The 95,109-nt window shown below is 72.1% G+C and carries 23 protein-coding genes and 1 pseudogene; 15 read left to right on the forward strand and 9 right to left on the reverse strand.

The features are described from left to right. Positions 1-15 precede the first annotated feature (15 nt). Both K8638_RS38680 and K8638_RS38685 read left to right on the forward strand, forming a co-directional pair. On the forward strand, positions 16-7,353 hold the full coding sequence (locus K8638_RS38680) for a non-ribosomal peptide synthetase (protein WP_223759762.1): 7,338 nt from the start codon (positions 16-18) through the stop codon (positions 7,351-7,353). Then, positions 7,350-8,978 carry a cyclic peptide export ABC transporter gene (locus tag K8638_RS38685; protein ID WP_223759763.1) on the forward strand — a complete coding sequence of 543 codons (1,629 nt, stop codon included), beginning with the start codon at positions 7,350-7,352 and terminating at the stop codon, positions 8,976-8,978. The genes K8638_RS38680 and K8638_RS38685 overlap by 4 nt, the downstream gene beginning before the upstream one ends. Positions 8,979-9,016: 38 nt before the next feature. Here the strand turns inward: K8638_RS38685 and K8638_RS38690 are convergent, their stop codons facing one another. The 4 genes from K8638_RS38690 to K8638_RS38705 are packed head-to-tail and all read right to left on the reverse strand — an operon-like array spanning position 9,017 to position 38,999. Next, complete coding sequence (locus K8638_RS38690; protein WP_223759764.1) at positions 9,017-10,498, reverse strand: glycosyltransferase; 1,482 nt, start codon at positions 10,496-10,498, stop codon at positions 9,017-9,019. Next, entirely contained in the window at positions 10,470-18,245 is a 7,776-nt protein-coding gene (locus tag K8638_RS38695; protein WP_223759765.1) for an amino acid adenylation domain-containing protein, read from the reverse strand. Before K8638_RS38695 ends, K8638_RS38690 begins: the two co-directional genes overlap by 29 nt. Next, on the reverse strand, positions 18,242-22,795 hold the full coding sequence (locus tag K8638_RS38700) for a type I polyketide synthase (protein ID WP_223759766.1): 4,554 nt from the start codon (positions 22,793-22,795) through the stop codon (positions 18,242-18,244). The genes K8638_RS38695 and K8638_RS38700 overlap by 4 nt, the downstream gene beginning before the upstream one ends. Beyond that, entirely contained in the window at positions 22,788-38,999 is a 16,212-nt protein-coding gene (locus K8638_RS38705; RefSeq protein WP_223759767.1) for a non-ribosomal peptide synthase/polyketide synthase, read from the reverse strand. Before K8638_RS38705 ends, K8638_RS38700 begins: the two co-directional genes overlap by 8 nt. A gap of 111 nt (positions 39,000-39,110) precedes the next feature. Between K8638_RS38705 and K8638_RS38710 the strand changes: the two genes are divergently transcribed. The 3 genes from K8638_RS38710 to K8638_RS38720 all read left to right on the forward strand — a co-directional run bounded on the left by K8638_RS38710 (position 39,111) and on the right by K8638_RS38720 (position 43,325). After that, positions 39,111-40,397 carry a glycosyltransferase gene (locus tag K8638_RS38710; RefSeq protein ID WP_223759768.1) on the forward strand — a complete coding sequence of 429 codons (1,287 nt, stop codon included), beginning with the start codon at positions 39,111-39,113 and terminating at the stop codon, positions 40,395-40,397. Between the two features lie 91 nt (positions 40,398-40,488). Further along, positions 40,489-41,688 (forward strand): hypothetical protein, encoded by a 1,200-nt coding sequence (locus K8638_RS38715; protein ID WP_223759769.1) that lies wholly within the window; start codon positions 40,489-40,491, stop codon positions 41,686-41,688. Further along, the gene (locus tag K8638_RS38720) at positions 41,685-43,325 is read left to right on the forward strand and encodes a cyclic peptide export ABC transporter (RefSeq protein ID WP_223759770.1); all 1,641 of its coding nucleotides are present in this window, start codon (positions 41,685-41,687) and stop codon (positions 43,323-43,325) included. Before K8638_RS38715 ends, K8638_RS38720 begins: the two co-directional genes overlap by 4 nt. Positions 43,326-43,378: 53 nt before the next feature. Here the strand turns inward: K8638_RS38720 and K8638_RS45445 are convergent, their stop codons facing one another. Next, positions 43,379-44,254, reverse strand: a complete 876-nt coding sequence (locus K8638_RS45445) for a class I SAM-dependent methyltransferase (RefSeq protein WP_223759771.1) — start codon at positions 44,252-44,254, stop codon at positions 43,379-43,381. Positions 44,255-44,409: 155 nt separating this feature from the next. Between K8638_RS45445 and K8638_RS38730 the strand changes: the two genes are divergently transcribed. Further along, on the forward strand, positions 44,410-45,567 hold the full coding sequence (locus K8638_RS38730) for a hypothetical protein (protein WP_223759772.1): 1,158 nt from the start codon (positions 44,410-44,412) through the stop codon (positions 45,565-45,567). A 15-nt stretch (positions 45,568-45,582) separates the two neighbouring features. Here the strand turns inward: K8638_RS38730 and sbnB are convergent, their stop codons facing one another. Both sbnB and sbnA read right to left on the reverse strand, forming a co-directional pair. Continuing rightward, complete coding sequence (gene sbnB, locus K8638_RS38735; RefSeq protein ID WP_223759773.1) at positions 45,583-46,596, reverse strand: 2,3-diaminopropionate biosynthesis protein SbnB; 1,014 nt, start codon at positions 46,594-46,596, stop codon at positions 45,583-45,585. 14 nt (positions 46,597-46,610) lie between these two features. Continuing rightward, on the reverse strand, positions 46,611-47,564 hold the full coding sequence (sbnA, locus tag K8638_RS38740) for a 2,3-diaminopropionate biosynthesis protein SbnA (RefSeq protein ID WP_223759774.1): 954 nt from the start codon (positions 47,562-47,564) through the stop codon (positions 46,611-46,613). Between the two features lie 122 nt (positions 47,565-47,686). On the opposite strand from sbnA, the gene K8638_RS38745 reads away from it, so the two are divergent. From K8638_RS38745 to K8638_RS38790, 8 genes are all read left to right on the forward strand, one after another. Continuing rightward, positions 47,687-48,925, forward strand: a complete 1,239-nt coding sequence (locus K8638_RS38745) for a threonine synthase (protein WP_223759775.1) — start codon at positions 47,687-47,689, stop codon at positions 48,923-48,925. Between the two features lie 121 nt (positions 48,926-49,046). Further along, positions 49,047-52,541, forward strand: a complete 3,495-nt coding sequence (locus K8638_RS45050; protein ID WP_305071224.1) for a condensation domain-containing protein — start codon at positions 49,047-49,049, stop codon at positions 52,539-52,541. Further along, complete coding sequence (locus K8638_RS38765; protein ID WP_223759776.1) at positions 52,538-53,599, forward strand: TauD/TfdA family dioxygenase; 1,062 nt, start codon at positions 52,538-52,540, stop codon at positions 53,597-53,599. The genes K8638_RS45050 and K8638_RS38765 overlap by 4 nt, the downstream gene beginning before the upstream one ends. A gap of 47 nt (positions 53,600-53,646) precedes the next feature. Beyond that, on the forward strand, positions 53,647-54,699 hold the full coding sequence (locus K8638_RS38770) for a TauD/TfdA family dioxygenase (protein WP_223759777.1): 1,053 nt from the start codon (positions 53,647-53,649) through the stop codon (positions 54,697-54,699). Positions 54,700-54,746: 47 nt separating this feature from the next. Further along, positions 54,747-58,775: a non-ribosomal peptide synthetase gene (locus K8638_RS38775; RefSeq protein WP_223759778.1), complete on the forward strand. Its 4,029-nt coding sequence runs from the start codon at positions 54,747-54,749 to the stop codon at positions 58,773-58,775. Beyond that, positions 58,772-64,468, forward strand: a complete 5,697-nt coding sequence (locus K8638_RS38780; protein ID WP_223759779.1) for a type I polyketide synthase — start codon at positions 58,772-58,774, stop codon at positions 64,466-64,468. The genes K8638_RS38775 and K8638_RS38780 overlap by 4 nt, the downstream gene beginning before the upstream one ends. Positions 64,469-64,572: 104 nt before the next feature. Then, positions 64,573-65,652, forward strand: a complete 1,080-nt coding sequence (locus K8638_RS38785) for a hypothetical protein (protein ID WP_223759780.1) — start codon at positions 64,573-64,575, stop codon at positions 65,650-65,652. 62 nt (positions 65,653-65,714) lie between these two features. Then, a complete protein-coding gene (locus K8638_RS38790) occupies positions 65,715-91,823 on the forward strand; it encodes a non-ribosomal peptide synthase/polyketide synthase (RefSeq protein WP_223759781.1) in 26,109 nt (8,702 codons plus the stop codon). Positions 91,824-92,512: 689 nt separating this feature from the next. Here the strand turns inward: K8638_RS38790 and K8638_RS38795 are convergent. Together K8638_RS38795 and K8638_RS38800 are read right to left on the reverse strand one after the other, a co-directional pair. Next, positions 92,513-93,457 (reverse strand): DUF2381 family protein, encoded by a 945-nt coding sequence (locus K8638_RS38795; RefSeq protein WP_223759782.1) that lies wholly within the window; start codon positions 93,455-93,457, stop codon positions 92,513-92,515. A gap of 106 nt (positions 93,458-93,563) precedes the next feature. Further along, positions 93,564-94,148, reverse strand: coding sequence for a hypothetical protein (locus tag K8638_RS38800; protein ID WP_223759783.1), 585 nt, complete (start codon positions 94,146-94,148; stop codon positions 93,564-93,566). A gap of 627 nt (positions 94,149-94,775) precedes the next feature. Between K8638_RS38800 and K8638_RS38805 the strand changes: the two are divergent. Further along, positions 94,776-95,109, forward strand: a pseudogene (locus K8638_RS38805) (hypothetical protein); the annotation flags it as partial.

Raw genomic sequence — 95,109 nt, forward strand, 5'->3', positions numbered from 1 at the left:
CTGGCGACCCGCCTCGTGTCTCGCGTGCGCAACGTGCTGCACGTCGAGCTGCCCCTTCGTACCCTCTTCGAGGCCCCGACCATCGCGGCGCTCGCCACGCGCGTGGAGACCGCCATGCGCGCCGGCGAGGGCGTCCGCCAGCCGCCGCTCGTGCCCGTGTCCCGCACGGGAACGCTGCCGCTGTCCTTCGCGCAGCAGCGCCTCTGGTTCATCGACCAGCTCGAGCCCGGCAGCGCGACGTACAACATCCCCTCCGCGTTGCGGCTGGTGGGCATCCTGGACCGCACGGCCCTGGAGCGCGCCTTCGCGGAGCTGGTCCGCCGGCATGAGGCGCTGCGCACCACCTTCGTCGCGGTGCAGGGCCAGCCCGTCCAGGTCATCGCCTCCGCGTCCGGGGCCTTCCCGCTCGCCACGGTGGACCTGACGGAGCAGCCCGCCGGGACGCGTGAGGCCGAGGCCCGGCGCCTCGCCGAGGCGGAAGCCCAGCGGCCCTTCGACCTCGCCCAGGGGCCGCTGCTTCGCGCCACCCTGGTGCGCCTCGCCGGCGAGGACCATGTCCTGCTGCTGACGATGCACCACATCGTCTCCGACGGCTGGTCCATGGGCGTCATCGTGCGCGAGCTGACCGCGCTCTACGGCGCCTTCGTCAGCGGCCAGCCCGCGTCGCTGCCCGCGCTGCCCGTGCAGTACGCGGACTTCGCGGCGTGGCAGCGCGGCTGGCTGCAAGACCAGGCCCTGGAGGCGCAGCTCTCCTGGTGGCGTGAGCAGCTCGGTGGCGCTCCCGCCGCCCTGGAGCTGCCCACGGACAGGCCCTACCCGGCCGTGCCGTCCCGCCGCGGTGCCTCCGTGCCCGTGTCGCTCCCGGCGGCCCTCTCCGAGTCCCTGGAGGTCCTCGCCCGCCGCGAGGGCGCCACGCCCTTCATGCTGCTGCTGGCGGGCTTCCAGACGCTGCTGGCCCGCTACTCCGGCCAGGACGACATCTCCGTCGGTTCGCCCATCGCCGGCCGCAACCGCTCGGAGACGGAGGGCCTCATCGGCTTCTTCGTCAACACGCTGGTCCTGCGCACCCGCGTCGCTGGAGCGCTCCCCTTCCGCGAGCTGCTGGCCCGCGTCCGGGAGACGACGCTCGGTGCCTACGCGCACCAGGACGTGCCCTTCGAGAAGCTCGTCGAGGAGCTGCAGCCCGCGCGCGACACGCGCCGCACGCCGTTCTTCCAGGTGATGTTCACCTTGCAGAACGTGCCCATGGACACGGCCGCCGGCTCCGGCCAGGGCCAGGGGGCGCTCGCCATCCGTCCGCTCGAGGTCGAAGGCGGCACGGAGAAGTTCGAGCTGACGCTGGCGCTCACGCGTACGCCGTCGGGCTTCGAGGGCGTGTTCAGCTACGCCACGGACCTGTTCGACGCAGCCACCATCCAGCGGATGAGCGAGCAGCTTCGCCTGCTGCTGGAGGGCATCGCCGCCAACCCCGGGCAGCGCGTGTCGGAGCTGCCGCTGCTGTCCGAGCTCGACCGGGCCCGGGTGCTGGTGTCCTTCAACGACACGGCCGTGTCCTACCCGCGCGAGGCCACCGTCCACGCGCTCTTCTCGGCGCAGGCAGCGCGCACGCCGGACGCGGTGGCGCTCGACTTCGAGGGCCAGCGGATGACGTACCGCCAGCTTGAGGCGCGCTCCAACCAGCTCGCGCGCAGGCTGCGTGAAGCGGGAGTCCGGCCGGGAGTCCTCGCCGGTCTCTCCTCAGAGCGCTCGCTGGAGATGGTGGTGGCGATGCTGGCCACCCTCAAGGCGGGCGGCGGCTACCTGCCGCTGGACACGTCCTACCCGCGCGAGCGCCTCGCCTTCATGGTCGAGGACGCGCGGCCCGCGGTGGTGCTGGCACAGCGCAAGCTCACCGACCGCCTGCCGGCCGGGGCCCGAGTGCTCGTGCTGGAAGACATGCTGGCGTCGCTGGACGGCGTGTCCACGGACGCCGTGGACTCGGCGGTGGGCCCGGAGACTCCGGCCTACGTCATGTACACCTCCGGCTCCACGGGCCGGCCCAAGGGCGTGCTGATTCCCCACCGCGGCATCGTCCGCCTGGTGATGGGCGCCACCTACGTCCACTTCGGTCCGGAGGAGACCTTCCTCCAGCTCGCGCCCATCTCCTTCGACGCGTCCACCTTCGAGCTGTGGGGCGCGCTGCTGCACGGCTCGCGGCTGGTCATCTACCCGCCGCAGACGCCGTCGCTGCACGAGCTGGCGCGCTTCATCTCCTCGAACGCCATCTCCACCCTCTTCCTCACCACCGCCCTCTACGACCAGATGATGGCGCAGCATCCGGAGTCCCTGGATGGCGTGCGCCAGCTCCTGGCCGGTGGTGAGGTGATGCCGGTGGCGCGCGTCCACCAGCGCCTGGAGCGCGGCCGCTCGCTCCTGCACGTGTACGGCCCCACGGAGAGCACCACCTTCGCCACCTGCGACGAAATCACCTCCGCTTCGCAGGTCGGGGCCACCGCCTCCATCGGCCGGCCCATCGCCAACACCACCGTGTACCTGCTCGACGGCCACCTGCGGCCGGTGCCCATGGGCGTGCGCGGCGAGCTGTACCTTGGCGATGACGGCCTCGCGCTGGGCTACCTGCACCGGCCGGAGCTGACGGCCGAGCGCTTCGTGCCCGACCCGTTCTCGTCCGTCCCCGGCGCGCGCATGTACCGCACGGGCGACGTGGCGCGCTGGCTGCCCGACGGCCGCCTCGAGTTCTCCGGCCGTGCCGACACGCAGGTGAAGCTGCGTGGCTTCCGCATCGAGCCGGGCGAAATCGAGTCCGCCCTGCTCCAGCACCCGGGCGTGCGCGAGGCGGTCGTCGCCGTGCGTGAGGACGTGCCCGGCGACAAGCGCCTGGTGGCCTACGCCGTGCCCCAGCCGGGCCAGCCGCTCGAGGCGAAGGCCCTGCGCGAGCACCTCGCCGCGCGGGTGCCCGAGTACATGGTGCCCTCCGCCTTCGTCACCCTGGAGGCCCTGCCCCTGTCGCCCACCGGCAAGGTGGACCGCAAGGCCCTCCCAGTCCCGGAGACCTCCGCCTCCAGCGAGGACTCCTACGTCGCGCCCTCCACGCCCACCGAGGAGCTGCTCGCTTCGCTCTGGGCCGAGGTGCTCCACGTCGCCAGGGTGGGTGCACGGGACGACTTCTTCGAGCTGGGTGGCCACTCGCTGCTGGCCACGCAGGTCATCTCGCGCATCCGCGACACCTTCCATGTGGAGCTGCCGCTGCGCGACCTGTTCGAGGCGCCCACCCTCGCGGCCCTCGCCGCGCGTGTCGACGCCGCCGTGCGCAGGGGCCACGGGCTCCAGGCCCCGCCGCTGGTGCCCGTGCCTCGCACGGGAGCGCTGCCGCTGTCCTTCGCGCAGCAGCGCCTGTGGTTCCTCGACCAGCTCGAGCCGGGGAGCTCCGCCTACAACATCCCCTCCGCCCTGCGGCTGATGGGCGTCCTGGACCTGAAGGCGCTGGAGCGTGCCTTCACGGAGCTGGTCCGCCGTCACGAGTCGCTGCGCACCACCTTCGTCGCCACCGACGGACAGCCCACACAGGTCATCTTCCCGCCCGTGGACTTCCCGCTCGGCACGGTGGACCTGACGGAGCTTCCCGCCGGGGAGCGCGAGGCCGAGGCCCACCAGCTCGCGGAGCAGGAGCTCCGGCGTCCGTTCAACCTCGCCCACGGGCCGCTGCTGCGCGCCATGCTCATGAGGCTCGCCGACACGGAGCACGTCCTGGTGCTGACGATGCACCACATCGTCTCCGACGGCTGGTCCATGGGCGTCCTCGTCCGGGAGCTGACCGCGCTCTACGCGGCGTACTCGGAGGGCCGTCCCTCGCCGCTGCCCGAGCTGCCCGTGCAGTACGCGGACTTCGCGGCGTGGCAGCGCGGCTGGCTGCACGGCGACGCGCTGGAGTCCCAGCTCGGCTGGTGGCGTGAGCAGCTCGGTGGCGCCCCCGCGGGCCTGGAGCTGCCCACGGACAGGCCGCACCCGGCCGTGCCTTCGCGCCGTGGTGCCTCCGTGCCCGTGTCGCTGGCCGGCCCCGTCGCCGAGGCCCTGGAAGCCCTCGCCCGCCGCGAGGGTGTCACCCCGTTCATGCTGCTGCTGGCGGGCTTCCAGACGCTGCTGGCCCGCTACTCCGGCCAGGACGACATCTCCGTCGGTTCGCCCATCGCCGGCCGCAACCGCTCGGAGACGGAAGGCATCATCGGCTTCTTCGTCAACACGCTCGTCCTGCGCACCCGCATGGGGGCGGAGCAGACGTTCCGCCAGCTCCTCGCGAAGGTACGGGAGACGACGCTGGGCGCCTACGCGCACCAGGACGTGCCCTTCGAGAAGCTCGTCGAGGAGCTGCAGCCGTCCCGCGACCTGCGCCGCACGCCGCTCTTCCAGGTGATGTTCACCTTGCAGAACGTGCCCCAGGCGTCCTCGGGTCAGGCCTCCCAGTCCAGCGGCGCCAACGGCCTCTCCATGAAGGGCTTCGACGCCCAGGCGCAGAGCTCGAAATTCGAGCTGACGCTGGGCCTGGCGCGCACTCCCAATGGCTACGAGGGCGGCCTCGACTACGCGGTGGACCTCTTCGAGGCCGCCACCGTGGAGCGCATGGCCGGCCACCTCCGCACGCTGCTGGCCGCCGCCGTGGCCGAGCCCGACACGCGGCTCGCGGACCTGCCGCTCCTCTCCGGCGCGGAGCGCGAGCATCTCCTGGTGAAGTGGAACGACACCCGGATGCCCGTGGAGCGCGAGGCCTGCCTGCACACCCTCTTCGAGGCGCAGGCGGACAGGACGCCCGACGCGCTCGCGGTGGAGTCCGGCAACGACCGGCTCTCCTTCCGGGAGCTGGACCGCAGGGCCACGCAGCTCGCCTGGCACCTGCGCTCGCTGGGCGTCGGTCCCGACGTGCCCGTCGCGATGTGCCTGGAGCGCTCCACCCTCCAGCTCGTGGCGGTGCTCGGCATCCTCAAGGCCGGTGGTGCCTACGTGCCGTTGGATCCGAAGTACCCGCGCTCGCGCCTGGACTTCCTCGTCCGCGACGTGCGCGCCCCGGTGCTCGTCACCGACTCGCGCCTGCGCGCCTCGCTGGGCCTGGAGGCTCCGGCCGTCGTCTGCCTGGACACGGACGGCAAGCACCTGGACGCGCAGCCCACGCGGCGCCCCGACGTGGCGGTGGGCCTGGGCAACCTCGCCTACGTCCTCTACACGTCCGGCTCCACGGGCACGCCGAAGGGCGTGATGATTGCGCACCGCTCGGTGGCCAACCTGCGCGCCGCGCTGGCCTCCACGGTGTACGCCGGGGTGAATGGCCCGCTGCGGGTGAGCGTCAACGCGCCGCTGTCCTTCGACGCGTCCGTCAAGCAGCTCATCCAGCTCGTGGACGGCCACGCGCTGGTCATCATCCCCGAGGAGGTGCGCACCGACGCCGAGGCTCTGCTGGCCCTGTGCGACAGGCTGGACGTGCTCGACATCTCGCCCTCGCTGCTCAAGCTGCTGCTGCGCGCGGGGCTGGCGGAGAAGAAGGCGGGTGGCCCCAGCCGGGTGCTGGTGGGCGGCGAGGCGCTGGACGCGGAGACGTGGGCGGTGCTGGCCACGCATCCGTCCACGCGCTTCTTCAACGTCTACGGCCCCACCGAGTGCACGGTGGACGCCACCGTGGCCCTGGCCTCCGGCGCCCCCGAGCGTCCGACGCTGGGCGGGCCGCTCTCCAACGTGCGCCTGTACGTCCTGGACGAGACGCTGCGCCCGGTGCCGGTGGGAGTCGCCGGTGAGCTGTTCATCGGCGGCGCGGGCGTGGGCCGTGGCTACTGGCGCCGGCCCGACCTGACGGCGGAGAAGTTCATCCCCGACGCCTTGTCCAGCGAGCCGGGCGCGCGCCTGTACCGCACGGGAGACCGCGTGCGCTGGCGCGCGGACGGCCGCGTGGAGTACCTGGGCCGCACCGACTTCCAGGTGAAGGTGCGCGGCTTCCGCATCGAGACGGGCGAAATCGAGTCCGTGCTGCGCCAGCACCCGGCGGTGGCCGACGCGGTGGTGATGGCCCGCGAGGACGTGCCCGGCGACGTGCGCCTGGTGGCGTACGCCGTGGCCAGGGCGAATCAGTCCGTGGAGCCCGAGGTCCTCTCCCGCTTCGCGCGGGAGCGCCTGCCGGACTTCATGGTGCCCTCGCACGTCATGGTGCTGGACGCCTTCAAGCTCTCCGCCAACGGCAAGGTGGACCGCAAGGCGCTGCCGGTGCCGGGACGCGAGCGGACCACCACACGCGCCCTCGTCGCCCCGCGCGACGCGCTGGAGCTGCAGCTCGTGCGGCTCTGGGAGGAGGTGCTGGGCGTCTCGCCGCTTGGAATCGACGACGACTTCTTCACCCTCGGTGGCCACTCGCTGCTGGCGGTGAGGCTGATGTCGCGAGTCCAGCAGCAGCTTGGCCGCGGCCTGCCGCTGGCCTCGCTGTTCGGGGGCGCCACGGTGGAGCGCATCGCGCGGCTGCTGCGCGAGGAGGCGCCTGCCCGGCCCTGGTCGCCGCTGGTGCCCCTCAACACTGCGGGCACCCGTCCGCCGCTGTTCCTCGTGCACCCGATTGGTGGCGGCGTCCTCGGCTACTCGGAGCTGGCCCAGCGGCTGGGAGCGGACCAGCCGCTCTACGCCCTCCAGGCTCCGGGCGTGGACGGGGGCGGCGCGCCGCTCGAGTCCATCGAGCAGCTGGCCACCCTCTACATCGAAGCCCTCCGCACCGTTCAGCCCTCCGGGCCCTACCACCTGGGCGGCTGGTCCTTCGGCGGAACGGTGGCGCACGAGATGGCACGCCAGCTCCAGGCCCGCGGCGAGGAGGTGGCGCTGGTCGCGCTCATCGACTCCTCGGCCCTGCCCCGGACGGTGGACCTGTCGCCGTCGGCGGTGACGGCGGCCTTCGCGCGGGACATCGCCCTCATGGCCGGGCTGGAGCTCCCGCAGCCGGAGGAGGTGCTCGCGCGCATGGCGCCGGGTGCCCTCATGGACCTGCTGCTGGAGGAGGCCCGCGAGGCCCACATCCTCCAGGGCGTGCCTCGCGAGCGGCTGGAGGCGCTCCGTGGCGTCTTCGAGAGCCACCGGAAGGCCCTGGCGCGCTACGTGCCGGCGCCGCACACGGTGCCGCTGACCCTGCTGAACGCCGTCGACTCACTCCCGGGACAGGGGGACCGCGGCTGGGCCTCCCTGACCTCTGGCGGGCTCGCCCTGCATGAGGTACCCGGTAACCACTACACCCTGTTGCGGTCTCCCCACGTGGAAACACTGGCCCGCACGCTGCGCGAGTGCCTGGACGCGGTCTCCGCTTCCAACCCGCCTTCCACCCAGGAGAGCGCATGAGGCTCCTTCGTTTCCTGCTCGGTCAGTCCCGCTTCCTGGTGATTCTGTCCGTCGTCTGCGGCCTCCTCGCGGGCGCGGCCACCACCGGCCTGCTGTCGATGATTCACGAGATGCTCACCGTGTCCGGAGGTGACGCGGTCCAGCTCGCCTGGCGCTTCGGCGGCTTCTGCGTGGTGGCGTTGGCGGCCCGCGTCGCGTCGCAGCTCTCGCTCACCCGCTTGCAGCTCGAGGCGGTGTACGCGCTCCGACTGAGCTTCAGCCGGCGCATGATGGCCACGCCGCTGCGCAAGCTGGAGGAGTCCGGGGCCCACAAGCTGCTGGCCATGCTGACCGACGACGTGCAGAACCTGGGCGAGAGCCTCTGGATGCTGCCCACCATGGTCATCAACCTGGCGCTCGTCATCGGCAGCATGGGGTACATGGCCTGGCTGTCCTGGAAGCTGTTCCTCGTCTTCCTGGGGCTGATGGCGGTGGGCCTGTTGACCTACTGGCTGCCGGCGGTGCCGGCCTTCGGGCTCTTCGAGAAGGCCCGCCTCGTCAACGACCAGGTCTTCAAGCACCTGCGCTCGCTCACCATCGGCATGAAGGAGCTGAAGCTGCACCGCGAGCGCCGTGAGTCCTTCATGCGGCAGAACCTGGAGGGCGCCTCCGGCGAGCTGAAGGAGCTCCAGTGGCGGGTGAACCAGCGGCTCGTCCTCACCAACAGCTGGGGGCTGCTGTTCTTCTTCATCGTCATCGGCCTGCTGCTGATGGTCGTCCCCCGCTTCCTGCCGGTGAGCCCCAGCGAGCTGGTGGCCTACACCCTGGTGGTGCTGTACCTGCAGCAGCCGCTCGAGTCGCTCACCAACATCGTGCCCATGGTGGGACGCGGCAACGTGTCCCTGGCCCGGCTGGAGTCCCTCGCCTTCCAGGGCGGCGACGACGGCGGTCCGGTGCGGCCCGCCCTGCCGCCGCCGCGCTCCAGCTTCCAGCGCATCGAGCTGCGCGGCGTCACGCACAGCTACCACCGCGAGCAGGAGGACGAGCGCTTCACGCTGGGCCCCATCGACCTGTCGCTCGAGCGCGGCGAGGTGGTGTTCCTGGTGGGAGGCAACGGCAGCGGCAAGACGACGCTCGCCAAGCTGGTAACGGGCCTGTACTTCCCGGAGAGCGGCGAGATCCGCCTCAACGGCGAGCGCGTGGAGGCGTCCGCGCAGGAGCCGTACCGCGAGCACTTCGCCACCGTCTTCTCCGACTTCCACCTGTTCGACACGCTGCTCGGGCTGCCGCCGTCGCTTCGGGACGGGAAGGCCGAGGAGTACCTGCGGCGCCTGCACCTGGACAAGAAGGTCACCGTCCGGGACGGCAGGCTGTCCACGCTGGACCTGTCCACCGGCCAGCGCAAGCGGCTGGCGCTGCTGGTGGCGTGGCTGGAGGACCGGCCCGTGTACGTCTTCGACGAGTGGGCCGCGGACCAGGACCCCACCTTCAAGGAGGTCTTCTACGAGCAGCTCCTCCCCGAGCTGAAGCGTGAGGGCCGCGCGGTGCTCGTCATCAGCCACGACAACCGGTACTTCCACGTGGCCGACCGCATCCTCCGGCTCGAGTCCGGCAAGCTGCTGTCCCCGGAGAGCCAGGCGGCGTGAGCCGGGCCCTGGGAGGCCCGGCACCACCCCGGAGGGCCTTAGAGGCCCACGTCGTAGCCCCTGGGCCGGAGCGTCAGCACGGCCCGGGAGAACAGCCCCTGGAGCAGGTCCGTGTCGGCCTCTCCGAGGCCGCGCAGCACCTCTCCGATGGGCTGCCCCTCGGCCTCGCGCAGCATCCCCAGCTCGCGCGGCTCGAGGGTGAGCCGCTCGAAGTCGCTGACGACGCGGCCCGTCTCCGCGTCGATCTGCCGGACGATGGGACTGCGCAGGACCCGCAGTGACTCGAAGGGCTCCGGCTCCGGCAACGGCTGCTCCAGGCGCGCCAGGCAGGCCCGCCAGGTCCGGGAGAAGGCCTCGCGGCCGAAGTGGCGCAGGACGTACTCGCGCCCGCGCGCACAATCGCGGGTGACGCCCTCTCGCGAGCGGACGTCCCCGATGATGGCCCTGGCGACCTCCTGGAAGGCGGAGGGGTCACCAAAGGCCATGTCCACGCTCTCGATGACGCGAACGCCGTGTTCCGGCGGGACGTTGTGCCGGTTGTTGCCAATGCCGTTCGTGTAGACGGGGCACCCGTGGAAGACGGACTCCAGCGGGTAGAACCCGAAGGGCTCGGGGTAGACGTTGTACGAGAGGCCGAACTTCGCGAGCTTGAAGAACTGGAAGAGCGCCGGCTGGCTGAGGAACCGCACGGGGATGAGCAGGTCGCCCACCGTCATGCCCAGCGCCTCCAGCAGGGAGCGCGGTCCGGTCATGTCCAGCGGGAAGCCATGGCCGAAGGAGTAGTCGATGAGCGCGAAGTCCTCCGCGTCGACCACCAGGCGGTAGCGGGGCCCGCCCTCCTCGCGTGACATCAGGTTGAGGTGGACGAGGATGTTGAGGACGGCATACCAGTCCGGCTTGCGCGGCTGGAGCGCGTGGCCGACGACGTCTCCGGCCTCGATGGACCGGACGATCTGCTCCGGCAGCTCCGCGCCCAGCATGCGCTCGTCACCCTTGCTGTCGGCGACACAGGGAAGCCCCGCGGCGAAGTCGCTCACCTTGTAGAAGCCCTGCGGGTCCAGGCACTTGCGCCGGCGCATGTCGGGCATCGTGAGCAGGGAGACCAGCACCTCCCGCATGTAGCGCGAGTAGGCGCAGTATTGATTCACGGCGGGGTTGTCCAACCAGAGGTTCTGTCCGCCGATGAGCCCGTGGAACACCACCAGCGACTGCTTCGCGACCGCCGGACCCGGAGGGCGGATCCACAGTCCCTGATCGCAGAAGATGGCGAGGTCCGCCGGAGGGCGCCCCTGAAGCTGGCGCGCGCGGTCCGCGGTGGCGACCGGCATGAGCATGTCGGCGCGGCCCAGCCGGTGCTTGTAGAAGGGAGTGACCTCCGCGCCGAGCTGCTTCAGCTCCTCCTGGATGAGCCCGTTGATGACGCCAGACGCCGTCCGGAATGGCTCCGACTCCACGAACATGTTGACCCGCTGCAACGTCATCGAGTGCTCCTCAAGCGTCAGGTGGGAAGGCGAGGTCATCGGCGGCACCTCGGGGTGGGACGGGATTCGCGGCGTGCTCCAGGGGCTGCTCGACGTCCGCGGTGATGCTCTCGAGCAGCCGCACCCAGTCGCCGAGCAGCGCGGCGACGGATTCGGGGCGGAACAGCTCGGTCTTGTACTCCAGCGTCGCGACCAGTCCCGCGGGGCCATCGGCGATGCCCAGCTTCAGGTCGTAGAGCGTCCACCCACGCGTCTGCATGAGGGGCCGCACCTCCAGGCCGGGAACCCCCGTGGGGCGTCCCTCCTGGTCGGAGAAGGTGAAGCCGATGCGGCAGAGCGCCGGCAGCAGCCGGACCAGCTCCGCGTGGGGCAGGCCCTGATGGGCAAAGGCCTCCAGGTACCGGGTGCGCACCCGGCCGAGCACGTCGCGGAAGGTGCCGCAATCCTGGAGGTCGGTGCGGATGACGAGGTAGCCGGCGAACATGCCGATGAGCCGCTCCAGCTCCGGGCGCAGACGCTGCGCGTGCGCGAAGCCGACGCGCACGTCCTTCTGTCCGGAGCGGCGCGCCAGCAGCACCTGGAAGGCCGCCAGCAGGAGCATGAACAGCGTGACGCCCTCACGCCGGCACAGCGAGCGAAGCCGGGTGGCCAGCTCGGGCGGAAGGGCGAGATCCAGACTCTCGCCCCGGAAGCTCTCCCGTTCGGGGCGCGGGAAGTCCGTGGGCAGGCGCACGTCCTCGGCGGAACCGGCCAGCGCGCGCGCCCAGTACTCGCGAAGCCGCTCCAGCGCCCCATCCTTCAGCCACGCGTGCTGCCAGCGCGTGAAGTCCTGGTACTGGAGGGACAGCTCCGGCAGCGGTGACGGCCGGCCCTCGCGGAAGGCGGCGTAGAGCACCGCCAGCTCGGACGCGAAGATGGAGAACGAGACGAAGTCCGTGATGGCGTGGTGCATGTTCACCAGCAGCACGTGCGCCACGGGTGACAGACGGTAGAGCCGGCATCGCACCAGCGGCCCGCGTGCCAGCTCGAACGGGCGACCGATTTCCTCCCGTGCGCGCCGCAGCGCCTCCGCCTCGTTCTCCGTCACGGAGGCCCCGCCGAGCTCCACCACGTCCATTTCCAGCGGCGCGGGGGGAAGGATGCGCTGCACCGGCACGCCATCCACGAGCGGGAAACAGGTGCGCAGGCTCTCGTGGCGGCGGACAATCTCCTCGATGCCACGCCGCAGGGACTCCACATCGAGCTCACCGTCCAGGCGCAACACCACGGGCGAGGAGTTCAACGGATTGTCCGCGCCGCCCTGCTCGGGAGACCAGTAGACCTCCTGGCAGAAGGACAGGGGCAGTTGCTCGGCCGGCGGCGTGCGGACGACAGTTGGGAGGACCTGACCGTTCGCCAGTTCGGACGCGGAGAGCTTCTCCGCCAGCGCGGCGACCGTGGGGTTCTCGAAGAGGGTCGCCAGCGCGAGCTCCCGCCCGAGGAGCGCGCCAATCCGGGACATGAACTGCGTGGCGATGAGGGAGTGGCCACCCAGGTCGAAGAAGTTGTCGTGAGCGCCCACCCGCTCCACCTGAAGCAGCCCCGCCCACAGGTCCGCCACTATCTGCTCCATGGGCGTGCGCGGGGGCACGTAGGCCTCCGCCGCCCCGGCGCGCTCCGTCTCCGGCTCCGGCAGCGCCTTCCGGTCGAGCTTGCCGCTGGAGGACAGCGGCAGCGCCTCCAGCACCACGTATGCCGCGGGCACCATGTACTCCGGCAGCCGGCCTCGCAGCCACTCGCGCACCGGCCCCACTTCCACCTCTCCGGCCACGTACGCCACCAGCCGCTTGTCTCCCTCCACCTCCTTCACCACCACCGCCGCCTCCCTCACCCCGGGGCACTCGCCCAGCACCGCCTCCACCTCCCCCACCTCCAACCGCATTCCCCGCACCTTCCACTGCCCGTCCCGCCGGCCCACGTACTCCAGCTCTCCCCCCGCCCCCCACCTCACCACGTCTCCCGTCCGGTACAGCCTCGCCCCCGCCTCTCCCGAGAGCGCGTCCGGCACGAAGCGCTCCGCCGTCAACCCAGGCCGCCCCAGGTAGCCCCGCGCCACCCCCTCTCCTCCCACGTACAGCTCCCCGGCCACTCCCACCGGCACCGGCCTCATTCCCTCGTCCAGCACGTACACGCGCACTCGCGGCAGCGGCACTCCAATCCCCACCCGCTCCGCCCTCACCTCCCCCTCCGTCAACGTCGCGCACACCGTCACTTCCGTCGGCCCGTACGCGTTGATGAGCCGCCTGCCCTCTCCCCACCGCCTCACCACCTCCGGCGGGCACGCCTCTCCCGCAGAGATGAGCGTGCGCACTCCCTCCAAGCCTCCGGCCTTCACCTGCTTCAGCACCGACGGCGTCAGCGTCACCACCGTCACTCCCTGCCGCCTCACCGTCTCCTCCAGCGGCCCTCCCGGCAGCAACTCCTCCTTCGGCGCCATGCACAGGCACGCCCCCGCCGAAAGCGTCGAGAAGACTTCGCACACCGACGCGTCGAAGCTCTGCGAGGCGAATTGCAGCACCCGGCTGTCCGGCTTCACCCCGTGCCCCTCCACCACCTCTCCCGCCGTATTCGCCAGGCCCCCGTGCCTCACCATCACCCCCTTGGGCCGGCCCGTGCTTCCCGAGGTGAAGATGACGTACGCCAGGCTCTCCGCGTCCACCCTCACCTCGGGCCGCGTCGCCGGCTGCCTCGTCACCTGCTCCCACTCGGTGTCCAGGCACACCAGCACCTCACCCCGCCACGCCAGCTCATCGGCCAGCTTCTGCTGGGTGAGCACCACGCCGATTCCCGCCTCCTCCACCATCCACCTCACCCGCTGCGCAGGCAGGCTCGGGTCGATGGGCACATACGCGCCGCCCGCCTTCAGCACTCCCAGCATTCCCACCACCAGCTCCGCCGAGCGCTCCACGCACAGCCCCACCCTCACCTCGGGGCCCACGCCCAGGCTTCTCAGGTGGTGCGCCAGCTGGTTGGCCCTCGCCTCCAGCTCGCCGTAAGTCATGCGCCGGCCGCTCGACTCCTCCACCGCCACCGCCTCCGGCCGCTCCTCCGCTCGCGCCTCGAAGAGTCCGTGCCCGCGCACCCCCACAGGCGCCCCCGCCCTCCGCGCACGGCTCCACTCCTCCAGCACCCGCCTCCGCGCCTCTCCCTCCAGCAGCTCCACTTCCCCAATCCGCGCTTCCGGCCTCGCCACCAGCTCCTCCACCAGCCGCCGGTAGCCGCCCGCCATCCGCTCCACGCTCGCTGCCTCGAACAGGTCCGCGCTGTACTCCCACAGGCACGACAGCCCCTCGGGGCCCTCCGTGAGGGCGACGATGAGGTCCAGCTTCGCCGTCCCTGTCTCGAAGGAGAGGCCACTCAACGTCAGTCCCGGCAGCCTCAGCTCGGGCGCCGGCGCGTTCTGCAGGAGCAGCTTCACCTGGAAGATGGGCGAGTGGCCCAGGCTGCGCTCCGGGTTGACCGCCTCCACGAGCTTCTCGAAGGGCACGTCCTGGTGCGCATATGCCTCGAGCGTCGTTTCCCTCACGCGCCTCAGCAGCTCGCGGAAGCTCAGCCCCGCCTCGACCCGCGTGCGCAACACGAGCTGATTGATGAAGAAGCCAATCAGCCCCTCCACCTCGCGCCGGCTGCGGCCCGCGACATCCGTCCCGACGACGATGTCCTCCTGGCCCGCGTAGCGGAACAGCAGCGCGTCGAAGGCCGCCAGCAACACCATGAAGGGTGTGACGCCCTCGCGCCGGCCGAGCTCCCGGACCGCCTCCTGCAACGCCAGCGGCAGGCGCTGAACCAGGTGCGCGCCCCGGTGGCTCTGCACGGCCGGGCGCGGCCTGTCGAAGGGAAGCTCCATCACCCCCGGGGCCCCCGCGAGCCGCGCCTTCCACCAACCCAGCTCCGCCTCCAGCGTCTCGCCGCGCAGCCAGCCCCGCTGCCACGTCGCGTAGTCCGCGTACTGCACGGACAGCTCCGGCAGCGGTGAGGGGCTGCCCGCGGAGAACGCCGGGTAGAGCGCCCCCAGCTCCCGGAGCAGGATGCCCGTGGACCAGGCATCCGACACGATGTGGTGCAGCACCAGCACCAGGACGTGCTCACGCTCGCCCAGCCTGAGCAGCAACGCGCGCAGGAGTGGACCTCGCGCCAGGTCGAAGGGGCCGCGAGCCTCCTCCGCCGCCAGCCGCAGCACCTCGGCACCGCGCTCGGACTCGGGGAGCACCTGGAGGTCGCGCACCTGTATGGGCAGACGCCCACCGGGGTGGATCTCCTGGGCGGGCTCCTGCTCGCGAAGGGAGAACGTGGTTCTCAGTACCTCGTGCCGGCGGATGATTTCCTCGAAGCAGCGCTCCAGCACCCGCACGTCGAGGTTTCCTTCGAGCCTCACCGCCGCCGGGATGTTGTAGAGCGGGCTCCCGGGTTCGAGCCGATCCAGGAACCACAGGCGCTGCTGCGCGAAGGACAGCGGCGGCCCTCCGTCGCGGCTCGCGGGGACCAGCGGCGGCACTGCGCGCCTGCCATCGGCCTCCTGCCGCGCCTCTTCCACGCGCCGGGCGAGCTTTTCGACCGTCGGCGCATCGAAGATCTGCTGGAGCGGAAGCTCCACTCCCAGCAGCGCGTGAAGGCGCGAGGCCACCTGCGTGGCGATGAGGGAGTGGCCACCCAGGTCGAAGAAGTTGTCGTGAGCGCCCACCCGCTCCACCTGAAGCAGCCCCGCCCACAGGTCCGCCACTATCTGCTCCATGGGCGTGCGCGGGGGCACGTAGGCCTCCGCCGCCCCGGCGCGCTCCGTCTCCGGCTCCGGCAGCGCCTTCCGGTCGAGCTTGCCGCTGGAGGACAGCGGCAGCGCCTCCAGCACCACGTATGCCGCGGGCACCATGTACTCCGGCAGCCGGCCTCGCAGCCACTCGCGCACCGGCCCCACTTCCACCTCTCCGGCCACGTACGCCACCAGCCGCTTGTCTCCCTCCACCTCCTTCACCACCACCGCCGCCTCCCTCACCCCGGGGCACTCGCCCAGCACCGCCTCCACCTCCCCCACCTCCAACCGCATTCCCCGCACCTTCCACTGCCCGTCCCGCCGGCCCACGTACTCCAGCTCTCCCCCCGCCCCCCACCTCACCACGTCTCCCGTCCGGTACAGCCTCGCCCCCGCCTCTCCCGAGAGCGCGTCCGGCACGAAGCGCTCCGCCGTCAACCCAGGCCGCCCCAGGTAGCCCCGCGCCACCCCCTCTCCTCCCACGTACAGCTCCCCGGCCACTCCCACCGGCACCGGCCTCATTCCCTCGTCCAGCACGTACACGCGCACTCGCGGCAGCGGCACTCCAATCCCCACCCGCTCCGCCCTCACCTCCCCCTCCGTCAACGTCGCGCACACCGTCACTTCCGTCGGCCCGTACGCGTTGATGAGCCGCCTGCCCTCTCCCCACCGCCTCACCACCTCCGGCGGGCACGCCTCTCCCGCAGAGATGAGCGTGCGCACTCCCTCCAAGCCTCCGGCCTTCACCTGCTTCAGCACCGACGGCGTCAGCGTCACCACCGTCACTCCCTGCCGCCTCACCGTCTCCTCCAGCGGCCCTCCCGGCAGCAACTCCTCCTTCGGCGCCATGCACAGGCACGCCCCCGCCGAAAGCGTCGAGAAGACTTCGCACACCGACGCGTCGAAGCTCTGCGAGGCGAATTGCAGCACCCGGCTGTCCGGCTTCACCCCGTGCCCCTCCACCACCTCTCCCGCCGTATTCGCCAGGCCCCCGTGCCTCACCATCACCCCCTTGGGCCGGCCCGTGCTTCCCGAGGTGAAGATGACGTACGCCAGGCTCTCCGCGTCCACCCTCACCTCGGGCCGCGTCGCCGGCTGCCTCGTCACCTGCTCCCACTCGGTGTCCAGGCACACCAGCACCTCACCCCGCCACGCCAGCTCATCGGCCAGCTTCTGCTGGGTGAGCACCACGCCGATTCCCGCCTCCTCCACCATCCACCTCACCCGCTGCGCAGGCAGGCTCGGGTCGATGGGCACATACGCGCCGCCCGCCTTCAGCACTCCCAGCATTCCCACCACCAGCTCCGCCGAGCGCTCCACGCACAGCCCCACCCTCACCTCGGGGCCCACGCCCAGGCTTCTCAGGTGGTGCGCCAGCTGGTTGGCCCTCGCCTCCAGCTCGCCGTAAGTCATGCGCCGGCCGCTCGACTCCTCCACCGCCACCGCCTCCGGCCGCTCCTCCGCTCGCGCCTCGAAGAGTCCGTGCCCGCGCACCCCCACAGGCGCCCCCGCCCTCCGCGCACGGCTCCACTCCTCCAGCACCCGCCTCCGCGCCTCTCCCTCCAGCAGCTCCACTTCCCCAATCCGCGCTTCCGGCCTCGCCACCAGCTCCTCCACCAGCCGCCGGTAGCCGCCCGCCATCCGCTCCACGCTCGCTGCCTCGAACAGGTCCGCGCTGTACTCCCACAGGCACGACAGCCCCTCGGGGCCCTCCGTGAAGTGCAGGCTCAGGTCGAGCTTCGCCAGACCGCTGTCCAGATGGAGGTGGCGCAGCGTGAGGCCGGGCACGCTCACCTGCGACATGGGCGCGTTCTGGAAGTTGAAGGACACCCGGTAGAACGGCGTCTGACCGGGGTCTCGCCCCGGCTGCAGCGCCGCGACGATGTGCTCCAGCGGCACGTCCTGGTGCTCGTAGGCGCCGACGCACGTCTCCCTGACGCGCCGGAGCGCCTCACGGAAGCTCGGGTTGCCCGACAGGTCCGTCCGCATCACCAGCGTGTTGATGAAGAAGCCAATCAGCCCCTCCACCTCGCGCCGGCCGCGCCCCGCCACGGGCGTCCCCACCGCCACGTCCGGCTGGCCCGAGTAGCGGAGGAGCAGAACGTCCAGGACGGCCAGCAGCACCATGAAGGGCGTGGCGCCCTCGCGTTGCGCCAGCGCCTTCACCGCGCCCCACCGCTCCCGCGGCAGCCGGAAGGTGTGCGAGCCGCTCCGGGCGACCACTCCCGGACGCCGCTGCCAGTCGGTGGGCAGGTCGAGCAGCTCCAGCCCCGCGAGCCGCTCCTTCCACCAGGAGCGTTGCGTCTCCAGCGCCTCTCGCTGGGCCTCGCCGCGCTGCCATGCGGCCCAGTCCGCGTACTGCGTCCGCAGCGGCGGGAGCGCCGGCTGGCCCCCTCGCGAGAAGGCGCCGTAGAGCTCCAGCACCTCGCGGACCAGCACCCCCATCGACCAGATGTCGAAGACGATGTGGTGCAGCACCAGCACCAGCAGGTGCTCCTGCTCGGCCAGCCGCAGCAGCGTGGCGCGCAGCAACGGCCCCTGGAGCAGATCGAAGGGACGCCGCACCTCCTCGTGAGCCAGGCGCCAGGCCTCCGCCTCGCGCTCCTCCACGGGCGGCGTCCGCAGGTCCACGCTCCGCAGCGGGAGCGTCAGCGAGGGCGCGATGCGCTGAACCGGCCCCGCCGGCTCCTCCGCGAAGGTAGTGCGCAAGACCTCGTGGCGCGCGATGAGGGCCTGGAAGCTCTTGTCGAGCGCCACGACGTCCAGCACTCCCTCCACCCTCAACACGATGGGCAGGTTGTAGAGCGCCAGCCCGGGCTGCAGCCTGTCGATGAACCACAGCCGCTGCTGGGCGAACGACAGGGGCACGGCCTGCTGGCGATCACGTGCCGGAATGACGTTCCGGGGCTCCCGGGCCTTCGCGTCCTCCCGCAGCTTGCGCAGCAGCAGCTCGCGCTTCTCGGGAGAGAGGCTCTCCAGGCGCCGCATCAGGTCATTCATGACGCCTCCTCCAGCTCCGCCAGCAGCTCCTCGAGCCGGCCGGCATCCGCCTGCGCCGCCTGGCCCTGGAGGACCGCCATCGCCACTCCCGACACGGTGGGCGTCTCGAAGAGGCCGCGAATCGACACCTCCACGCCAAACGCCTCCCTCACCCGCGAAACCATCTGGGTCCCCAGCAGCGAATGCCCACCCAGCTCGAAGAAGCTGTCATGGATGCCGACACGCTCGAGTCCGAAGAGCTCCTGCCATAGCTCGCAGATGCGCTGCTCGATGGCGTCGCGCGGCGCAACGTACGGCGTGCCCAGCGCTGGCCGGGCGTGCGCCTTCGACCCCGGCGCCCCTTCGCCCACCGACGAGGGAGCCGCCATCGCTGGCGCCGCGACGCGGGCGCGGCGTGCCGCCAGGTCTCCCGTGGAGACGACGAACCGGCCGCCCTCCTCCGCCGCGAGGATGCGCCGGAAGGCGCGCAGTCCCTCGTCCATCGTCAACGCCAGCAGGCCCGGGCTCTCGCTCCAGCCGTCCCAGTCCACGGTGATCCACCGCGTGCCGCTCCGCCGGCCCTGCCGCGCGCAGAAGGCATCCATGAAGAGGTTGGCCGCGGCATAGGCCGAGAAGCCGATGCCCCCCAGCACCGCCGCCAGCGACGACTGGAGCACCACCCACTCCGGGGGCTCCGCTTCCAGGGCCCGCGTCAGCACGCGCAGACCGCGCACCTTGGCCTCGAACTGCGCCTCGCACCGAGCAGCGTCCGTCTCCGAGAGCAGGACGTGCGCGTCCGGCCCCACCACCCCCGCGGAGTGCACGACGCCGTGGATGCGGCCAAAGCGGGCCCGCGCCCGCGCCAGCGCGGCCTCCACGTCACCCTCGCGAGACACATCCGCGCGCAGGACCAGCACCTCCGCGCCCTGCCGCTCCAGCTCCAGCAGCCGCCGGAGGATGCGCGCCGTGGCGTCCTCCGCGTCATGCGACGCGAGCCACGCGTCCCACGCCTCGCGCTCCGGGAGCGCGGTGCGGCTCAGGAGCACCAGCTTCGCCTTCGCCTCGGACGCCAACAGCCCGGCGATGCCGAGGCCGATGCGCCCCAGTCCACCGGTGATGAGGTAGACCCCTCCCTGCCGGAGCGGCACCGGGCTGGAGGGAGGAGGCAGCGACGTGGGAGCGTAGTCCTCCACCCAGCGGCGGCCCGCGCGCAGGGCGACCACCGCGTCGCGCGGCTCCGACTCCAGCTCCGTCACCAGCGCTTCCGCCCACTGCGTCTCCCGAGCCGGCTCTCCGGGCACGACGACATCCACCGCTCGGCAGCGCCAGGCCGGGCCGAGCTCCCGCGGCAGCACGCGGCACGGCCCGAGCGCCAACGCCTGCTCGGGGTGCAGGGGCTCCTCGCCCGTGACGTCCTGGGCGCCCGCGGTGACGCAGGTCAGCTCCACCTCCACGCCGGGCACGCGCGCCGCGAGCGCACGCGCCAGGTACAGCGGCGCGTAGAAGCCCCACGCCAGCGCCGGCTCCAGGGCCGTCGCGTCGTCCCCCCGCGTCTCCGAGGGCGGCGGCCCCACCAGGAAGACAATCCGCTCCGGAGGTCCACCCTGGTCGAGCAGGGCCTCCACGAGCCGCGTGTGGTGCTCCGGCCTGGAGCCCTCCAGCCCGTAGCGCCGGGGGCCGTGTTGCACGAAGTCATCGGAGGGGACCACCTCCACCACGTCGGCCCCACGCGCTCGCAGCCGCTCCACGAGGGGGCCACCCGGCTCGCGCGCGAACACCAGCCACCGCCCTCCCTGTCTCGGCAGCCCGTCCCGCCGCGCCTGGCGCCACGAGGGGGTGTAGAACCAACCCTCGGACTCGGCGCGCCTGGGGACGCGCCCGGGCGGCTCGGACGTGGCCTCCGCGCTCGCGGGCCGGGCGTCCACCCAGTAGCGCTCGCGCTGGAAGGGATACGTGGGCAGCGGGATGCGCCGGCGCCGCTCCGGAGCGTAGAGCTTCGGTCCCTCCAGGCGGGCGCCCGAGAGCCAGAGCCGCCCCGCCGAGCCCAGCAGCACCTCCAGGTCCGGCCGCGCCTCGTAGGGGTGGCGCATCGAGGCGAGCACGGTTGGCTGTTCCGAGGCCCCCTGCCGGACGAGGGTTCCCAACGTCCCGCCGGGACCCACCTCCAGGAAGACGCGAGAGGGCTCGGCGAGCAGCTCCCGCACTCCATCGCCGAAGCGCACGGTGCGCCGGAGGTGCTCGACCCAGTAGTCGGGGTTCGTGGCCTGCGCGGGGGGAATCCAGGTGCCCGTGACGTTGGAGACCCAGGGCAGCATCGGCGGGGACCAGGACACCACGCGCAGGCGCTCCGCGAAGGCTCCCAGGATGGGGGCCATCATCGACGAGTGGAAGGCATGCGACGTGTGGAGCCGGCGGGTGGCCACCCCACGGCCGGAGAGCCGCGTCTCCAATGCGGCCACCTGCTCCGTCGGGCCCGCCACCACGCACAGGGAGGGCGCGTTGACGGCCGCGAGCGACAGCTCCGTCCCCAGCAGCGGCAACACCTCCTGCTCGGGCAGGGACACGGAGAGCATCGCGCCCGCCGGCATCTGCTCCATCAACCGGCCCCGGGCGGCCACCAGCGCCAGCGCATCCTCCAGCTTCAGGACGCCCGCCAGGCACGCGGCGACATACTCGCCCACGCTGTGGCCCACCATCGCCTGCGGCTTCACGCCCCAGGACATCCACAGCTTCGCCAGCGCGTAGGACACGGTGAAGAGCGCGGGCTGAGCCAGCGACGTGCGCCGGAGCTGGTGGTCCGCTTCCTCGGCATCAGCGTCTCGCGCCAGGAGGAGCTTCCGCAGGTCCATCCTCAGGTGCGGAAGCAGGTGCTCGCAGCACGCGTCCACGAGCTTGCGGAAGCCCGGCACCTCCTCATACAGCCCGCGCCCCATGCCCGCGTACTGGGAGCCCTGGCCGGGGAACATGAAGACCACCTGCCGCTGCGTGGCCTCCTGGACATGCGTGAGCAGCCGGGCCGCGTCGCGAGAGGCCAGCGCCACGCGCGCGTCCTCCAGGTCGCGGCAGACGAGCACCCGGCGGTGGTCGAAGCGCCGACGCCCCGAGAGCAGCGTGTGGGCTACGTCCGCCAGCTCCAGTTCCGGCCGCCGCGACAGGTGGGCGGCCAGGTTGTCGGTGGCCTCCTCCAGGGCGCGCTCGTTCCGGGCGGACAGCACCAGCAGGTGCGCGGAGCGCGTGCTCCGCGTGCCCTGGACACGAGGCGCCTCTTCCAGGACTGCGTGCGCGTTGGTGCCGCCAATTCCGAAGGAGCTGACACCCGCGCGCCGAGGTCCCCCGTCCGTCTCCCAGGGGCGGAGGCGGGTGTTGACGAAGAAGGGGCCGCCCGCGAAGTCGATGCGAGGGTTCGGCCGCTCGAAGTGCAGGCTGGGCGGGAGCTGCTTGTGCTCGAGCGCGAGCGCCACCTTGATGAGCCCGGCGATGCCGGCCGCCGTGTCCAGGTGGCCGATGTTGGTCTTCAGCGAGCCGAGCGCGATGGTGCCCGGCGCCCCCGCCCTCGAGCGGAACGCCTGATTCAGGGCGGAGACCTCGATGGGGTCTCCCAGCGGAGTCCCCGTTCCATGGGCCTCGACGTACTGGAGGCTCCCGGCCTTCACGCGGGCGACGCCCAGCGCCTCGGCGATGACGGCCGCCTGCCCTTCCACGGCGGGCGCGGTGTAGCCCACCCGCTCGGAGCCGTCGTTGTTCACCGCGGAGCCGAGGATGACCGCGTGAATGGTGTCCCCCTGCTCCACCGCGTCCGACAGGCGCTTGAGCACCACGACGCCGACCCCGGAGCCACGCACGGTGCCCTGGGAGTGCTCATCGAAGGCGCGACAGTGCCCATCCGGAGACAGGATGTCGCCTTCGCGCGCGAGGTAGCCGGCGCGCTGGGGCAGCGAGATGGATACGCCTCCGGCGAGCGCCAGGTCCGACTCGCCCGACAGCAGCGCCTGGCAGGCCATGTGGACGGCCACCAGGGACGTGGAGCAGGCCGTCTGCACCGCGACGCAGGGACCTCGCAGCCCCAGCTTGTGAGCCACCCGCGTGGGCAGGAAGTCCTTCTCGTTGCTGATGCCGACCTGGTACGTGCCCACCGAGCGGAGCACGTCCATCCGCTGCATCAGGTGCGTGTAGAGATAGGAGGAAGCCCCCGCGCCCGCGTAGAGCGCGATGGGCCGCGGCCAGGACTCCGCGTCGTAGCCGGCATCCTCCAGCGCCGACCAGGCGCACTCCAGGAAGAGACGGTGCTGGGGGTCCAGCACCTCGGCCTCGCGCGGAGTCAGCCCGAAGAAGCCCGCGTCGAAGCGGTCCACGCCCTCCAACGCGAAGGCGGCCTTGACGTAGCCGGGCCGCGCGGCCACGGCTGGGTCCACGCCGGCCGCCGCGAGGTCGTCGTCCTTCAGGAGGGTGAGCGACTCCACGCCCGTGCTCACGTTGTGCCAGAGCGCATCCACGCTCTCCGCCCCGGGGAACCGGCCGCTCATGCCGATGATGGCAACTGCTTCCTCGGGCCCGCCCCACTGCTCACTCATCCTCATCCTCCTGCTGCCGCGATTCATCCCCGCGGCGGCGGGCCTGCCGCCGCTGCCCGGTCCGGGCCTGACGCAGCGCGAACCGTTCCTCCGCCGCTGCCTCGTCCTCGGCTCCGGCGGGGGCGGCGCGCTCCCTCAGCCGCGCCGCGAGCGCTCCGATGCTCGCGTGCTGGAACAGCTCCGTGAGCGGCACGTCGATGCCGAGCTGGCTGCGCATCCGGCTGTGCACCTGGACCAGGCTCAACGAGTTGCCCCCCAGGTCGAAGAACCGCTCCCTCAACCCCACGCGCTCCACCTGGAGCACCTCCTGCCAGAGCTTCGCGAGGCCTCGCTCCAGATCGGTCGTGGGGGGCACGAAGGGCTCGTCACTGCCCGAGCGGTCCATGCCCGGGGCAGGCAGCGCGCGGCGATCCACCTTGCCGCTGGGCGTGAGCGGCAACGCGCCCAGCACGACGTACGCGGCCGGCACCATGTACTCCGGCAGCTGCTCGCGCAGCCACTCGCGCACCCGCGCCACCTCCACCTTCCCGGCGACGTACGCGACCAGCCGCCCTCCCGCCTCGCACACGACGGCCGCGTCCTTCACGTCCGGGTGCCGCGCCAGCGCCGCCTCCACCTCCCCCAGCTCCAGGCGCATGCCGCGGACCTTCACCTGCCCGTCCCGCCGGCCGACGTACTCCAGCTCCCCGTTCTCCACCCACCGCACCACGTCGCCCGTCCGGTACAGCCTCGCGCCCGGCTCCCCGCTGAAGGCGTCCGGCACGAAGCGCTCCGCCGTCAGGTCGGGGCGGCCCAGGTAGCCTCGCGCCACGCCCGCGCCGCCCACGTACAGCTCCCCGGCCACGCCCACGGGGACGGGCCGCAGCCCGTCGTCCAGCACGTACACCCGCGCGTTCGCCAGGGGGCCGCCCAGCGTCACGCGCTCCGCGGACACCGAGCCCCGGCTCACCGTGGCGCAGACCGTTACCTCCGTCGGCCCGTAACCGTTCAGCATCCGCCGGCCCGGTCCCCATCGCCTCACCACGTCCGCCGGGCACGCTTCTCCCGCGGAGATGAGCGTGCGCACCCCCTCAAGGCTCTCCGGGGGCTGGAGTCTCAACACGGAGGGCGTGAGCGTCACCACCGTCACTCCCAGCCGCCGCACCGTGTCCGCCAGCGCATCCCCGGGGAGCAGGGCCTCCCGGTTCGCCACGCGGAGGCCCGCTCCGGCCGCCAGCGTCGAGAACACCTCGCACACCGACGCGTCGAAGCTCGGCGAGGCGTACTGAAGCACCCGGTCGTCCTCCCGGACGCCGTGCGCCTCCGCCACGGCACGCGCCGTGTTCACCAGGCCCCCGTGCGTCACCATCACGCCCTTCGGCAGGCCCGTGCTCCCCGACGTGAAGATGACGTACGCCAGGTTGTCCGGGCCCGCTCCACCCTCCACCCGCCGCGCGGGCCGCGCCTCCACCGGCTCCGCGTCCAGGTCCATACACAGGACCTCCAGGTTCCGGTCGGAGAGCGCCGGCGCGAGGCGCGCCTGGGTGAGCACCACCCTCCCCCCCGCCTCCTCCAGCATCCAGGCCGCCCGCTGCGCGGGCAGCCCCGGATCCACGGGCACGAACGCGCCGCCAGCCTTCAGCACCGCGAGCATTCCCACCACCAGCTCCGCCGAGCGCTCCAGGTACAGCGCCACCCTCACCTCGGGCCCCACGCCCCGTTCCCGCAGCAGGCCGGCCAGCCGGTTCGCCCGCGCTTCCAGCTCCCCGTAGGTCAGCGTCGCGCCGCTCGCGCTCCACACCGCCTCCGCGCCGGGCTTCGCGTCCGCCCACGCCTCGAACACCTCGTGCGCGCACTGGCCGCGGGGCGCGTACTCCTTCGCCGTGCGGTTCCACTCCACCAGCAGCCGCTCCCGCTCCCCGGCCTCCAGCAGCTCGACGTCACCCACGCGGGCCCCGGGGTGCGCCACCATCGCCTCCAGCACCCGGAGGTAGCCCGACACCATCCGCGCCACGGTCCCGGGCTCGAACAGGGCCTCGCTGTACTCCAGCGAGCCCGCGAAGCCGCTGTCCTGCCCGGACAGGGAGAGCGCGAGGTCGAACTTCGACACGCGCTTCTCCAGCTCCAGGGGCGTCGCGGCCAGCGAGGGCAGCACCAGCGGCGTCACCGGTGCGTTCTGCAAGGTGAACAGCACCTGGAAGAGCGGATGCCGGCTCAGGTCGCGCGAGGGCTGGAGCGCTTCCACCAGCTTCTCGAAGGGCACGTCCTGGTGCGCGTACGCCCCGAGCGTCGTCTCGCGCACGCGCCCCAGCAGCTCCCGGAAGCTCCCCGCCGTGTCGATTCGCGTCATCAGCACCAGCGTGTTGACGAAGAAGCCGATCAGCCCCTCCGTCTCCAGCCGTGTCCGCCCGGCAATGGGCGTGCCCACGCACACCGTGTCCTGCCCGGCGTAACGCGACAGCAGCACCTGCCAGCCCGCGAGCAGCACCATGAATGGCGTCACCCCTTCCCGGCTCGCCAGCGCCCTCACGCCCTCCGACACCTCTCGCGACAACCGGAGCGGGTGGCTGGCGCCCGCGGAAGACTGGACGGTGGGCCGGGGCCTGTCCGTCGGCAGCTCCAGCGCGGCGGGGGCGTCCCGCAGCCGCTCACGCCACCACCCGAGCTGCGCCTCCAGCTCGCCGCCCTCCAGCCACTCCCGCTGCCACTGCGCCCAGTCCGCGTACTGCACGTCCAGCGCGGCCAGCCGCGGCTCGCTCCCCGCCGCGCGGGCCCGGTACAGCTCCCCCACCTCCTTCACCAGCACGCCCATGGACCAGCCGTCCGACACGATGTGGTGCATGACCAGCACCAGCACGTGCTCGCGCTCCTCCACCCGCACCAGCGTCGCCCTCAGCAGCGGGCCCGCCCGCAGGTCGAACGGCTTTCGCGACTCCGCGTTCGCCAGCCGCAGCGCCTCCGCCGGCCTCTGGCTCGCGGGCAGGTGCTGGAGGTCCACGAGGGCCAGCGGCAGGGCCCCCTCGGCGGAGATGACCTGGAAGGGCCGCCCGTCCTCCGAGCCGAACGTGGTTCGCAGCGACTCGTGGCGCCGCGCCACCTCGGCGAGCGCGCGCTCCAGGGCCCCCACGTCCAGCGTCCCCTCCAGCCGGAGGGCCACCTGGATGTTGTACGCGATGCTGTCCGGCGAGAGCTGGTCCAGGAACCACAGCCGCTGCTGCGCGAAGGACAGCGGCGGCGGCCCGCTCCGGGGGCGCGCGACGAGCGGCGGCGCGGCGGGCCGCGTCGTGCCGGCACCGATGGCCGTGTCGATCCACCGCGCCAGCTCGGCCACCGTGGGCCGCTCGAACAGCTCGCGCAGCGGCACGTCGACAGGGAATACCTCTCGCAGCCGGGACGCGGCCTGCGTGGCCAGCAGCGAGTGCCCGCCCAGCTCGAAGAAGCTGTCCGTGGCCCCCACTCGCGCCACGCCCAGCACGCCCGCCCACACGCCCGCCACGATTTCCTCGGTGGGCGTGCGCGGTGCCACGAAGCGCGCGGGCTCCTCCGAGGACATCGACTCGGGAGCGGGCAGCAGCTCTCGCGCCAGCTTCCCGTTGGACGTCAGCGGCAACGACTCCAGGGGGATGATGGCCGCCGGCAGCATGTAGTCGGGCAGCCCGTCCCGCAGGGCGCGCCGCAGCTCCTGCGTGTCCAGGGGCCTCCCTTCGCGGGGCACCACGTAGGCCACCAGCCGCTTGTCACCGGACACCTCGCGCACCAGGGCCACCGCGTCCCGCACGGCGGGGTGCCGGAGCAGCGCCGCTTCCACCTCGCCCAGCTCGATGCGGAAGCCGCGGATCTTCACCTGGTTGTCGATGCGGCCCAGATGGTCCAGCTCCCCCGAGGAGCGCCACCGTCCCAGGTCTCCCGTGCGGTACAGCCGCGCGCCGGGCCTGCCGCTGAAGGCGTCCGGCACGAAGCGCTGTGCCGTCAGCTCGGGCCGGCCCAGGTAGCCACGGCCAGGGCCCTCTCCGCCCACGTACAGCTCGCCGATGACGCCCACCGGCGCCAGGTCGCCGTTCGCGTCCAGCACGTAGACCTGCAGGTCCGGGATGGGCACGCCGACGCCGTGGGTGGCGGCCCGCTCCGCGTCGGCCGCGCGCACCGGCCGGTACGTGACGTGGACGGTGGTCTCCGTGATGCCATACATGTTGACGAGCCGGGGCTGTTCCTCCCCGTGCCGGGCAAACCACGGCGCCAGGCTTCCGAACTCGAGCGCCTCGCCGCCGAAGATGACCCACCGCAGGCTCAGCGCCCGGGCGTCACCGGAGGCCGCATCCACATGGATGAGCTGACGGAAGGCCGAGGGCGTCTGGTTGAGCACCGTCACCTTCTCCCGGCACAGCAGCGCGTGGAAGGCCTCGGGCGAGCGGCTCACCAGGTACGGGACGATGACCAGCCGCCCTCCGTGGATGAGGGCACCCCAGAGCTCCCAGACGGAGAAGTCGAATGCGTACGAGTGGAACAGCGTCCAGACGTCATCCGGGCCGAAGTGGAACCAGGGCTCCGTGGCGGTGAAGAGGCGCGCCACCTGCGCGTGGCAGATCTGCATCCCCTTGGGCCGCCCCGTCGAGCCCGAGGTGTAGATGACGTAGCTCAGGTTCTCCGACGACCCCACGGGTGCCGGGTCGTGCTCCGGCTCGCGGGAGATCCGCTCCCAGTCCGAGTCCAGGCAGAGGGTGGGCCGCTCCCGCGGCAACGACGGGACGAGCCGCTCCTGGGTGAGCAGCAGCGCCACGCTCGCGTCCTCCAGCATGAAGGAGAGGCGGTCCTTCGGGTACGTCGGGTCCAGCGGCAGGTACGCGCCGCCGGCCTTCAGGATGCCCAGCAGGCCCACCAGCATCTCCGGCGAGCGCTCCACGCACAGGCCCACCAGCACCTCGGGGCCCACGCCCCGGGCTCTCAGGTGGTGAGCGAGCTGGTTGGCCCTCCGGTTCAGCTCGCCGTAGGTGAGCGCGGCCCCTTCGTACGTCACCGCCACCGCGTCCGGCGTGCTCGCGGCCCACGCCTCGAAGCGGTGGTGGACGCAGGGCTCATGCGCGAAGGACCGGGAGCGGTTCCACCCGGTAAGCAGCCGCTGGCGCTCCTCCGCCGGGAGCATGGACACCGCGGACAGCCGCGCGTCCGGGGTCACGACGAAGCCCTCCAGCAGGGCCCGCAGGTGCGCCAGCATCGTGGCGGCCGTCTCCGCGTCGAAGCGCTCCGTGTCATGGAGCAGCTTGAGCTGCAGCTCCCGGCCGGGCGCGATGACCAGCGTGAGCGGGTAGTTGGTCCACTCGCTCACCACGAAGTCGCGGACGTCCAGGTCCCTCGCCCAGTCCCACACCGCCGAGTCCAGCGGATAGTTCTCGAACACCAGCAGGGACTCGAACAGCGAGACGCCGCGCGGCAGCCCGCTCCAGCCCTGCACTTCCACCAGCGGGCTGAACTCGTACTGGCGCTGCTCGGCCTGGCGGCGTTGCAGCCCTTGCAGCCACGTCCCCAGCCGCTCGCCCGCCGGCAGCCGCATCCGCACGGGCAGCGAGTTGATGAGCAACCCCACCATGGACTCCGCGCCCTCCAGCTCGGCGGGGCGTCCGGACACGGTGGCGCCGAACACGACGTCCTCCACGCCAGCGCTCCGCCCGAGCAGCAGCGCCCAGGCGGCCTGGACCAGCGTGTTGAGGGTGAGCTGGTGCTGCCGCGCGAAGTCCTGCAATGCAGTGGTGCTCGCGGCGGACAGCGACAGGCGGCACAACCGCCGCGTCGCGCCCGTGCGTCCCGGCGCCCGGTCCTCCGGCAACGGCGTCGGCCGCTCCAACCCCGCCAGCTCCTGGCGCCAGTACTGCTCGGCCTTGCGCAGGTCCTGCCGGCTCAGCCACGCGATGTACTCGCGGAAGGCCGGAGCCCGCGGCGTCCGGGGCGTCTCTCCCCGGCCGAAGGACTCATAGAAGGAGAACACCTGCCGGAGCAGCAGGCCCACGCTCCACCCGTCCATCAACAGGTGATGGAAGCTCCACACCAGGTGGTGGACGCGCTCGTCCAGCCGGATGAGGACCATGCGCATCAGCGGCGCTTGCGTGAGGTCCAGGCCCCGGGCGCGGTCCTCCGCCCGCAGCGCCTCCAGCCGCTCCTGCTGCTCCCGCGGTGGCACGCCGCGCCAGTCCAGCTCCCGCCAGGGCAGCTCCGCCTGGGCGAACACCACCTGGAGGGGGCGCTCCAGCCCCCGCCAACGGAAGGCGGTGCGGAGCACCGGCACCCGCGCCATGGCCTCCTGCCACGCGTGACGGAAGGCCGCCACGTTCAGCGGGGCATGGAAGGCGCAGCTCACCTGCTCGAAGTAGGCCCCCACTCCACCGGACAGGATGCCGTGGAAGAGCAGTCCCTCCTGGAGGGGAGACAGCGGGTAGACGTCCTCCACCGCCACTCCGGCGGGCAGCACCCGCGCCAGCGCCTCCGGCCCGACCTTCGCCAGCGGGAAGTCCGCCGGGGTGTAGCGCAGGGTGTCCGGCGACGCGCGCCGCGCCACCAGGGTGCGCAGCGCCTCCAGGCAGCTTCGGGCTACCCGCTCGATGGTGGCACGCTGGTGGAGGTTCTCGCTGTACGTCCAGTCCAGCCGCAGGCACCCGCCGAGGATTCGGCCGCCCACCTCCAGCACCTGGGGACGCAGCCCGCCGGGACCGTGCGTCGGGCCTGTGCCCTCGCGCGCGGGCTCGAAGAGCGAGATTTCCGAGGCGAGTCCGTCGAACTGGCCCAGGTAGTTGAAGGCGACCGCCGCGTCGGGCATCTCCCGGAGCACCCGCGCCGTGTCGTCCTCGCGCAGGTGGCGCAGCACGCCGAAGGACAGCCCGCGCCCCGGCACCGAGCGCACCGCGTCCCGGACACGCCGCAGCGCCTCTCCTTCAGCGCCCTGCCCGGCCACGTCCAGCACCACGGGGTAGGCGGCGGTGAACCAGCCCACCGTGCGGGACAGGTCCACGCCCTCGAAGGGCGCCTCGCGCCCGTGCCCTTCCAGGAGCACGCGCACCCGCTCCGCCCCCAGGCCCTCCCTGAGGGCCAGGGCCAGGGACGCCAGCATCAGCTCGTCCAGGCGCGCGCGCCAGGCCACGGAGGCCTCGCGCAGCAGCAGCGTCGTCTCCTCGTCCAGCACCACCGACACCACGCGCGCCGACGCCACCGTATTGGCGCCGCCCGGCCCATCCAGCCGCAGCGGTTCCACCGGCCGCGCCGCCTGTGCACGCCAGAAGCCGGCCTCCGCGGACAGGTCCGCCTCCACCGCGTACGCGCGGAGCCGCTCCGCCCAGGCCTTGAAGGAAGTCGTGCGCGGCGGCAGCTCGGGCGGCAGACCCCGGCTCAGGCGCCGGTAGGCCGACTCCAGGTCCTCCAGCAGCGTCCGCCAGGACACCCCGTCCACCACGAGGTGGTGGACGACCAGCAGCAGCCGATCCGTGAAGCCGTCGCCCATGGAGAACAGCACCGCGTGCAGCAGCGGCCCGTGGGCAAGGTCCATCTCCGCCTGCACGCGCGCCGCCGCCGCCTCCACCGCGTTCGACCGCGCTTCGGCCGGAAGCCGTGACAGGTCCTCGCGCACGAGCCGAAGAGGACGCTCCTCCGGAGGCGCGATGCGCTGCGCCCAGCCTCCGGACGTGAGCGCGAAGCGCATGCGCAGCGCATCGTGGTGGTGCCAGAGCGCGCGCAGCGCTTCCTCCAGCGCGTCCGCGTCCAGGGGCTCGCGCACCGAGAGCAGCAGGGCCTGGTTGTAGTGATGCGGCTCCGGCAGCTCCCGCTCGAAGAACCAGTGCTGGATGGGCGTGAGCGGAACCTCGCCCACCACCGGCCCCGCCTCCCGGGCGACGGCCTCTTCCGCCACGGCCACCGCGGCCAGGTCCGCCAGCCGCTGGTGCTCGAAGAGCTGCTTCGGGGTGAGCGCCAGGCCCGCCTGCCGCGCTCGCGAGATGACCTGGAGGGCGATGATGGAGTCACCGCCCAGCTCGAAGAAGCTGTCGTGCGCGCCCACCCGTTCGACACGCAGCACCTGCGCCCAGATGGAGGCCAGGAGCTTCTCCGCGGGAGTGGATGGCTCCGCGAAAGCCCCCTGTGCGCGAGGGGCCGCCAGCTCGGGCGCCGGCAACACGCGCCGATCCACCTTGCCGCTCGTCGTCAGCGGCAGCGCCTCCAGCCAGACGAAGGCCGAGGGCACCATGTACTCCGGAAGCCGCCGGCCGAGCGCCTCGCGCAGTGCCGCCACGTCCGGCGTGAAGCCCTCCTCCGCCACTCCATAGGCCACCAGCCGCCGCACGCCTGGCACGTCCTCGCGCACCGTCACGGCCGCGGCCCGCACGCCGGGCTGCCCGCCCAGCACCGCCTCCACCTCACCCAGCTCGATGCGGAAGCCGCGGAGCTTCACCTGGTCGTCCTGGCGGCCCACGAACTCCAGCTCGCCGTTCTCCAGCCAGCGCACCCGGTCGCCGGTACGGTACAGCCGGGCCCCGGCCACCGCGCTGAAGGGAGACGGCACGAAGCGCTCCGCCGTCAGCTCCGGACGGCGCAGGTAGCCTCGCGCCACGCCCTCTCCCCCGACGAAGAGCTCACCCGCGACTCCCACCGGGACGGGCTGGAGCGCGCCGTCCAGCACGTACACGCGCACGTTGGCGATGGGCCGCCCGATGGTCACCCGCTCCGGAGACACCGGGCCCGGGTTCAGCGTGGCGCACACCGTCACCTCGGTGGGGCCATAGGCGTTGATCAGCCGCCTGCCCGCGCCCCAGCGGCGCGCCACCTCGGGCGTGCACGCCTCGCCCGCGGAGATGATTGTCTCCAGCGCCGGGAACTCCTCGGGCTCCTGCTGCGCCAGCACCGAGGGCGTCAGCGTCACCGTGGTGATGGCGCACGAGCGCAGCGTGCCCGCCAGCGCCTCGCCGGGCAGCAGCGCATCCCTCCGCGCCAGACACAGCCGGGCCCCGGCCAGGAGCGTGGAGAAGACCTCACACACCGCGGCGTCGAAGCCGATGGAGGCGAACTGGAGCACACGGCTGTCCGGTCGTACCCCATGCGCCCGCGCCACCGTGAGGGCGGTGCTGCTCAGGCCCTGGTGCGTGAGCAGCGTCCCCTTGGGGCGCCCCGTCGAGCCCGAGGTGTAGATGACGTAGGCCAGGTGCTCCGGTCCGCCGTCGATGCTGGGAGGCTGGGACGGACGTGTTTCGAGGTGACGCGCCTCCTCGTCCAGGCACACGAGCTGCTGCCCCGCGGAGGGCAGCTCGTCCGCCAGGTGCGACTGCGTCACCACCACCGGTGCCCCGGCGTCCTGGAGCATGAAGCCCAGCCGGTCGCCCGGGTTCGCGGGATCCAGCGGCAGGAAGGCACCACCGGCCTTGAGGATGCCCAGCAGGGCCACCACCAGTTCCGGTGAGCGCTCCAGACACACGCCAACGGGTGTCTCGGGGCCCACGCCCAGCGCGCGCAGGTGATGGGCGAGCTGGTTGGCCCGGCCGTCCAGCTCGCGGTAGGTGAGCGCCTGCTCCTCGAAGGTGACTGCCACTGCTTCTGGAGTGCGCTCCACCACGGCCTCGAAGAGCCGGTGGACCCGGCGCTCGGCCGGCAGCGGCGCCGAGGTGTCGTTCCACGCCACCAGCAGCGCATCCCGCTCCGGGCCGGGCAGCAGCGGCAGCTCCGACAGCGGCCGTTCCGGGGCCGCCAGGGCCCCCTCCAGCAGCGTGCGCAGGTGTCCCTGCATCCGCGCCACCGTGGCCTCGTCGAAGAGGTCGGTGCTGAATTCCCACAGCCCCTTCAGCCCCTCCGCCGTGTCCGAGAAGGCCACCGTGAGGTCGAAGCGCGAGGCGCCCAGGTCCACGGGCTCCACCCGCAGGCTCACGCCCGGCAGCTCCAGCGACACGTCCCGCGCGTTCTGGAAGATGAGCTTCACCTGGAAGAGTGGCGATGCGCCCAGGCTCCGCTCCGGCTTGAGGTCGCGCACCAGCTCCTCGAAGGGCAGGTCCTGGTGGGCGTACGCGCCCAGGGCCGCTTCGCGCACCTGCCCCACCAGCTCCCGGAAGGAGCACGCGGGGGTGGGCCTGCCGCGGATGACGAGCTGGTTGACGAAGAAGCCCACCAGCGCCTCCGTCTCGGCGTGGTGGCGGTTGGCGATGTCCGTGCCCACCAGCAGGTCCGTCTGCCCGGTGTAGCGGTGCAGCAACGCCTGGAAGGCGGCCATCAGGACCATGAACGGCGTGGCCCCCTCCCGCAGGGCCAGGTGCCGCACGGCCTCGGCCGCCTCCCGGGGAAGCAGCATGGTGCGATGGGCGCCCTGGTACGTGCTCACCCTCGGGCGGGGACGGGCCATGGGCAGCTCCAGCAGCTGCGGAGCCCCCTGGAGCCGCTCACGCCACCACGCAAGCTGCGCCTCCAGCACCTCGCCCCGCAGCCAGCCGCGCTGCCACGACGCATGGTCCGCGTACTGGATGGGCAGCTCCGCCAGCGGAGGCGGCTGCCCCTTCGTGGCGGAGGCGTAGAGCGCCCCCAGCTCGCGCACGAGCACGCCCAGGGACCAGCCGTCCGCGACGATGTGATGCAGCACGAGCGCCAGCGCGTGCTTCCGTTCATCCACGCGAACCAGCGTGGCGCGCAGCGGCGGCCCCGCGACGAGGTCGAACGGGCGCAGCGTCTCCTCGCGCAACAGCGCCCGGGCCCGGGGCTCGCGCTCATCCATGGGGAGCGAAGCCAGGTCCACCCGCGTCAGCACCCGCTCGGGCACGGGGCCGACGAGCTGCACCGGCCCATCCTGCTCATCGCGGAAGGTGGTGCGCAGCACCTCGTGGCGGCGGACAATCCCGCGCAGCGCGGTCTCCAGCGCCTCCGCGTCCAGCGCGCCCTCCAGCCACAGCACCGCGGGGACGTTGTAGAAGGGGTTGCCCGGCTCCAGCCGATCGAGGAACCACAGCCGCTGCTGGGCGAAGGACAGCGGCAGCGGTCCCGTCCGCGGCACGGGCACGATTCCGGGCCGCGCATCGGCCTCGCCCGCGCGCGACAGGGACTCCAGCCGCCGCGCGAGCGCGGCCACCGTGGGGGCCTCGAAGAGGGCTCGCAGGGGCAGGTCCACCCGGAAGGCCTGGCGGATGCGGGACACCGCCCGGGTCGCCAGCAGCGAATGCCCTCCCAGCGCGAAGAAGTCGTCATGGACGCCCACGCGCTCCGCGCCGAGCAGCCCGGCCCAGATTCCCGCCAGCAGCTCCTCGAAGGGCGTCCGCGGCGCCACCGCGTCCGGTTGCGCCGCCCCGAAATCCAGCGCCGGAAGCGCGCCACGGTCCACCTTGCCGTTTGCGGTGAGCGGCAGCGCCTCCAGCACCCCGAACGCCGAGGGAATCAGATACGAGGGCAGCCGCGCCTCGAGGAACGACTTCAGCGTGCCCGCATCGAGCGTGCCCCCCGGGACGGGGACGGCGTACGCCACCAGCCGCCGGTCCCCGGGCCGGACCTCACGCGCGACCACCACCGCCTCGCGCACGGCGGGGTGCTGCTTGAGCACCGCCTCCACCTCGCCCGGCTCCACGCGGAAGCCCCGCACCTTGAGCTGGTCGTCGCCGCGCCCCAGGAACTCGATGCAGCCATCGGCCCGAAGGCGTGCCCGGTCGCCCGTCCGGTACAAGCGGGCTCCGGCCACCTCACCGAAGGGCGAGGGCACGAAGCGCTCCGCCGTGAGCTCCGGCTGGCCCAGGTAGCCCCGCCCCACCGAGCCTCCGCCAATGAACAGCTCCCCGATGACGCCCACCGGAACGGGCCGCAGGAACGCGTCCAGCACGTACGCCTGGACGTCGGGCACGGGACGGCCGAGCGGGACGGCGGCCGGGCGCGCCTCCACGGGCATCGCGGACGCGGGCAGCGTCAGCACGCCCACCGTGGTCTCCGTGGGGCCGTAGTGGTTGAACACCTCGCACCCGGGCCGGAGCGCCCGCACCTGGTCGATGAGGGCCCAATCCGCCGCCTCGCCGCCCAGCACCAGCCGCTGGCGCGGGAGGACCCGGCCGGGGGCCTCCGAGGCCAGCAGCGCGCGCAGATGAGAGGGGACGATCTTCAGGCAGTCCACCGAATGCCGCTCGAAGTAATCCCCCAGCGCGGCGGCGTCGGATGCGACGTCGGTGGCCACCAGGTGCAGGGTGCCGCCCAGGGCCAGCGCCGGGAACAGGGCGGTGTGCCCCAGGTCCGCGGCGAGCGTGGAGACGGACGCGGAGTTCACGCCTTCCGGCAGCGAGAGCCGCTGGATGATGCCCCGCACGTAGCGGACGATCTGCCGGTGCTCGATGGCCACGCCCTTGGGCCGCCCCGTGGAGCCGGACGTGAAGATGACGTAGGCGAGGTTGCCCGGTGCGGCGGTGCACGGCCCCGCGTCCGCGCCGTAGCGCGCGAGCATGCCGGCGTCCGTGTCGAGCCGGACGACGGTGGCGGCATGGCCCTGGAAGCGCTCGTGCGGGAGACCGGCCGTCACCACCACGCGAGCACCCGCGGCGTCCAGCGCCCCGCTCAGGCGCTCGGTGGGGAACGCCGGATCCAGCGGTACGTAGGCGCCGCCGGCCTTGAGGATGCCCAGCAGGCCCACCATCGCGTCGACGCGCCGCTCCAGGCACAGCCCCACCGGGACGTCGGGCCCCACCCCGAGGGTGCGCAGGTGGCCCGCGAGCTGGTTCGCGCGGGCGTCCAGCTCGCGGTACGTCAGTGACTCGCCACCCGCCACGACGGCGACCCGCTCGGGAACGCGGGCCGCCTGGGCTTCGAAAAGTTGATGCAGGCAGGCGTCGTCCGGCAGCGACGCGCTGGGGTTCCACTCCACCAGCAACCGATGCTGCTCCGAGGCATCGAGCAGCGGCAGCTCGGCCACCCGCAGGTCCGGCCGGGCGACCGCGGCCTCGAGCAGCGTGGCCAGGTGCCGCACCATGCGCTCGCCCGTCGCGGCCTCGAAGAGGTCCGCGCTGCACTGGAGCACTCCGGCGAAGCCCTCGCGGGTGTCGGAGAGATTGAGGGAGACCTCGAACTTCGCCAGCCCCGTGTCGAGCGCCACCGGCCGCAACGACAAGCCGGGAAGACTCAGCTCCGGCAGCGGGTCCTGCTGGAACGCGAGCATCGCCTGGAAGAGCGGAGTCCGCCCCAGGTCGCGCGCGGGCCGCAGCGCCTCCACGAGCTTTTCGAAGGGCACGTCCTGGTGCGCGTAGGCGCCGAGCGTCGTCTCCCGCACCCGCTCCAGCACTTCGCGGAAGCTCGGGTTCCCCGTCAGCTCCGTCCGCAGGACCAGGGTGTTCACGAAGAAGCCGATGAGCCCCTCCGTCTCCACCCGGGGCCGGCCCGCAACGGGAGTGCCCACACACACGTCCTGCTGGCCCGCGTACCTGCCCAGCAGCACCTGCCATCCCGCGAGCAGCACCATGAAGGGCGTCAGCCCCTCCCGCTTCGCCAGCGCCTTCACGTCCTCCGACAACGTTCTCGACAGCCGCGCCGGCACCGTGTGGCCCCGGGAGGACGGAGCGGACGGCCGGGGCCGGTCCGTGGGCAGCTCCAGCGCCGACGGCGCCCCACGCAACCGCTCCCGCCACCACGCCAGTTGCGCTTCAAGCGCCCCACCCTCCAGCCACTCCTGCTGCCAGCCCGCCCAGTCCGCGTATTGGATGGGCAGCTCCGGCAACGGCGACGGCGCCCCGCGCAGGTACGCCGCATAGAGCGCGCCCACCTCCTTCACCAGCACGCCCATGGACCAGCCGTCCGAGACGATGTGGTGCATCACCAGCACCAGGACGTGCTCGTGCACTCCCGCCCTCAGCAGCGTGGCGCGCAGCAACGGCCCCGTGGACAGGTCGAACGGACGCCGCGCCTCCTCGCGCGCGAGCCCCACCACGGCGGCTTCCCGCTCCGCCGCCGGCAGGCTGCTCAGGTCGACGAGCGGGATGACCAGCGGCAGCGTCTCGGCGATGCGCTGGACGGGAACACCGTCGCGGGTGACGAACGCGGTCCGCAGCGTCTCGTGGCGCCGCGCCACCTCGGCGAAGCATCGCTCCAGCACCGCGGCATCCAGCGTGCCCTCCAGCCGGACCGCGGCGGAGATGTTGTACGCGGGGCTGCCGCGCTCGAGCTCATCCAGGAACCACAGCCGGAGCTGGGAGAAGGACAGCAGGGGTTCCCCATGCCGTTCCCCGCGCATGAGCGGAGGCGGCGTCATGTCCCCGGCGCGAGCGCGCTGGGCGAGCACGCGCTCCGCCAGCTCCGCCACGCTGGGCCCCTGGAGGAGCACCGCCATGGGCAGCACGACGCCGAGCCCCTTCTCGATTTCGTGGCTCAGCTCCACGGCCGCCAGTGAGTCCAGGCCGAGCCGGGTGATGGGCACCTCGAGGGAGACTTCCTCGGGAGCGACGCCCAGCCGCGCGGCCACGCGGTTGCGGAGCCAGCGCTCCGGCGTCCCGTCCGGCTCCGCGGGCGCCATCACGCGGGACTGCCCCTCCTTCCAGACCGCCACGGTGCGCAGCGCTCCGGACAGGAAGCCCGCGCGGCAGGCGTGCCGCTGGATCTTCCCGCTGGACGTCTTCGGGATGCTGCCCGGCTCCAGCAACAGCACCTCGTGCGCCTGCACCTCGTGGTGCTCGCTGAGTGCCTGGCGGAGCGCGGCCAGGACCTCGGCGGGTTCCGCGCCGTGGCGCGGGTCCACCTCCTGCACCAGCACCAGGCGCTCCTCGGCCTCGACCTCCACGGCGAAGGCCGCGCCGCAGCCGGGCCGGAGCGCGGGATGGGCCTGCTCCGCCGTCCGCTCCAGGTCCTGGGGATGGTGGTTGCGGCCGCGCAGGATGACGAGGTCCTTGAGCCGCCCGGCGACGAACAGCTCCCCGCGCAGCAGGAAGCCCAGGTCGCCCGTGCGCAGGTAGCGCTCCTCGCCGCCGCTGGCCAGCCGCGCCTGGAAGGTGGCCTCGCTCGCCTCGGGACGCTGCCAGTAACCCTGGGCGATGCTGGGCCCCCGGACCCAGATCTCCCCCACCTCGCCCTCCGCGCAGCGGGTGCGCGCTTCCGGGTGGACGATGAGCAGCTCCTGGTCCGGCAGTGACGGGCCGCAGGCCACCAGCTCCCGCGCGCCGGCCGTGCCCGCGTCGACCTCCACCGCACGCGAGTGCTCCAGCGCCGCGGCATCCAGGGTGCGCGCCATCGCCCCCGTCCCCTGCTCGACGCCGGTGACGATGAGCGTGCCCTCCGCCAGGCCGTAACAGGGATAGAGGGCGCGCTGCTGGAAGCCGCGCGGGCCGAATGCCTGCTTGAAGCGCTCCAGCGTGTCCGTCCGGATGGGCTCGGCTCCGCAGAAGGCGACCTCCCACGACGAGAGGTCCAGGGACGCCCGGGCCTCTTCCGGGATGCGCCGCACGCACAGGTCGAACGCGAAGTTCGGCCCGCCACTGATGGTGCCGCGGTGGCGCGAGATGGCCTCGAGCCAGCGCTGGGGCCGCTTCAGGAACGTCAGCGGCGACATCAGCACCGTGGGGAAGGCGCCGTACAGGGGCTCGAGGATGCCGCCGATGAGCCCCATGTCATGGTAGGGCGGCAGCCAGATGACGCCCGTGCTGCCGGGGCCCACGCGGAAGCTGCGGGCAATGGCCTCCAGGTTGTGCAGGAGGTTGGCGTGGCTGAGCATCACCCCCTTGGGCGTGCCCGTGGAGCCGGAGGTGTACTGGAGGAAGGCCAGCGACCGGGGACCCACGTCCGCCGCGCGCCACCCGGCCTCGCCTCCCTCCGGCAGCGCGTCCGTGGCAACCCAGTGCAGCCCCTTCAGGTCCGGCGCCTGCTCGAAGAGGAATTCCCCCATCGACAGGATGAACGAGGTCGTGAGCACCGCCGTGGCCCGCGCGTCCTGGATGATGGCCTGCAGGCGCGGCAGCGTGCGCTCCAGCCGCGACGGGTCCGGTGGATACGCGGGCACCGCCACCAGCCCCGCGTAGAGGCAGCCGAAGAAGCCGGCGATGTATTCGAGCCCGGGGGGATAGAGCAGCACCACCCGCGTCCCCGGCTCCAGGCCGCCCAGCGCCCTGGCAATCCGCCTCGCGCGCGCGTCCAGCTCTCCGTAGGTGCAGGGGGTCTCCTCCCCCTCCACTTCCTCGAGGAAGGTGTACAGCCGCTCCCGGGATTTCTCGGCGCTGCGGACTCCCAGCAATTCCACCAGCGAGGTGAAGGTGGGCTTCGGGGATGAAGACAACCGTGGCTCGAGAAAAGGACTGGCGGACGTCATTCGCAGCGTGAAATAACCGGAAAAGTCACTTATTCATAGAAGAATAGAATACCAGCGTTTCCAGTCAGGCTGGATTAAATGGCTAAGATTGTCATTGCCCCGCTGCCGGTACCAGGCCACGTCAATCCAACGCTCAAGCTCGCGAGAGTCCTGAGGGACGCGGGGCACCACGTCGTCTACGCATCCATGCCGGACATGGGGACGAGGCTGCGCGCGGAGGGGTTCGCCTTCGAGCCGCTCTTCGAGGCCGCATATCCTCCGGGCTCGCTGGAGGCGCTTCCGTCACATTCCGGTAACGCGCTGGCGCTGCTGAGGATGATGCGGCGGGAGGTCCGGCGCCAGGACGCCATGCTCCAGGCGATGCTGGACGGGGAGCTGGAGCGGCGGCTGGGCCCCTTGAAGCCCGACCTGTTCCTCTACGATGAGAAGCTGCGTCACATCCCCCCTGTCGCCCATGGCATGGGGCTGCCCACCGTGCGCTTCAGCGTGACGGTGCCGCCCCAGCTCCTCCCGCCGGAAGCCCCCGGGCGTGTCCACCGGCCACCGCCCCGCTCCGTGGAGCGTGTCCTCTCGGCGCTGAGCCTGGCGCCACGCATGAGCTGGTACTTCGACCAGCTCGCGAGGAAGCACGGCTACCCGGGGAGGCTCGACACGCCCGCGCTGCGGCGGGACGGGCGCCCCATGGCGGACCTGCTCTTCTTCCCCGAGGCCTTCGTCGGCGCGGGAAGGGACCTCCCCGGGGAGCGCTACCACGTGGGACCACTCGTCGACGTGGATCGCCAGGAGCCGGACCTTCCCTGGGAGCGCATTCCCGAGGGCGGGCCGCTCGTCTTCTTCTCCCTGGGGACACTGGCCTTCTCCACGCCCAGGGCACCACGGCTGGTGCGCGCCATGCTGGAGGCCGCCGCCCAGCGCCCGCAGTGGCGCTTCGTGCTCGCGGTGGGGGGGACGCTGCCTCCCGGCACGCTCGGCACGGCGCCTCCCAATGCGCTCGTCGTGGGCCACGCGCCGCAGCTGCGGCTCCTCCAGAAGGCCGACGTCATGGTGAACCATGGCGGCACCAACAGCGTGAAGGAGTGCATCTACTTCGGCGTCCCCATGGTGGCGGTGCCGCTGCAGCATGACCAGCCCGCCATCGCGAGGCTCGCGGCGCACCACGGCGTGGGGACCTGCCTGCCACCCGAGGAGTTCACCGCGAAGAGCGTGCTGGCCCACCTGGACGAAGTGCTCGGCAACCCGGCCTGCCGGAGCGCCGTCACCCGGATGCGGGAGCTGTTCCGGGAGGCCGATGCGCCCGGCCGCATCACCGCCGTCATCGACGACATCCTCCAGCGCTTCCAGCCCGCACGGGCGGCGTCCATGTAAACAAATATTTCATGGACTTCCGGTTGTTCTTGTGTGTTCCCTGCCGGCGTGAGCAGCAGGGTCTGACATCCACCCAGTGAAGGAACACCTCATGGTCCAAGCCGCTCCGCAGACAGCGACCCGTGCGTTCTCGGGCATCGATGCCGATGCCGTGGCCATCCTCCAGCGTCTGCAGGCGGGCGGGTTCCAGGGGTACCTGGTGGGCGGGTGCGTGCGGGACGAGCTGCTCGGTCATCCGCCGAAGGACTTCGACATCGCGACCAACGCCCGCGCGGATCAGGTCCAGGAGCTGTTCCCCGAGTGCCGGTTGCTGCCCGGACGCGGTTCGGTGCTCGTGCACGTGCATCGCGGCGGCAAGGTCTTCGACGTCGCCACCCTGCGCCCGCTCCGGACGCCGGCCGGCACGCCGCTGCTGGCGCCGGACGCGGACCTCGTGGCGGTGGCGCGCACGGTGGAGGTCGGCACGGTGGCGCAGGACGCGGAGTCCCGCGACTTCTCCGTCAACGCGCTCTACTACGACGTGGCCGCCGGCCAGGTCCTCGACTTCGTCGGGGGGCTGGCCGACGCGCGCGAGCGGGTGCTTCGCTCCCTGGGCGAGCCCACGCTTCGCTTTCGCGACGACCCCTCACTCGTCTACCGCGCCGTCCGCATCGCCGCGCGGCGGGCGCTGACCATCGAGCCCCGGACGCTGGAGGCCCTGCGCGAGGGCGTCGCCGCCCTTCCGACGTGTCCGTTCCCGCTCCGCGCCCATGAGCTGCTCGAGTCGCTGGACGGCGGCGCCGCCGCCCCCTGTCTCCGGCGGTTCCGGGAGCTGGGCGTGCTGGAGGCCACGATGCCGCCGCTGATGATGCTGCTGGAGCGGCTCGGCCCGCCGGCGTGGAATGGCCTGCTCGCCTTCGCCGAGGCCATGGACCGGCTGCATGGGCGCGGCCGGAAGCTGGGGCCCGCGGCCCGGCTGGCGTGTGTCCTGCTGCCGCTGGTGCGCCAGGCTCCGCGTCCTCCGGGCACCCCAGGTGAGACGGCCTCCGCGGCCGGGGCCATGCTGCCCATGCTCGCCGGGCTCGACCAGGGCGCCGCCCTCCCGCTGTTGAAGCACGGCGTGGCACTGCTCGAGGCCCAGCAGGCGCTGCTCGCCGGTCCGGGGGCTCTGGCGGCCGGCACCGTGCGGAGCTCTCCCCTCTTCGCCGAGGCGCTCGCCGTCCTCGAAGTCACCATCGAGGCCACGAACGGCCCCCGGGAGCTCCTGGAGGGCTGGTCCACGCGGAGCGCGGCCGAGGGGCGCGTGGCATGAAGCTGCTCGCGCTGCTCTTCCAGGCGTCCCGGGGGCGCTTCGTCTTCGCCGTCCTCTGTGGACTGCTCTCCGGCGCCTGTGGGGCCGGCCTCGTCGCGCTCATCAACCAGGTCCTCTCGCGCCAGCTTCCCTCGGGCACGGCGCAGCTCGGCCTGTTCGGCGGGCTCGTCCTGGTGGCGCTCGTCTCGCGAATCCTCGCCCAGGTGTTCGTCAGCCAGATCAACCAGGATGCGCTCTTCGAGATGCGCCTGAAGACCAGCGAGCGCATCGTGGCCGCGCCGCTGCGGCAGCTCGAGGAGAGCGGAGCCCACCGGCTGCTGGCGGCGCTCACCGAGGACCTCTTCCACCTCAGCAACGCCATGGCGATGCTGCCCCGGCTGGTCATCAACGCCTCCACCGTGCTGGGCTGCCTCGTCTACATGGTGTGGCTGTCTGAGGTGCTGCTGCTGGCACTGGTGCTGTGTCTCGCCCTGGGCATCGCCACGTACCGTCTGTCCACCTCGCGGGCGCTCCGGGACTACCGCACCGCGCGCGAGGAGCAGGACGAGCTCATCCGGCACTTCCGCGGGCTGACGGACGGCATCAAGGAGCTCAAGCTGCACTCCCGCCGGAAGGATGACTTCCTCGCGCGGGTGGTCGCCACGACGGCCGAGCGCGTCCGCCACCTCCAGAAGCGGGCGGCCACCGCGTTCGCCATCGGTTCGAGCTGGGGGATGTTCCTCTTCTTCGCCGTCATCGGCGTATTGCTCTTCCTGCTGCCCCGGCTCGCGCCGGTGAGCGACGCGGCGATGGTGGGCTACACGCTGGCCGTGCTGTACCTCCAGCAGCCCTTGATGGGACTCATGGAGGGCATGCCCATGATCTCCCGGGGTCAGGTCTCGTTCATCAAGCTGCAGGAGCTGGGCCTGTCGCTGGAGGCGTCATCCGAGTCCGTGCATGGCCGCGCGAGCCTCGAGTCGCGCCCGCGCTTCTCCCGGCTGGAGCTGGCCGGCGTGACGCACAGCTACCGGCGCGAGCACGACGACAAGACCTTCACGCTGGGCCCCATCGACCTGGTCCTTCAACCGGGCGAGCTGCTCTTCCTGGTGGGCGGCAACGGCAGCGGCAAGACGACCCTGGCCAAGCTGCTCACCGGGCTCTACGTGCCACAGCACGGGCAGGTCCTGCTGGACGGGCGCCCCGTCACCACGCAGGAGCTGGAGCAGTACCGCCAGCACTTCTCGGCGGTGTTCTCCGACTTCCACCTCTTCGACCGGCTGCTGGGCGTGGGCTCCGACTTCTCACAGGTGCGGCCCTACCTGGAGCGGCTGCAGCTCGAGCACAAGGTGCGGCTCGAAGGCGATGCCTTCTCCACGACGGAGCTCTCCCAGGGACAGCGCAAGCGCCTGGCGCTGGTGGCGGCCTTCCTGGAGGACCGCCCCATCTACCTCTTCGACGAGTGGGCGGCGGACCAGGACCCCAGCTTCAAGGAGGTCTTCTACCGGGAACTGCTCCCGGAGCTGAAGCGGCGTGGCAAGGCCGTGGTGGTCATCTCCCATGACGACCGCTACTTCGACGTGGCGGACCGGCTCCTGCACCTGGAGTCCGGCCGCCTCCTGCCGGAGGGGACCTCCCCCGTCCGCAGGGTGGCTTCCTGAAGCGCGAGGCAGGACCCGGCGGCGGAGCGTGCCCGCCGGGCCTTCTCCGGCGTTCAGGCCGGGTTCTTGCGGATGGTGACCTGGAAGCCCTTCCGCACCACCTGGAGGTCGGAGGCGGCGGCGGTCAGGAACGCATCGATGCCGATGTCCGGCCGTGGCATGTGCGAGTGCGGCGTGAGCTGGGCGGTGGCCATCCCGTAGTCGTCGAAGATCATCCACCCGCCCGGCCGCAGCAGGCGCCAGCTCAGCACGGCGTCCTCCAGGGTGTCGTAGGTCTGGTGCGAGCCGTCGACGTAGATGAAGTCGAACGTGGGCTCCGGCGCCATGCGGCGCAGCACCACGGAGGAGGCGCCAGCCAGCTTCTCCACGCGGTCCGCGGCGCCGCTCGCGGCGATGTTCTCGTCGAAGAGCTTCGTGTACTCGCCGTTGAAGAGGTCGACGCAGGTGATGCGGCTCGTCGGATGGGTGAGCACGTTCTCCAGCAGCCAGATGGCCGAGCGGCCCTCGAAGCTGCCAATCTCCAGGGCCCTGACCCCGGGCTTGCCGGCCAGCGGCGCGAGCGTGTCACGCCACTCCGCCTCGCACTTCGACATCCAGTCCGAGGAGAACCGGTACCGGCCCACCTGCCGCGCCGCGGGATTGCGCTCCAGGTAGGAGTGCAGCGCCGCCTTCGTCTCGGGAGCAACCCACGGCATCTGCAGCAGCCGCTCGACGGCGACACGCGCCGCGAGCCGCAGGTTGTCCGCGGACGCCGCATGGGGCCCGAGCTGGGCGACCGCTCCATCCTTCACCAGCGCCCCCGCCGCCTCCACGTCCCTGAGCCAGCTCACCACACCCGCGTTCGCGTCCGGCCCCGGCGACCTCAAGAGCTCCTGCACGCGGGCAGCGAGCGATGCGACCTTCGCGGCGACATCTACTCCTGGATTCACTCCGGCCTTCCTTTCCTTCGCATGGAGGGCTCCCGGTCCTGTCGGCGCGCGGGAGTAACGCGGCGTTTAACCCGTTCGGGATGGGAGAATAAACGGAAATCAGGTGGTATGAGGAAATCCCCCAAAACAACAAATTTGTATCGGAGCCCGCATCCATGCACGACACCCGCCTCCTGGTGACCTCCATCGTTCGTATCTCCGGCATTGGGGAGAGCAGCGGGTACGTGCGCCTCGTCAGCCGGAAGGAGCGCCGGGTCCTGGCAACGTGGCCCACGCCGGAGAGCCCCTACCGCCAGTTCGATCTCAATCCGCGGGGCGGGCTCCGGGGCGGACGCGGCATCGGTGCGGACTCGGAGCGGGTGGTCATCGCCATGACGGATCGCCTCTTCGTTTTTGATCGCTCCTGGCGGCAGGTGGGTGAGCTGACGCATCCGCTGTTCGGCGAGGTGCACGACATCCTCGTGGAGCAGGACGGCGTCTGGGTGACGGCCAGCGCCTCGGACCGGTTGGTCAAGCTGGGCTGGGACGGGACGCTGCTGCGATCATGGAGCTGGCGGGATGACCCGGCCCTCGTCGAAGCGCTGGAGCTGCACGACGCGCCCGCGGACGACGCCAACGCCGACTATCGCGATCCGCGCCAGCTCCCTCCCGTCTACGACTTCGTCCACCTGAACGGCGTGTCCCGCGCCCCGGAAGGGCTGCTGCTGTCCTTCGGCTTCGTCGCCTCCAGCGTCACGCGGCGGCTCCAGCGGGTGCTGGGCCTGCCCGGGGTGCTCCTCAAGAAGCTGGGCTTCGACACGGGCATGTCACGTCCCTCGCGGACGTTCGCGTTGCGCTTCCTGTCCTCGCGGATCTCCACCTCGTCCTGGCATGGCGTCCTCCTGCCGGACCAGGGAGCCGCGCGTCTCGTCACCCGGATGGACGGCGTCAAGATTCCCAACCACAACCTGCTGCGGCACGGGGACGCCTTCGTCTTCAACGACACCCACTCCAGCCACCTCGTGCGGCGGGCGGTGGATGGGAGCCGGACGGAGCAGGTGCGGGTTCCGGGAAGCCCGGCGTTCGCCCGGGGACTGGCCCCGCTGGGGGGGAGCCGGTTCGCCGTCGGCAGCCAGCGCCCCGCGGCGCTGTACGAGATCGACTTCGACGACCTGAGCTGCGAGCCACTCTGCGAGCTGAGCACGCACCCGCACGAATGTGTCTACGGAATCCATGCCGTGCCGGACGGCTTCGGTGAGCCGCCCGCCCGGCTCTTCGAGAGCGCGGCCCCGCCGAAGGACGCGGGGCCCTGGGAGCAGGCGCGCGTGGCGTGAGCCCGCGCGCTCGGCTCAGCGCTTCAGCTCGAAGAAGAAGTCGGGCACGCGCAGCGCCTTGCCCTCGGCCACGGCGCGCTCGTAGACCCAGTGGCCCACCGCGAGGTCCAGCACCCCGAGCCCGAAGGGGCTGAAGAGGACCGGACGCGAGCGGTCCACCTTGCACTCGCCGCGGATGAGCTGGGCCAGCGTGCCGGTGACGAAGCCACGGCCGCCGGTGAGCTTCTCCGCCAGGTGCGGCGACGTGTTCGCCTTCATGACGTGCTCCACGTCATCGACGATGTTGTACGAGCGCAGGAGCAGCTCGGGCGCGATGTCCCGCAGGGAGATGTGGAGCACCACGGGGTTGTGCGCCAGCAGCTCCGGGTCGTGGATGTGGGGCGTGGCGGCCGTGGTGGCCAGGACGATGACGTCGCTGCGCCGCAGGCACGTGTTCAGGTCCGGAGCCGAGCCCACGCGCTGGTGGCGGCCGGGGATGCACACCTCGCGGGCGAAGCGCTCCGACTCGCCGGGGGTACTGTCGTGGAGGAGGACCTCGTCCACCTCCCAGCCGGACTGCATGAAGAACTGGTAGATGTAGCGGGCGATGAGGCCGTTGCCGACGATGCCCAGGCAGCGGGCCTTGCGCTGGCCGCCGTTCATCCACTGCGCGCCCAGCACGGCCGAGCCGGCGGTGCGCGCCGCGGAGATGATGGAGGACTCCAGGCACGCGAACGGATAACCCGTGTCGTAGCTGTTGAGGATGAGCACCGCCGAGGCGCGCGGGAAGCCGCGCTGCACGTTGGACGGGTAGCTGGCAATCCACTTGATGCCGGACACGTCCACGTCGCCGCCCAGGTAGGCCGGGAGGGCGATGATGCGGGCGTCGGGCTTCTCGGGGAAGCGGAGGAAGTAGCTGTCCGGGTTGACGGAGCGGCCGTCCTGGTGCGTGAGGTAGGCCGCCTCCACGCGGCGGATGCACTCGGCCACGTCGCCATGGATGACGTCGTGAGCCACCTTGCCGGAGATGATGGAGAAGTCGAAGCTCATGTGGCGGGTGTCGCCTACTCGAGGCGAGATGTCCACTGGGGGTTGTAGAGGGTTTCGAGGTAGGCCGCCCCGCCGTCCGCGCAGAGGAAGAGGACGTTGGGCGGCGTGAGCGAGCGCATCTTCGGGAGGTAGCGCTTGACGGCGGCGTACGCCGAGCCGGACGAGCCGCCGACGAAGAGGCCATGGCGCCGCAGCAGCTCCTGGCAGGCCTGGGCCGTCTCGCTCTCCGGAACGCGCACGACGTCGTCGATGCGCGCCTGTTTCACCAGGTCGGGGACGATGCTGGCGCCGATGCCGGGGATGTGCCGCTTGCGAGGCGTGCCGCCGAAGATGACCGAGCCCTCGGCGTCCACGGCGATGATTCTCACCGAGGGGAACTTCTCCTTGAGCCGGTGAGACACGCCGGAGATGGTGCCGCCGGTGCTGACGCCCAGGAAGACGTAGTCCAGCGTGGTGAAGGCGCGGGCAATCTCCTCGCCCGTGAGCCGGTAGTGGGCCTCGAGCGCATCCGGATTGCCGTACTGGTTGGTCCAGTAGGCGCCCGGGGTGCTGTCCACCAGCTCCTTCACCTTGGCCAGCCGCGTCTTGAGGAATCCGCCGGTGTCGTCGCGCTGCTCCACCTTGACGACACGCTCGCAGAGCCGCCGCAGGGAGGACTCATAACCCGGGGTGATGTTCGGATCGATGACCGGAACGAAGGACAGCCCGAGCAGCCGGCAGTACGAGGCCAGGGCGTTGGCGAAGTTCCCCGAGGAGGACTCGACGATGGTGCTGCCGGAGTCGATCTGCCCGCGCTCCAGCGCGGACTTGAGCAGCCAGTACGCGGGCCGGTCCTTCACACTGCCAATGGGGTTGTGCCCCTCCAGCTTCGCGTAGAGGTTGATGCCCTCGTACTTCAGGGGCAGCACGGGAGTCTCCCGGAGGAGCGCCCCCAGGGTCGCCATGCGTTGCGCCAGCTCGTTGGACATCTCATCACTCGTTCGGCCAGTCTCTCTTCGGCCGACTGTCGTCCGTTGGATATGACGACACGGGTGTATTTATTCGGCTCAGGGTGGATTTGTATAGAGCCCCCACCGAATCAGGAGTCTGTATGTCGCAGGAGCACATGACCGCGCTGCGCTGCGTCCATTGTGGACAACGCCACCCCGTGGACGCGGTCGCGTACACGTGCCCGCACTGCGGCATCGAGGGCATCCTCGATGTGGAGTACGACTACAACGAGGTGGCGGGCACGCTGACCCGGGAGGCGCTGGCGGCGCGGCCCCTGAATCAGTGGCGCTACGAGGAGCTGCTGCCGCTCGACGCCCGGGCGGAGCGGCCCGCGCTGCACGTGGGGATGACGCCGGTGTACGAGTCCCCTGCCCTGGCGCGGGACGTGGGGCTGGAGCGGCTGGTGCTGAAGGACGAGGGCCGCAACCCGACGGGTTCGTTCAAGGACCGCTCGAGCGCGCTGGCGGTGATGAAGGCGCGGGAGGCGGGGCGGGACACGGTGGCGTGCGCGTCGGCCGGTAACGCGGCGGCGTCACTCGCGGGCTTCGCGGCGGTGATGGGGGTGCGGAGCGTCATCTTCGTGCCCCAGCGGACGCCGGAGCCGAAGCTGGCGCAGCTCCTGGTGACGGGGGCTCGGGTCCTTCGGGTGGAAGGCAGTTATGACGACGCGTACTGGCTCTGTCAGGCCGCGTGCGAGCGGTACGGCTGGTACAACCGCAACTGCGCCATCAACCCCTACCTGGTCGAGGGAAAGAAGACTGCGGGCCTGGAGCTGGCGGAGCAGCTCGGCGCGCGGATGACGGACTGGGTGGCGGTGTCCGTGGGGGATGGCTGCACGCTCGCGGGCATCTGGAAGGGCCTGAAGGAGATGAAGCGGCTGGGCCTCATCGAGCGGCTGCCGCGGATGATGGGCGTTCAGGCGGCGGGCGCGGCCCCCGTGGCGGCGGCGATGGAGACCGGTGCGCTGAAGCCCATGGAGGCGCGGACGCTGGCGGACTCCATCGCGGTGGGCTGGCCCCGCAACTGGCGCAAGGCGGTTGACGCAGTGCGCGAGTCCGGGGGCTGCTTCGTGAGCGTGGAGGACGCGGAGATGCTCGCGGCGCAGGGACAGCTGGCGCGGAGGACGGGGGTCTTCGCGGAGCCCGCGGCGGCGGCGGCCCTGGCGGGACTGGTGCGCGCCGTCCGTGAGAAGCGCGTGGACCCGGCGGAGAGCGCGACCGTGGTCGTCACCGGGCATGGCTTGAAGGACGTGCGCACGGCGATGCAGGCCCTGGAGGCACCGTTGGACGTGGCGCCCCGCGTCGAAGCAATGGAGGCGCTGCTCGCGCGAATAGGGTGACGGCGTCACAGCGGCCAGACGCTTGACCTACGGGAAACCCACGATTTCTCGTGCTCCACCCAACAACGTTGACTTATCAGCCATATCGGATTCTAACCCTCCCACTGAATCCGGCGCCTCGATGAGTTTCCTGCAAACCCTAGAAACGCGTGCGGCTTCGAGTCCCGAGTCGCTGGCCTTCACCTTCTTGTCCGATGGAGAGTCCGAAGAGACTCACCTGACCTACGGACAGGTGCTTCAGCGCACACGCGAGGTCGGCGGGCTGCTGCAGGAGGCGGGCGCGCGCGGCGAGCGCGTGTTGCTGCTGTTCCCTCCGGGGCTGGACTACCTCATCGCCTTCCTCGGCTGCATGCAGGCGGGGGCGGTCGCGGTTCCCGCCTACCCGCCGGACCCGTCGCGCCTGGGCCGCACGCTGCCCCGGCTGGACGCGCTGACCGCCGACGCGCAGGCGCGCTTCGTGCTGGCACCCGCGTTCATTCGCGACATGGCCGGCGAGTTCTTCGACCAGGCCGGCGCGCTCGCCAGCGCGCGGTGGCTGGCCATCGAGGACGCGGGACCCGCGCACGCGAGCGGCTGGAAGGACCCGGGGGCGACTCCGGAGACGGTGGCCTTCCTCCAGTACACGTCGGGGTCCACCGGCTCGCCGCGCGGCGTGGTGCTCACCCACGCCAACCTCATCCACAACTCGAACGCCATCCAGCGCTGCTTCGAGCACGACTCGCGCAGCGTGGGCGTCATCTGGCTGCCGCCCTACCACGACATGGGGCTCATCGGCGGCATCCTGCAGCCGCTGCACGCCGGCTTCCCCGTCGTGCTGATGTCGCCGCTGGACTTCCTGGCGCGCCCGATGCGCTGGCTCCAGGCGGTGTCGCGCTACCGCGCCACCACCAGCGGCGGGCCCAACTTCGCCTATGAGTTGTGCGTCCGGAAGGCCACTCCCGAGCAGATCGCGCAGCTCGACCTGAGCTCGTGGAGCCTGGCCTTCAACGGCGCGGAGCCCCTGCACCCCGCCACGCTCCAGCGCTTCTACGAGACGTTCGCCCCCTGTGGTTTCCGCCCCGAGGCGATGTATCCCTGTTACGGGCTGGCCGAGGGGACGCTCATCGCCTCCGGAGGAAGGAAGGCGGCGCTCCCCGTGCAGCGCGCCTTCCGCAAGGACGCGCTGGAGCGCGACGAGGCCCTCTCCGTGCCCGCCACGGAGGAAGGCGCGCTGCACCTGGTGGGCTGTGGCACGCGCCTGCCGGACCAGGAGCTGCTCATCGTGGATCCGCGGAGCCGGCTCCCGCTGCCCGAGGGCCGGGTCGGCGAGGTCTGGCTGCGCGGGCCCAGCGTCGCCCAGGGCTACTGGAGCCGCCCCGAGGAGACGGAGGCCACCTTCCGCGCACGCCGCGCCGATGACGCCGCGGCAGGCCCCTACCTGCGCACCGGTGACCTGGGCTTCCTCCAGGAAGGCGAGCTGTTCGTCACCGGCCGCCTCAAGGACCTCATCATCGTCCGGGGCCGCAACCACTACCCGCATGACCTGGAGCGGACCGCCGTCGCGTGTCACCCCGCCCTGAGGCCCGGATGCTCCGCGGCCTTCGGCGTGGAGGCGGAAGGCGGCGAGCAGCTCGTGCTGGTGCAGGAGGTGGACACGCGCAAGGCGTTCGACGCGGCGGCCCTGGCGGAGAGCATTCGCCAGGCCGTGGCCGCGGAGCATGGCGTCCTCCTCCACGCGGTGGTGCTCATCGAGCCCGGCAGCCTGCCCAAGACGTCGAGCGGCAAGGTGCAGCGGCGCGCGAGCAAGGCGGCCTGGCTGGCCGGGCAGCTCTCGGTGGTGGCCAGTGACGTCCGGGCGGCGGAGGCGGAAGGGGCCGCGGAGTCTTCGGGTGCACCCGAGCTGCCGCCGCTGGCCGAGCTGCGCGCCCTGCCCCGCGACGCGCGCGAGGAGCGGCTCGTTTCGTGGCTGCTGGCTCGCGCCGCGACGGCGCTCCGGGTGCCCGCCTCGCGCATCGACCGGGCCGCGCCGCTCGTCCAGCTCGGCCTGGACTCGCTGGGCTCGGTGGAGCTGCGCGCGGACATCGAGAGTGCGCTCGGCGTCTCCATTCCCCTGCCGGAGCTGCTGGGCGGCCTCACCTTCGAGGAGCTGTCGCGGCGGTGTCAGGAGTCCCTGGAGAGCGGCCCGGGCGCGATGCTCCGGCCGGCCCCGGTGCCCCGCGGCGTGGACCTGCCGCTGTCGTACCCGCAGGAGGACATGTGGCTCGCCTCGCGGCTGGATGCCAGCGGCGGCGGCTACAACATCTCCGCGGCGCTGAGCCTGCGGGGCGACCCGCGGCCGGCCTGGCTGGAGGCCGCCTTCCTCGAAATCGTCCGCCGCCACGAAGCGCTGCGGACCTGCTTCCCCGAGGTGGATGGCAGGCCGGTGCAGCGCATCCTGCCCCCCACGCCCATCCCGCTGCCGGTGGAGGACCTGCGCACGCTCGACGCGGCCGCACGCGAGGCCCGGGTCCAGCAGGCGGCGGTGGAAGAGGCACGCGCGCCCTTCGCGCTCCAGCACGGTCCCCTGCTCCGCGCGCGCCTGCTGCGGCTGGAGGACTCGCGGTACGTGCTGCTCTTCACGGTGCACCACATCGCCGCGGACGGCTGGTCCATGCGCCTGCTCATCCAGGAGCTGACCGCCCTCTACTCCTCCTTCCAGAATGACGCGCCGCCCGCGCTTCCGCCCCTGCCGTACCAGTACGCGGACTTCGCGGTGTGGCAGCGCCAGCGGCTGGCGGGAGAGCACCTGGAGTCGCTGCTCGCGTGGTGGCGCGCGGAGGTGGCCGGGCTCCCCACCGAGCTGAAGCTGCCCACGGACCGCGAGCCCGCGGGCCCGCCGGACGCGCGCGGCGGCACGCTGAGCGTGTTGCTGCCCCCGGAGCTGCTGGCGCGGCTGCAAGGCGCGTGCGCCAGCCACGGCGTGACGCCGTTCATGTGGATGCTCGCGGGCTTCCAGACGCTGCTGGCGCGCACCACCGGCCAGGAGGACGTGCCGGTGGGCGTGGCCGACCTGGGCCGCGGCGCCCCCGGCTCCGAGCGCCTCATCGGCAACTTCGTCAACATGTTGGTGCTGCGCACGCGGCTCGGCGGAGACCCGCCCTTCGCCGAGGTGCTGCGCCGGGTGAAGGCGTCCTCGCTGGGCGCCGCCGCCCACGCCGAGCTGCCCTTCGAGCAGCTCGCGCGCGGCCGTCCGCCCCTGTTCCGCGCCGCCTTCGGCACCCAGAACCAGCCGCGCGAGCGCCTGTCGCTGCCCGGCCTGGAAGTGGAGCCGCTCCTGTTCGACACCGGCGTGTCCCGCCTGGACCTCACGCTGTGGGCGTCCGAGACACCCGAGGGCCTGCGCTGCCACTGGACCTACGCCTCGCGCCTGTTCGACGCGGCCAGCGTGGAGCGGCTGCACCGCCAGTTCGTGGGGCTGCTGGAGGCCACGCTGTCCCGCCCCGAGACGCGGCTGGCGGCCCTGCCCCTGGAGGCCGCGGATGACGCGACGGTGAAGGGCGCGCTGGGCAAGTTGGGCGCGCGGCGGCGGCGTGGCTCCGGGCCCGGCCCGGACGGAAGCAACACCCCCTCAGGCACACCCGGGAGTCACCAGCCATGAAGGAGTCCCTGCCCGGCCTCGGCGCGCGCTCGCGCCGGCCCGTGAAGCTCTCCAGGTCGGAGATGATCACCACGCGCCTGCCCGACGGCGAGGCGTACCCGCTCATCCTCGAGCCCCGCGTGGAGGGGCTGGAGCTGGTGCAGTGGGCCCGGGAGAACCGCGCGTACCTCGAAGAGGAGCTGACGCGCGTGGGCGGGCTGATGCTGCGCGGCTTCCGCATGGAGGGCGTGGACGGCTTCGCGGACTTCGTGCGTGTCACGTCGGGCGCGCCGCTGGCCTATACGGAGCGGTCCTCCCCGCGCGAGGTGGTCAAGGACCAGGTCTACACCTCGACGTCGCACCCGTCTGACCAGGAAATCTTTCCGCACACCGAGCAGTCCTACAACCTGACGTTCCCGCAGAAGATCTACTTCCACTGCGTCACCCCGCCGGCCGAGAGAGGCGCCACGCCCATCGCCTGCACGCGCCGCATCCTGCGCGAGCTGCCTCGCGAGGTGGTGGAGCGCTTCCTGGCCCACGGCTACCGCTACGTGCGCAACTTCGGCGAGGGGCTCGGCCTGTCGTGGCAGGAGGCCTTCCAGACGAAGGACCGCGCGGAGGTGGAGCGCTACTGCACCGAGAACCAGATTGAGTTCCAGTGGCTCGGCCAGGACCGCCTGCGCACCAGCCAGAAACGCCGCTGCGTGGCCCGGCATCCCATCTCCGGTGAGCTGGCGTGGTTCAACCACGCCACGTTCTTCCACGTCAGCACCCTGGAGGCGGAGCTGGTGGCCCACCTTCGCGCCCTCTACGGCGAGGAGGACATGCCCAACAACACCTTCTACGGCGATGGCTCGCCCATCGAGCCGGAGGTGCTGGAGCTGCTGCGCGCCGCCTACCGGCGGGCTCGGGTGTCGGTGCCGTGGCGTAAGGGGGACGTGATGCTGCTGGACAACATGCTGATGGCCCACGGCCGCGAGCCCTTCAAGGGGGAGCGCCTGGTGGTGGTGGCCATGGCGGATCCACGGCGCTGGGCGGACGTGGCTTTCGACGGCCCGCTTCCGGCCCTGGCGGGCTGAGCGGCACGGCAGGGAACGGCAGGTCGCGACAAACAAAAGGGGAGGACATGACAAGCAAACCCAACATCGGTGGCCCCGCCATTTCCGCGCGCCGTCGCGCGCCCGTGAAGGTCTCCGCCACGTCCCTGGTGAAGGTGGGCAGCCTGCCGGGCGCCGAGGGCTTCCCCCTGGTGGTGGAGCCCAACCTGGAGGGGCTGGACCCCGCGGACTGGGCCCGGAACCACAAGGCGTGGCTGGACGAGAAGCTGCTGGAGTCCGGCGCCATCCTCTTCCGCGGCTTCCGCGTGCCGGACGCGTTCGCCTTCCGCGACTTCGTGGGCGCGCTGAGCAGCGACCTGCTGGACTACGTGGAGCGCGCGGCCCCCCGCTCCCAGGTGGCCCCCAACGTCTTCACCTCCACCGAGTTCGCGGCGGACCAGATCATCCCGCTGCACCACGAGATGTCGTACTCCCACAACTGGCCCTGCCGGCTGTGGTTCTACTGCGACGTGCCCTCCCCCGTCGGCGGCGCCACGCCCCTGGCGCCGGAGCGGCTGGTCACCTCGCGCATCCCGGACGACATCAAGCAGCGCTTCCTCGAGAAGAAGGTCATGTACGTCCGCAACTACGGCGAGGGCGTGGACCTGCCGTGGCAGGACGCCTTCCAGACGCAGGACCGCGCGGAGGTGGAGCGCTACTGCCGGAGCTGCGGCATGACCTACGAGTGGCGTGACGGCGACCGGCTGCGCACACGCGCCATCCGCCAGGTCATGGCCACCCACCCGCGCACCGGCGAGTCGCTGTGGTTCAACCACGCGCCCATCTTCCACGAGACCAACCTGGCCCCCGAGGTGCGCGAGGGGCTGCGCGCCCAGTTCCGGCCCGACGAGATGCCGCGCAACGCCTTCTACGGCGACGGCAGCCCGCTGGAGCCCGAAGTGCTGGACCGCATCCGCCGCGTCTACGACGAGGCCACCGTGCGCTTCCCCTGGCAGCAGGGCGACATGCTCATGGTGGACAACTTCCTCGCGGTCCACGGGCGCGACCCCTTCGAGGGTGAGCGCTCCATCCTGGTCTCCATGGCCGAGCTGTACGTCAGCCCCGACGTGGTCCCCGCGTAGCGGACCCCACCGCATTGCCCTTTCCCTGATTCTGGAGTGACAACACGATGAGCATCGACGAGATCGAGGGCTATCCCCTCTCCGCCGAGCAGCGGCGCCTCTGGGCCGCGGGCGGCCAGTCCGGAACGCAGCGGGTTCGCGCGGAGGTTTCCATCGAGGGGCCCCTGCGGGTGGACGCTCTCGAGCGGGCCGTGGCCGACGCGAGCCAGCGGTTCGAGGTCCTCCGCACCCGGCTGGTGCGGCTGGCCGGCATGAGCACGCCCCTCCAGGCCGTGGCGGACACCTCCGTCCACGTGCACAAGGGAGGCCCCCTGCCGGAGGCCACGCCGGACTCCTCGGCAGAGAGTCCGCTGCGGTGCGCGCTGGTGCAGGAGGGGCCCGAGCGTCACCGGCTCTGGCTGGAGCTGCCCGCGCTGTGCATGGACGCCTTCGCGCTGCGCGACCTGGTGGCCGCCATCGGCCGTGCCTACGCGGGTGGAAGCGACGAGGGTGAGCCCCTCCAGTACATCGACTACGCGGACTGGCAGCGCGAGTTCCTGGCCGGCGAGGACAAGGCCGAGGCCGCCGCGTACTGGCGCCGGCTGGCGGAGTCCATCCCCTCCCCCTCCACGCTGCCCTATGAGCGCAAGGAGGGCGCGCGCACGGCGGGGCCCTTCCGCGTGCTGGAGGCCGAGGTGGACGCCCCCGAGCAGGTGCGCGCGCTGGCGCGCCGCTTCGGCGTGGACGAGGCCACGCTGGCGCACGCCGCCTTCCAGGTGCTGCTGTGGCGGCTGACGGGCAACAGCCCGGTGGTCTCCGCGCGCCGCTTCGACGGCCGCGCCTACGAGCAGCTCGAGGGCGCGCTCGGCACCTTCGCGCGCTCGCTGCCGGTGGTGACGCCCATTCCCCAGGACTACCGGCTGGCGGACCTGCTGGAGCCGCTGCGCCAGACGAACGCCGCGCACCTGAAGCACGCCATCGCCTTCGACGCGGACACCTGGCCGTCGCTGGTGCCGTCCCCCGCGCAGGCTCCGTGTGCCTTCCGCTTCGTGTCCTGGCCGGACGCGGAGCATGGCGGCGCGCGCTTCCACCTGGAGCGCCTGGAGGCCCACGAGGACGTGGCGGGCCTGATGCTCGCGCTCACGGATGACGGCCGCCGCCTCGCGCTGCGCCTGGACTACGACTCCGGCCGCTTCGCGGAATCGGACATGCGGCGCTTCCTCCGGGCCTACCGCGTCCTGCTGGCCGACCTGTGCGCGCACCCCGAGGCCCGGCTGGTGACGCTGCGCCTCATCGACGCGGAGGAGGAGCGCCGCATCGTGCGCGAGTGGAACGCCACCGCGCTGCCCGGGGACACCACCTGCGTGCACGAGCGGTTCGCGGCCTTCGCCGCCTCGCAGCCGGACGCACCCGCCGTGGTCTGCGAGGGCACCCGCATCACGTTCCGCGAGGCCAACCGGCGCGCCAACCAGCTCGCGTGGCACCTGCGCTCGCTGGGCGTGAAGACGGGGGACGCCGTTGGCCTGTGCCTGCCGCGCTCGGTGGACGCCATCGTCGCCCTGCTGGGCATCCTCAAGGCGGGCGCGGCCTACGTGCCGCTCGACCCGGAGCTGCCGTCGAAGCGGCTCGCCTTCATCCTGGAGAACACCCGCGCTCCCATCGCCGTCACCACGGCCGAGCTGGAGGGCAGGCTGGAGGGCTTCACCGGCACCCGCGTGCGTCTGGACGCGGACGCGGCGGCGCTGGCGTCGAAGAGCGACGCGGACCCGAAGGTTCCGGTGGACCCGGAGCACCTCGCGTACTTCCTCTACACCTCCGGCTCCAGCGGCCAGCCCAAGGGCGTCATGGTGCGCCACGGCGGGCTGGCGAACCTGGGCGTGGCGCTGGAGCAGGCCATCTACCGCGGGCGCGGCGCCCGGCTGGCGGTGGGCCTCAATGCCCCGCTGGCCTTCGACGCCTCCGTGAAGCAGGTCATCCAGGTGTGCCAGGGCCACACGCTCCATGTGCTCACCGACCGCATCCGTCTGGATGGGAAGGCCCTGGCGGCCTACCTGCGGGAGAACCCGCTGGACGTCCTGGACCTCACGCCCACCCAGCTCCGGCTGCTGCTGGAGAACGAGGACGGCGTGCCGCTGAGCCAGATGCCGGTGCTGCTGCTGGGCGGCGAGGCCATCGACCCGGCCCTCTGGAAGCGGCTCGCCGAGGGCGGCCGTGGCGCCTACAACCTCTACGGCCCCACCGAGTGCACGGTGGACACGGCCGTGGCACCCGTCACGCTCGCGGCCTCCGAGCCGACCATCGGCGGTCCGCTGGCGAACGTGCGGGTGTACGTGCTGGACGCGGGGCTGCGGCCCGTGCCCGTGGGCGTGCCGGGTGAGCTGTACATCGGCGGCGCTCAGGTGGCGCGCGGTTACTGCGGCCGGCCGGACCTGTCCGCGGAGCGCTTCCTGCCGGATCCGTTCAGCGACACGCCGGGCGCGCGGATGTACCGCAGCGGCGACGTGATGCGCTTCACCGAGAACGGCCAGCTCGTCTTCCTGGGCCGCGCCGACTTCCAGGTGAAGGTGCGCGGCTTCCGCATCGAGCTGGAGGAGATCGAGCAGTGCCTGGGCACCCACCCGGCGGTGAAACACGCCGCGGTGACGGCACGGGACGACGCCCAGGGCGACCGCCAGCTGGTGGCGTACGTCGTCCCCCGGCGCCGCCATGCCGCGCGCCTGGACAAGCACGCCCGCTACCCGCTCCCGAACGGGATGGCCGTCCTCCACCAGAACAAGAACGAGACGGACTACCTCTACCGCGAGCTGTTCCAGGAGCGCCTCTACATCCGCCACGGCGTCCAGCTGCCGGCAGAGGGCGTCATCTTCGACGTCGGCGCGAACATCGGCATGTTCTCCCTGTTCGCCAGCGTGAACTCACCGGCGTGCCGCGTGTACGCCTTCGAGCCGCTCCCGCCCCTGTACGAGACGGTCACCGCGAACGCCGAGCTGTACGGCCCCCGCGTGAAGGCCTTCCCGTTTGGCCTCTCCAACCACGAGCACTCGTCGACGTTCACCTTCTACAGCCGCTACACGATGATGTCCGGCCGCAGCGAGTACGCCAACGCGGAGGACGAGGTGAACGTCATCAAGACGTTCCTCCGCAACCAGCGCTCCGCGGGGGACGCGTCGGCGGAGACGCTGCTGCTCAACGCGGACGAGCTGCTGGAGGGGCGCTTCGCCGAGGAGCGCCACACGGTGCGGCTGCGCCGCCTGTCCGACGTCATCCGCGAGGAGGGCGTGGACCGCATCGACCTGCTCAAGGTGGACGTGCAGCGCGCGGAGCTGGACGTGCTGGAGGGCATCGACGCGGAGCACTGGCCCATGATCCGCCAGGTCGTCATGGAGGTGCACGACGCCCGGGGCCATGCCAGCGAGGGCCGCGTGCAGCGGGTGACGAAGCTGCTGGAGGAGCGCGGCTTCCGCGTGCAGGTGGACCAGGATCCGCTGCTCCAGGGCACGGACCGGCACAACCTCTACGCGTGGCGCGAGAACCAGCCGGTGATGCCGGCGCCGGCCTCCGCCGCGGTGGACCCGCGGGAGCTGGCCCCCCTGCTCACCGCCGACGCGGTGCGCGCGCACCTCAAGCAGGTGCTGCCGGAGTTCATGCTGCCTCGGCACGTGGTGCTGATGGACGAGCTGCCCCTCACCCTCACCGGCAAGGTGAACCGCCAGGCCCTGCCGGCGCCGGAGGCCGTGGCCACGGAGGCGCGCGCCAGCTACGTGGAGCCGCGCAACGACCTGGAGCGCCGCATCGCCGCCATCTTCGCCGAGGTGCTGAAGGTGGAGCGCGTGGGCATCAATGACCACTTCTTCGACCTGGGCGGGCACTCGCTGCTGCTGGTGCAGGCCCACAACCGCATCAGCAAGGCGCTGGGCGCGCAGCTCTCCATGCTGGACCTCTTCCGCCACCCGACGGTGGCCTCGCTCGTCACCTTCCTGGACGCGGGCAAGGCGCAGCCCCAGGAGAAGGCCGAGGACGTGGACGAGGCCGCCCGCCGCCGGGTGGAAGCGATGAAGCGCCAGAAGGACCGCAGCAAGTCTCGGGGGGACACATGAGCGGCAACATGGAGCAGGAGGGGCTGGAGGGCATCGCGGTCGTCGGCATGGCGGGCCGCTTCCCCGGCGCGGGGGACGTGGACACGTACTGGCGCAACCTCTGCGCGGGCGTGGAGTCCATCCGCTTCTATTCCGAGGAGGAGCTGCGCGAGGCGGGCGTGTCCCCCGAGCTGCTGGCGGACCCGTCCTACGTCCGGGCCAACGCGGCCCTGGACGGCGTGGAGCTGTTCGACGCCGCCTTCTTCGGGATGAACCCGGGTGTGGCGCAGATCACCGACCCGCAGCAGCGCGTGTTCCTGGAGGTGGCGTGGCACGCGCTGGAGCACGCGGGCTACGACGCGGAGCGCTTCCAGGGTGACATCGGCGTCTTCGGCGGGCTCAGCATCAACACGTACCTGCTGGAGAACCTGGCCACCAACCGGCAGCTCATCGAGTCACACGGCTTCCTGCAGGCGGCCATCGCCAACCGCGGCGACCACCTGGCCACGCTGACGGCGTACAAGCTCAACCTGCGCGGTCCCGCCTTCACCGTGCAGAGCACCTGTTCCACCGCCATGTCCGCGGTGCACCTGGCGTGTCAGGCCCTGCTCTCGTACCAGACGGACATGGCGCTGGCGGGTGGCGTCTCCGTACGAGTGCCGCAGACCATGGGCTACCTCTTCCAGGAGGGAGGCGTGGCCTCGCCGGACGGGCACTGCCGTCCCTTCGACGCGAAGGCCAAGGGCACCGTCTTCGGCAGCGGCGCCGGCGTGGTGGTGCTCAAGCGGCTGGAGGACGCGATTGCCGCGGGGGACACCATCCACGCGGTCATCCGCGGCTCGGCGGCCAACAACGACGGCACCGCCAAGATTGGCTACACCGCGCCCTCGTCCGAGGGCCAGCGCCGCGCCATCAGCATGGCCCTGGCGGTGGCGGGCGTGCACCCGGACACCGTGGGCTACGTGGAGTGCCATGGCACCGGCACGGTGCTGGGCGACCCGATTGAAATCGAGGCGCTCACCCACGCGTTCGGCGCCAAGACGCAGCGCAAGCAGTTCTGCGCCATCGGCTCGGTGAAGAGCAACGTCGGTCACCTGGACACGGCGGCCGGAATCGCCGGACTCATCAAGACGGTGCTGTGCCTGGAGCACAAGCAGCTCCCGCCCACGCTCCACTTCGAGTCCCCCAACCCCGCCATCGACTTCGCGCAGAGCCCCTTCTATGTGAATGCGAAGCTGACCGACTGGCCCCGGCCGGAGAAGCACCCGCGCCGCGCCGGGGTGAGCTCGTTCGGCATTGGCGGTACCAACGTTCACCTGGTGCTGGAGGAGGCCCCGCCCCTGCCGTCGCGGCGGCAGGCCGACGGCTGGCACACGCTGGTGCTGTCCGCGCGCACCGCGAGCGCGCTGGAGGCGCGGACGGACCAGCTCCGCAAGTACCTCGCCGCGCACCCGGAGCTGGACATCGGTGACGTGGCCTACACGCTCCAGCTCGGGCGCAAGCCCTTCGAGTTCCGGCGCGCCCTCACCTGCCGCTCGCTGGCGGACGCGGTGGACATGCTGGAGCGCCTGCCCACCGACCGCACCTTCACGGGACGGGTGGACGGCAATGCCCGCGCCGTGGCCTTCCTCTTCCCGGGCGTGGGCAGCCAGCACCTGGGCATGGCGCGCGAGCTGTACGACGCGCTGCCCGTCTTCCGCGAGCACCTGGACGCGTGTCTGGCGAAGATCGACGCGGAGCTGGGCATGGACCTGCGCCCCATCCTCTTCCCCCGGTTCGGGGCGGAGGCCCAGGCGGCGGAGGCGCTCACGTGGACGCACGTGGCCGAGCCCGCGCTCTTCGCGGTGGAGATGGCCCTGGCCCGGACGTGGATGGCCTGGGGCGTGCGCCCGCGCGCGGTGATGGGCGAGGGAATCGGCGAGTACGCCGCCGCCTGCGTCGCGGGCGTGGTGTCGTTCGAGGACGCCGTCTACATGGTGGCCCTGCGCAGCCGCCTGCTGAAGCGCCTGCCCGAGGGAGCCATGACGCTGGTCATGCTGCCCGAGGCGGAGCTGGAGGGACTGCTGCCCGCGCACGGCCTGTCGCTGGCGTGGGTGGGCCGGCCGTCGGTGTGCACGGTCTCCGGGCCGCGCGCCGGCATCGAGGCGCTGGAGGCGGAGCTGCGTCGTCGCGGCGCCACCTTCCGTCGGCTCGCGGGAGACAGGGCGCTCCAGTCGCCCGCGGTGGACAGCCTCACCGGAGAGATGTCCGCGGCGCTGCGCCGCGTCTCCTTCCGCGCGCCCGAGGTGCCCCTCTTCTCCGGCGTCACCGCCGCGTGGGCGAGCGGCCCGGAGCTGGCGGAGCCCTCGTGGTGGGCGTCGCAGCTCCGCCGCACGCTGCGCCTCTCCCCGGGCATCGAGGCGCTGTTCCAGGAGCCGGACCGGCTGCTGGTGGAGGTGGGCCCGGGCCGTACGTGGCTCAACATCGCCCGGCTGCACCCCGCGAAGTCGCCGCGGCAGGTGGTGCTGGGCTCGCTCGTGCAGGACACGAAGGAGCCCTCGGAGCCGTGCGCGCTGATGGCCGCGCTCTCGCGCCTGTGGATGTACGGCGGCGAGGTGGACTGGGCCGGACACCACGCGGGCGCGGAGCGGCGGCGCATCCCCCTGCCGCAGTACCCCTTCGAGCGCCAGCGCCTCTGGCTGGAGCCGGCACGGCAGGCCCCCGCGCGCCAGCAGCAGGAGGACACGCTGCCCCCGCGCCGGGTGGACCCCGCGGACTGGTTCTTCGTCCCCTCGTGGAAGCGGACGGCGCCCGCCACGGCGCTCGCGCGGGACGCGGAGGTGGTGCTGCTCTTCACCGACGCCTTCGGCCTGGGCGAGCTGCTGGCCACCCGGCTGGAGCAGCGCGGCCACACCGTGCTGCGCGTCCAGCGTGGCACGCATGGCGGCTCGCCGGCGGAGGGCCGCTACTCGCTGGACCCGAGCCGGCCCGGTGACTACCGGCAGCTCCTGCAGGACCTCAAGGCCCAGGGGAAGCTCCCCTCGCGCATCATCCACCTGTGGAGCGTGGACCCGCAGCGCTCCGCGGGCTCGCGGCTGGAGTCCCTGCCTCGCGTGGAGGAGTCCGGCTTCCGCAGCCTGATGTACCTCGCCCAGGCGCTGGGCGCCTCGCACGCCACCGCGCCGGTGGAGCTGCACGTGCTCAGCAGCCAGATGTTCCAGGTGACGGGTGACGAGACGCTGTGCCCGGAGAAGGCCACCCTGCTCGGACCGTGCCTGGTCATCGGCCAGGAATACCCGAACGTGAAGTGCCGCCTCATCGATGTGACGCTGCCCATGCCGGGGAGCGCCGACGAGTCCCGGCTCGTCGGGCACCTGCTCGCCGAGGTGGAGTCCGGCGCTCGCGACACAGTCACCGCGTGGCGCGGGCGGCACCGCTGGACGCGCACCCACGAGCCCGTGCGGCTGGAGGCCCTCCAGGGCCGCTCGCCGAGGCTGCGCCCGGGAGGCGTGTACCTCGTCACCGGCGGCCTGGGCGGAATCGGCCTCGTGCTGGCCGAGGACGTCGCTCGTGCGGCGGGCGGCGCCCGGCTGGTGCTGCTGGGCCGCAAGCCGCTTCCGGAGCGCTCGAAGTGGAATGCGCTGCTGGCGTCCGAGGGCGACTCGCCCACCGCGCAGGCCATCCGCCGCATCCGTGAGCTGGAGCGCGCCGGCGCCGAGGTGATGACCGTCGCCGCCGACGTGACGGACCGGGCGCGCATGGCCGAGGTGCTGGCCGACGTGCGCGCGCGCTTCGGGGCCGTGCACGGCGTCATCCACGCGGCCGGCGTGCCGGCGGGCGGCGCGCTGCAGCTCAAGACGGACGAGGTGGCCCAGCGCGTGCTCGCGCCCAAGGTGCGCGGCACCCTCGTGCTGGATGAGCTGTTGGAGGGTCAGCCGCTCGACTTCGTCGTCTACTGCTCGTCACGCACCTCGGTGCTGGGCGGCTTCGGCCAGGCGGACTACGTCGCGGCCAACGCCTTCCAGGACGCCTGGGCGCACCACAAGGCGAGGACGTCGTCCACCTTCACGGTGTCCATCGACTGGTGCTCGTGGCGGGACGTGGGCATGCTCGCCAGCGCCGCCGCCGCGAAGGCCGCCCCGCGCGTCGAGGCGCTCCCGGCCCCCGCGGCAATCTCCGGCGAGCCCGTGTCCATGGGCCACCCGCTGCTGGCGAAGCGGATGCCGTCCGCTCCCGGGCACGAGGTGTACGAGACGGTGTTCCGCGTCGAGACGCACTGGGTGCTCGACGACCACCGCATCCTCGGCAATCCGGTCATCGCCGGCACCACGTATCTGGAGATGGTGCGGGCGGCGTTCGCCCAGCGGATGCAGCAGCAGGACCTGGAGATCTCCGACGTCTACTTCCTCACCCCGCTGTCGGTGCGCCTGGGCGACCAGCGCGTGGCGCGGCTGGAGCTGACGGACGAGGGCGCGGAGGGCTGGAGCTTCCAGGTCAGCAGCATGGGCACGGACGGCACGGGCCTCACCCGGCACGTGATGGGACGGGCCCGGCTCATCCCCACCACCCCTGCGAAGCAGCATGACCTGGCGGCCCTCACCGCCGCCTGCGCGAAGGTGAAGGAGTTCACCGACGAGGATTCGCACGACGAGGACCACGGCCCGCGGTGGCAGTGTGTCCGGCGGGTGCGGTGGGGCGAGCAGCAGGTGCTCGCCACCCTGGAGCTTCCGGCCGAGTTCGCCTCCGACCTGGACGTCATGAAGATGCACCCGTCCATGCTGGACAAGTCCATCGGCACGGGGCGCGACTTCATCCTCGGCGCGGTGCCGTACATGCCGTACTCGTACAAGCGCCTCGTCGTGCGGCACCCGTTCACCCGCCGCATCCACGTGCACACGCGCTCGCACGGCGAGGGCTCCAACCGCAGCGAGACGCCGTCCTTCGACATCCGCATCCTCGACGACACGGGCCGCGAGCTGGTGGAGATCACCGAGTTCTCGCTCAAGCGAGTGAACGACGTGGGCGCCATGTACAAGAACCTGGCGAACCGCGACGCCGCGGCCGCCACCGTCACGGCGGCGAAGGCCCCGGCTCAGGCCTCGGCCTCGGCCACCGCGCAGGCGGCGAACGCCGGAGAGAACGTCTTCCAGCAGATCCTCCGCCAGGAGGCCATCTCTCCCGAGGAGGGCGTGGAGCTCTTCCGGCGGGCGCTGGCGAGCTCGGACATGCCGCAGCTCGTGGTGTCCACGAGAGATCTGGAGGCGCTGCTGGCGCGCGGCCTGGTGCACACCGCGCCCACGAAGGCGGCCGAGGAGGAAGTGGAGACCGAGTCGGCCTCGGCGCCCCAGCGCGCGACGCGCCCGCGTCCCGAGCTGCCGGTGCCCTTCGAGGCGCCGGGAACGCCCATGCAGGAGAAGCTGGGCGAAATCCTGCGTGAGGTGCTCGGCCTGGAGCGCGTGGGCCTCCACGACAACTTCTTCGACCTGGGCGGCGACTCGGTGATGGCCATCCAGATTGTCTCCCGCATCAAGCGGAGGCTGGGGAAGGAAGTCGCGGTGGTGCAGCTCTTCGAGGCACCGACGCTCGGCGCCCTGTCCACGCTCCTGGGCGGGAGCACGAGTGGTGGAGAGGACTCCGGAGAGTCCGCTTCCGCCGCCGCGCCCGCCGAGGACAGCTCCAGCCGTGGAGCCCGCCGCCGCGCCAAGGCCATTGCCCGGCGTGGGGGCGAGGGGTAGCCGCACCCGCATTGCCTGGCGTTGGGGGCGAGGGGTAGCCGCGCCCCGCCCCCGACACGCACGCAGCCTGATTCCGACAACACCAACTGTTTCCGGTGACATTCATGAAGGTCGAGAGCCCTCCAGCCGAGAGCGTGGTCCTCCATTTGCGTGAGCGGCTGGAGAAGTCCGCCGTCCGCACCCTCACCCCCCAGGAGCAGGCCGTCCTGGATGGCGAGGGACAGAAGGCATTCATCATCAAGCAGCTCCTGTCGAAGAAGTTCCGCAAGTGGTCCGTGGACGCGGACACGCAGCAGAACATCAGCCGGACGGTGGAGGCGGCCGTCCGAGAGCAGAAGCCGCTCCAGCTCGTTCACCCCATGGGCGGGTACAAGATCTGGCGGCTGCCGTCCTCGCCCGAGGTGGACTGGGCGGAGTTCTTCGGCATCTCGCACATCCTGCAGTACCTCAGCGGCATCGCCGCGGGGTACGCGCCCGGCGTGCACATGCAGTTCTTCATGTACACGTTCCTCCCCCAGCGCCATGACAACCTCAGCGCGGAGGACATCGAGCGCTACGTCGGCTCCTTCCAGGCGATGCTGGACGCGTTCGGCAAGCACCTGCCGGCGAACGTGAAGCTCTCCATCGTCCGGGACGCCGCCTTCTATACCCGCGAGGAGTACTTCTCCCTGCTGGATGAGCGCTTCGAGATGATGGAGATGGGGTTCAACGACTTCCCGCAGAAGCAGCGGGACACGTTCCTCACCTGGGCCCGGCAGAACATCAAGTGGGACGGGGCCGAGGACTGGACCCGGCTGAGCGAGGCGGAGAAGGAAGAGAAGATCCGCCGGGGCGCCATCTACGAAGTGGTGGGCATCTACACCATGGAGAAGACGGCCGAGTTCATCATGGGCGGGGAGCGGGTCGTCCTCTTCGTCTCCCCCGGGAACAACAGCATCGGCATCGGCAGCACGAAGTCCTCGCGGGCCAAGTTCTGGGTGGGCACGGGCATCCTGGAGAACCGCGACGGCGAGCTCTACGACCTGGTGCTCACGCCCAGCCAGTGGGAGCGCACGGCGGACGTGCCACGCACCGTCTTCGAGTCCGACCTGCTGCCCCTGCGCAACCTGGGCCGCATCGAGGTGGTTCACCACCGCCTGGACTTCTCGCAGCCCAACGCCGAGCCCCAGCTGGGCACCGGCTAGCCACACCTTCTCTCCTTCCCTCTCCACACCCCAACGACTGTTTCTCTCGCGTGAGCTCCGCAATGAGCCGGACCGGAACTGAAATCGCCATCATTGGCATCGCCGGGCATTACCCGAAGTCCGACAGCATCAACGACTTCTGGCGTCAGGTAAGGGATGGCACCGAGCTGGTGACGTTCTTCACGGAGGAGGAGCTGCGCAAGCGCGGCGTGCCCGCGGAGCTCGTCTCCCATCCGAAGTTCGTCAAGGCGGCGGCGTACCTCGAGGACATGGAGCAGTTCGACGCCACCTTCTTCGGCATTCCCCCGAAGGAGGCGGCCATCCTGGACCCGCAGCACCGCCACTTCCTGGAGTGCGCGTGGGAGGCGCTGGAGGACGCGGGCTACAACCCGCAGGGCGTGCCCGGGCGCGTGGGCGTCTACGCCGGCGCCGCCATGGACACGTACCTGCTCTACAACCTGATGCGGAACCCGGTGGCCCTCGCCACCGACCCGCTTCAGCTCCAGCTCGCCAACGACAAGGACTATTTGACGACGCGGGTGTCCTACAAGCTGAACCTCCGCGGTCCCAGCCACCTCGTCCAGTCCGCATGTTCCTCGTCGCTCGTCGCCACCCACGTGGCGTGTCAGGCCCTGCTCAACGAGGAATGTGACGTCGCGCTCGTCGGCGGCGCCTCGGTGCTCGTCCACACGCGGTACGGCTACATGCACACCGAGGGCGGCGTGGCGTCCGTGGACGGGCACTGCCGCAGCTTCGACGCCGATGCCACCGGCACCCTCTTCGGCAGCGGCGTGGGCTGCGTGGTGCTCAAGCCGCTGGACCGCGCGCTGGAGGACGGCGACCACGTCTACGCCGTCATCCTGGGCACCGCCATCAACAACGACGGCAACCTCAAGGCCGGCTTCACCGCGCCCAGCATGGAGGGCGTGTCCGAGGTGGTGCTGGAAGCGCTCGGCAACTCGGGCGTCGAGCCGGACAGCATCGGCTACGTGGAGGCCCACGGCACGGCCACGCGGCTGGGAGACCCCATCGAGCTGCAAGGCCTGACGAAGGCCTGGCGCAAGTACACGCGCAAGAAGCAGTTCTGCGCCATCGGCTCGGTGAAGACGAACGTGGGCCACCTGGACGCGGCGTCCGGTGTGACGGGCCTCATCAAGGTAGCCCGCGCGCTGAAGGACCGCGTCATCCCGCCCAGCCTGCACTTCAAGCGCCCCAACCCGGCGCTGGAGCTGCCGGAGAGCCCCTTCTTCGTCAACGACAAGACGCGCGCCTGGGAGAGCCAGGGCGGCCCCCGTCGCGCGGCCGTGTCCTCGCTGGGCATCGGCGGCACGAATGCGCACGTCATCCTCGAGGAGGCCCCGCCCCCGGAGGCGTCCACGCCCGCGGAGCCCTACCAGTTGCTGGTGCTCAGCGCGCGCACGTCCGGTGCGCTGCAGCGGGCCACCGACAACCTGGCCGACCACCTGGGCGAGCAGCCGGACCTGCACCTGGGAGACGTGGCGTACACGCTTCAAACGGGGCGCCAGCACTTCACGCACCGCCGCTTCGCCGTCGTCCGTGACGGGCAGGACGCGCTCGCGGCGCTGTCCACGCCGGAGCGGCTGCCCACGCGCCAGCAGGCCGCCCAGCGCCCCTCGGTGGCCTTCCTGTTCTCCGGGCAGGGCTCGCAGTACGCGGGCATGGCCGCGGGCCTCTACCGCCGCGAGCCGGTGTTCCGTGAGCACTTCGACGCATGCGCGGAGCGGGTGCGCGCCGTGCGGGGGACGGACCTGCGCGCGCTCGTCATGGGCGAGGGCACGGGCGCCGACGAGCGGCTGAAGGCCACGGAGTGGACGCAGCCCGCCCTCTTCGCGGTGGAGTACGCCCTGGCGCGCCTGCTGATGCACTGGGGCATCCGGCCGAGCGTGCTGATGGGGCACAGCATCGGCGAGTACGTGGCCGCGTGCCTCGCGGGCGTGTTCTCCGTGGCGGACGCGGTGACGCTGGTGTGCGAGCGGGGCCGGCTGATGGCGAGCCTGCCGCCGGGCGCGATGACCTCCGTGCCCCTGGCGGAGGAGGCCGTGCTGCCGCTGCTGGGCCAGGAGCTGTCACTGGCCGCGGTGAACGCCCCCGGCCGCTGCGTGGTGGCCGGTCCCACCGCGGCGGTGGAGGCCTTCGAGCGCCGGCTGGAGGAGCGCGGGCTCAAGCCGCGGCGCCTGCAGACGTCGCATGCCTTCCACTCGTCCATGATGGACCCCATCCTGGAGGAGTTCACCCGGAAGGTGCGCTCGGTGGAGCGCAAGGCCCCGAAGCTGGAGGTCATCTCCAACCTCACCGGCAAGCCCTTGCAGGCGGAGGAGGCCACGGACCCGGCGTACTGGGCGCGGCACCTGCGCGGCGCGGTGCGCTTCTCCCAGGGCGTGACGGAGCTGCTCCGCAAGCCGGACCGGCTCGTGCTGGAGGTGGGCCCCGGCAACGCGCTGACGACCTTCGCCTTGCAGCACCCGGACCGGGCCACGGGCGTCGTCGTGTCCCCCACCCTGCCCCATGCGCTGGAGCGCGAGCGCGACGTGCCCGTGCTGCTCGAGGCCGTGGGCAAGGCGTGGCAGGCGGGCGTGGACGTCGACTGGAAGGCCTTCAACGGCCGCGCGCGGCGGCTGCGCGTGCCGCTGCCCCCGTACCCGTTCGAGCGGCAGCGCCACTGGCTGGAGCCCTCGCCCTCGACGGGTGGAGGCCTGTTGCCGGGGGGCGGCGCGCCCGGTGGTGCTCCCGGTGGCTTCCCGGTCTCCTCCGCCTCCGGCTCCGTCGCGGCCTCCGCGGCCGAGGCCGCCGAGGTGGTCCCCGAGGGAAACCGCCCGGAGCTGGCGGCCTCCTACGCCGCGCCCCGTGACGCGCTGGAGAAGGCGCTGTGCGCCCTCTGGAGCGACCTGCTCGGCGTGGACCCCATCGGCATCCACGACAGCTTCTTCGAGCTGGGCGGTGACTCCGTCATCGGCCTGCAGCTCCTCGGCGCCCTGCGCAGCCGGTGGCGCGTGGAGCTGGCGGTGCGCCAGTTGTTCGAGTCGCCCACGGTGGCGCAGCTCGCGGAGCGCGTGCGGGAGCGCCAGCAGCCCCAGGCAGAGGCCGGCACGTCCCTGCCGCCGCTGGTGGCGGGCCCTCGCGACGGCGCCGTGCCGCTGTCGTCCTCGCAGCAGCGCCTGTGGTTCCTCGACCAGCTCCAGCCGGGGAGCGCCTTCTACAACATCCCCGCGGTCCTCCGGCTGGAGGGCGCGCTTGACGTCGTGGCGCTGCGGCGCGCCTTCGACGTGCTGGTCCAGCGCCACGAGGCGCTGCGCACCACCTTCTCCTCGCATGAGGGCCAGCCCGTCCAGGTCATCCATCCGCCGGCCCCGGTGCCGCTCGCGATGATGGACCTGCAAGGCCTGCCCGAGGAGATCCGCGAGGGCGAGGCCCGCCGGCTCGCGCTGGAGGAACTGGGCCGCCCGTTCGACCTGGGCACCGGCCCGCTGCTGCGCGCCACCCTGCTGCGCCTGGACGGCCAGCGCCACGTGCTGGCGCTGGTGATGCACCACATCGTCTCCGACGGTTGGTCCATGGGTGTGCTGATTCGCGAGATGGCCGCCCTCTACCTGGCGTTCCGCGCCGGGCAGACGCCGTCCCTGCCCGCGCTGCCGGTGCAGTATGCGGACTACGCGCTCTGGCAGAGCCGCTGGCTGACGAAGGGCGAGGTGCTGGAGAAGCAGCTCGCGTACTGGAAGCAGCAGCTCGCCGGGGCGCCCGCCGCTCTGGAGCTGCCCACGGACTTCCCGCGCCCCGCTGTGCAGTCCTTCCGTGGCGCCGCCCTTCCCGTCCGCCTTCCCCGTCCACTCTCGGAGGCCGTGAAGGAGCTGGCCCGCCAGCAGGGCGCCACGCCGTTCATGGTGCTGCTGGCGGCGTGGAACGCGCTGCTCCACCGCTACAGCGGGCAGGACGACATCGTCGTCGGCTCGCCCATCGCCGGCCGCCGCTTCTCCGAGGTGGAGGGCCTGGTCGGCTTCTTCGTCAACACGCTGGTGCTGCGCGCTCGCCCCGGGCAGGCCGCCTCCTTCCGCGCCCTGCTGGGCCAGGTGCGCGATGCCACGCTGGGCGCCTACGCGCACCAGGACCTCCCGTTCGAGAAGCTGGTGGAGGAGCTGCAGCCCGCGCGCAACCTGGGCCGCACGCCCCTGTTCCAGGTCTTCTTCGTCCTCCAGAATGCCCCGCAGGGAGCCCTCGAAGTCCCCGGCATGAAGCTGGCGCCCGTGGACCTGGACCCGGGCACCTCCAAGTTCGACCTGGAGCTGTCGCTCTTCCCGTCCGAGGACGGCTTCCACGGCACCCTCACGTACAACACCGACCTGTACACGGCCGCCACCGCCGAGCGCCTCGCGGGCCATCTTCACGTGTTGCTGGAGGGCGCGCTGGCGTCGCCGGATGCCCCGCTGGCCACCCTGCCCCTGCTGCCTCCCTCCGAGCGCAAGCAGGTGCTGGCGGACTTCAACGCCACCGGCACGGACTACCCCGCGGACACCTGCCTGCACACCCTCGTGGAGCGGCAGGCCGCGCTGCGTCCGGACGCGGTGGCGGTGGAGTTCGGAGAGTCCAGGCTCACGTACCGGCAGCTCGATGAGCGCGCCAATCAGCTCGCGCACCACCTGCGCTCGCTTGGCGTGGGCCCCGACGTGCCCGTCGCCCTGTGCCTGGAACGGTCGCTGGAGCTGGTGGTGTCGCTGCTGGCCATCCTCAAGGCCGGTGGCGCCTACGTGCCGCTGGATGCGTCCTACCCCGCGCAGCGCCTGGAGCACATGCTGGAGGACTCGCGCGCGCGGGTGCTGGTCACCACGCGTGAGCTGGGGGCGAAGCTGCCCGCCGCCGCGAATCTGCCCCGCGTCCACGTGGAGGAGGAGGCCTGGAAGGGGCTGCCTGTCTCCGCGCCCGTGACGGGCGTGACGGCCCGCAACCTCGCGTACGTCGTCTTCACCTCCGGCAGCACCGGCCGTCCCAAGGGCGTGGCCGTGGAGCACCGGAGCATCCAGCGCCTGCTGAACGCGCCCCGCTACGCGAGCCTGAGCCATGAGGAGACCTTCCTCCTCATCGCCCCCGTGTCCTTCGACGCCTCCGTCCTAGAGCTCTGGGGACCGCTGGCCCATGGCGGCCGGCTGGTGGTCTTCCCGCCCCAGTCTCCCAGCGACCTGGACCTGCTGAGCACCGTGCTCCAGCGCCACGGCGTCACCACGCTCCACCTCACCGCGGGCCTCTTCTCGCAGGTGGTGGACCTGAAGCCGGACGCGCTGCGCGGCGTGCGCCAGTTGCTCACGGGGGGCGACGTCGTCAGTGCCCCCCACGTGCGCCGGGTGGTGGAAGGAATGCGCATTCCGGTGACGGCCTGCTACGGCCCCACCGAGGCGACTCTCTTCACCTCCACGCACCGCATGACGGAAGTGGCCCAGGTGGGCGCCTCCATCCCCATCGGCTCGCCCATCTCGAATACGCAGGTGTACGTGCTGGACCGGCACTTCCAGCCGACGCCCGTGGGCGTGCCCGGTGAGCTGTTCGTCGGTGGTCCGGGCGTGGCCCGGGGCTACCTCGGCCGGGCAGACCTCACCGCCGAGCGCTTCATTCCCGACCCGTTCGGCGCCGAGCCGGGTGGCCGACTCTACCGCACCGGTGACCAGGCGCGCTGGCGTCACGACGGCGTGCTGGAGTTCCTGGGCCGCATCGACACCCAGGTGAAGGTGCGCGGCTTCCGCATCGAGCTGAGCGAGGTGGAGGCCGCCCTGCTGGCCTACCCGGCCGTGCGCGAGGCCGTCGCCGTGGTGCGCGAAGACGTCCCCGGCGACAAGCGCCTCGTGGGCTACGTGGTGGCCCAGGAGGGCCAGCCGCTCGACACCGCGGCCCTGCGCGCCGTCCTGCAGCAGCGCCTGCCCGAGTACATGGTGCCCTCCGCCCTCGTCCGGCTGGAGGCGCTGCCGCTGACGTCCAACGCGAAGGTGGACCGCAAGGCGCTGCCCGCGCCGGACGGGGCGCTCACCCAGCGCGCCTACGTGGCCCCGCGCACCGATACCGAGCGGCGTCTGGCCGCGGTCCTCGCCGAGGTGCTGCGCGTGCCCGCCGTGGGCGCGTTCGACGACTTCTTCGAGCTGGGCGGCCACTCGCTGCTCGCCACCCAGGCCCTCTCGCGCCTGCGCGCCGCCTTCGGCGTGGAGCTGCCCCTGCGGGCCCTCTTCGAGTCCCCCACGCTGGAGCAGCTCGCGCTCCAGGTGGACACCGCGCTCCGGGCCGGCCAGCAGAAGGCCCTGCCTCCGCTGCGGCCCGCGCCGCGCGACGGCGACCTGCCGGTGTCCTTCGCGCAGCAGCGCCTGTGGTTCCTCGACCAGCTCCAGCCCGGCACCGCCACGTACAACATCCCGGCGGCCCTCCGGGTGGACGGGGCGCTGGACGTCGCGTCACTGGAGCGCGCCTTCACGGAGCTGGTCCGCCGCCACGAGGCGCTGCGCACCACCTTCCGCGACGTGTCCGGCAACCCCGCCCAGGTCATCCACCCACCCGCGCCGTTCGCCCTGCCGGTGGTGGACCTGTCCTCCCACGCAGACCCCGAGGCCGAGGCCCGCCGCCTCACCGGTGAAGAGGCCGTCCGCCCGTTCGACCTCGCCCGAGGTCCGCTGCTGCGCGCCACCCTGCTGCGCCTGTCCGGCCCCCGGCACGTGCTGCTGATGACGATGCACCACATCGTCTCCGACGGTTGGTCCATGGGCGTGCTCGTGCGCGAGATGGCCGCGCTCTACCGCGCCTTCTCGGCCGGCCAGCCGTCGCCCCTGCCCGCGCTGCCGGTGCAGTACGCCGACTACGCCGTGTGGCAGCGCGACTGGCTCCAGGGCGAAGTGCTGGAGGGACAGCTCCAGTGGTGGCGCGAACAGCTCGCCGGCGTGCCGCGCGCGCTGGAGCTGCCCACCGACTTCCCGCGTCCCGCCGTGGCGTCCGCGCGGGGGGCCTCGCATCCCGTGCACCTGCCGCGCGCCCTGACCGAGGCACTGGAGGCGTTCTGTCGCCGCGAGGGCGTCACCCCCTTCATGGCGCTGCTGGCCGCCTTCCAGGTGTTGCTGGGCCGCTACAGCGGGCAGGACGACGTCGTCGTCGGCTCGCCGGTAGCGGGGCGTGAGCGTGCGGAGCTGGAGGGCCTCATCGGCTTCTTCGTCAACACCCTGCCCCTGCGCGCGCGGCTGTCCGGCGAGGACTCCTTCCGTACCCTGCTGGGCCAGGTGCGGGAGACGGCGCTCGGCGCGCTCGCCCATCAGGCCGTGCCCTTCGAGCGGCTGGTGGAGGAGCTGAACCTGGAGCGCGACCTGAGCCGGCCCCCGCTGGTCCAGGTCCTGTTCGCCTTGCAGAACGCGCCCACGGCGGCGCTGGAGGCCGGTGGCCTGAAGCTGGCGCCGGTGGTGCAGGACAGCCAGACCGCCAAGCTGGAGCTGGTGCTGTCCCTGGAGGCGACGGCGGACGGCTACCGCGGCACGCTGGAGTACAGCACCGACCTGTTCACCGCGGCGACCGCGGCCCGGATGATGGCGCACCTGGGCGTGCTGCTGGAGTCCGCGGTGGCGCGGCCGGAGTCGCGCCTGGATGACCTCGACTACCTGACGGCAGAGGAGCGCCAGCGCATCGTCCACGCGTGGAACGACACCGCCGGTGACTACCCGCGCGAGCTGCACCTCCACGACCTGTTCACCGCTCAGGCCCTGAGCACGCCCGACGCCGTCGCGGCGGAGCTGGGTGACTCGCGGCTCACCTACCGCGAGCTGCACCTGCGCTCCAACCGCCTCGCGTGGCACCTGCTGTCGCTGGGCACCCAGCCCGAGCAGAAGGTCGCCTTCTGTCTCGACCGCTCCTTCGACCTGCTGGTCGCCATGCTCGGCGTCCTCAAGGCGGGCGCCGCGTACGTCCCCATCGACCCGGAGTACCCCGCCGACCGCGCGGCCTTCATGCTGCGCAACTCCGGCGCCTCCATCCTCCTCACCCACGAGCGCCTGAGGAGCCAGTTCCCCGAGGACGGACTGCGCACTCTTTGTTTGGGCGAGGGCGGACTGGACCTGGGCACCGGCCGTGACGACACGCCCGTCACCGCCGTCCGTCCGGACAACCTCGCGTACATCATCCACACCTCCGGCTCCACCGGCCGGCCCAAGGGCGTCTCCGTCCGCCACGGCCCCGCGGTCAACCTCATCCACTGGGTGAACACCACCTTCCAGGTGGACGCCACGGAGCGGCTGCTCTTCGTCACCTCGCCCTGCTTCGACCTGTCCGTCTACGACGTCTTCGGCATCCTCGCCGTCGGCGGCACCGTCATCATCGCCACCGAGCGCGACCTGAAGGACCCGGAGCGCCTGGCCTCGCTGCTGCGCGAGCGCCGCATCACCTTCTGGGACAGCGCGCCCGCGGCGCTCCAGCAGCTCGTCGCCCACTTCGGCGAGGGCGGCCCGGCGCTCCGGCGCGTCTTCATGTCCGGCGACTGGATTCCCCTCACCCTGCCGGATGCCATCCGCGCCCGCTTCCCCAACGCCCAGGTCATCAGCCTCGGCGGCGCCACCGAAGCGACCATCTGGTCCAACTTCTTCCGCGTCGGCGCGCTCCAGCCCACGTGGACGTCCATCCCCTACGGCCGTCCCATCACCAACGCGCGCTACTACGTGCTCGACTCGCGGCTGCGGCCGCTGCCGGTGGGCGTCGCGGGTGACCTCTTCATCGGCGGCGAGTGTCTCGCGGACGGCTACGCCAGCGCTCCGGCCCTCACCGCCGAGCGCTTCATCCCCGACCCGTTCAACCCGTCTGCCGGCGCGCGCATGTACCGCACCGGCGACCGCGCCCGCTTCTTCGCGGACGGCAACATCGAGTTCCTCGGCCGCGCGGACCAGCAGGTGAAGGTGCGCGGCTTCCGCATCGAGCTGGGCGAAATCGAGTCCGTCTTCGCCGAGCACCCGGCCGTCCGCGAGGTGGTGGTGGACGCCCGGGGCCCGGCCCGTGGCGACCGGCGCCTGGTGGCGTACCTGGTGGCACGCGCCGGGGAGAGCCTCCCCACCGTGTCCGAGCTGCGCCGCTGGGCCACGCGCAAGCTGCCCGAGTACATGGTGCCCTCGGCCTTCGTCACCCTGGAGGCCATCCCGCTCACCTCCAACGGCAAGGTGGACCGCAAGTCCCTCCCCGAGCCCGACGGCGCCCGCCCCACGCTGGAGCGCGAGTTCGTCGCGCCGAGCTCCCCGGTGCAGCAGGCGCTCGCCGGCATCTGGGCCCACGTCCTGCGCCTGGAGAAGGTGGGCATCCACGACAACTTCTTCGAGCTGGGCGGCCACTCGCTGATGGCCACCCAGGTGGCCTCGCGCCTGCGCGAGACGCTGAAGGTGGAGCTGCCCCTGCGCGAGCTGTTCGCCGCCCCCACCGTGGCGGAGCTGGCCGCGCGCGTCGAGCAGCGGCTGGCCACGCCGCCGGCCGCGCTGGCGCCCCTCACCCCGAGGGCGCGCGAAGGCTCGACGTTCCCGCTGTCCTTCGCCCAGCAGCGGCTGTGGTTCCTGGACCAGCTCGAGTCGGGCAGCCCCTTCTACAACATCGCCACCGCCGTCCGGATGGACGGGCCGCTGGACGTGGCCGTGCTGGAGCGCTGCTTCCAGACGCTGGTGCAACGGCACGAGTCGCTGCGCACCACCTTCCGCGCGGAGGCGAATGGCCCCGTGCAGGTGCTGAGCCCCGAGTCCACGCTGACGCTGGCGCGCGTGGACCTGGGCACCCTTCCCGCCGCCGAGCGCGAGCCCGAGGCCCTCCGGCTCACCGCCGAGGAGTCCGTGAAGCCCTTCGACCTGGCGAAGGGCCCGCTGCTGCGTGCCACCCTGTTGCGGCTGGAGGAGCAGCGGCACCTGCTGTTGCTGACCATGCACCACGTCATCTCGGACGGTTGGTCCATGGGCGTGGTGGTGCGGGAAATCGCCGCCCTCTACGCGGCCTTCTCCACCGGCGGGGCATCCACCCTGCCGGAGCTGCCCGTGCAGTACGTGGACTACACCCTGTGGCAGCGAGAGCTGCTCCAGGGGGCCGCGCTGGAGACGCAGCTCGCGTACTGGAAGCAGCGGCTGGAGGGCGCCGCGCGCGTACTGGACCTGCCGACGGACCGGCCCCTCCCCGCGGCGCAGACGTTCAACGGCGGCCGAGTGCCGGTGCGGCTGACGCGCGAGGTCTCCGAGTCTCTCAAGGCCCTGGCGCAGAAGCAGGGCGCCACGCCCTACATGGTGCTGCTGGCGGCATGGCAGACATTGCTGCACCGGTACTCGGGGCAGGAGGACGTGCTGGTGGGCTCGCCGGTCGCGGGGCGCCACCAACTGGAGACGGAAGCGCTGGTGGGCTGCTTCGTCAACACTCTGGTGCTTCGGGCCCGCGTGAATGACGGAACCCGTTTCACTGACTTGCTGACGCAGGTGAAGGAGGCGTCCCTGGGCGCGTTCGCGCACCAGGATCTGCCCTTCGAGAAGCTGGTGGAGGAGCTGCAGCCCGAGCGCAGCCTGAGCCACCCGCCGCTGTGCCAGGTGGTCTTCACCCTGCACAACACGCCGATGCCGGAGCTGTCGGTACGGGGACTCTCCCTGCGCCTGGTGGAGCCGGAGCCGCGCATGTCGCAGTTCTTCCTCGCGCTGCACCTGGAGGAGACGGCGGAGGGCTTCACGGGCTCGCTGGTCTACAACTCGGACCTGTACGACGCGAGCACGGTGGCGAGGATGGCGTCCCACCTGGCCACGCTGGCCGGTGGCATCGCCGCTTCACCGGAGCTGCCGGTGGGTGAGCTGCAGCTCATGGACGAGGCGGAGCGGCGGCAGGTGCTGCTCGCGTGGAACGACACCGCGGCGGAGTACCCGCGTGACGCCTCCATCCACGCGCTGTTCTCCGAACAGGCCACGCGTACGCCCGGCGCGGTGGCGCTGGTGCACGGCGGCGAGACGCTGACGTACGGGGAGCTGGAGCGGCGGGCCAACCAGCTCGCGCACCACCTGCGGGCGCTCGGCGTGAAGCCCGGTGCGCGCGTGGGCGTGTGCCTGGAGCGCTCGGCGGAGCTGGTGGTGTCGCTGCTGGGCGTGCTGAAGGCCGGAGCGGCGTACGTGCCGGTGGACCGGAACTATCCGGCCGAGCGTATGGGCTACGTGCTGCGGCAGGCCGGCGTGGGCGTGCTGCTGACGCAGGAGGCACTGGCGGACGACCTGCCCGAAACGGGCAGCCTGCTGGTGATGCTGGACGCGGAGTGGGACGCCATCGCCACGCAGCCGGGCACTGCCCCCGAGCTGCGCATGGGCGGGGACGCGCTGGCGTACGTGATGTTCACCTCGGGGAGCACCGGACTGCCCAAGGGCGTGTGCGTGCCCCACCGGGGCGTGGTGCGGCTGGTGAAGGGCAACGGCTTCCTGCACTTCGGGCCGGAGCAGGTGTGGCTCCAGGCGGCGCCGGTGGCCTTCGACGCGTCGACGCTGGAAATCTGGGGTGCGCTCCTGCACGGGGCGCGGCTGGTGCTGGCCCCGCCGCGGAGCCTGTCGCTGGAGGAGCTGGGCGGGCTGCTGGTGAAGCACGAGGTCAGCTCGCTGTGGCTCACGGCGGCGCTCTACGAGCAGATGGTGCTGAACCAGGGCGCCGCGCTGACGGGTGTGAAGCAGGTGCTGGCCGGCGGCGACGTGCTGCCCGCGAAGCGCGTGCGGGAGCACCTGGCGCGGATGACCCGGGATGCGGTGCTGGTCAACGGCTACGGGCCCACGGAGAACACCACGTTCTCCGCGACGCACACGCTGCGGCACGGGGATGTGGTGGGACATGCGGTGCCCATCGGCCGGCCGCTCGGACACTCGACGGCCTACGTGCTGGACGCGGCGCTGCGGCCCGTCCCCGTGGGCGTGCCCGGTGAGCTGTTCGTCGGCGGAGACGGACTGGCCTGGGGCTACCTGGACCGGCCGGAGCTGACGGCGGAGCGCTTCGTTCCGCACCCGTTCGCCACCGTGCCCGGGGCGCGGCTGTACCGCACCGGCGACAAGGCGAAGTGGCGCGCGGACGGCACGCTGGAGTTCCTGGGCCGCACCGACTTCCAGGTGAAGGTGCGCGGCTTCCGCATCGAGCTGGGTGAAGTCGAAGCGGTGGTGCGCCAGTGCCCTGGCGTGGAGGAGGCGGTGGTGGTGGCGCGCGAGGACGCGCCCGGTGACAAGCGGCTCGTCGCGTACGTGGTGGGCGAAGGCGTTGACGCCCGCACGGTGAAGACGGCCGTACAGCAGAAGCTGCCGGAGTACATGGTGCCCGCGGCCGTGGTCGTGCTGGAGGCGCTGCCGCTATCCCCCAACGGGAAGGTGGACCGCAAGGCCCTGCCCGCGCCGGAGGCCCCGGCCCCGAGCGAGGGTGACGCCTTCGTCGCGCCCCGTACCGAGGTGGAGGAGCAGCTCGCCGCCATCTGGGCGGAGGTGCTGCGGGTGGAGCGCGTTGGCGCCCACGACGACTTCTTCGAGCTGGGCGGCCACTCGCTGCTGGCCACGCAGGTCGTCTCCCGCATCCGCGCCACGCTCGGAGTGGAGCTGCCGCTGGGCGACCTGTTCGAGGCCCCCACGGTGGCCCTGCTCGCGGAGCGCCTGGGCACCCTGAGCCATGCCGCCGCCGGCCCCGCGATGGTGCCCGTCGAGCGCACCGGCCCGCTGCCGCTGTCATTCGCGCAGCAGCGCCTGTGGTTCCTGGACCAGCTCCAGCCCGGCAGCGCGACGTACAACGTGCCGAGCATGGTGCGCCTGGAGGGCGAGCTGAACGCCGAGGCGCTCGATGCGGCGCTGCGCGCCCTGGCACGGCGTCACGAGGTGCTGCGCACCACCTTCGCGCTCCAGGGTGACACGCCCGTCCAGCACATCCATGCGGAGGGGCTCACGACGCTGTCCGTCGTCAGCCTGGAGCACCTGCCTGCGGAGATGCGCGCCGAGGAGGCCCGGCGCCGGGCCGTTGAGGAGGCGTGGCGCCCGTTCGACCTGGCACGCGGGCCGCTGATGCGGGCCACGCTGCTGCGCCTGGAGCCCCGGCGTCACCTGCTGCTGCTGACGCTGCACCACATCGTCTCGGACGGCTGGTCCATCGGCGTGATGGTGCGCGACCTGGGCGAGCTGTACCGCGCCTTCAACGAGGGCCAGCCGCCGCTGCTTCCGGCGCTGCCCGTGCAGTACGCGGACTACGCGGTGTGGCAGCGGCAGTGGCTTCAGGGGGAGGCCCTGCAAAGGGAGCTGGCGTGGTGGCGCGATCAGCTCTCGGGCGCCCCCGCCGCCCTGGAGCTGCCGACCGACCGTCCCCGTCCCGCCGTGCAGACCTTCAACGGCGCCGCGGTGCCGGTGACGCTGCCGCGCGCGGCGAGCGAGGCCGTGAAGGCGCTGGCCCAGCGCCACGGGGCCACCGACTTCATGGTGCTGCTGGCGGCGTGGCAGCTCCTGCTGTCGCGCTACTCGGGCCAGGATGACGTGAGCGTCGGCTCGCCCATCGCCAACCGGACCCGCGCGGAGACGGAGGGCCTCATCGGCTTCTTCGTCAACACACTGGTGCTGCGCGCGCGCATCGACGCGCGGGCCTCCTTCCGCGAACTGCTGGCCCAGGTGCGCGCCTCGACGCTGGCGGCGTACGAGCACCAGGACGTGCCCTTCGAGCGGCTGGTGGAGGAGCTGCAGCCGCAGCGCGACCTGAGCCGCGGCCCGCTGTTCCAGGTGATGTTCGTGCTGCAGAACGCGCCCGGCTCGGAGCTGTCGCTGCCCGGGCTGAAGCTCGGCCTGGAGGCGGTGGAGGACACCACGGCCAAGTTCGACCTCGGCTTCAGCCTCGAGGAGCGGGACGGCGGCTTCGCGGGAACGCTCGGCTACAACACCGACCTCTTCGACGAGGCGACGGTGACGAGGATGGCGCGGCACTTCGTCGCGCTGGTGGACTCGGTGGCCGCGGACGCGGAGCGTCCCGTGTCGCACTGGAGCCTGCTGTCCGAGGCCGAGCGCCAGCAGGTGCTGGTGGAGTGGAATCGCACGGGCCCGACGCCCGCGACGGACGGGGCCCTGCACTACCTCGTGGAGGCCCAGGCGGAGCGCACGCCGGACGCCACCGCGCTGGTGGTGGGCACGCGGCGGCTCACGTACCGGGAGCTCGATGAGCGGGCCAACCAGCTCGCCCACCACCTGCGCTCGCTGGGCGTGGGCCCCGAGGTGCCGGTGGCCGTGTGCCTGGAGCGCACCGCCGAGCTGGTGGTGGCGCTGCTGGGCATCCTCAAGGCCGGTGGCGCCTACGTGCCGCTGGACCCGGTGTACCCGCGCGAGCGCCTGGCCTACACGCGCGAGGACGCGCGGAGCCCGGTGCTGGTGACGCAGCGCTCGCTGGCGGAAGGCCTCCGCATGCCCGGCACGCACGAGGTGCTGCTGGACGGCTGCGAGGCGGTGGCGCATGAGCCGGTGCACCGGCCGGTGCGCCTCAACACGCCGAACCACCTTGCGTACGTGCTCTACACGTCCGGCAGCACGGGCCGGCCCAAGGGCGTGGCCCTGGAGCACCGCAGCGCGGTGGCCTTCGTGCACTGGGCGCTGGACACCTTCACCCGCGAGCAGCTCTCCGGCGTGCTGGCGGCGACGTCGGTGTGCTTCGACCTGTCCGTCTTCGAGCTGTTCGTCCCGCTGGCCTGTGGTGGCCGGGTGTACCTGGCGGACAACGCCCTCGCGCTGCCGTCGCTGCCGGCCGCGGGCGAGGTGACGCTCGTCAACACGGTGCCCTCCGCCATGGCGGAGCTGGTGCGGATGAAGGCCCTGCCCGCCAGCGTGGGCACGGTGAATCTCGCCGGTGAGCCGCTTCCCGCGGTGCTGGCCCAGGCGCTGTACGCCACCGGCACGGTGCGGGGCGTGTACAACCTGTACGGCCCCACCGAGGACACGACGTACTCCACGTACACGCGGGTGCCGGAACGCTCCGCCCTGCCCCCCTCCATTGGACGCCCGCTGGCGGGGACGCAGGCGTACGTGCTGGATGCCCTGCTGCGGCCCGCGCCCGTGGGCGTGCCCGGCGAGCTGTACCTGGGCGGCGCGGGACTCGCGCGGGGTTACCTGCATCGGCCGGAGCTGACGGCGGAGCGCTTCGTGCCGGATCCGTTCAGCGCCACGCCGGGCGCCCGCATGTACCGCACCGGCGACAAGGTGCGCTGGAAGGCGGACGGGACGCTGGAGTACCAGGGCCGCATCGACTTCCAGGTGAAGGTGCGCGGCTTCCGCATCGAGCTGGGCGAGGTGGAGGAGGCCGTGCGCGCCTCCTCGGCGGTGCGCGACGTGGTGGTGGTGGCGCGCGAGGACGTGCCGGGTGACAAGCGCATCGTCGCGTATGTGGTGCCGGCCCAGGGTGGAACGCTGGACGCCGCGGAGCTGCGCGCCCACGTGCAGCAGCGGCTGCCGGCCTTCATGGTGCCCTCGGCCTTTGTCGTATTGCCGGCGCTGCCTCTGACGCCCAACGGCAAGGTGGACCGGAAGGCGCTGCCTGCGCCCGACCTGACGGCGGTGGGCCGGAGCTTCGTCGCCCCGCGCACGCCCACCGAGGAGCAGCTCGCCACGCTGTGGTCCGAGGTGCTCCGCACCCCGCGCATCGGCTCGGAGGACCACTTCTTCGAGCTGGGCGGCCACTCGCTGCTGGCCACCCAGGTGGTCAGCCGCATCCGGGCCGCCTTCGGGGTGGAGCTGCCCCTGCGCGTCCTCTTCGAGGCGCCCACGCTCGCCGAGCTGGCCCGGCGCATCGACGCCACCGGGAGGAATGTGTCCTCCGCGCCGCCGCTGGTGCCTGCGCCGCGCACGGGAGCGCTGCCGCTGTCCTTCGCGCAGCAGCGCCTCTGGTTCCTGGACCAGCTCCAGCCCGGCGGCACCACCTACAACCTGCCCACCGCCCTGCGGCTGGACGGCCCGCTGGATGTGCCCACGCTGGAGCACGCCTTCACCGAGCTGGTGCGCCGGCACGAGTCGCTGCGCACCACCCTCCACGACGAGGGCGGCGAGCCCGTGCAGCGCATCCACCCGCCCGCGCCCTTCCCTGTCGCCGTGGTGGACCTGTCCACGCTGCCCGAAGCATCCCGCGAGGCCGAAGCGGACCGCCTCACCCGGGACGAGGCCTCGCGGCCCTTCGACCTGGCGCACGGCCCGCTGCTGCGCGCAGTCCTGCTGCGCCTGGGTGAGCAGCGGCACATCCTGCTGCTGACGATGCACCACATCGTCTCCGACGGCTGGTCCATGGGCGTGCTCGTCCGCGAGATGGCCGCGCTCTACCAGGGCCTCCGCGCCGGACGCGCCCCGGCCCTGCCGTCCCTGCCGGTGCAGTACGCCGACTACGCGGTGTGGCAGCGCGCGTGGCTGCAAGGCGAGACGCTGGAGGGACAGCTCGCGTACTGGCGGCAGCAGCTCTCCGGCGCACCGCCCGCGCTGGAGCTGCCCACCGACTTCCCGCGCCCGCCCGTCCAGTCCGCCCGGGGTGCCACCGTCCCGGTGCACCTGTCGCGAGAGCTGACCGGGGCGCTCAAGTCGCTCGCGCAGCGCGAGGGCGCCACGCCCTTCATGGTGCTGCTGGCCGCCTTCCAGGCGCTGCTGCACCGCTACAGCGGCCAGGCCGACATCGTCGTCGGCACGCCCATCGCGGGCCGCCGCTACGCCGAGCTGGAGGGCCTCATCGGCCTGTTCATCAACACGCTCGCCCTGCGCACCCGGTTCGACGACGCGCCCTCGTTCCGCACGCTGCTCGGCCGCGTGCGGGACGCCACCCTGGGCGCCTACGCGCACCAGGACCTGCCCTTCGAGAAGCTGGTGGAGGAGCTGCAGCCCCAGCGCGACCTGGCCCGCTCTCCCCTCTTCCAGGTCATGCTCGTCCTCCAGAATGCCCCGGGCGAGCCGGCGGCGGGCCTCACGCGAGGTGAGGACAGCCTCTCCGTCCAGCCGATGGAGCTGGAGAGTCACACCACGAAGTTCGACCTCGACCTGCACCTGTTCGAGCAGCCCGATGGCTTCGTGGGTCAGCTCGGCTACAGCACCGACCTGTTCGAGCGGTCGACCGTCGAGCGCCTGGTGGCGAACCTGCGCGTGCTGCTGGAGGGCATCGTCGCCCGTCCGGACGCGCGCGTCGGTGAGCTGCCCCTGCTCACCGCCGGCGAGCGCCAGCAGGTCCTGGTGGACTTCAACGCCACGGGCCGGGACTTCGCGCCCCGCCGCTCGCTGCACGCCCTCATCGAGGAGCAGGCCGCGCTCCACCCGGAGCGCCCCGCCGTCGCCTCCGAGGGCCGGACGCTCACCTACGCGGAGCTGGAGGCCCGCGCCAACCAGCTCGCGTGGCACCTGCGCTCGCTGGGAGTGCGCCCCGAGTCCTGCGTCGCCCTGGGCCTGGAGCGCTCGGTGGACACCGTGGTGGCGCTGCTGGGCGTGTGGAAGGCTGGCGGCGCCTACGTGCCGCTGGACCCGTCGCAGCCCGCCGAGCGCCTGCGGCTGATGGTGGAGGAGGTCTCCGCCCCGGTGGTGGTGACGGCGTCGCGCCACGCGGCCACCTTCGCCGGCACCTCGGCCCGACTCGTGCTGCTGGACTCGGAGGCAGACGCCCTCTCGCGCCAGCGCGCCGACGCACCGCCCTGTGACGTGTCGCCGGAGAACGTGGCCTACGTCCTGTTCACCTCCGGCTCCACCGGCAGGCCCAAGGGCGTGGCCGTGGCGCACGCGCAGCTCCTCAACTACGTCCAGTCCGTCACCGAGCGTCAGGGCCTGGCCGAGTGCCGGAGCTTCGCGCTGGTGTCCACCTTCGCGGCGGACCTGGGCAACACGGTGCTCTTCCCCGCGCTGTGCACCGGCGGGCTGCTGCACGTGCTCTCGCAGGAGCGCGCAGCCAGCCCCACCGGCGTGGCGGAGTACTTCCAGCAGCACCCGGTGGACTGCCTGAAGATCGTCCCCTCGCACCTCGCGGCGCTCCTCACCGCGGCCGAGCCCCGGCACGTGCTGCCGCGCAAGCGGCTGGTGCTGGGCGGCGAGTCCTCCACCTGGGAGCTGCTCTCCCAGGTGCGGGCACTGGCCCCCGAGTGCGAGGTGTTCAACCACTACGGCCCCACCGAAACCACGGTGGGTGTGCTGACGGGCCGGGTGGAGCTGCCTCCCTCGCAGCCCGCCCCCGCCACCGTGCCGCTGGGCCGGCCCCTGGCCAACACGCGGCTGTACGTGCTGGACGACTCGCTGTGTCCGGTGCCCCGGGGCGTGCCCGGAGAGCTGTTCATCGGCGGCGCGCAGGTGACGCGCGGCTACCTGAGCCGGCCGGAGCTGACGGCGGAGCGGTACGTGCCGGACCCATACGCCCCGCTGCCGGGCGCGCGCCTGTACCGCACGGGAGACCGCGTGCGCTGGCTGCCGGACGGGCGCCTGGAGTTCCTGGGCCGCGTCGACTTCCAGGTGAAGGTCCGCGGCTTCCGCGTGGAGCTGGGTGAAATCGAAGCGGCGCTCCGTGCGGACCCGCGAATCGCCGAGGCAGTCGTGGTGGCGCGCACCGACGGCGGTGCCGAGCCGCGGCTGGTGGCGTACGTGACGGGCCGCGCGGGCTCGCAGGGAGTGGAGGTGGACGCCGTGCGGCGCACGCTGCGCGAGCGGCTGCCCGAGTACATGGTGCCCTGGGCCCTTGTGGTCCTGGACGCGCTGCCGCTCACGCCCAACGGCAAGGTGGACCGCAAGGCCCTCCCGGCGCCCCAGGGCTCCGCGACGGCCACGTCCGCCGAGCACGTCGCCCCGCGCACGCCCACGGAAGCGCGGCTGGCCTCCATCTGGGCGGAGCTGCTCCGGGTGGACAAGGTCGGAGCCCGGGATGACTTCTTCGAGCTGGGCGGCCACTCGCTGCTGGCCACGCGGGTGGTGGCCCACGTGCGCGCCGCGTTCGGCGTGGAGCTGCCCCTGCGCGCGCTCTTCGAGCACCGCACGCTGGAGGCGCTGGCCGCGCGCATCGAAGGCCTCGAGTCGAACGGCTCCGTCCGGGGCCTGCCTCCGCTGAAGCGGGCCGGACGAGACGGGCCGCTCCCGCTGTCCTTCTCGCAGCAGCGGCTGTGGTTCCTGGATCAGCTCCAGCCCGGCTCCGCCGCCTACAACGTCCCCTCCGCCCTCTGGCTGGAGGGCACGCTGGACGTGACGGCCCTGGAGCACGGCCTGACCGAGCTGGTGCGCCGCCACGAGTCCCTGCGGACCACCTTCTCCACGAGAGAGGGCCAGCCCATCCAGGTCATCCACCCGCCCGTCCGGGTGCCTCTCACGGTGGTGGACCTGAGCGAGCTGCGCGGCGAGGCCCGCGAGGCCGAGCTCTCACGCCTCGCGACCGAGGACGCGCTCCGCCCGTTCGACCTGGCGCGCGGCCCCCTGCTGCGCGTCACCCTGCTGCGCCTGGAGGAGCAGCGGCACCTGCTGCTGCTCGGGATGCACCACATCATCTCCGACGGCTGGTCGCGGGGAGTGCTGATGCGTGAGCTGGGCGCCCTCTACGGCGCCTTCGCCTCGGGCCAGCCCTCGCCGCTGCCCGAACTGCCCGTGCAGTACGCCGACTTCGCCCTCTGGCAGCGCGAGTGGCTCCGCGGTGACACGTTGGAGCGGCAGGTCGCGTGGTGGAAGCAGCAGCTCTCCGGCGCGCCGCCGCACCTGGAGCTGCCCACGGACAAGCCCCGCCCCGCGGTGCTCTCGTCCCGTGGCACCGTGGTGCCCGTGCGCCTGTCGCGCGAGCTGAGCGAGTCCGTGGAGGCGCTGGCCCGCCGTGAGGGCGCCACGCCCTTCATGGTGCTGCTGGCCGCCTTCCAGCTCCTGCTCTCCCGCTACTCCGGCCAGGAGGACGTCAGCGTCGGCTCGCCCATCGCCGGCCGCCGTCACGCGGAGACGGAGGGCCTCATCGGCTTCTTCGTGAACACGCTCGTCCTGCGCGCGCGTCTGGACGACGGGGCCTCCTTCCTCCAGCTCCTGCGGCAGGTGCGGGAGACCACGCTCGGGGCCTACGAGCACCAGGACGTGCCCTTCGAGAAGCTCGTCGAGGAGCTGCAGCCCGTGCGCGACCTGAGCCGCACGGCGCTCTTCCAGGCGCTCTTCACGTTGCAGAACGCCCCCATGGGGGACCTCTCCCTCCCCGCGCTGTCGCTGCGGCCGATGGAGACCGACGCCTCCACCGCGAAGTTCGAGCTCACCCTCAGCCTGACCGGGTCCCCGGACGGCTTCGCCGGAGGGCTCCAGCTCAGCACCGACCTCTTCACCGAGGCCACCGGCGCCCGCATGGCGCGGCACCTCCAGGTGCTGCTGGAGGCCATCGTCACCCGGCCGGAGCAGCGCCTCGCCGAGCTGCCGCTGCTGACCTCTGACGAGCGCGAGCAGGTGCTGCGCGCGTGGAATGACACCGCGGCGGAGCTTCCGCCCGAGGACTGCTTCCACCACGCCTTCGAGCGCCAGGCCGCCCTCACTCCAGACGCGCCCGCCGTGTGCTTCGAGGGCACGGCGCTCTCGTTCGCGCAGCTCGAGGCCCGCGCCAACCAGCTCGCCTGGCACCTGCGCTCCCTGGGCGTTGGCCCGGACGTCCGCGTGGCGCTCTGCTTCGAGCGCTCCGTGGAGATGGTGGTGGCCCTGCTGGGTGTCATGAAGGCGGGCGGCGCCTACGTGCCGATGGAGCCGTCCTGGCCCGTCCAGCGCCGCGCCTTCGCGCTCCAGGACTGCGCCGCGCCCGTGCTGCTGAGCCAGCAACACCTCGTCGCCTCGTGGAAGCCGGAAGGCGTCCACGTGCTGTGCCTGGATGCTCCGCTGCCGGCGTCGCTGCCCACGCACGCTCCCGCGCCGGCCACCTCGCCGGATGACCTCGCCTACGTCATCTATACGTCCGGCTCCACCGGCACGCCCAAGGGCGTCATGGTGCGGCACCGCTCGGTGCTCAACCTCCACCGGGCCCTGCGGCGGACGGTCTACGCCGGCCTGCCCTCGGGCTCGCGCGTCAGCCTCAACGCCCCGCTGGCCTTCGACGCCTCCGTCCAGCAGCTCGTCCAGCTCCTCGACGGGCACTGCCTCGTCATCGTCCCGGACGCCCTGCGCCAGGACCCCAGGGCCCTGGTGGCCTGGCTCGCGCACCACCGCGTCCAGGCCCTCGACTGCACGCCGTCCCTGCTGCGGCTGTTGCTCGATTCCGGCCTGCTGGAAGGGGCCCATGTGCCGGAGCTGCTGGTGCCCGGCGGCGAGGCCATCGACGCGGCCCTGTGGCAGGTGCTGGCCGCCTCCGAGCGCACCCGCACCTTCAACGTCTACGGCCCCACCGAGTGCACCGTCGACGCCACCACCTTCCGCCTCGTCTCCGGCACGCAGCCCACCATCGGAGCGCCGCTGCTCAACATGCGGGCCTACGTCCTGGACGCGCACCTGCGGCCGGTGCCCGTGGGAGTGCCCGGAGAGCTCTTCCTCTCCGGCGCGGGCCTGGCGCGGGGCTACCTCGCGCGCCCCGGCCTCACCGCCGAGCGCTTCCTGCCCGACCCCTTCGGCACCACGCCCGGCGCGCGCATGTACCGCACCGGCGACAAGGCCCGCTGGCGGGAGGACGGCACGCTGGAGTACCTGGGCCGCCTCGACTTCCAGGTGAAGCTGCGCGGCTTCCGCATCGAGCTGGGCGAAATCGAGGCGGCCCTCACACTCCACCCCGCCGTGCGCGACGCGGTGGTGGTGGTGCGCGAGGACACGCCGGGAGACCAGCGCCTCGTGGGCTACTTCACCGCGAATGGCCTGGTGGCCGAGTCCGCCACCCTCCACGCCTTCCTCCAGGAGCGGCTCCCCGCGTACGAGGTGCCCGGCGCCCTGGTGGCACTGGAAGCCCTGCCGCTGACGTCCAACGGCAAGGTGGACCGCAAGGCGCTGCCGGCGCCGGACGCCACGCTGCTGGCGCGCGCCTGGGTCGCCCCGAGCACGCTCACCGAGGAGCGGCTCGCCGCGCTCTGGGCCGAGGTGCTCCGCGTCGAGCGCGTGGGCCGGCACGACCACTTCTTCGAGCTGGGCGGCCACTCCCTGCTGGCCACGCAGGTGATGGCCCGCGTCCGCTCGGCCTTCGAGGTGGAGCTGCCCCTGCGAGCCCTCTTCGAGGCGCCCACGCTGGAGCAGTTCGCGCTGCGCGTGGAGCGGGCGGCCACCGGCGCCTCGCTGCCGCCGCTACGCCCCGCGCCCCGGGGCGACACGCCGCCGCCGCTGTCCTTCGCGCAGCAGCGGCTGTGGTTCCTCGAGAAGCTCCAGCCCGGCTCGCCCACGTACAACATGCCCACGGCCCTGCGGCTCGACGGCATGCTGGACGTGGCGGCCCTGGAGCGCGCCTTCACGGAGCTGGTGCGCCGTCACGAGTCCCTGCGCACCACCTTCGCCGAGGAGCGCGGCACCGCCTTCCAGCGCATCTCCCCGCCGGCGCCCTTCCACCTGCCCGTGGTGGACCTGTCGTCCCACGAGGACCGCGAGGCCGAGGCCCGTGAGCATGCGCGGCGGGACGCCGTCCACCCGTTCGACCTGGGCCGGGGCCCGCTGCTGCGCGCCTCGCTGCTGCGCCTGTCCGGGCACCAGCACGTGCTGCTCCTCAACCTGCACCACGCCGTCTCCGACGGCTGGTCCATGGGCGTGCTGGTGCGCGAGGTGGTGGCCCTCTATGAGGCCTTCCGTCAGGGCCAGCCGTCTCCGCTGCCCGAGCTGCCGCTCCAGTACGCGGACTACGCCCTCTGGCAGCGCCAGTGGCTGAAGGACGACGTGCTCGCCCGGCAGGTGGAGTGGTGGAGGCAGCAGCTCTCCGGGGCGCCGCATGCCCTGGAGCTGCCCACGGACTTCCCGCGTCCGCCCCTCCAGTCCTTCAACGGCCGCATCGTCCACTTCCAGCTCCCGCCCGCGCTCACCCGCGCGCTGGAGTCCTTCAGCCAGAAGGAGGGCGCCACCCTCTTCATGGGCCTGCTGGCCTGCACGCACGCCCTGCTCTCGCGCTACTCCGGACAGGACGACCTCGTCATCGGCTCGCCCATCGCGGGCCGCCGCGCCTCCGAGCTGGAGGGGCTCATCGGCTTCTTCGTCAACACGCTGGCCCTGCGGGCCCGGCTGGACGACGCGCCGTCCTTCCGCACGCTGCTGCGCCGCGTCCGCGAGACGACCCTGGACGCCTACGCCCACCAGGACGTGCCCTTCGAGAAGCTCGTCGAGGAGCTCCGCCCGCGGCGCGACCTGAGCCGCTCGCCGTTCTTCCAGGCGATGCTCGTCCTCCAGAACACGCCGGAGGCCGCGGGCAGTGCCGCCGGCTCACTCTCCGTCCGCCCCGTCGAGGTGGAGGACCCTGCCGCGAAGTTCGACCTCACCTTCACCTTCGCCCCCTCACCCGAGGGCCTGCGCGGCTCCATCAGCTACTGCGCCGACCTCTTCCGTGAGGACACCATCCGCCGGCTCGCCACGCACCTCCAGGTGCTGCTGGAGGCCGCCGTGCGGACCCCGGAGGCGCCGCTCTCCACGCTGCCCCTGCTCACTGACAGCGAGCGGCACCGGCTGCTGGCGGAGCTCAACGACACGCGCACCGTCCTCCGGCGCTCCCGCATCCACCACCTCTTCGAGGCCCAGGCCGCTCGCACTCCCGAGGCCACCGCGCTCGTCGCGGGTGAAGCGCGGCTCACCTATGGGCAACTCGACGCGAGGGCCAACCAGCTCGCCCGGCACCTGTGCTCGCTCGGCGTCGGCCCCGAGGCGCGCGTCGCCGTGTGCCTGGAGCGCTCCGAGGAGCTGCTCATCGCGCTGCTGGCCATCCTCAAGGCGGGTGGCGCGTACGTCCCGCTGGACCCCGCCTACCCCCGCGAGCGACTGGACTTCACGCTGGTGGACTCCGGCTCGCGCCTGCTGCTCACCCAGCAGACGCTGCTGGACACCCTGCGGCTGGAAACGGGCGGCCTGACGACGCTGTGCCTCGACTCGCGGCGCGGCGTGTTCGCCCACCAGTCCACCGAGCCCGTGGAGTCCCGGGCCTCGGAGGACCACCTCGCCTACGTCATCTACACGTCGGGCAGCACCGGCCGGCCCAAGGGCGTCGCCATCACCCACGCCAGCGCCACCGCGTTCCTGGACTGGGCCACGCGCACCTTCTCCAGGGCCCAGCTCGCCGGCACCCTGGCGGCCACGTCCATCTGCTTCGACCTGTCCGTCTTCGAGCTGTTCGCCCCGCTGGCCTGCGGCGGCACCGTCATCCTGGCGCGTGACGCCCTGGCACTGCCCTCGCTGCCGGCCGCCGCGGAGGTGACGCTCATCAACACGGTGCCGTCCGCCGTCGCCGAGCTGCTGCGCCTGCGCGCCCTGCCGGCCTCGGCGCGGACGGTGAACCTCGCCGGTGAGCCCCTGCCCGGCTCGCTGGCCCGGGCGCTGTACGCCACCGGCACCGTCGAGCACGTCTTCAACCTCTACGGCCCCACCGAGGACACCACGTACTCCACCTTCACCCGCGTGGAGAACGGCCCCGGGGAGCCCACCATCGGCGTGCCGCTGCCGGAGACTTCCGCCTACGTGCTGGATGCCCACGGACAGCTCCAGCCGCTGGGAGTGCCGGGCGAGCTGTTCCTCGCCGGCGCGGGCCTGGCGCGTGGCTACCTGGGCCGTCCGGAGCTGACGGCCGAGCGCTTCGTGCCAGACCCGTTCTCCGCCACGCCGGGCGCTCGCATGTACCGCACGGGCGACCTCGCGCGCCGGCTGCCGGACGGCACGCTGGAGTACCTGGGCCGCATCGACTTCCAGGTGAAGGTGCGAGGCTTCCGCATCGAGCTGGGCGAAATCGAATCCACGCTCCGCGACCACCCCGCGGTGGGAGGCGCGGTGGTGATGGCGCGTCAGGAGGCCACGGGCGACAAGCGGCTGGTGGCCTACGTGGTGCCCGCCGAGGGACGGACGCCCGAGGTGGACTCGCTGCGCCAGCTCCTGCGCGCGCGGCTGCCGGAGTACATGGTGCCCTCCGCCTTCGTCCCGCTCGCCGCCCTCCCGCTGACGCCCAACGGCAAGGTGGACCGCAAGGCCCTGCCGGTGCCCGACGCGCTGCTGACGCGCGAGGAGTACGTGGCGCCCCGCGACGCGCTGGAGCTGGAGCTGGCGCGCCTCTGGGAGGAGCTGCTGGGAGTCCACCCCGTGGGAGCGACGAGCCACTTCTTCGACCTGGGTGGCCACTCGCTGCTCGCGGTCCGGCTCATGGCGGCGCTGCGCGAGCGCACGGGCCGCGACCTGCCGCTCTCCGCGCTGTTCCAGGCGCCTACGGTTGAGGGCCTGGCGCGGCTGCTGGGACAGGTGGAGGCACCCTTCTCGCCGCTGGTGCCCATCCAGCGCGGCGGGGAGCGGCGTCCCTTCTTCTGTGTCCACCCCATCGGCGGCAACGTCCTCTGTTACGCCGAGCTGTCACGGCTGCTGGGGCCGGAGCAGCCCTTCTACGGGCTCCAGGCGCGCGGGCTCGACGGGCGGCAGCCTCCGCTGGAGCGCATCGAGGACCTGGCGGCCAGCTACGTGGAGGCCATCCGCGCGGTGCAGCCGCAGGGGCCCTACCAGCTCGGCGGCTGGTCACTGGGTGGAGTGGTGGCCTTCGAGATGGCGCGTCAGCTCCGGCAGCAGGGAGAGACGGTGGAGCTCCTGGCGCTCATCGACCCCACGCCGGTGATGCCGGACCGGGACGGGCTGGTGCTGGAGGATCCCGCCCAGATAGCGGCGCTCTTCGTCCGGGACCACGCGAGGCTCGCGGGCGAGGACGCGTGGATGCCCGAGCCCGGCGAGCGGGATGCCGTGCTGCGGGAGCTGCTGGAGCGCGGGCACCAGACGGGGCTGTTCCCCCGGGAGATGGGGCTGGAGCAGCTCCGCCCGCTGTTCGAGGTCTTCGCCAGCAACCTGCGGGCGGTCCAGCGCTACCAGCACCAGCCCCTCGACGGCCGCATCGTCGTCCTGCGTGCCAGCGAGTCTCAGGGCCGGGAGCGGGCATCCGACCTGGGCTGGACTCCGCTTGCCGGGAAGGGCCTGGAGGTCATCGACGTCCCCGGGGACCACTACGGCGTGCTGCGTGCGCCGCATGTCCGGACGGTGGCGGAGCGGCTCGCGCGGTGCATCGAAGCGGCACACCGTGCGAGCCGGGAGGAGCGGTCTCCCGCGGCCTGACACGGCGAAAGGACCGGGGCCACGTGCCCCGGTCCTGGCGGGCCTCCCCGTGGTCCGGAAGAACGGGCGCGGCTCCGTCAGGACGCGCACGGGTTCTGCCGCGGAGCCATCTCGACCACGCGGAAACAGGAACGGTGCCTCGGGTGCGTTCGGAGTGCCCGGAGCCTGAGAGCCTGCGAGGCCCCAGGCTCTGTCGCCCAGAGCATGACTTCCCGCCGGGCCGCCCAGGTCCGGAATGGAACGTCCGCTCCGCACGGCCTGGTCCCGACCGTGCCTGGGCTCTGCTTCTTCATGTGAGCACTCCCGGGCCGTCCCTGCGCGGAATGGAACCTCCATTCCGCATGACCTGCCCAGCCCACACCGCGTATGGCCCCGTGCCTCTCCGCCACGCCAGCCCCACCGGCCCCCCCTGCGCGGAATGGAGCCTCCGTTCCGCGAGCCCCTCACCGCTCAAGGCCAGCCTCCTGTCCGGAATGGAGCGTCCACTCCACCGGGCCCTCTCCGTTCAAGGTCAGCCTCCGCTCCGCCCATGCCTGGAATCCGGAATGGAGCGTCCACTCCACGGGGCCCCTCTCCGTTCGAGGTCAGCCTCCGCTCCGCCCATGCCTGGAATGGAGCTGAAGCATTGAGGACTGGCGAGCCTGACCGCGCTGCATTGCCTGGCCTGCCAGCCGGTGAGCACCTGTCCTTCACTTCCCGTCTCCCAGGGGGGCAAAGGCGATGCCGCTCAGGACGAGGGCTCGGCTGCCGCTGTCCTCTGACAGCCACAGCGTCCACGACTCCGGGGACAGCGACTCGTCGGCTTCGGCCTCGACGAGGATTCGTTCCGAACGGTCCGAGGTGACGGGGGACTCCTGCCACACGGAGAGGATCTTCAGGAACTCGCCCCCACTCCCGGCGAGCGACGCGTTCCGAGCTGTCCAGGGCCCCTCTGAATCGCGGGCCCGCAGAACAACCTCCACGAGCACCCGGCGGTCGGCGCGGTAGGTGCGCAACCGCCGCGCAATGAACGCACTGCCCTGCCATCGTGCGGCCACCTCCGGCAGGTCTCGCGTAACGACCCCGTTTTCAGTGAGCGAGTTGGAGATCAGCAGTGCTGTCAGGCCTCCAGATGCGGCCTGGGCCCTGGCCAGCGCCCCCTCGCATTGGCGCACGGCGGCCCAGGCTTCTCGCACCTCCCGCGAGGCTGACTCCTCCATACGAGGCGCACGAACCACCTCCACCAGACGGTCCGCCCTGTCCTCTGTCACCCTCAGGACGAAGGTGGCCGTCGGCGGAGCCGCTCCATCCTCGAAGCGCACGGTCAGCCCCAGGTGGTCTCCCGCCTTCAGCTCGCGGGAAGGAACGAGCCGGAGGACAGACTCCCCCGGATCCACCCGCGTGAAGGCGTCTTCACGCTCCAGTTCCACCTTGAGCCGTCCCGTCGGTTCACGCGCGAGCTTCACATCGAAGGTGAACACGGTGGAGATACCCGGACTGATGTGGAGTTCGGTCTTCGCACCGGCCGCATCTGCACGCAGTTCGATGCGGCGGAGGCCCGTCTCGGGCGGAGACTGCTGCGCGGTGGCGGTAGCGGTGGTGCCCATCGCCGTCACGAGGGCGAGCGCCAGCAGGGAGACAGAAGGTAGGCGCACGAGACGGAATCTCCTGGAGGTCACGCCCCTGGCGCCCGCGCGGGCATCGCCGCGCCGATGACGCCGAGAGGCGGAGGGCGCGGCCCGGGTGGCGGCCAGCAATGTGTCACTTGAAGCGCTTCACCCACCCGACTTTTCCAAGCGGCATCGCGCGCACCGTGCCGGGTTCTTCCCCCGCCCCCTCGGGCTCCCAGCCGGCTTCACGATGTGAATCCAGCAGCACCAGGCAGACAGGGAAGCTCCGGCCATCCCTCGTGCGAGCCTCGGTGAACCACCCGTGGATACGGCCCTCGGCGAAGAACAGGCGCCCGACGACCGTGGTCCCGTATCGAGGCAGCGTGCCAAGGGAATCATTGAGCTCGAAAACCGCGGGCCCCTCCCGGAGGGTGGCGGTGCCCGTCTCGAAGGGAACGATGAATCCGTCCGGAGTCGAGACGCCGGCCTTGCCGATCTGGAGTTCCTTCTTGGTGTCCAGCGTGCCCGGCGGGCACTCCTCTGGCGGAGGCCGCGGCTGTCGCAGCGCCGCCAGGGGTCGCTCCGGCTCGGTCTGCTGGGGACCGGCGCAGGCCGCTCCCACGCATGCGGCGGCCGCCGCGGCGCGCACGGCCTCCGGTGTCTTCAAGCGCTTCTTCGCGAGAGGCCTGGAGGGTGTAGATGGCTTCACGTCGGTGGTGTCCTTGGGCTGGGTCATGGGCGCAGCATCGGTGTTGGCCGGGCGCTCCACCAAGCTTGGAGCCGCGGCCGCCTTCGGCTCCCGCGTCCCTCCAGGAGGGGCCCCGGGAGAATCCATCCCCAGGGGCTCGGCTGGCGCCACTGCCCCTCCCCCACGCCAGGTCGCGAGCAACGCCACGAGGCCGAGCAGCATCAGCATCCCCATCGCCACCGCCCGTCCCTCGCGCGGCAAACGCTCCCGCCCCGTTGCCTCGGCGCTCCGTTCCCAGGGCGTCCACGGCTTCCACGCGGTACACGACGCCGTAGCTCCCACTCCCCAACCGCTCCAGGACGCACCAGCGGTTCACCCGCGCGCCGGGCTTCAGCTCCCATGGATAGGCCCTGCTGTCTTCCGCTGGTCCGGACATGCCTCGCCTCGCCACGAGTCGCGGCCGAACCTGGCAGGTTGTTCGGGTCTCTGCATACCTGGTAGCATGGGCCGGGCGGCTGACATGGCTTGCGCGCGAGCGTGAAGCGGCCGAGCGCGTATTGCAGCGCACCTCGGAGAAGGAGAACGCAGGAGATGGCGAAGGCTGGGGCCCACAAGTGGGAGTTCAAGGCACGGTTCCGACGTCACGCCTTCGGTTGGAAGTCTCAGCCGGCGATCATGCGCATCAAGCAGGCCGTCGGTGAGCTCAAGCGGGTCGCGAAGAAGGAGCCCGCGCTCGCCGCCGAGGGTGCCATCGAGTTCCTTGAGCGCGTCTCGCCTGCGCTCGAGCACGTCGACAGTTCCTCCGGCTCCATCGGCACCGCCGTGAACCACGCCATCGCGGAGTTGGTGCCCATCATCGCGAGCGCGCCCGCCGATGCGAAGACGCGCGACGCCTGGCTCGAGCGGCTGTTCGAGGCACATCAGGCCGACCCGATCCCGTACATCGAGCTCCTCGCCGACCACTGGGGCGAGCTGTGCGCGTCGAAAGAGGTCGCGTCCGCGTGGGCGG

The organism is Myxococcus sp. RHSTA-1-4 (assembly GCF_020037125.1).
Classification (GTDB): Bacteria; Myxococcota; Myxococcia; order Myxococcales; family Myxococcaceae; genus Myxococcus.

What these genes read in the sequence shown, in the direction of transcription:
- K8638_RS38790 (WP_223759781.1), top strand. Translation starts at nt 65,715, where the DNA reads ATGAGCCGGACCGGAACTGAAATCGCCATCATTGGCATCGCCGGGCAT.
- K8638_RS38775 (WP_223759778.1), top strand. Translation starts at nt 54,747, where the DNA reads ATGAGCATCGACGAGATCGAGGGCTATCCCCTCTCCGCCGAGCAGCGG.
- K8638_RS38800 (WP_223759783.1), bottom strand. Translation starts at nt 94,148, where the DNA reads ATGACCCAGCCCAAGGACACCACCGACGTGAAGCCATCTACACCCTCC.
- K8638_RS38685 (WP_223759763.1), top strand. Translation starts at nt 7,350, where the DNA reads ATGAGGCTCCTTCGTTTCCTGCTCGGTCAGTCCCGCTTCCTGGTGATT.
- K8638_RS38745 (WP_223759775.1), top strand. Translation starts at nt 47,687, where the DNA reads ATGTCGCAGGAGCACATGACCGCGCTGCGCTGCGTCCATTGTGGACAA.
- sbnB (WP_223759773.1), bottom strand. Translation starts at nt 46,596, where the DNA reads ATGAGCTTCGACTTCTCCATCATCTCCGGCAAGGTGGCTCACGACGTC.
- sbnA (WP_223759774.1), bottom strand. Translation starts at nt 47,564, where the DNA reads ATGTCCAACGAGCTGGCGCAACGCATGGCGACCCTGGGGGCGCTCCTC.
- K8638_RS38710 (WP_223759768.1), top strand. Translation starts at nt 39,111, where the DNA reads ATGGCTAAGATTGTCATTGCCCCGCTGCCGGTACCAGGCCACGTCAAT.
- K8638_RS38770 (WP_223759777.1), top strand. Translation starts at nt 53,647, where the DNA reads ATGACAAGCAAACCCAACATCGGTGGCCCCGCCATTTCCGCGCGCCGT.
- K8638_RS38715 (WP_223759769.1), top strand. Translation starts at nt 40,489, where the DNA reads ATGGTCCAAGCCGCTCCGCAGACAGCGACCCGTGCGTTCTCGGGCATC.
- K8638_RS38695 (WP_223759765.1), bottom strand. Translation starts at nt 18,245, where the DNA reads ATGAATGACCTGATGCGGCGCCTGGAGAGCCTCTCTCCCGAGAAGCGC.
- K8638_RS38785 (WP_223759780.1), top strand. Translation starts at nt 64,573, where the DNA reads ATGAAGGTCGAGAGCCCTCCAGCCGAGAGCGTGGTCCTCCATTTGCGT.
- K8638_RS45050 (WP_305071224.1), top strand. Translation starts at nt 49,047, where the DNA reads ATGAGTTTCCTGCAAACCCTAGAAACGCGTGCGGCTTCGAGTCCCGAG.
- K8638_RS38700 (WP_223759766.1), bottom strand. Translation starts at nt 22,795, where the DNA reads ATGAGTGAGCAGTGGGGCGGGCCCGAGGAAGCAGTTGCCATCATCGGC.
- K8638_RS38690 (WP_223759764.1), bottom strand. Translation starts at nt 10,498, where the DNA reads ATGACCTCGCCTTCCCACCTGACGCTTGAGGAGCACTCGATGACGTTG.
- K8638_RS38720 (WP_223759770.1), top strand. Translation starts at nt 41,685, where the DNA reads ATGAAGCTGCTCGCGCTGCTCTTCCAGGCGTCCCGGGGGCGCTTCGTC.
- K8638_RS38730 (WP_223759772.1), top strand. Translation starts at nt 44,410, where the DNA reads ATGCACGACACCCGCCTCCTGGTGACCTCCATCGTTCGTATCTCCGGC.
- K8638_RS38780 (WP_223759779.1), top strand. Translation starts at nt 58,772, where the DNA reads ATGAGCGGCAACATGGAGCAGGAGGGGCTGGAGGGCATCGCGGTCGTC.
- K8638_RS38765 (WP_223759776.1), top strand. Translation starts at nt 52,538, where the DNA reads ATGAAGGAGTCCCTGCCCGGCCTCGGCGCGCGCTCGCGCCGGCCCGTG.